This window comes from Symmachiella macrocystis (assembly GCF_007860075.1).
In the GTDB taxonomy this organism is placed as follows: Bacteria; Planctomycetota; Planctomycetia; order Planctomycetales; family Planctomycetaceae; genus Symmachiella; species Symmachiella macrocystis.
This window is the reverse complement of the sequence record NZ_SJPP01000002.1, coordinates 1-115,343: the sequence shown is the minus strand read 5'-3', so window position 1 is coordinate 115,343 and position 115,343 is coordinate 1. Positions and strand designations below refer to the sequence as shown.

Genomic DNA, 115,343 nt, shown 5'->3' with positions numbered 1-115,343 from the left:
TCTACGACGAACATCGCCGCCGCAAAGTGTTGGCACAAGCAGGGCCGAAATTGAAGGATGTCTTAAAAAAAGACGATTGGAACGAGTACGTCATCCGAGCACAGGGCAATCATATTCTGCTCAAGATCAACAGCGTAACGACCGTTGATTATCATGAAGAGGACCCGCAGATTGCTCGCTCGGGGATTATTGCGATACAGGTCCATAGCGGCCCGCCGTTGCGAGTTGACTTTCGGAAACTGAGAATTCGCGAGTTGAACAAAAAAAACTAGCACCGCGCGGGGTACGGTTGCCCATTCACAAAGCCAAGTATTGTTGAGAGATGCCTCGACGCCGGTCACGGTTGGCCCATTCACCGGGGATTTTGATGACAGAGGATAGACTGACGTATCGGCAGGCCATCGATTATCTGATGGGGCGGATCAACTACGAACGTTTGGCAGCTAACCAGTACTCGGCACGCGATTTGAAACTCGACCGTATGGGGTCGCTGTTACAAGCCTTGGGCAACCCACAAGATTCGCTGCCTGCCGTGCATATCGCAGGGACCAAAGGTAAAGGCTCGACGGCGATGATGACCGCGGCGATGCTCACCGCTGCCGGATATCGCGTGGGCTTATACACATCGCCGCACATCACACGGCTGGAAGAACGGATGACGGTCAATGGCCGGCCGCCGAGTGAAGCGGAAATGGTTTCGCTGACGGCTCAGTTACGGACCGCGGTAGAAGTCGTCGATGCGCAGGGTGAATTGGGGCCGCTGACATATTTTGAAATTCTCACGGCGATGGCCTGGTTGCTGTTTCGCCGTGAAAACGTAGATATCGTTGTCTTGGAGGTGGGACTGGGGGGCCGTTTGGATTCCACCAATCTTTGCCGACCGGAAGTGACGGTCATTACCAGCATCAGCTTGGATCACACGCAAATTTTAGGGGCGACCTTGGATAAAATCGCTCGGGAAAAAGCGGGCATACTGAAGCCGGGTATCCCGTTGATTTGCGGCGTGACTGCACCCCTGCCCCGAGAAGCCATTGAGCAAATTGCCAACACGCGCAACGTGCCAATTCTGCAACTGGGGCAGGAGCTGAGCTTTCAATACGAGCCAAAAAGTGAGTCCGAGTCGCCACCGCAGGGGGTGGGGGGAACGTTGGTTGTGACCGCCAGAGGGCAGGATTATTCGGACATCCATCTACCAATGTTGGGGGCACACCAAGCCCATAATGCGGCGTTGGCGACGGCAGCGGTTCTGCAAATGCGGGAGCGAGGCTGGAACATTCCCACGTCGGCGATTTACACCGGATTGCAATCAGTCACCTGTCCGGTGCGAATGGAGGTGATCCAAACCGATCCACTGACGATCTTGGACGCAGCCCACAACATGGCATCGATTCGCGCTTTTGGTGAAAGCATTCAGAGCACTTTTCCCAATCAGCGTAAGCTCTTAATCTTTGCGACGACAAAGGACAAACCGGTCGAGGAGATGCTTCGCTATCTATTACCGCGCTTCGATCAGGTCGTGGTGACGCAATACCTCAACAACCCGCGCCGATTAGGGGTTCGTGAATTGTCCGCTGTGGCGCGCGAGGTGACCGATAGAGAATTTGTAGTGGCGGAGAGTCCCCAAGAGGCTTGGAATATTGCAGCGAGGCAAGCGTCCAATATGGATTTGATTTGTGTGGCGGGATCGTTTTTTATTGCCGCTGAATTGCGAGAAATCTTGTTGGCACAGCGGCCAGGAATGGGAGATTCGACGGAGCAGGCCTCGACGGTGACTGGGCCGCCTTGCTGAGGTGGAGCTTGTATTGCCCAGCAGTGCATCAACGAAAAGGGCGGCTGCCCTAATAGTGACAGCCGCCCGATTACTTGTCAGACATCATACGTCGAAATAGCGACCTGTGGGTTAACGTCGTCCCCGTCGTCCTTTACGCAAGGCATTGGAACCGCGATCACTGCCTCGCCCACGGTCCTTGCCCCTCCCACCAGTGGCAAAGCCCCGATCGTCATCGCCCGTGTCTTTTAGGTCTTCGTATTGTTTACGAACATTCGTGAGGACACCCTCCAGCCGCTCGCGTTCGCTTTCTTGTGACAGAGAGTCCAAGCGGACTGCACTACCGTCTTCCCTGACTACGAGCGCCTCAGAAGGAATACCGATCGCCGTTTCTCGGTCGGTGCGAACGCCCCGACGGTTACCCAGAGCTGCCTTGAGGTCCGGATGGTCCGCCAAGTTGATCGTAGGTTCTTCACTGGCATCGACCAAGGCCATGCTGCTCGTAAAGGTGGCGAGTTCGCTCTCGAAACTCGGTTTAGCAAGGTTCAGCACTAGCGTGTTTTTCGTGCCGCCAAGGAATTGGCCGAATATAACCCGCATCTTGTCGTTAATGACGGTGCCCAGTTCCTGGTGCCATTGATAGATTTCAAAGTTGGCACCGTTGCGGCCCGGTGCATCACCGATGGTGGCGTTGGCAACAAAGGCGTGCGTATCGGGAGGAATGACGACCACTTCTGACGGTTCACTCCAATCGGATTCTCGCGTTTCTCCTTGGATCACCGCTTCATCGTCGACTTGTTCACGTTCGTACGCTTGAAAAGCGGGATTATTGAAGATCAACTTGACGCGGTAACGATACGCTTCTCCTGGTTTGACCGTGAAGTCCAAATACCGAAATAACAAGACGCGTCCAATAGCGGCTTGGATTCCTTGAGTTTGTAGGGGATCATCCAGTACGTCTAGCATATTTCGCTGACGGTTGGTGGCCATGCGTTGGCGAACATTTCTGCCACCTCTGCCGCGACCAAGACCGAAACGGCTTCTGCCATCCCCGTCGTCATCATCCTCATTGCGTCCACGCAGCATGTTCCTGCCGCGAAGTCCGCGGCCCCTTCCACTTCCTCCTCCGCGTGTGATATCAAGGCCAGTATAAGCACCGCCTGCCTGGGGGGCTTCGAGGCCGAAGATTTCCTTGACGCGGTCGCCCACGGTTTTGGGGGATTGATCGGCCGAATCGCGGAGCTTTTTCATCTGCTCTTCCGTGGCTCGATTACGGAGCTCGGAGATTTCCATTTGCAGCTCTGAGAAGCCTCCCTTTTTACTGTCATCATTTCGCTGCAGTTCATCAGCCTGTTCTCGCAGACTCGTGATCATGTTTTCGAGTTGTTCACGTTCCTCATCCGTGAGTTTGAATTGCTCCAGCCGAGGATGGGTCGCTTCTTCGGTCCAATAGCCTTCCAACCGAGGTGGCAGAGGCATTGTGATGTAGTGATTGGTGACCCGTGGATCCAGGATCGGCAACGCAAAACCTGAGGCATCGGCGAGCACACGGACCGCTTCTTCGATGTCCAACTCTTCCCAGTTCTCTTCTTTCCAGGGATTCTCGCCAGGGACAGCGCGTTGACGTTGGATTCGAAAACCACGAAATTCCAAATGTCGGTCCGCATCGCTGGGGAGTGGCAATCGCAGTGCGCGAGCTAAATTCAATCGTTGTTGCCGGACATTGAACAATCCGCGGACCGCAGCGAAGCGTTGGCCTCGTGCTTGGGTGTAAGCTACGTCCTCGTAATCGTCGCCCAACCGGTTACCGCGTGAACCGCGTCCGCGGTTACGACTTTCGTTAGAGTAGCCGCCTAATCGTTGTCCGTTGGGGCGCCGACCGCGAATGTTCAGGTTTACACCGTCATCATCATCATCGTTTCTTCCTTTTCCAGTGGAAGAGGCACCCCGTCGTCGGTAACGGTCTTTACGTCGCTTTATACTCAAGTCGAGGCTGTCGGTCGCATCCCCTTCCACATCGCGGCCGGTTCCGGCGGCCAATTGATCGGGAAACTGCGCGGCCTGTTCCGGCGACAATTCCATCAAGAAAACACCTTGTTTGGCGACCAACTCTTCGACAGCGCCCCATTTGGTATCGGTGATGAGTTCTAAAGGTTTGACAAGCGGTTCGATGAACGGAACGCGGTACTCATAGGGCGCGATATTCATATTCGCGACCAACGATTCGGCTTGTCCGAGAAAATCCTGTAGCGGGACTTCTTCTTGCTTCTCGGCTGGCCAATTACTTTGGGCGATTTTCGTCTTGGCATCGGAGATCTCTGCGTCTAACTCCGCAGGTGTGCGTTCATCACGCGACCAGTCGGTCGATACCAAGGCGATCAAAATGATTACGGCGACACACGCCGCGCCTATTTTCTCCCCATGATTGACGAAAAACGCCTTGATGTTCTTGCCCTTCAGCATGTCACCGAGATTTTTCACGGCTGACTCCTCGCTTTGTTCCAAGTCATATGGAAATTGTCCGGTGTGCAGCGCCACATTGCCGGAATATCGTCAATTAAAAAATCGTAAGTTTTGACCGTACCAATTGGTTTTGGCCGTTTTTCGATTGGCCCACCCAATGAACCGGTAGCAGTTACCGTTCCCCTTTTCCGTCGCCGATCCGTAGCAAGCCATTTCCGGTGCCACGACCGTTTGCGCCGGGACGATTTCGGCCGCGACGGCTGCCTCCGAAGCTGTACTGCCCTTCTGCTTGCTTCATTTGGTCCGTAACGTTGCGCAACAACTCGATGTCCTCAAACTCGGCCGAACGGAAGCTGGGATTAGCTGCTGCCACATCGTTTGGTTGTGAATCGGTGGTCGAGCCATCCGCAACAATTCCTGGCTGTTGTTCATCTGCAGATGTGTTTGGCGCTTGATTTATCGATTTGAAGATCCGCATGGTTCCGGTGATCTCTACCTGCGCCTCATAGGGTCGCGAATTCGCTTGGAATTGTCCTGTGGAACCCATGAAAATGTTGTCATTCTCATCTTCATCCAATTCACGACCTTTCTTGCTCCCGCCGCCTCTTTTCGAGTTAGTTCCGTTGGTGAGCTCCACACGCAGAATCTTGATCGGCCAGGGAGAATCAGAGAGGGAGGCAAGCAAGTCGGGCATTCGGCGGTGGTCCATTTCTACGACCATATTGAATGCACGGGTGTTGTATTGGTCCAGTTCCTGAACGTACCGACGTACTTCAGTCGGTTTGATTTCCGCATCGTCATCTGCCTCGTCGGCAAAAAGATCAACTTCAGCTCCGGACGCTCTGGCCAGTTCGACGGCGTCTAGGAAAAAATTCTCAGCCATTGCGGGAGAATCATCGATGAATCCGCTGATTCCTGAGCTTCTGGTGACGCCGCCTTTGTTTTTGGCGCGTCCTTTTTTGTCCCGCTTGACTTCGTCATCTGCCGCGTCTTTGGCCGGAGGTTCAGTGGTTTTAGAACCTTCAAACTTGTCCAATTCCTCCTTGTGGGCCAATCCACCGAGCAGCTCCAAATATTTGATCTTAGTAATGACCGCATCGGACCGGTTTTCAACACCATCGTTGACGTCAGCAATCGCTTCTAGCAGACTTCTGTACAGCCAAATGTCCTGCTGTGCTTCACGCATTTGCTTGGTCGTTGGGGCGATGTCGCCCCATTTTTCAACGGGGAGGCTTTCGACTGAAAAATCCACGATGCCCAAGATGGGTTGCTTGTCGGTTTCAAGGTCCAGCTTCCCAAATCGGATAGGATTTACGATCAACCAAACTTCCGCCCATTCCCGATGATAGGCTCCTGAAAAGTAGATGTCCCGCAGGTCCAACGGGATCTCCTCATCGGGGCCCAATTTTGCCATCGAGTTGGCGATTACGGGCGGCCAGGTCTTGAGGCTGATTTGTCCTTCCGCCAATTTCTCCCAGGCAGCGTCAATGAGATCTTGTTGTTCTGTATTGATCTTCTTAACGCCGTTAATCCAGGTGTCATTGATCAGTTCGCCCTTTGGAATTGCCTGATAGGCCGCATTGATTTCGTTTTTGCGAGCAGAAATGGCCGAAGCGGCATCGCCCGAGCCAATCCACCACCCCACAAGCGGTACGATCAACGCAATGGCCAACAGCATCCAAAACCTATAGACAAGGATTTCACGAAGTTTATCCATGACTGCAACTCCTGCTTTTGCTCGATGTTTGCAATGTGCGCCGAAATGTGTTGAACGGGACGCAACGCGTCCCAACTGTGACCCATCTGCTAATTGTTTTCGTTCCCAGCCGGCGATGCTGGTGTAGCATCCGCAGACGGTTCACCTTGAGTCGGCGAAGTGTCGTTTGTTTCATTCAATTCGCCAGTCCCGGGTGCTTGAACTGCACTTCCTTCTTCGCCCGCTTGAGCATCTCCGGCCGATTCAGCGAATGCCGGATCAACGTCTTGCCGCAGCTTGAAGGGGGTCGGCTGCCAGACAAATTGAATTTGAAATTGTGTCAGTGGCACTTCCCAATACTCGATCTCCGTCATCGTCGTATTTAACGTGGGTAGCGTATCCGCACTGATGGTTGGTCTGGCAATACTACCGCTGCCTCCGCCACCACGGCGACTTTTACCTCTGCCACTGAAAAGATCGTCATCCGCACCAAAGTTGGAACCACCTCGGGAACGTCCGCGATCATTTTTCGCCATCCGATCGTCGATGATTTGGCCAGGCTTAGGAATCAGGTCAGGTAGGCGTTGTTCCTTGGATGCGAAAGCCAAGACGGGATGCGTGATCCCAATTTTTCGCACAGGGATCTCAGCCAGTACTTTGTCCTGTTGCACGGTCCACTGTTTCAGATTCTCTAAAATGGTTTGGCGAATCCACATCCGACTTGTAAATCGGGGGTCGTCTTCTTTGTAGCTGTGCTGGCAGCTCAACATGACCAAATAACCCGGACCGGATGGTGCAAGCTTTTGGTCGTCCTCTCGCATCTCGGCCTTTTGTGCTTCGGTGAGTTCGACATACCAATCGGTTAACTCGTCAATAAAACGAACTCGTATCGAATTGATCTGAATCCGTTTCTTTTTGGATGGGTCGTCGGACTCTACGCCTTCATCGCCCACTTCGCGCGGCAAGCACTCGTTGATCGCCTTGTAAAGTTCAGGCCAGTAGATGCGGTCCTCTTCGACACCAACCAGCGTATCTCCGGTTTGCCGTAACGCCTGGTTGGCGGAGGTGGCAGCGGAATAATTTGACTTAAAGCCATTGGCCTGTAGTTGCACCTGCTTGGCATTCTCCTCGGCGCTGGACCAAATATCCTTCTCCACTGATGCCATCACGCTCGTGTAGCCGATGGCTGAAAGAGTAAAGCCGACCAACAACGATGCGGCTGCTGCAATCGCCCACGGTTTTTTCTTGCGGATCAAGCGTTCGGTCGTGATCTCAGGTGGTAAGAGTGACGTGTGAATCCGTGTCAAACCCAGCGATTGCAACGCCAAACCGTACGGGACGGCGAAGCTCATGATGTTGTCTTGGAACAACGGCGCTCGCAGCACGGCATCGCCCGAAACGGCATCGAATGAATGCACGCGGTCGACCTGGTACTGGAGATTCTGTTGCAGGAATTTTTGCAAACCGGCCAATTTAAAGCCGTTGCCCACGCCCACAACTTTTTCGATCTTGGCTTCTTTGTTGACGCTGGAGAAGTACCCAATCGAGCGACGGATTTCCGAGACATAATCGTTAAATACGGGACGCAGTGCTTGGAACACAGAACGGGGATCCGGAGATTTTGTGGCGTTACATTTCAGGTGCTCCGCCTTAGCGAAGGTCAGTTTCAGATCCTTCGTCAACGCCCGCGTAAAGTGGTTGCCGCCGATGGGAACGTTACGCAACCAAATCTTTTGACCGTTTGTGACCAGTAGGGTTGTATTATCAGCTCCCATGTCGAGCACAATCGTGTAATCCGCATCAGGATCAACCGGATCATCCTTGCCCAGATCCATTTGGTCGTAGCAGATGAAATTGTAAATTGCCAACGGCGAAATCTGAATCGATTCGACTTCAACCAGTTGATCCAGGAACGGCTGCAGGCACTGTTGGACTTGGTCGCGCTTCATGGCGAACAGGCCAACTTCCGCATCCAGCATGAACCCGCCTTCTTCTGTCCCACTGCCTAGCGGCTGGTAGTCCCAGATGACGTCTTCGAGGGCGAAGGGGATTTGTTGTCGCGCTTCGTATTTGACGATCTCCGCCACTTTACTCGACTCGACCGGCGGTAACTGAATGAAGCGGGCCAAGGCGGTTTGCCCCGGGACGCTAATGCTAATCAGATCGCCTTCAACATTATTGCGAGTCAAAAACGTGTCGAGCGCTTCGTGGATCAATGCTTCCGGGTTGGCGTCGGGCTGTGAAAGAATCTTGGGATGTGCGACAAAATCGAATGCCGTCGCAACGACTTGTTCGGCAGCCTCCGAATACTCCAGCCGGATTGCTTTCAGCCCGGCCTGCCCGATTTCGATTCCCCATGCCGCACTTGTAACAGCCATTGATTCTATTCTCCCTCGCCGCGGCGATATTCTCGTTCCCGCAGGTCACCCAAATGTCATTCGCAAAAGCCGATTGCCGGTCCGGACTTTATTTCGGCTCCCGAAACCCGACCCCGAAAAATGAATCTGATTATCGACCCTAAGCGCAAGCTATCACAGCATTTCTATCGAAGTCAACCAAAAAGAGACAGACTTCGGCGTTTTCGCTAACTTCGCACTGTTTCTTATTCTATGATGCCTCGGTCGACTGTGTTGATTCAAGCCGAGTCGGAGTAGATTTAATAACTTGCCACAAATCATTCTCGTCGGCCAACCACAGTCAGGGTTGTGATGAATACGATTCTTGTGACGGATAATCCACAAAACAGACGAGTGATGAGCCCGGTCTATGAATGCCGGCTAGATTTGCAATTTTTAAAGTGTCACTCATTTCGACGTTGTTCGTCGTATCAAAGTTCCCAGAAAAACACGAAGTCGCCAAAATTCCGCCTCTAATCCCGTTGTCCCCACCATTTTGATCGAACAGATTCTCGAACAGACGCCCTAATTTCACACCGGACTGCCGAAGGACAAAGTTTGCCCCCTGTGCGCTCAGATAAGACGGTATACCCTGGGTAATACGCAAAACGGTGTGAAAGATTTCCTGCGCGACAGCCTAGTTTTTGGCAGCGACCTGCGGGAAACGTTGCAGCGTACTTCGGAATCGACAACGATCCGGCTATGATGCAGTCTGTGGATTGCGCCGCAATTTTCCTGTTTCTCCGGACCACCAATAGAAGCGTTATCTTTGGAAATGGCACTCGAAGATCTGATCATCCTTATTCCCAGCCACAGTCTAGAAGACTTTCCGACTGACCTGACTGAAGAGTCCGCCGCTGGGCTGCTCAACGCATTTTGCATCACATGGCATCCGCGGCTTCTGGCCGAGGCGGAGGTGATTCCACGGTGGCAACGTGCGGATGACCCGCCGGAACTGGTGGAAAACCGGCTGGTGATCATCCCGGAGTGTAGCCATGACTGGGCGCCCCACGGTTGGGCGGCACAGGCGCGCGAATCGGGTTGTTTGGTGTTGGAGAACATGCATGACCGGCAGGAAATGCTCGCCGCTGCTTTGGATTGGGGGCAAACGGACGATGCCGAGCCGCCACCTGAGGTCGATCCAGAATTGGCGGCCGATTTTCTGGCCGTCGGTTTTTGCTATCTGCAGACCGAACTATTGGCCCGGCATATGCGGCACTACAGCAATTTGGACGAAGTCCATTTGCAACGTGAAGCGGTCGCGGCGGCACAGGCTGCGGTTGCCGGCGACGATGCGATCGCCCGCAATCATTTGCGGAGTTGTTTTGAAGTGCTCGCCGATGCGCGTGAGCGGTTTTATCCGGTCGATTGCTATTTAATTGACCTGTGCCTGCTGATTCCCCGCCTAGCCGATGAGCATTTGACCGACGTGCTCAATACGCTCAATCCCGTCAATATCTTGGTGACAGCCGAAGATATGCAGGAAATCGCCGAGAAAGACCCCATATTGGTCGAATTATTGCGCGAGACTTGGGAGCGGGGTACGGCTGATGTGATCGGCGGGGAGTATCAGGAGGCCAGCACGCAATTGTTGCCGCTGGAATCGGTGTTGTGGCAGTTTGAACAGGGGATCCATGTTTTTGAGTCGCTGTTTCATCGTCGCCCCACCGTTTGGGGACGCCGGCGATTTGGCGTGGCGGCGCAGCTGCCGCAGATTTTAGATAAGCACAACTTCGAAGCGGCAATGCATGTTGCCCTGGACGATGGGCTCTATCCTGACGAGGAGCAAAGCAAAATTCGTTGGGAAGGTTGCGACGGTTCGGTGATCGACGCCATCACCCGCATTCCGCTGGCGGGCGACAGCGCGACTAGTTTCCTGCGATTTCCCGAACGCATGGCAGAATCGATGGATCAGGACCACGTCGCCACGGTGGTCTTTGCGCGGTGGCCGCAAGTCGAATCGCCCTGGATGGACGATCTCCGCCGCATGCAGGCCTATGCACCGGCGCTGGGGAAATACGTGACGTTGCAGGACTACTTCCAACAAACCGACAGCCCAGGCCGGCTCTCTGCGTTTAAGGCGAATGAATACCTCACGCCGTTTTTTATTCAGGCAGTCGCCCGGCAAGAGAAAAATCCGAGCAGTCGCTATGCCGACCACCTGAAGCGACGGCAACGATTGCAATCCGCCAAATGGTTCACCGCACTTGATCACGTCCTCCGCGGACAATCGTTGCTTGAACCTGTCTTGGCGGACGTCGAGCGGCTGGTGGAATTGGCGGGACCCGATACAGAATCGGACACACAATCGGATGCCAATGACGCGCTCGCCGATGTCGAACGGTCCGCGCCCCGGCAGTTGGCCGGGTTAATCACTCAAGGGGGAGCAGAGCAAACGGGGTATTTGGTGCTCAATCCGTTGGGATTCGCGCGGTCGGTTCAAGTGGACTTGCCGGAACTGGAGCACCCGCCGGCGCAAGAAGGCATGGTCAAACGCGTGCAATGGGACGCGCGAACGCGGGCAGCCATTGTCGAAGTCCCCGGCATGGGGTTCGCTTGGGTAACCGCTGGAAACGGAAACGTTGAGCCATCGCAAGCCCCCAACGAATTGCCGTTGGCCGAACCGAATTTGCTGCGGAATGAGTTTTTCGAAATGCTGCTCAATGAGCAATCGGGAGGCATCCAACGCCTCAAGGGACACGGCCGCAAACCCAACCGGCTGAGCCAGCAAATCACCTATCGCTACCTCCACGAACGCAAGCTCCCCGATCCCGATGCGAGTGGCGAAGAGATTTCGACCGCTTATGCGGAGATGCGGCTCAAGTCGAGCAAGGTGCTCAGTACTGGTCCATCAATGGGCGAGATTTTGGCAACCGGGGAGATTGTCGATCAAGCATCGGGCAAGGTGTTAGCACGATTTGAGCAAACGTTCCGTGTCTGGCGATCCGTGCCGCGTGTGCAAATTGATTTGACACTGGACGTCGACCATCTGCCGGACAGCAACCCTTGGCTCGACTATTACACCATGCGGATCGCCTGGAACGATAGCTCCGCGTCGCTGACCCGCGGAGTGTTGCACGGGGCGCAGGATATTAAAGACGAACGCTTTGAGAATCTGCACTACTTAGAAATTGCCAACAGCGACGAACGGACGACGATCTTGAATCACGGCGTGCCGTTTCAGCGGACCACGGGAATGCGGATGGTCGATTACATTCTCATCACCACCGGTGAAACGCAGCGTACGTTTCGATTTGATATCTGTTTGGATGAGAACTATCCCATGCAAGCCGCCATGGATACGCTCACGCCGCCGGCAGTGATTCCCTCAACCATCGCTCCCCGCGGTGGAGCACAGACCGGTTGGTTCTTCAACGTCGATGCCAAGAGCGTACAACTGCTCGACATTTTACCGCTCCGCGAACCCCCCTCCCCTGACCTGGCGGAATGGGATCGTTCGGAGGTCGAAACAACACCACACGGAAACGGCTTCGCACTGCGACTCGTGGAAACCGAAGGCCGCGCCGTCCGCGTCAAACTCCGCTGTTTCCGCGACCCAGTCGAAGCCCGCCAACGCGACTTCCAAGGCCGCACGATCAGCGATGTCATGATCGAAGGCGATGCAGTGCTCATTGATATGACGGCTTATGAAATTGCGGATATTGAATTGCGGTTTTAGGTTTTTAGAAAGATTCACCACGGAGGCACGGAGGACACGGAGTAAATGAGACTGCAGGCTATAGTCCCTAGGCTTTAGGGATTTCTGTCCATGCTTTTCCTAAGGACTACAGACTAAAGCCTACAGCCTCTTTCTTCCTCCGTGCCTCTGTGGTGAAAAATGAAGAAACATGATCATCACCATCGACGGACCCGCTGGGGCGGGGAAAAGTACGGTTGCTCGGCAACTCGCGAACCGGTTGGGGTTTGCGTTTTTAGATACTGGTGCGATGTATCGCGCGGTTGCCTGGGCGTGTTTGCAGCGGGACGTCGATTTTTCTGATGTCGATGCTGTGGCTGACGTAGCGCGGACGATCGTGATTCAATTCGATGGCGATGAAGTCTTGGTCGACGGGCAAAACGTTTCCGGCGAGATCCGCACCAACGACGTGACCGCTGCTTCGCAATACACCGCCGGTAATATTGAAGTGCGTGAAATCCTGGTCGAGCAACAACGCCGCATCGCCGGTGATGCCGACGTCGTCACCGAAGGCCGGGATCAGGGGACGGTCGTCTTTCCGGCAGCGGAATTTAAGTTTTTCATCACAGCCAGTCCTGAATCCCGTGCCCGCCGCCGCCAAGAAGAATTCGCCGCCCGTGGGCAGAACATTCCACTGGAACAGGTCTTAGCGGACCAAACCGACCGCGACAACCGCGACGCCGCCCGCAAAGTGGGAGCAATGAAACCGGCCGCCGATGCCATCGAGGTCGACACATCAGACATCGATGCCGACGCTGTGGTGCAGCGGTTGCTGGACATTATCCGCGGCTCGGCCGGTTGATGGGACGCAGTCGCTGGAGTTCGTTGTTTGGCGGTGGATGGAACTCATAGCTCTCCTGCCGACTTCGTCGGCCCACAAAGAATCTTTGTGGGCCACCCAGTGATACGCCCGGTTTATATTTCGCTGTGAATAATCATCCCCGCGTCGCGTTACTCAAGTAGGGTAGGCTCCCGCCTGCCATGAACTTCGTGGGACGCGTGGTCTCAAGCTCGGCAGGCGGGAGCCTGCCCTACAGGGGGTTGTCACTGGGTGCAAGTGGGGGATTGGATGGATGACTGATCATCCCGATGAAACCGGCGTGGAATTTGCCGACGTGCCGCCGCCGAAACGGAAGATCACGCTCATTGAAGTCGTGGTCACGCTCAGCATCATCGTGATTTTGATCTCGCTCTTCGCGCCAGCCAAGCGTACTGCCCGCGGAGCCGCGCGGCGTACGCAATGCATCAATCACCTCAAGAACATCAGCTTGGCGCTGCACAACTATGCAAGCGAATATGGCGCGTTCCCCCCTGCCTATACGGTCGACGCCAACGGCAAGCCGCTGCACAGTTGGCGGACGTTGATTCTGCCGTATCTCGATCAACGGCCGCTTTACGAAAGGATCGACCTCACCAAGCCCTGGGACGACCCCGCGAATGCCGAAGCGTATGCGACGGAATTGAGTGTTTATCAATGCCTCTCGGCGGAACTGGATCCGCAGCAGACGGTCTATTTGGCGGTCACGGCTCCGGGCGGATTTTTCAGGGAGGATGTTCCCCGCAAATTGACCGATGTCACAGATGATCCGCACGAGACGCTGATGGTTATCGAAGCCCCGTCCAAGCACGCCGTACATTGGATGGCTCCCTACGATGCCAAAGCACGGGTCGTGTTGAGCCTCACTAACGACGCCGAATTGCATCACCCTGGTATTACTATTGCTGCGTTCGTAGATGGGACGGTAAGTGCAATCGTCGCCACGCTACCAGAATCGGAATTTCGACGTCTGATATCGATCGCCGGAGATGACAGGCAGGACACCGTCATCCCCGTTGAGGAAGAATGAACTCGTTCGCAATACAATCGTCTGGAGCCTGGATTACCTTACGCGATAACCACCAGACCCGGGTGATGGGTGTGGCGTTTGTGTTGAATCTAAAATCGGAGGCGCACCGATGAGTAGACGTTCCTCTTTTCCTATACATTTTGGCGCCTACACCGGTGTGACGCGGAATCGCCGGTGCGGGGGCGCGGAACTTGAACTGCTCTTTGAACTCTGCATCATAACGTTGGTCCTCGCACTCCTTCCGCCACTCCTGCAATTTGCCGATCATTCCGGCGATCGCGGTGACCATTCCCGTACGCATTGCATTAACAAGCTCAAGAATATTTCGCTGGCGCTGCACAATTACAATAACACCTACGGCGGCTTGCCACCGGCGTACACGGTCGATGCTGATGGTAAGCCGCTGCACAGTTGGCGGACGTTGATTCTGCCGTATCTGGATCAACGGTCACTTTACGAGAAAATTGATCTTTCAAAGCCGTGGGACGATCCGGTGAATGCGGAGGCGGCTGCGACTTATGTCAGCGAGTATGATTGCCCGTCTACTTATTCCGAGTTGGAGCCGAACCGGACGGTGTATCTGGCCGTCGTCACGCCCGACAGTTGCATTCGCCCAACCAAGATGCGGCCGATTTCAGAAGTCACCGACGGGCTGCCGAATACGCTGATGGTCATCGAAGTCCCGGTCAAATATGCCGTACCGTGGATGTCCCCGCAAGACGCCGATTTGCAGTTGGTGTCAAGCTCCATTTCCGGCGAAGATTTACAACACTCCAGTGGGTTTACAGCGGGGTTGGCTGATGGGCGTGTGAAATTCCTCTCATCCGAAATATCAGCAGCGACGCTACGAAGTCTGACGACGGCCGCGCAGGGAGACGTCGTGGGGGAATTTTGAATACAATGCTTGCTGAGTCAGTCGCCAGTGACGCGCGGTGAGAAACGATGAGCGACCGTCTCGGATGATTGCTGCGATACAGCGACCAAACCAAGGTGAAGTTTGTGGTGGATGTCTTGAATCCAAGACTTGGAGACGCAGCGATGAGCCGACAGTCCTCTTTTCCTTGTCGTGGGCTGTGCAGCACAAGGTTGCATTTTACCCGCCGGGGCTTCACGCTTGTCGAAATTCTTGTGGTTCTTGGCATCATTGCGATATTGCTCGCGCTGATCTTGCCTGTATTGAACTGTGGTGACGGTCGTTCTGTGCAATGCATCAATCGCATCAAGAATATCGGGTTGGCACTGCACAACTATGCAAACGAATATGGCGCGTTCCCACCTGCCTATACGGTCGATGCGGATGGTAAACCGCTACACAGTTGGCGGACGTTGATGTTGCCCTATTTGGATTATCGTGAACTTTACGAAACGATCGACCTCACCAAGCCCTGGAACGATCCCGCGAATGCCCAGGCTGCTTCGGCCAATTTGGCCATCTTTCAATGCCCCTTAGCCGAATTAGACCCGCACCAGACAACGTATCTGGCCGTGACGACGCCGACCAGTTTTTTGCGGTTGACGCAAACCAGGGGATTTGGGGACATCAAAGACGATCCGCACGAAACACTGTTGGTCATTGATGCGCCGGCCAAGAATGCCGTGCATTGGATGGCCCCGTATGACGCTGGCGAACAGGTCGTGTTCGAGCTGACGGATAAATCTGACTTGCAGCATTCCGGTGAGATCATAGCAGTGTTCGCCGATGGCACGGTTCGAGCAATCTCTCCTAACATGCCGGAAGCGGAACTGCGCCGCCTGATTTCGATTGCTGGAGATGAGGTGCAGAATACAGCGGGCCGCGTTCGCCAATGACGTGCAGGTTTGCGCCATAACCGTTGCGGTTCCATAAATTCGGCTTGTCCGCTAGCTGCCGAATAGGCATGATGCATGTGGCGGATGTCTTATACCCAAATTCGGAGGCGCATTGATGAGCAGACGTTCCTCAGCCTGTGGTGGTTGTGAATGCGCGCAAATCGAACATTTTCGCCGGCGGGGTTTCACGCTCACCGAACTTCTCGTCATCATTGGCATCATTGTCGTTCTAATCGCGCTACTGTTACCAAACGTTCGTCAAGCCCGTGAGGCGGCGCGGCGTACGCATTGCCGTAACAACCTCAAGAATATCGGGCTGGCGCTGCACAACTATCATGACGCCTACGGCGGCTTTCCACCAGCTCATACGGTCGATGCAGACGGCAAGCCGCTGCACAGTTGGCGGATGTTGATTGTGCCGTACTTGCAGAAAGGGACAGTTTACGAAAGGACAGACTTCTCAAAACCGTGGGACGACCCGGCCAATACCGAAGTGGCTGCGATGCTCGAGCCTATCTACGTCTGCCCGTCGACCGTCATCGAGCGGGATTATACGTCTTATTTAGCAGTGGTGACGCCTGAAAGTTGCATGCGGCCGACGGAGATGCGGCCGATTACGGACATCACCGACGGAATGTCGAATACCATCATGGTCGCTGAGGTACCGGTGAAATATGCCGTTCCTTGGATGGCTCCGCAGGACGCAGATGAACATTTGGTTTTAAGCCCGAAACCGGATGACGATTTCCATCATGCCGGCGGTAGTTTTTACCTCTTTGCTGATGGGGGTGTGCAATTCATCTCGTCCGAGACGGAGACTGCGACTCTTCGAGGCCTGATCACCCCGGCGGGAGGTGAAGGGACAGATTCATTCTAATTCGTTAGCCAGTGACGCGCGAGATCTCACGATGAGCGGCCGGTCCCGGATTGTTCTTGCGATACCGCGACCAAACATGGATGATGGATGAGGCGGATGTCTTGAACCCGTAACTCGGAGGCGCACCGATGAGCAGACGTTCCTCATTCCCTTGTAGCGGCCTGTGCAGCACAACGTCGCACTTTGCCCGACGAGGATTCACGCTCGTCGAATTTCTTGTGACGATCGGCATCATTGCGTTGCTCGTTGCTCTTCTATTGCCAGCGACGCGTGGCGGTCGTCAGGCTGCGCGGCGTACGCAGTGCCGGAACCACCTGAAACAAATCGGGTTGGCGATGCACAACTACCATGATGTCTATGGCAGCTTTCCTCCCGCTTATACGGTTGATGCGGACGGTAAGCCGCTGCACAGTTGGCGGACTTTGATCTTGCCGTTTATGGATCAAGCGGCACTCTACTATAAAATTGACCTGTCCAAACCGTGGGATGATCCCGCCAATGCGGAAGCGCGCGCAACGGTGGTACCGACCTTTGTCTGCCCAACAACTGAATTAGAGCCGACGCAGACTGTGTACTTGGCTGTGGTCACTCCGGACAGTTGTCTGCGCCCGAACGAACCCCGGCCGATTTCTGAGATCACCGACGGCACGTCGAATACGATCTTGGTCATGGAATCGCCCATGAACGCGTCGGTCCCCTGGATGGCCCCTTGGGATGCCGATGCGCGGTTGATGTTGAGTCCGAAATCCGAGGACGATTTGCATCATACCGGCGGGAGCCTTCACCTCTTTGCGGATGGGAGTGTGCAATTCATCTCCTCCGACACGGAGACTGCGACTCTTCGAGGTCTGATCACCCCGGCCGGTGGTGAGGAGGTTGGTGAATACTGAGGCTGTAAGCCACTGACGCGCGAGATCGTACGATGATCCTCCAGCCTCTGAATTGTTATTGCGGTTCAACCATCAAACAAAGATGATGTGGGGGGCGGATGTTTTAAACCCGTAATTTGGAGGCGCATCGATGAGCAGACGTTCCTCTTCTGGTGGTTGCGGCGTAATCAGCCGAACGGCGACAATTCGTCGACGGGGGTTCACTCTTGTCGACGCTCTTGTGTTTCTTGGCATCATCGCGATTTTAGCTGTACTAATCTTGCCCGAAATGTTTTGTGGCGGTGACGAAGCTTCGCGTCGCACTCTGTGCCGGAACAACCTCAAGCAAATCGGGTTGGCGATGCACAACTACCATGATGTCTATGGCAGCTTTCCGCCCGCTTATACGGTCGATGCCGACGGCAAGCCGCTGCATAGTTGGCGGACGTTGATTTTGCCGTTTATGGATCACCAGACGGTCTACGACAAAATTGACCTGTCTAAACCGTGGGATGATCCCGCCAATGCGGAGGCGCGGGGAACGGTTGTGCCGGTCTATAATTGCCCGTCGACCGAATTAGAGCCAACGCAGACTGTGTACTTGGCTGTGGTCACTCCGGACAGTTGTCTGCGCCCGAACGAACCACGAACGATTTCTGAGATCACCGACGGCACGTCGAATACGATCTTGGTCATGGAATCGCCCATGAACGCGGCGGTCCCCTGGATGGCCCCTTGGGATGCCGATGCGCGGTTGATGTTGAGTCCGAAACCGGAGGACGATTTGCATCATACCGGCGGGAGTACTCATCTCTTTGCGGATGGGAGTGTTCAATTCCTCTCGTCCGAAACGGAGACCGCGACTCTTCGAGGTCTGATCACCCCGGCCGGTGGTGAAGTGGCCGGTGAATTCTGAAGCTGGCATCATGGTTGGTGCGGGGTGGACGCAGCAACATTCTTTCTGGGCCACCCAGGGTGTTGCCATGCTTCATAAATCAGCAGCGGGACGGTCCAGCTCAGCCAGGAGGAGAGCGGATAAATCCACGGGGCGTCGGCGGCGGTCACGATCGTCAGGCCCCCCATCACGCGGATCACGACCGCCGAGCAGAGCAATACAAAGCAGCGCTGCATCCAGCGTTGGTGTACAGCAAATCGCCGCTGAACCGCAGCCCGCCAGCCCAGGGCAACACACAGTCCGGTCGCAATCGACAGCATTACAAAACTAACGCCCGCCACAGCCCCGGTCATCGCCCACCGCGCCATCCACAGCCCACTGGGGGCGAGAAAGAACAGGATGCACAACGCCTGTATCCGCCCCAGAATGCGATGCCAGCGGGGAAAGCGTAGGCGGAACCGATTGCTCAATAGAATCACGCCTAACACCAGAGTCACTGGCCCGGCGAAGATATGGACGTAAAACGCCCAGGCATAACTATGATAAAAATAAGATTCGCGGCCGAAGAGAAAGTCGGCATGGAAATCGGGCGGGATGTAGTCGCGGTAACTAATCAGCGTGAGGACGACGACCTTAGCGATCAACAGGCAAGTCAGCCCGGTGAGCAGACGTCGTAGGGTGACGGTTGAAAGGTTGGGCATGCCGAGCGGCTCGGTTGCTTAGGAAATGGTCAAGAGACCGCTGAGAAATTATTTGGGTGCGCATTGTACCACAATTTGTGCAGGGCAGGCTTCCGCCTGCCGTGCGGGCGTTCAACGGTGCGTAAGGGACGGCAGGCGTCGGCCTGCCCTACGGTCTTTGGGGTGGTTGGTGGCGTGGACTGCGGCTACTTGCGATCCTGTGCCTGCGTATATCCTGCCATTCAATCACCAAGCTCACCGTCAAAAACTTTTTGCATTTCAGCACGTAGCCGCTTTTCGTCGAACTCGTATTCGAATCGATCATCATTTGGGTTGTACAGGTCTGCAAAACAGAAAAACGTGGACAACTTTTCGCTAGTTATTGGGTCGTCCGCCAATAATTCTTTAGAATCCCTCTCTGCTTTCCACTTAGCATCGTAAGACTCTACAAATTCATCAACCGGAATTTCGCCCTGCAGAAAACGTTTAACGTATTCCAATAATTGCTTGCTCATTTCAGAATTCAATCCGTAATATTCTGAAAGCGTAAATTGCGGCTTCTTGTGGGCTGCGCCCACCCCGATTGCTATTCGCAATCGCGGCCACCCGTGTGCTATTTTCTGCCTACTGCCTACTGCCTACTGGCCGGGGTTCTCGTACCAGATCACGCCGAGGTTCTCCCGCTCTTCGCAAGTCATGACATCCAGGTCGCCGTCGCCATCGATGTCGCTGGTCTGAATCAGATCGAATTTCGTGCCGACCGGGCCGCTCAGGGTGTGTTGTTGCCAGGTGATTTCGCCGGCGTCGGTTTGCTGTTGTTCCATCCAGATGATGCCGGAGACGTTCTTGGCGTTTTCAAAGGAGAACACGATATCGGCGCGGCCGTCGTTGTTGATGTCGGCAATGGCTGTGGATTTTCCGGTGCCGACATTTTTGGGGAACGGAATTTGTGAGGTCTCCCAGGCGACCTGCTTTCCTGGTTGTCGGCGATGCCAGAGAATTTGTCCAGGCTTATTGGGAACGACAACATCGGTGAGGCCGTCGTCATCGACATCGGCATAATCCAGAAACATCACCTCGCGGTTGCCGGTGCCGATGGGGTGTTTCGTCCACGGTTCGCTCAGCGGACCGTCGTTGCCGGGGTTTTTTAACCAAAAACAACCCCGCCCTGCTCCGCGGCGGTCGCTGGCGAGGATGTCGTGATTGCCATCGCCGTCGATGTCGGTCCAGATGAGCGACATGATCCAACCGGCGGGGCAAATGGTGTGCAATTTCCATTGGTCCAATTGACGCGGATCTTTTGGGGCTTGTAGCCAACCGATCAAACCCTTCTTGCCTTTGGAGCCGACGATGAGATCCACGCCATGCTTGCCATCGATTTGGGCGGGGACGCAGAACATCCACTGCGTGCGGTTTTGCGTCGCGGGAATGGCGGCGGTGCTCCAGGCGGATGCATTGAGGTTATCGTTCGCATCGCTCGGTGCCCAATGCACAAAGATGGTCCGTGTCTTGCCTTCGCAGGAACTGATGACATCAACGGCGCCGTCGTTGTCGAGATCGGCGAAGACGGCGTCTTCCGGGGCAGCGACTTGGCCGACGGTGACAGCCGGCCATTTGCCCCGAGCCTTCGCATGCCCGGGATGTTGATAAACACGGACGATGCCCCCTTCTTCCCAACCGGTCGTGATATCGAGCAGGCCGTCGCCATTGATGTCAGTCAGTCGCACTCCGTCGGCGCCGCGCGACGAATCATCGATCGTATGCCGTCGCCAAACGTCGTCGGCCATGGCGCTGCCGGTGCTTAGAAATGTCATCCCGAGTAGGAGTACGAATCGCATGATTAAGGATACTGATTTTATAGGATTGCGTGCCACGGGTTCTGCCAGTGCAGGTCTATTTGATTGAATCAGTTGCGAGGCACTGGCAAAGCCAGTGGCACCCCGATTCTTAGGGTTGGGATCGTGCCACGCTGAAGGTTCGAGATAGTTCAAGTGGTTTCGGCGGCGTCGATCGGACGAGTTTCGGGGATGATCCAGGCGATCAACGTCGTCAAGATGGCGGAGACGAGAAATGTGCCGCAGACGAAGTAGTAATTCACGTCGTGATCCTGTTGGGATAATTGGTACATTTTCATCAATCCCACGGCGGTGCCAGTCCAGGTGATGAGTAACAACATGGCTTTGATGGACGGTTGCTTGGATCGATAGTTCGCGGTGACGGCGATCGCTGTGCCGAGACTCATGAGTGCAACGACAACCCACCAGGTGCCAATGTTGTCATTGAAATAAACCACTTTACCGTCCCGCAGCAGGCGGCCAATGGCGCGCATCAGGTCGAGGCCGAATGAATAGACCGTGAGTGTGACAGCGATGTGCCAGCCGAAGAAGTTGGAATTCAGTACCAATCCGGTCAGTACGGCCAGTTCGATGACCATGATGAACAGCACCGGGACGGTGAAATGCAGACGGTGGACGGTGAGTACCAGGATTGCCCCCAGAAACAGCGCGGGGAGAAAAGGCGTCTGTTTGGGGACCAGTTCGGGCGTAGGCGTTGCCGGTTCGGCCAGTTGGTCACGGTTAAAATAAGCGGCAAGCCCCAGTCCGCCACCGAGCAAAAACCCGAAGCTGAATTCCATCCCCTTCCACCAGGAGAAGGAACGATAGGGCGGGTCGAGACGTGATCCGAAAGCAATCAATTGTCCGCCCAGTCCGAAACCGAGTCCCCCAAACAACAAGCCCCACATGGCAAATGAAGCGGGGACTTTATTGTCGCTGGAGACAGCCAGGGAGGCGAGGAGGGCGAGGCCGCCCAACAAAAGCCCGGCCCATATCTCGGCCCGTGGTTTGTCCGGGTCGGAGAAATAAAAGTAAGGATGTCGCGGTGCATCCAAGTAAGCCCAACCGACGAATGTGGCAGCCACCATGGCCGTCATGGCAAAGAGAATTTGTTTGGTTGTGAAACGGTCGCGCACGAAGGCGAGCCCCAAAACGGCGCCGCCGAGAAATCCCCAGACAGCACCTTTGACCGCCATTGCAAACGAGCCCCACAAGTAAGTCTCACCGAAGCGCGACAAGCCGATCGTTTGTCCGTAGGTTTGGTGCCCGCCGATACCGATTCCCAGTGCGCCCAGGCAGATGATGAAACCGACCGAATTGCGGCGGTTTAAGAGTTGGCATAACACTAACGAGACCATCGCACCGGGAATGAGCGCGCCGATGGGCCCCCCGCCAATTGTTCCCCGCAGGCCCCAACCGAGCAACATGGCAATGGCGGGATAGATGAAAAACAGCAGCGGGGAGTATTGGGAACGCATGGAAGGACGCCTTGCACGTTCGAGATGAAATCGGGGGAGATAAGAGGATGCAAAAATGTCTAAGTTCGGCGCTGCATTTACCTTACGGAATAGCCATGCCTAACGTAAAGCGTTGGATGAAAATTGTGGATTATCGGGGTTGCGCACCGCCGCCCCTTGACCCTCCCCTGTTTTCGACACAGAATTCCTGCAGATGGGACCGCGGTTGATAAACCCAGACAGGAGGTGGCTGAGATGTCGACGAAACCCCGCAAAAATGCCGACAACGAATCCTTGCCGACGATTGGCGGGTATTTGATAAGGCGACTGCAGGATTACGGACTGAAGCACATTTTTGGCATTCCGGGCGACTTTGTGCTGCAGTTTTATAACCTGCTCGAGGAAAGCCCGATTGAGGTGATCGGCGCGACACGCGAAGACTGCGCCGGATTCGCTGCCGATGCCTATGCACGCGTCAACGGGCTTGGCGCTGTTTGTGTGACCTATTGCGTAGGAGGCCTAAGCACGTGCAATTCCGTGGCGGGCGCCTATGCCGAAAAATCTCCGTTGATTGTCATTAGCGGTGCGCCGGGCATGGAGGAACGTGTCTCCGATCCTCTGCTGCATCATCGCGTCAAGGATTTCAATACGCAGCACGAAGTCTTCGACAAGATCACAATCGCCTCGGCAACCTTGGAAGACCCGTTGACGGCATTTCGGGAGATCGACCGCTGCTTAGCAGCGGCGGTCCGTTATAAACGTCCGGTTTATCTCGAACTCCCCCGCGACCGCGTTCAAACACAGGCACTCTTTCCGCACGAACCGCAGGAAGACAAACTGAGTAGCCACAAACAGGCTCTTACAGAGGCATTGGCTGAAGCAGAAAGAATGATCAATGGTTGCAAGCGTCCGGTGATCATTGCGGGTGTTGAGATGCATCGCTTTGGCTTGCAGCAAGAAGTCGTGAAGTTGGCGGAGAAAAACAAGATTCCAATGTGCGCGACGCTGCTCGGGAAATCAGTCGTGAGTGAAACGCATCCGCTGTATCTCGGAATTTATGAAGGAGCAATGGGCCGGGACGGAGTACGAAAGTTTGTCGAAGACAGCGACTGCGTGATTCTCCTCGGCACGTTCATGACGGATATCAATCTCGGGATTTATACCGCGCATATCGACCCGGGACAGTGTATTTACATCACCAGCGAAGGGCTGCGGATTCGGCACCATCACTATCGTGACGTGCAGCTTAAGGATTTTGTCAAAGGCTTGGTCAAAACCGATTTGAAGCCGCCGAAACGCGAGATTCCGGACTCAGTCCGTCCGGTGGCAAAGAAATTTGAGTTGCAACCGGAAAACAAAGTCACGCAGCAACGGCTATTCGCGCGGATTAACGAGTTGCTGGATGACAATATGGTCGTGGTGGCCGATATTGGCGATTCGCTGTTCGGGGCGTCCGATTTGACGATCTATCGCCGCAGCGAGTTCCTCAGCCCGGCGTATTACACGTCGATGGGCTTCGCGGTTCCGGCCGCCTTGGGTGTGCAATGCGCCAACCGCAAGTTGCGGCCGTTGGTGATTGTCGGCGACGGGGCTTTTCAGATGACCTGTTTGGAACTCTCCACGACGTTGAAACATGGTTTCAACCCGATCGTGTTGGTGCTGAACAACAAGGGTTATGGCACCGAGCGGTTCTTGCACGAAGGCCCATTTAACGATATTCCAAACTGGGCCTACCACCGCATGCCGGATCTGTTGGGCGGGGGCTGGGGATTTGAGGTGCATACCGAAGGCGATCTGGACAAGGCGCTGCATGCGGCGCTGGCGAATAAAGATGCGTTCAGTCTGCTGAACATTCACCTGGAAAAAACCGACGTCAGCCCGGCTTTGACGCGGTTGGCCGAGCGGTTGTCGAAGCGGATTTAATCACGCCGCCAATACCGGTCAGCGCATAAAGAAACAGGGACGAAAGTCAAACTCCGGAGAGTTGGCTTTTGTCCCTGTTATCCTTTGCGTTGCAAGATCGTTCAACAATGGTCGGAAGCTGTTAGGAAAACCGACCGTGCCGCGAGTGATCCTGCTGCAAAGGGTTCGTCCCCCCCGAAGCCGCGACGTCTTTCACTAATAGGTCGATTAGTGCTGTCAGCCACGACTTACGAGTTACTGCGTTATGAACGGAGTGAATAGGTATTTAAGTGGGAGGACGGGATAATATTCGATCGTGTGAAACGCATCAGTTCCCAGGTTGGGGTGCTGGCGGTTCGATGTCGATGCCTTCGGCCAAGCCGGCTTGTTCCAGCTTGTATTGTTCGATGGCGTTGATTTGGTTGGTCAGCTGATCTTCAGGACCATGCGGGTAATATTGCATGTCGTCGCGAAGATAGTAGGCCGACGGCAAGGTTTGTCCGCCGACTGATGTCTGGCAGCCCACGAATGTGCAGGTCATCAGTGCGCAGCCCACCAAGGCGACTACCGGACGAGCAGCGTGACGAAGAGCTTTCATGGTTAACTTTCTGAATAGTCGTTCGAAGTATCGGTATCGCGTTCGGTCGACGAATCGCAATCCCCAATTGGATCACCCAGCGACTGGAACAAACGGTTCCGGAACGTGAAATGGCACAACGACAGGTTCAAAACTCGGCTCACCGTTTTTTGATTCCTGCTTGATAGGAATATGTATCGACCGATACAGCCGGGAACTTCGACATTTTCGGCAAAATCGTTACGGTTTGATGCAAAATGAGATAGGCGGCAACGAATTCGCCCCAAAGCGACAGGAGTTTCACCGGGAATTGTCAGGGAAAATGTGTACCTTATCCGGGTTAGAGGCAGGTTTTAGGATTTTGCGACGAGCGTCTCGACAATAGAATTTTGGCTGGTTAAACTCAGAAAACTTTTACGCTTCTGGAGCGCTGCGGAGCGATTGCGCGGTCGGACATCCGTTCATAGGAACTGGGCTTCATGGGTTTTGTGGAAATATTTGCGCAAGCCGTACCGACCGAAGCTTTGCAGGAACCCTCGAAACGGGGTTTCGACAATATTATCAACGACGACTTTAACGGCTTCGGAATAGCCGTCACCGGATTGTTGATTGTCTTCGTCGCATTGACGCTCATCTCGGTATTTATCTCGCTTTTGCCAAAAATTCTCGACGCATTGGCGTTCATGCTCCCGGAGGAACAGGAGCATCAAACGCATGCACCAGCCATGCGACAGACGACCGACAACGAGAAAATTGCCGCAGCCGTAGGATTCGTCTTGCACGAAATCCGCTCAAAGCAGCCATAGCATCCTCTAGCCAACAGCCCGAGGCGCTAGTCGCACACTTCTCCGCGGATCACACGACAACCAGAGACGTTAGTCAGGGACTGGCATGGAGATTTTACTGCAGTTTGTGCAGTCGACAGGGTTCGTGAATCTCACGCTTGGCAATGCGTTGATGATTCTGATTGGCATCGTATTTATCACGTTAGCGATCACTAAGGACTATGAACCGTTATTACTCGTTCCGATCGGCATGGGGATCGTGGTCGGAAATATTCCGCCTGTGGAAGGAATGTCATTGGGGGTTTACGACGAGGGGAGCGTCCTCAGTTACATCTATTTTGGGGTAAAACAGGGAGTTTTTCCGCCGCTCATTTTTCTGGGCATTGGGGCGATGACCGACTTTTCCACAATGCTCTCCAATCCCAAGCTTGTGCTCTTGGGGGCCGCTGCTCAATTTGGCGTGTTTTTAACTTTGTTGGGTGCGCTCTATTTAGGGTTTACACCGCAACAATCGGGAGCGATCGGTATTATCGGCGGGGCGGACGGCCCGACGGCGATTTTCTTGTCAGCCAAACTCGCCCCGGAGTTGCTGGGAGCGATCTCCATTGCTGCCTATTCCTATATGGCACTCGTGCCGGTGATTCAGCCGCCCATCATGCGGTTGCTGACGACATCCGACGAACGCAAGATTCGCATGCAATCGACACGAGATGTTACGAAGCGGGAGAAAATCATCTTTCCCATCGTCGCATTCTTAATCTGTGCATTGCTGGCGCCGGGAGCGATTGTGTTGATCGGCATGTTGTTCTTTGGAAATCTGCTCAAAGAGAGTTGTGTGACCGACCGTCTCGCACAAAGCGCCCGAACGTCGATGATTGACATCGTGACCATTTTTCTCGGTTTTTCCGTCGGTGCCAGTACGCAGGCTCAAACGTTTCTCAAAGGGGAATCGTTATTGATCTTCGCATTGGGGGCGACGGCCTTTGGCGTGGCGACAGCTTGCGGGGTGTTGTTCGCCAAATTCATGAACCTGTTCTTACATCATAAAATCAATCCCTTAATCGGTGCCGCAGGGGTCTCAGCTGTGCCGGACTCAGCCCGCGTGGCGCAAATGGTCGGGTTGGAAGAAGGGACGGACAATCACTTGTTGATGCACGCCATGGCGCCGAATGTGGCCGGCGTGCTCGGATCTGCCGTTGCCGCAGGCGTACTTTGGTCTGTCTTGTGAGCTGAACCGTACTCAGCATCGCTGCTCAATCGGATCGTTTTCGCTCCTCGAACCAAACGTCATTTTAGCTGAAGAGACGAATCACGTGACTAAAAAAGTCGACTTCATGTGCACCGCGTTCCGGGATGGATTCCAGTCGGTCTACGGGGCCCGCGTTTTGACCGAAGATTTTCTACCTGCTCTACAAGCCACGTGTGACGCGGGTATTAACTATTTCGAGGCGGGAGGCGGCGCGCGATTCCAGTCGTTGTATTTTTATTGCAACCAAGACGCCTTCGACATGATGGACCAGTTTCGGGCCGTGACTGGACCTGACGCGAATTTGCAAACGTTGGCGCGGGGCGTGAATGTCGTCGGCTTGGAGTCGCAGTCCAGCGACATCATCAAATTGCATGCGGAGTTGTTCAAAAAACACGGCATCACCACGATCCGCAATTTCGACGCGCTCAACGACGTGCAAAACCTCGTTTACAGCGGGCAGTGCATTGTCGATGCCGGTTTGAAGCACCAAATCTGTGTCACCCTCATGGAACTCCCTCCAGGTTGCAGCGGCGCGCATGACGCGGCGTTCTATGCGAATCGTCTGCATCAGATTCTGGATGCTGAAATTCCGTTTGATTCGATTTGTTTCAAAGATGCTTCTGGAACAGCAGTGCCGTCCAAAGTACATGAAACCATCAAAGCTGCACGGAAAATGCTCCCGCCGGAAACCTACATTCATTTTCACACGCACGAAACCGCCGGGATTTCGGTGCAGGCGAATATTGCCGCATTGGATGCCGGTGCCAATGCAATCGACCTGTCGATGGCCCCCTGCTCCGGGGGGACCTGTCAGCCCGATATTCTGGTGATGTGGCACGCACTGCGCGGTTCACAGTACACGCTCGATATCGACATCGACAAGGTGCGCGAAGCCGAAGAGGTCTTCAAGGATTGCATGAGCGATTACTTCCTGCCTCCCGAAGCCACCACGGTCGAACCGCTGATCCCCTGGAGCCCGATGCCGGGGGGAGCTTTGACCGCCAATACACAGATGATGCGCGACAATGGGATTATCGATAAGTATCCCGATTTGATCAAAGCCATGAGCGACGTCGTCCGCCGCGGCGGATTCGGGACATCCGTAACACCCGTGTCGCAATTCTACGTGCAACAGGCGCTCAACAACGTCATGAGTGAGCCCTGGACGCGGATTGCACCGTCGTATGGAAAAATGGTACTGGGTTACTTTGGTAAAACCCCCGTCGCACCCGATCCAGAGATTATCAAAATTGCGTCGGAACAACTTGGCTTGGAACCGACCACACGTGCGCCGCTCGATATGAATAACGAGGATCCCGAAAAAGGGATCGCAGTTGCTAAGAAGGTGCTCGAAGCGGAACACCTGCCGACCACAGACGAGAATATCTTCATCGCTGCGACCTGCGCCGAAAAGGGAATCGCTTATCTGAAAGGGGAGGCGACTATCGGAGTGCGGAAAGTCGACCCCGCGCAGGACACCGCAGCAGCGCCGGCCGCCACGCCGGGCAAACCCGCCAGTTACAATGTCACCGTCAACGGCGAAACGTTTGCATTAACAGTCGATGGAAACAATGCCACGGTCAATGGCCGCTCCTATCAGGTGGCCCTGTCAGCATCCGACGCCCCGGCTGCCGCTGCTGCGGGAGCGCTGGCCGGAGGTGCGCAAGTCGACGTCAACGCCTCAATGCCGGGCGTGGTACTCCGCGTTCCCGTTCAAGTTGGCGACGCGGTGAACGAAGGGGACATTCTTGTTGTCTTGGAAGCGATGAAGATGGAGATCAATGCGACCGCGCCCGCAGCAGGAACCGTCGCCAGCATCGCCGTTGCTCAAGGGGACCACATCGCCAATGGCCAAAAATTGGCGACGATTTCGTAACGTCGAACGATCATTCGGTGACGTAACGCGAGATTTCCGGTCAGAGCAGGCTCAACCGGCGTCGACGGTTCCAGATGATCATTAAGGAATTTCCCGGTCCGCGAAGCTTGGCCCTACGGGGCCATGTCGGTTACAGTGAGTGCACGGTCTTTTTTGGACCTTGGTCATTCTACTGGTCCGTATCTCGGCCCCACGCCCTGGAGTTTAGTAACATGCGTTTTCGTCTGTGCTTTTTCGTTGTTGCCTTGCTTGTAACTCACATAGTCGAAATCGGCGTCGCTGCTGAGCGTACAGTGACGATCCATCGCGATAAGTGGGGCGTCCCGCATATCTATGGAGCCACAGCGGCCGATGGCGCTTATGGTCTGGGCTATGCGCAGGCCCAAGATCGCTTAAAGGACATTCACATCAGCCTGCGTACCGGCTTGGGGACGATGTCCGAAGCGTTTGGCAAAAAGTATCTCGAGCAAGACTACATCATGCGGTTGTGCCGTAATGCGGAGTTGGCCAAGGAATCCTGGAAGACGTTGCCGCCGCATCTCAAAGAATTTGCGGAGAATTTCACGGCGGGTGTTCAGGCATATTCCGATGAGCATCCCGACGCGGTCCCCGACTTCGCGGTCGAATTAGAACCTTGGAAGATTCCGACGATCGGCCGGGCCATGATTCTGCGGTGGCCGTTGGGAACGATACAAGACGATTTGAAAAACGGAAAAAAACGTGAGCAGCCTGCCCAACGTTCCAACCAATGGGCGGTTTCTCCATCGCGTTCAGCGGATAACGTTGCGATTTTGCTGTCCGACCCGCATCTGACTTGGGAGGGGTTGGCGGTCATGTACGAAGCCCGCGTGCATGCGGGGGACTTGCACATGAACGGTTATTTCTTAATCGGCTCGCCGATCATGGGGATCGGGCACAACCAGAACGTCGGTTGGGCATTGACGACGGGGGGGCCCGATACGTCGGACGTCTATGAAATGAATGTCCGGATGAACCCACTGCTAGAGTACGAATACGATGGCCAGTGGCGCAAATGCGAAACGACCGTATTTCCGATCGCGGTCAAAGGCCAAACACCCGCCATCCGTCCCGCGGTCTATACACACCTCGGCCCGTTGGTTACCCCGCCGGACCTCAAAACCGGCAAAGCTTTTGTCGGTGCCTCACCCTATCTTGAACAGACCGGCCTGTTCGAACAATTTTATCGCATGGCGATGTCCAAGAACGTACACGAATTTTATGACGCCATCGGCATGTGCGAGTTCAACGAGCAAAACATCATGTTCGCCGACACCAATGGGGACATTGGCTATGTCCGAAGCGGAGCAACGCCGATTCGTCCCGACGGCTACGATTGGAATCGCCCTGTGCCGGGCAATACCTCGAAGACCGCTTGGAAAGGCAAGCATTCGATCGACGATCTGGTGCACATTTTTAATCCGCCGCAGGGCTACATGCAGAACTGCAATATCAGTCCGGAAAACATGATGGTCAATTCGCCACTCAAACCGGGCGATTATAAAGACTACATCTATAACGTGTCGTGGGACACCAACAATCCCCGTGGATTGCGGACCGTGCAAATGTTGGACGCCGACGATTCAGTGACCCGAGAAGAAGCCATCGCAATCACAATGGATGTGCAGGACTATTTTGCGCCGCAATGGAAAAAGGAACTGGAGTTGGCGGTCAGTGCCGCTGGGCAAGAGAAGATGCAGGACGAGGAATTTGCCAATGCGGTCAAAGCGATTTTGGCTTGGGATGGCGAATTCACGGCCGATAAAACAGCGACGTCGCTGTACAAATTCTGGCGGATCAAATGTGGTGAAAAAATGAACCTCAAGCCGATGATCGGCGGCGGCCATCTGGGCGCAGAACAACAGGCGCAATCCCTGGAATTGTTAGCTGAAACGATCGCGGAGTTAAAATCGAAGCATGGTCGCTGGGATGTCGCCTGGGGCGAGATTCACAAAGTCGGCCGCGAAGGACAATACTTCCCCGTGGGGGGCGCGGAATTTCGATCCGGGCCGAAAGAGGCCAATTTCTCGGAAACGCTGTTTGACGTGAACTCACACGAAGACCCCGCCCTGCCCGGAAAGTACGTCGCCCACAACGGGTCGATGGCGATGATCTTAATGTTCTTCCACAAAGACGGGATCGAATCGCTGACCTGCACACCGTGGGGCCAAAGCGGTGATCCAACGTCGCCGCACTTCATGGACCAGGGAGAACACCTATATTCCAAACGGCAAATGAAGCCGACTTGGTGGGACGAAGACGACCTGAAGAAGAATGTCGAATCAACCACGGTTTTGAAAATCGCCGCTGCACCTACATCAAATGAGTAGGTCATGCTGTGCATGACGAAACTCGCAACGGGCACATCGCCCCAAGCAACGTCAAACATCGCACACGATACGCTCCAACAACCCACTCAGCGGTTTTGCCCGCCGCTGCGGCGTTGGCCGAGGTCTTCGTAATACTTACGGACCTCGGGAGCGTATTTGGGTAAGTACTCTTCGCTGAAGTTGTTGAGCAACCGATTACGGATTGCTTCGGGAAGATGTCCCCAAATGTCTTTGAGCATGCGTTTGCGGGCAGCCGCGGCGCGTGCTTTTTCCGCTTGTGATTCGTCAAATCGTTCCTCGGAATCCTGGCCGTCTTTAGGTCGCCGTTCGGTTTGCTCTTGTTGTTCCCGCTTCTGTTGTTGGCCTTCCTGCTGCTGTTGGGTGTCTGATTTGGGGTGCGGTTTTGGTTTCTTGTCGTTCTGGGGCGGCGGCGGTTGGTTGTTGGGATTCGGCGGTGGCGGCGGGGGCTGATTTTGCAGCAGTTCGATGAGCTGCGTCAAATCGTCGAGCACTTTTTGCTGCAGTTGTTGGGTTTCTTGTCCAGGCAGCCCCGCTTCGATGCGCTGGCTGACGTCACGCATCTGATTCACAGCGCGATCCAGCACTTCGCCAGGCTTTTGCTGAGCGTCGGGGGGATGCAGCGACTCCTCTAATTCTTTGTCGATCGCCTCATCACGCGGCGACGCTTCGGGTTCTGCATCCTTGGCGGCGGGCTCGGTTACAGCAGGCTCGGCCACAGAAGGCTCGGCCACGGCGGGCGGCTGTGATTCGGTTTCGTCTCCGCAAACCGGCAGTCCACTTAATGCCCACGCGAGGCATAGGCCAGCGGTCAGGTGGAATCGGTTCATTGTTTGAGCTCCAGAACATCTTCTTCGCCGACAGGGTCTTCAGTGGCCGGCTCTTCCTCGACTGGTTCTTCTTCGGCCGCGGCTGTGATTTTTGTCAGGTTGCGGGTCAGGTCGGCCAATTCGGTTTGTTCCAAGGCGAGATCTTGCAGGGCTTGTCGATTGGCCGGCGTGATCTCGTCGGCAGCTTCCATTTCCGTCGCCAATTCCATCGTCCGCTCCCGTAGGTCGCTTTGCATCGATTTTAGAACTTTGAGTTGCGCCAGCTGCGGAATGCCATCGGTCGGTGGGCCGCCTTGTGCGCCGCCGGGACCGGGGCCTTGCTGTTGTGGATTCTGTTTGTTTTGCGGGTCCCTTTCATCCGGTTTGAGGGCTTCAACAAGATCGAGGAAACGCTGCTTGGCCCGCATCGCATGGCGCTGCGTTGTTTCGTCTGCTTGACGCTCAGACAATCGTACGGCCGCGCGGTCCATGTCGCGCGCCGCTCCTTTGAGCGCTAACGCAAAAACTTCGGCGGCGGTGAGCGTCTCTCGCAGTTTTTCTGTCTCCGATTGCAATCCACGTTGGACTTCGGTTAAGCCGATCAGCGAGCGTAACGTGCCCCGTGACCATTTGCCTTGTTCGGAATAACGGCCTTGCAGGCGCGCAGTTTCGTCGATCACCCCTTGCTGCCGTGGAATCATTGCCCGCAATTCATCGGCAATTTTTTCCAGTTGTTCTTGCGCCAGTTGTTCTTCGGCTTCCCGACGCTGCTGGGCCAATTCCCGCTGCGCTTGTTCCATATCATCTAGCGCCTCTTGAGCCTGTTCGGCGGCGGCGATTGGATCGTCTTTATTGAGTTGTTCAGCGGCCTGTTGTTGGCGGTCGGCGGCGCGGGCGGTGGCATCACGCCCCTTTTGGATTTGCAGTCGGCGTAATCGCCGCGTCATTTGTTGAGCTTCTTCTCGGAGTTGCTGTTGTTCCTTGGCCAGTTTTTTCAGTTCTTGCTGCCGCTCTTCGGGATCCTGCAGGTCCTGCGCCTTTTCGATTTTACGCATCAGTTCTGCTTGACGATCCTTGAGTTCGGCGAGTTTCTGTTCCTCTTGTTTGAGTTTTTTGACCATCTCGGCCGTTTCGGTTTGGCGGCGATTGTGTAGTGTGTCTTGCAAGTTCCGCAATTGTTTCAGTAATTCCCGCTGGTTTTGCATCGCGGCGCCGACGTCGTTTTTCTGGAGTTGTCGTGCTGCCTCGCGCATGTTGGCGGCGGTAGATTGTTCTTGAAACTGTTCGGTGACTTCTTCTAACAATTGTGACTCGGTGGAGTCTTTCTCCGCTGATGACTTGAGCGTTTCCTCCACTTTCGATTTCAGTTGATCGAGCCGTTTGGCGGCTTGTCGTTGACGCTCACCAAGTCGCTGCAGGTCCGTTTGTTCCTGCTTGGTTAGCTCCGAGGGGAGTTTGGTGAGTGTTTGCTTACTGAGTTTTTCCGCCTCCTGATTGAGCTTCTGTTGCGATTCGACCAATTGCTCAAGATCGCCGGCCAGATCGCGATGCGTGCGCCACTGGGCCATCTCTTTGAGTGCCGCATTGAGCGACTCCGAAACGATCTGTTGATTCTTCCCCGCTCGCTCCAGCGCCTGTTGCTGTTCTGCCGTGGTCTCGGCAGATTTTTGGGGGGAGCCGGTTTGAGTCGTGTCGTTGGCGACTTTGCTTTGTTCGCGTTTGCGGACGGCGGTCAGGTCTTCTTCAATCTGGGGCAGGTTGTCTTGGCCGAGGCGTTTGAGTTCCTCGTCCAGCTTGGTCATGCGGCCGGTGGTTTTCGGGTCGTCGATGGCATTGTCGCGGATGTCGTTGAGGAGTTGCTGCGCGCGTTGCCGCACGCCGGTTTCCGCGTCGCTGAGTTTTTGGGCTGCGCGTCGCTGGGTCATTTCCGTCTGCTGCAACGTATCAATGTCCTGCGGCCGCAACTCGCCCGCTTCGTTGAGTTGAATCTGCAGTTGCCGGACCTGCTGGTGAGCAGCGTCTTGTTGTTTCTGGGCCAACTCCAAATCGGCCATAATGTCCGCTTGTCGGTCGGCCAACTCCTGCTGTTTCTCTTCGGAGGTGACGATTGTAAAAATCCGCGGCAGGCTTTTGCCGACATGTTCTTCACCCAAGTCAAAGGCGTCGGTGGCTTCGGCATGCAGAGTGATTGTATCACCCGGTTTGAGATCCAGCGTCGACAGGTCGAATTCAAAAGTCGCCGACTGATGTTGGGGCCGAGTGGAGTCGTTGAATATCGAAACCAACTGCGGCTCGGTTGCATCGACTTCAGCCTCATTCTCGGTTACAGATTGGGGACCGGTGTGATAGACCAAGCGGATTCCCTTGAGACCAAAGTCATCCTTGGCCACCATCCGCAACGGAATCTTGGCGACGGCGGTGACTCTGAGATTGGTGGTCGGATCCGTGATTTCGATTTCGGGCACACGGTCTTCGATTCCCCGCAGCTCGTAATGCCGGCTTTGTCCGCTGTCATGCCCTTCGCGATCGCGGAATGCTAACCAATAGGTCGAATTGCCCGGCTGCGCGATCGTAAACTCAGCGCCGAACGTCAAGCCCTCAGGACCAAGCACGAGCGGTTGCGATTGTTCATAGACGTGCAAATGGGCATCCGCCAACGGTTTATCGGCGCGGGCTTTGGTGGTCACCGTCGTGCCAAGGAGTCCATCCACGTGTCCTGTTCCAGCAGGGAGGTCGACACTGGGTAGTCCCAAATACTCAGGCGGCGTCAGAGTAATTTGTAGATCTTTTAAATTCGGAGGGACAACGGCCTCGATCGTGAACCAAGGCATCTCCAGGTCATCTCCCGCTTCGACGCGGAATTGAATCGGGCCTTCCAATACCAACAGACTGGAAACGAATACGTCGCGGGGTTGCTCCTCCCGGTCGGTGATTGATTGCGCACTGAGTTGTTGCGACGTTTCCTGCTGATCGGGAAATCGAAAGTAAATCGTCCCGTTATCCGGCAGTCCGCCCCGGGCGTTGTCGATGTGGAGGGTCAGGGTTTCACCAATGGCGATGCGTAGCGGCGTCTCCGGGGAATGGACCGATTGAAAGTCGTCTCCTAGAATGCGCAGTTGCGTTTGTTTGGGCCAATTGGTATCCGACAGCGGCAAAACCATTCGCTTGAAGGCGATCGACGCATCTGCGCGATTCAACCCCACTAAAACTGCCGTCGCTAAGCAGACCGCAGTCGCTGCCAGCATGATTCGTTTGACGTTGCGCGTCTGCACGACCTCGTCGAAGTCGACGTTTTGCAGGTGTTTACTGGTTTCGTCGACCACCTGCTGTTGTAGTTCGGGCGAGCCGAGTGCGGGATCGATATCGTGTTTGAGGAATTGTACGGTACTGGCCAAACTGTCTTTCAGTTCTGGGTGCAGTCGTTCAATCCGCAGCGCTAAATCGAGATCATTCAATTGGACCAGCAATGGGGCTATTAACCGGCGGTAGGCGACATAAGCGGTCGTTGCAACCACCGTCAGGCTGAGAATCAAACGGACACCGGAGTCGCTGAATCGAAACAGCCAATCGGCCATGCCAATGACGGCGATCGAGCCGACGAACACCGTGATCAGCCAGGAGACGCCATTGACGAATAGCGCGCGACGCACGCGTTGTCGCAGTTCGGTAAGTCGCGTTTCCAGTGGAGTGAACATCGTACTGTCGTTTCCCTCGCGTAACGTCAAAATCCAACGTTCATCATACCAGTCGCAGCCGTTTCCGCAAAATCCATTCCCCGCACAGCAAGCCTACAAACAGAGCAAATGTGAGCCAGAAATTCCAAAGTTGCTTGGGGGCTTCGGTTTCCAACGGGACGGGATTACCGCGCGGAATAGCCGCTAAGACGTCGTCGGTTTCCAGCAACGTATGGTACGCGCCGCCGGTGATCTTGGCGGTCTGGGTTAATTCGGGGACGTCCATTTTTACGGTACGCATTTCGCCCATCGGTGAGGTGACGCGAAAATCGACACTGGGAGGCGCGTTTTCAAAGGTGGGTGAGGCAATGAACGCGTGGTAGGTCCCTTCGACCGGATTTGCGAAAGTCCCTTCAAAAATGGTCGGTGCTTGCGGCAGTCGCTTGAGGTCCACCTGTCGCCGCGGCCCTCCGTGCTGTTGCACGACCACTGTTACAGCGGTCTCCGAGGCGGAAATCAAACGGTCGTCGAGAAAATTCACACGAAACTGAATCGGGGTGCCCCGCATGTATTCCTTGCGATCGACCGTCAACTCCGCGCCACGATCCCGGCCGAGCAATTTGGAGCGGCTGAGGTAGCGAATGACTTGGACCCAATACCGGCCAAAATACAAATCCCCCACACGATACCGCCAACGCCACGTTTCATCGGTGGCATGAAAAATAACCTTGCCGCCGCCAAAACGGTGCATGGCGATGACGGGAACTTCCTCGTTACCGGAATTCGTTTGAGGGTGTACGGCAAATGCAACCGCGCCGCGCTTCAGCCGGATGGACTCGAAGGCCCACATGAACGGCGGCAAGTTTCTCCAGACCTGTTCGTCGTCGCGTTCGCTGTCGGTTAAGCGGAAAATCGACGTCCCTTTGCGACCATCGAGCGTAATCTCGGGCCGAAAGCCGTCGCCGATGAGGGATGGGTTGTCTTTGCGGACCGCATCGGAAATTTGTACCGGCAACAGGTCTTCCAGCGGCGTTCCCCGATAGCCGACCGGATTGTGCTGCGTTCCGGCGATCATCAACAGCCCACCGCTCTTCGTGTTGACGAATTCCTGGAGTTCCTGCTGCGTTCTCTCGGTGAGAAACGCCAGGTCCATGTCGCCGAACAGGATCACATCGTAGGAGAACAGGTCCTCTTCATTGACGGGGAAATTTTGCAAGGCGGTCCGATCCTCTTCCGCATACTCCGCATCGGCGTCTTGCAGGACGGTCTTCAATTCGACCGTCTTTTCCCGTTCTAACAAGGTTTTCAAAAAGCGAAATTCATAACGTGGTAGCGAATCGGCCAGGAGCACGCGGATTTTCTCTTTGCGAACGCTCACACCACGGACTTGGCGGTTGTTCTCTGTGTTGGCCTCTTTGGGAAGCAACTGCACGTCGACCACATATTGAAACTCACCGACTTCCGGCGGCGTGTAGGTCAATTCCAGTTTCTGAGTCCGTTCATCGGCATCGAGTGTGATCCGCTCGGTCGTCAGCGCGTCTCCGGTCGATTCGTCTCGCAGTGTGACCGACACGGTTTTCCCGGCGTAACCCCGCGCGCTCAATGTATATAAGAAGGTGATGGGATCGTTAACGAACGCGACGTCGTCGACCTGGACGTCGGTGATTTCCAAGTCGCGGACCGGTTGGGCATCCCCCAGACCCAGCGCGAAAATCGGCACCCCCTTGCGGCGGGCGAAAGTCGCTGCGGCGGAGAGTTTTTCGCCCTCGGTCGTGATCCCGTCGGAGAGAAAAATGATGGCCGTGGGCGGCGCGCCGCGCAGGTCGTTCAACACCGACCGTAGCCCCTGCCCCAATTGCGTCCGGTCCCCTTCAGCTTCCAACTCCCGCAATTGCGGCAGGACTTCGTCGACATCCTCAGGCGTGATGCATTCGGCGACCTTGGTGGCAGCCCCGGCCAATTTATAAATCCGTAATTTATGCCGCCGCAACAAACGCTTAAGAAAATCCCCTTCGTCACGCAGCAAAATCGCCTTACCGACATTCAGCGGCGTGACCTCTTCGTAGTTAGCGGCATCTAATAGCGTCCGTGCGGTGGAACGTAGGTCGTCATCCTGGTACGGATCCGCCGCCGTCATACTGCCGGAGTTGTCCAAAATCACCACGGCATACGGCAAGCCGGTGCGATCGACCGACAGAAACGCGCTGCTTAGCATGAACAGCAACAAAAAGATGGCACCCAGCCGCATGGCGACCAACAGCCCCCGCATCCACCGCGAGGCTCCGGTGGCATCGCGGCGATAAACCAGGATCACCACCGCAACAGCGGCCACAGCGAACAGCAACAACACCCAATCGGGCCAAGGAAAGTCACTGCGATATCTCCACGACGTCCCCTGCCCCGCCCCTGCGGGGGGGATGTCAAGCAGCCATTCCATGGTCTTTTGCAGCGGAGACATACGGCGATCGTTCCGTGCGAATGAGTGGGGACGTTCCTGTATTTGTATACGAGCAGCCGGTTCGCGGCAATCGCGAGGGGCGGGTTTCCCGTTTGCGGGGTGTGGCTCGCGTCGTTGCGGGGTGGTATGCTACAGATCAAATTTTAATGTGTAACCATGGGACAGCTGGGGACAGTCGTTGAACTTTCCTATACTCCTGTTGATCCTATTCAAGCTTATCATGTCATCCATTCGAAATTTATATAGCTCACCCGCCTCATGACGTTCGCCAATCCACTCGGCCTGCTCGGCCTATTGTCCTTGCCCGTGATTCTCGGGATTCACCTCTATCACCGCCGGTTTCCACCGTTGGAGATCGCGGGTTTGCATTTGTGGGCTGTGGAGAGTGAAGTGCGGTTGGCTGGGCGGCGGCGGGATCGGTTGCCGATTACGCTGACGTTGATTCTGGAATTGTTGGCGGCCCTGTTTTTGACGTTGATCATCAGCCAACCCCGCTTTGGTGAGGTGGACAGCGTCACGCATCTGGTGGCAGTGCTGGATGATTCCGCCTCGATGAGTGGCGGGCCGCCGGGGGAGGCGACGTTTCGCGAGCAAGCGATTGAGGAATTGCGGCAGCGGATGGACGAATATGGCAGTGATAGTGTGGTGACATTGATTCAATCCGGCGCGCGACCGGTAATGTTGGCCGGTCCCGCTGTCCCATGGAGTGAAGCCGAGACGCGACTGTCGGCGTGGCAACCGCAGGCGACACGGCACAACTTCGCCCCCGCCTGGGACCTCGCCCAACAAGTCGCCGATCAAACCGGCCAACTGTTGTTTTTGACCGACCATATTCCCACAACGGAGACCAATCCCGCTGCGATGGAAATCGTCTCCGTTGGTCGGAAATTGGAGAACGTCGCCGTCACGACCGCTGTTTGGGAATTTGATGCGGCGACCGGGGTGGGCACTATCCATCTGCGTTTGACCAACTTGGGCGAAAAGGCGGCCGATGCGCAAGTGACGGGCCGGTCGGGGAGCACGCCGATTTTTGAAAAGGCGATCACGATTTCAGCCGGCGGCAAATCGGCGCTCAATCTCACCGTCCCGGGCGGCGTGGGGAAACTCGATATCGATGTGACGTCGCCGCGCGACGGGTTGGTGTTGGACAATCGTGTGCAACTGATCGAACCCCAGGTCCGCACTGTGGGGGTTGCTGTCGAATTGCCCGAAGGCCCCGCCCGCGACCTGTTCCGCCGCTCGCTACTGGCATTGCCCAACGTGGCGGTCGTTTCGGCCGATGCGGCGGACTTGATCGTAACCACCTCCGATCGACTGCCCGCTGCCGAGAGCAATGCTTGGTGGTTGGGAATTGGTCCGCTCAATCCCAGTGAAGCGGCCCGCAAAGCGGCTAAGAATCTGATTGGTCCGTACGTGATTGAAAAGGAAAACCCGCTGCTCGACGGGGTCACGCTCGCGGGGGTCATTTGGGCCGGTGTGCAGCCGGTCACGCAAGAAGCGACGCCACTGATCAGCGTGGGCAAGACGCCGCTGCTGGCGCAACTCGTCGGCACCCGCGCCGCGGCCTATTTGCTCAATATCGACCTCGAGCAGTCCAGCCTCAGCGAAAGCCCCGACTGGCCGATTTTAATCAGCAATCTCATCGAACTGCGTCGTAGCGATCTACCCGGTCTGAACCGTTGGAACTACCGACTCGGCGAGGGAGTCCGTTTTCGGCTATACAACGGATTGGTCGACCCGGCCGACGAATCTGATCCGAAGCCATTGATGTTAGTGCACGACGGAGGACAACGGACCTTACCCCGCGGGAGTGTGATTGACATCCTCCCCCCCAATACTGCGGGCGTCTACGAAATTCGCGAAGGTGACTCGACAGTCGGCCGATTTGCCGTGAACTTTGAGGATGCCGAAGAATCAAACCTGCAACTCCTCTTCCCCGGTGGCCGCCAATCCGCACAGCCCAACCCCACGGCGCTCTACCAAATCGATCCCAAATATTCCTGGATCCTGGTCGCAGCGACGTTCTTAACGCTCGTTCTGTTGCTACTCAATTGGTGGGTCGTGAAATCGCCACGCACTGCTGCGTAGTTGACGATGAATTTAGCCACAGATTGAACACAGATTTCTAAGGTGCAATTCCCATATCTTTTTTTGATCTGTGTTTATCCGTGTTCAATCTGTGGCTAAGAAGTTTTGAGATGACCGTTTTGAAACGTTTTCGTCGGTTCGCAAAGGCCGTGGGGAAATGGCATTTGACTTGTAAGACGCCGGGAACCGATACGAGTGAAAGCGCGTGGTTTACTCGTTTTGGTTGCAAGGCACACCCCGATGGCCGGCACTGCGGAATTGATTGCTCAGGGATTGCAGCGGCATCAAGCCGGTCAGTGGGATGCCGCTGCGCGTTTGTACGCTCAAGCACTGGACGTCACGCCCCGCTTTCCAGAGGCCCTGCACCTGCTGGGCGTGTTAGCACATCAACGCGGCGCGCATGATCAAGCCGTGACGTATTTCCAACAGGCCATTGCTGCGAACCCGAGTGAAGCGGCGTATCATAGCAATCTGGGGAGCGCCCAACACGCACTGGGGCAATATGACGCTGCGGTCGATAGTTATGGCGCCGCTCTGCGGCTGGATCCAGGACGACCCGAGACGCACCACAATCTCGGGAATACCTTCTCCGCCCGCCGGGAGTTTCGAGAGGCAGCGGCCAGCTTTCAATCGGCCATTGCTCTCGATTCTCAGTACACCAAGGCTTACATGCAACTTGGTCGCGTCTCGCAGCGTCTCGGGCAATATGAGGAAGCCGTAATAGCGCTGCGACGAGCCATTGAACTGGCTCCGGAAATGGTGGCAGCCTATGAATTGTTAGCCGATTCGTTGCGTCGGTTGGGGCAACGGGCCGAAGCGATCGTGGTTTATGAACAGTACTTGCTGCGCGACCCCAGTTGCGCGCAAGCCATCTACAACAAGGGAGTCATCGAGCTGGACGACTATCGTTTGATGGCCGCTGGGTTATCATTTGCTCGGGCCATTGAGCTGGCCCCGGATTTCCCGGAAGCCTACTGCAACCTAGGGATCACATATTTGGCGCAGGGACGCGTGCGGGAGGCGGCCCATAACTTTTGCGCAGCAGTACGCATCCGCCCTGACTACGCGATGGCACGCAGCAACCTGTTGATGGCGCTGCATTACGATCCGGCGACCGATGAAGAGACCCTGTACGAAGAACATTTGCGGTGGTCAGCGGTCAATGAGCGTGTCGCGCCCACCGTGCTGACAAACACGCGCGAACCGCAGAAGCGATTGCGCATTGGTTACGCATCGCCCGATTTCCGGGAGCATGCGGTTTCGCACTTCTTTGAACCGATCCTCCGCCAGCATTGCCGCGAGGCTGTGCATGTCACTTGTTACGCCGATGTGGCTAAGCCGGACGCAACGACGAAGCATTTAAAATCGCTGGCCGACAATTGGCGCAACGTGCGCGGGTTGTCGGACAATGAGTTTGCCACGCACGTTCGCCGGGATGAAATCGATCTGCTCATCGATCTTGCCGGACACACCGCCGGGAACCGCATGACCGCCTTCGCTCGCCGCTTGGCGCCGGTGCAAGTCAGCTACATCGGCTACGGCAGCACCACGGGGCTGACGTGCATGGATTATCGTATTGTCGACCACGTGACAAACCCGGCGGACGAAACCTCCTGGCATACCGAAGAGTTAACGCGTCATTCACTCGGATTCGCCTGTTACGCCCCTCCGCTTGATGCGCCGCCGGTGACAGCTCCGCCGTCGATCGAAACGGGACGTGTTACCTTTGGTTGTTTTAACAACATCGACAAACTGTCGCCGCCGGTTGTGCAGTTGTGGGCGCAGTTGATCAATGCCGTACCCGATTCGCGGTTGTGCTTAAAGACGCGGGCCTTCAACGATGTCGGTGTTGCGGAAGTTTGGCGCCAAAAATTTGCCGTCGCTGGATTAGCACCGGAACGCTTGGAGTTATTAGGTCGCAGCCGGACCGTGTCGGAGCATCTTGCAGAGTATCGTCATGTCGACATCGCTCTCGACCCGTTTCCTTACACCGGTTCGACAACCACCTGTGAGGCGTTGTGGATGGGAGTGCCGGTCGTGTCGCTCCGTGGTAACAATTACGTCGGCCGCATGACAGCGAGCCTGCTGGAAACCCTCGGAGCGAAAGAGTTGATTGCCGAAACAGAGGCGGCTTACATGGCCATCGCAGAACGTTTGGCGACAGATTCCCAGTCTCTTTCGACCTATCGCCAGCGGTTACGAGGCGCAATGGCTGATTCGGCGATTTGCGATGCGACAACGTATACGCGCGGTTTGGAATCGCTGTACCGCGATATGTGGCAGCGGTGGTGTGGGGAGCAACGATGACAGCAACCGGCGTGGAACTCCAACGCGCAATCGAAGCGCACCAGTCGGGCAACTTGCCGGCAGCGATCCGCGGATATCACCGCGTCATTGATGCTGATTCCTTACAGGACGAGGCATGGCATCGCTTAGGTGTGGCTTTTCATCAACAGGGAGAGCATGCTGCTGCGGTGCAGCATATCCGTCGGGCCATTGAACTGTGCGGGACTAACGCGGCCTATTACTGCAACTATGGCACCGCACTGTTGGCGGCAGGACAAACGGCGGACGCGTGTCGGCAGTTGGAACGCAGTTTAGAAATGGAACCGGCGCGCGCGGAGTTCTACTTCAATTATGCAAACTGCTTGAAAAAAAACGGCGATTTGGACCGAGCCGTGGCCAGTTATCGACAGGCACTGCAACTTCGGCCCGCGTATCCGCAGGCGCAGAATAATCTCGGCAACGCCTTGATGGAGCAAGGATTGCTCGACGAGGCCGCCGGTTGTTTTCGCACTGCATTGGCCTCACAGCCGACATTCGCTGATGCGCACCACAACTTGGGAAATACGTTGTTGCGCCAAGAGCAGCACGACGAAGCGCAATCGCATTTTGCCGCAGCCGCCAAGTTGTCGCCGCGACGGCCGGAGTTTTTGCAGAGCTATTTTCTCTCGCTCAGTTACGAAGTCGACGTCAACACACAGCAACGCTTTGATTTGCATCGGTTGTGGGGTGCGCAGATAGACGGACTGCATCCTGCGGAATCCACATTTGCAAATATCGCCATCGCTGAGCGGCGTTTGCAGATTGGATATGTCTCGGCCGATTTTCGCGAACATGCCGTCGCTGATTTTCTGGAACCGATTTTGAAAAATCATGATCCTGTGCGGTCTCAGATCACTTGTTATGCCAACGTCGCAAATCCTGATCAGCGCACGGAGCAGTTGCGCGGTTATGGGGGGCAATGGCGATCGATTGCCGAATTGAACGATGTCCAAGCAGCTGAGTTAATTCGTGGTGATGGCATCGACATTCTGGTCGATTTGGGCGGGCATACGGCGGGGAACCGGTTAGGGATCTTTGCTCGCAAGCCCGCTCCCGTGCAAGTGACGGGGACCGGTTATGGCTGGACGACCGGTTTGCCGACCATGGATTATCGTTTGACCGACGCGATCGCCGATCCGCCGGGCGAGCCGCGGCGACACACCGAAGAGTTGATCAGAATCCCGCAAGGCATGCTTTGCTTCCAGCCGCCCGCGACGGCTCCAGACGTCACCCCTGGGCCTGGTGCAAATGACGGCACCATCACGTTTGGCGGATTTCACCGTCATGTCAAACTCAACGAGCGAACGATGAAATTGTGGGCGCGGATTCTGGAGCGTGTGCCCGGTTCGCAATTGATGCTCAAAGACCGCGCGTTTCGCCATGCGCATGTTCTGCAGCGGACTCAGAATCTGTGCGACGCTTCCGGAATTCCGCGCGAACAAGTCCTTTGGGAGACCGGTTCCGATTCGCGGCGCGATCATCTAGCGATTTACGGCAAGGTCGACATCGCTCTCGATACTTGGCCGTACAACGGTTCCACGACGACGTGTGAGGCACTGTGGATGGGCGTTCCCGTGGTAACGCTCGCCGGCGATTCGTATGTTGGCCGCATGTCGGCCAGCCTGTTAACGCAGGTCGGGCTCTCGGAACTTATTGCACAGACCGAGGACGACTATGTGGCTTCCGCCGTCCGTTTGGCCAGCGATATAGCGACATTGCAGCGGCTGCGTGGAGAACTACGCGATGTGATGCGCGTCTCGCCACTATGTGACGGCCCGGAGTACACGCGCGCCTTAGAGGCATCGTATCGCGAGATGTGGCGCCGCTGGTGTGATGCGCGTCATTCAGCTAGGAGGGCGTCATGACGGTCGGCGAATCGTTAGTCAATTCGGCGCTGCGTTTTCACCGCGCGGGCGAATATCAGCTGGCGGAACAGTTTTATACGCAAATCCTCGATGAGACCCCTGCCCCGGCGGTGCATACGAATCTGGGCATTGTAAAACGTGCCTTAGGGGATTTCGACGGAGCGCTTGCTTGTTATCAGCGGGCCATTGAACTCGATGCGACTTGTTTTGAAGCGCACAACAATTTGGGCAACCTGTTGTGGAAACAAGGGCGGTTGGTCGAGGCGCTTGGTTACCTAAAACAGGCAGCGTTGCTGAATCCCACAGCTGTCATGTCCCGTTGCACACTGGGATTGATTCAGACCGAGTTGGGTGAACTGGACGCAGCAATCGATGAGTTCCAAACCGCGTTGCGGATGGCACCGGAATTCGCCGTGGCGCACAATGGCTTAGGCCGAGCTTTGCAGCTCGGTGGTGAATTCGCCCAAGCCTGTGTCGCCTATCGGCGGGCGATTCAACTCAAACCCGATTTCGCAGCAGCACACGTCAGCCTGGGCAATGTGCTGACCGCTTTACACCGTTTTGACGAAGCGTGCGAGCACTACCGGCAAGCCTTACGGATCAATCCAGCAGAACGGACTGCTCGGGACAATCTGTTGATGGCGCTGCAGTACGACCCGGACTTTGATGTTGCTGAGCTGTTCGTTGCACATTGTGAATTAATGCAGCCGATGCAATGCGCGGCACCATCGGCGGTGCAGCATGACAACGACCCCGCGCCGCTGCGGCGACTACGCATTGGCTACGTCTCTCCTGATTTCCGTAAGCACTCGGTCGCGTTTTTCGTCAAGCCGATTTTGGCGAGACATGATCCGTCGGCGGTCGAAACATTTTGCTATGCCCAAGTGGCAATGCCGGACGAAACGACGCAGCAGTTGCAAAGCTTGGCGGGATATTGGCAATCGACAGTCGGCATGACCGACGCTGCGGTGGTGGAGTTGATGCGTCGCGACCGGATCGACATCTTGGTCGATCTGGCGGGCCATACGGCAGGCAACCGGCTCGGCGTTTTTTCTCATAAGCCAGCGCCGATTCAGGTGAGTTATTTGGGCTATGGAAACACAACCGGGTTAAGCAGCGTGGACTATTGGTTGACCGACACGGTTGCGGATCCCCCGGGAGAATCGCGGCGGCATACCGAAACACTCATCCGGCTACAGCGGGGCATCGCCTGTTATGCTCCTCCGACGGCAGCCCCAGACGTTGCCCCGCCACCAATGCTACGCAATGGCTTTTTGACCTTCGGTTCCTTCAACAAGAGGGTCAAAATCAATCCCGCTGTCATTCGATTGTGGTCGCGGGTGTTGGAATCGCTGCCGACGTCACGTTTGGTGCTCAAGGACCGTGCCTATGTGTCGCAAGAAATGCGCGAGATCACCCTAGCGGAGTTCTCCAGGTGCGGCGTTGCCGCGGACCGGATTGATTTGATTCCGCGCGCAGAATCATTGCGTGACCATCTGCAGCTGTATTCGCGGGTTGACGTGGCCCTCGATCCAATTCCCTACGGCGGCTCGACGACAACTTGTGAAGCGCTGTGGATGGGGGTCCCCGTGCTGACCTTACGCGGAAATTGCTACGTTAGCCGCATGACCTCCAGCCTGCTCACGCAAATTGGTTTAACCGGGTGCATCGCCGAGACCCCGGATGATTTTGTGCGGCGCGCGATTGCTTGGGATGGGCAAACGGACTGTCTGGCAGAGTTGCGGCGCGAGCTGCGAACCGTCTGTGCCGATTCTCCACTCTGCGATGCGACCGGTTACACACAGGAAATCGAAGCAGTCTATCGCACGATGTGGCAAACTTGGTGTGCTCAACACCCGTAATTGCCAATCTGCAAACGCGCTATCAGGGGCCGCTAGGCGGCCACTCCTGGTGCCGAGTCATCGCGATTCGATGAGCTCGTAGCCGCTGGGGAGGTCGCAGCTTGGCTGTGGACGGCCTGTTCGATGCGGAGGATCTGTTCATTCAATGCTGTGAACTGGATGTCGACGGTGGAGGTCGTTTGTTCGATGCCTCCGGAGACAATCGTAACGATTCCCAAGAACAGCAGCATTTGGCCGGCGGTCAGCACCAGCCAACCCATCGGAGTATAATGAGGCTTGTCCCCGAAAAATCCCCATAGAACAAACGTCGAGCCGATGGTCAAACTCAATACGCCGATGTAGGCCAGAATCTGCCCCAACACCATCAACGACCCACCACCCCGCTTGGCTGCCGGCTCGCGGGGAAGTTGGACTTGGTGAGCGACGGGCGGATTCGTCTCGGCGGTCTCTTGGTGGGAATCCACGGGCGCAGGTTCGTTGTCTTGGGGCGGAGTTGGTTTTGCTGCGGCGATTGTTGCTGGGGGGAGTTCCGTGGTCTGCGGTTTCTTTTCAGACTCCGGTTCCACAGGAGCAACCGGCCGTTTGGCGGGTGTCGAAGCTGTCAATTCGTCCGTGGTCAACGGCAGCGTCCGCGCCATGGCGAATGGCCCGTCGAGGTCCTCGCCGCCCGCTGCATCGGTAATATTCCCCAAATAGTCGACAGGTGATGCCGATGATTGAGAGTTGGAATCCTTGTCCAGCACCGGTCCGTAGGGATCCAGAATCTCATCGCTGGCCCAACGTGCCAATAATTCTTGCGGGTCCTTCGGCATAGATTTTACCTCGGCGGGCTGTGATCGAGTCGTCGTGATTTCGTTACCACAAGCAGCGCACAAAACGCGTTTGTGATCCGCCGACGCTTGGCCGGATACGTTGGCCTGGCAATGTCCGCACCACATCCTTGTGATTCCGATTCAACAAACGGTTGCGAATTGTGGACCCAGTTGACGAACTGCCGGACGCTGGCAGGTGGGTTTTAGAATGGTGATTTTTCCGGGATATCTCCAGTTTGTCATCCGCTCCTGGATTGACGGCGGATTATCTATAGACAGCCAATCAACGCAAGACCGGTTCGCAGCTTCCGGGCTCTGGAACGATTCGGCAGTCTAGATTCAGGGCATCGGTGGACCACAACTGATGTCTCACACAACACAGTTCCGAGTCGTGGATTGAGCATCTGCTGCGGCTTTTTCTTAGTTGAAGTTCCCTCCAAACACGACTCCGTCCCCTTGCGGGCGGTCTCTGAAACCGCTAATCTCCTATCCCAAATGAGCGTCGATCCGTTGAAAATGTTGACGGTCGCCGCTAATGTTTTGCCTCGACCCAATTTGCCTCGAATCGTCACCGCAACTTGATGATAGCTAATTAGTTACATCGGGGCTTGCATGGCAGTTCACACGTGCCATCCCTCATGGTGGTGGTTGTGACCACGCGCCCACGGCAGGGAGCGTAGCGACTGCCATGATGTTTGTCTCAAAAGTGACGTCTCCGAAGCGACGAATGATTCCGCCCCATGTCCTCAGCAAATCACAGAAACGACCGGATCGTGATCACCGGGATCGGCTTGACCGCTCCGAACGGAAACGATCTCGATGAATACCGAGCAAATTTGCTCAACGGGGTTTCTGGCGTCGTTCCTTATGAGACTCGTTACGTCGGTGATGTTCTAGCGGGCGTCTGCCAATTCGATGAAACACGTTACCAGCGCCGCAAAGAGGTTCGCCGGGGCACGCGAGCGGGATCCGTTTCGATCTACTGTGCTCAGGAAGCGATCGCCAAGAGCGGATTGGATTGGGAGACGGTGCCCAAGGACCGCGTGGGCGTGTATATCGGCATTACGGAGCACGGCAACGTCGAAACGGAAAACGAGATCCACGAGATCTCTCAGTTCGACTACGACACCAAATTTTGGTCCCACCACCACAATCCGCGGACCGTGGCCAACAACCCCGCCGGCGAAGTCGCGCTGAGCATGGGGATCACCGGCCCGCATTACACAATTGGCGCCGCTTGTGCAGCGGGGAACGCCGGATTCATTCAGGGACTGCAGATGCTGCGGTTGGGGGAAGTTGATCTGGCGATTGCCGGCGGTTCCTCAGAAAGCATTCACACATTCGGGATTTTCGCCAGTTTTGCCAGCCAAGGCGCCTTGGCCAAGCATGAGGACCCTTCGAAGGCTTCGCGGCCGTTTGACACGGATCGAAACGGGATCGTGGTCTCCGAAGGAGGGTGCCTCTGCACGCTGGAACGCCTGCCTGACGCACTGGCTCGCGGCGCGACGATTTACGGCGAAATCGTGGGCTATGCGATGAATACCGATGCCACTGACTTTGTGCTGCCCAATGCCACGCGACAGGCGGAGTGCATTCGGTTGGCACTCTCCCGTGCGGAGCTTGGCCCGGGGGATATCGACATTGTCAGCAGCCATGCGACGGCGACCGAACAGGGCGATATCGAGGAATGCAAAGCACTCTCAGCCGTATTTGGTGATTTTCCCAACGTGGCGATCAACAATACGAAGAGTTTTATCGGGCATGCCATGGGGGCGGCTGGGGCTTTGGAATTGGCGGGAAATCTGCCTGCCTTTCAGGACGGCATCGCCCACGCTACAATCAACGTCGACAATTTGGACCCGAAGTGCGGGTTGCCTCAAATTGTCGCCAATACACCGCGTCAACTCGACAAAGTGGACGTGATTTTGAATAACTCCTTCGGCATGCTAGGCATCAATTCGGTGTTGATCGTGAAACGGTATCAAGCGGGTTAGAGAGAAGGTCCCTTGCGAAGACCTCGGTCCCGTGACCACAGGCGCGTGCCAAAACGACACGACATAATAGGAATTTGGAGCTGTTGAATGAATCCGGAAGAAATCAGGCAAGCGATCCTGGAAATCTTAACCCGTATCGTGCCTGACGAGGACCTGTCGGAATTGGACGATTCTGTTTCGTTTCGCGAACAAATCGAACTCGACAGCATGGACTTTCTCGACATCGTGATGGAATTGCGCAAACAATACCGCGTGCAAATTCCCGAGGACGACTACATTCATCTCGACACGATGGACGGTACGGTCAATTACCTCACCCCGTTGATGCGCGATATTCAAAGCCCCGCGTAACGAAATCTATTCATATGACAGGGTGCCACGGGCGGAATGTCTGTCTGTCAGGTCTTTGGTAAATCAGTGCTGGACCAGCTAGCAGTGGCACCCGTCGATGTGATTTTCGTTGAATCTCTCAAGCCATTTCTCTTTGTGAAATCGTTGCTGAAATTGCCGTGCATTACGATACCGTCATCATCGGAGCCGGCATGTCCGGGCTGGCGGCGGGAATCCGGCTGGCTTATTACGGGCAGAGCGTGTGCGTGCTCGAACGGCACACCACGATCGGCGGGCTGAATTCGTTTTATCGGTTACGCAACCGCAACTACGACGTCGGCATGCATGCGGTGACGAATTTCGCGCCGCCGGGCAGCAAGGTCGGACCGTTGAGCCGCGTCTTGCGGCAACTTCGCTTTCGCTGGGATGACTTCGACCTCCGCCCGCAGGTCGAATCGCTCGTCGCTTTCGGGGAGACCCGGTTGCGATTTTCGAACGAACTGCAGTTGTTCGTCGATCAAGTCGCCGATGCCTTTCCCGCACAAATTGACGGTTTCCAAAAACTGCTCCAGCGGATCGAAGCGCACGACGACTTGCCGCTTGACCAACAGCATCTCTCCGCTCGGCAAGTGATGGGCGAATCCATTACCGACCCGCAATTGATCGACATGATCCTGTGCCCGATCATGTTTTACGGCAGCGCCAGTCCGCGGGACATGGACTTCCATCAATTCGTGATCATGTTCAAGAGCATTTTTCACGAAGGCTTTTGCCGCCCGCTACAAGGCATCCGCCCAATTCTAAAAGCGTTGGTGCGGAAGTACAAATCGCAGGGGGGCGAGTTAAAACTACGCGCGGGCGTAGCAGCGATCCAACTTGATGGCGAACGCGCTGTGGGGGTCGTCTTAGATGACGGCACGGAAATCACAGCCGACAAAGTCCTCTCCTCAGCTGGTTATGTGGAGACGATGAACCTCTGTGCCGGCCAGCAAGAGATTCTCACCGCCGAGGATCCGGGGAATGTGACATTCGTCGAAGGTCAAATGATCATCGAAGAACAACCGGCTGATTTGGGGCATACGGAAACGATCATCTTTTATTGCGATTCCGAGCGGTTCCATTATGAGAGCCCCGATACGCCCTGCGATTTGCGGAGCGGGATTATCTGCTGCCCGAACAATTTCCAATACGACGAACCGCTCCCCGAAGGGATTATCCGCCTAACGGCACTGGCGAATGGGGACTACTGGATGTCGTTGCCCGAAGACGAATACCGGCAGCAAAAAGAACAGTGGTTCGATCGCATGGTCGCCGCCGCCGCGAAGTACATCCCGGATTACCGCGGCAAGGCATTGGATACGGATGTCTTTACGCCCAAAACCATTAAGCACTTCACCGGCCACGTGAACGGTTGCGTCTACGGCGCTCCGCAAAAACGCCTCGACGGCACGACGCATCTCGAAAACCTGTATCTGTGCGGCACAGATCAAGGGTACTTAGGGATTGTGGGCTCGATGTTCTCGGGAATCACGATCGCGAATCTGCACTTGCTAAATCGTTGATGATTCGCAATCAGCGTTTTAATCATAAACGGCCTGTTGCTCGCTGGCCTATTACGATGGCTTCTGCCTGCAATTAGCCCGTGATTAGGCGAAACAGCATTGTGAAGCCGAGAAGTAGCGCGGTGATGCCGAGGACGCCACCGATGTTGAGCAGTGGAGCTTGAGCAAACGGGGTTCTCAGCCAGCGTTGCATGAAATTCGTCAGTTGGGGCATGAGGACCCATTGCAACAGACTGACGCTCAAAATGTTGCCCAGCAATATCGTAACCGCCAACCCCAAGCCGGAAAGCCACGGATTAACAAAAGCCGTTGTGAGCATCACGGTTGGATATAAAGCCAACAGCACGACCATGACCATCTTCCACCCTGGCAGTTGGTCGCTGGCGGCATCGTCGTCAAGTCGCGCGAACCACGCTCCGAAACCGGTTGGCATTTTTTTGACCGAGAACTCCCCGATCTCTTCACTGATCTTCGCTGCCCGGTCAATTCTTTCCGAGGATTCATACCAGCGATTTAGGCTGTCCTGATCCGCAAAGGTCATCACGGCGACCCACTGGTTGGAATCCGTAGCGGCAGGCGGATAAACCTGGGTTTTCACGTAACCAGGCGCCTGTTTGGCGGCAACTGTGATTTCCTCTTGCAGTTCCACAAACCGATCGGCCAACTGCGGCGGAACTTGATGCACAATCACCATCGAGGCTTCTGCAGGCCGTACGTCGATGTCGGAAGTACAGACGGTACTCATGGCTGGGTTCTTTCTACAGTTTTGCACTCGCGGGCGAGTGTTGCGGATTCACGAAAGTCTCCTGCGGCGCCACCAACGGGAGTGGAGGTGTTGCGTCTCGCGATGTGCTTGTTGTTTCCTTGCGATAGGCGCATTGGCCGGCGATCCAGGTCTCTGCCACGGAACGGTCGTCGCCCAGTGCCATGATACCAAACAGAAGTTCAGCAGCCTCATCAATCGTCGCGGGACTACCAGATTTCGTGGTGAGCGACTGGCGCCAGCTGATGGCTTGCTGACCGGCCGTCCAGTCTAAGGCGACGAAATCAGCTTCTTTGCCCAGCTGAAAATTCCCTAGTAGATCATCAAGGTAAAGCGCCCGTGCTCCCCCTAACGTGGCCAGATAAAAGGCTCGGAATGGATTCAGCTTGTTGCGTTCAGCCTCGGCAAGATCTTGCTGGAGAGGATTCACTGAACCATCAAGCATCGTGTTATTGCAGAGCCCGACCTTGTAGGCTTCGTCGAGCACCCGAATCAGACTGAATGCATTGCCTGCTCCCATGTCACTGCCGAGCGCCAACCGCACCGGGTGTTCCGGATCCAAGGCCCGGCCAAGTCGAAACAGCCCGCTCCCCAAAAACAGATTCGACATCGGGCAGAAGGCCAAGGCGGCTCCTGCTTGGGAGAATCGGCGGAATTCGTCATTCGATAACCAGATGCCATGTCCGGCCGTAAACTTGGCCCCCAGCAATCCATGTTTCTCGTGCACCGCAGTGTAGTCCGAGCATTCAGGGAACTCAGTCCGGGCGGCACGGACTTCGGTTGGATTCTCACTGATGTGCGTATTGATCCAGCAGTCTTCGTGCTCCCGCTTCAACTGTCCGGCGTAGGACAACATCGCATCGGTGCAGCCCACGGCAAATCGCGGCGTAATGGCGTATAGATTTCGACCGCAGCGGTGGTATTGCTCGATCAAACGTTTGCTCTCGCGATAAAAGTCATCGGCGGAGATCAACGTGTCCGGTGGAGCAAATTTATCAATACCTGTCAGCCCGGCAATCACACGCATCTGTCGCCGCGCAGCCGCTTCGAAAAAAACCTCAGTCGAGACGGGACTGCTCGTGGTGAAAGCTTGGCAGGTGGTCGTTCCGCCGGCCAGTAATGCGTGAAAGAAATGCTCTGCTGCTTCCTCGGCGTAATCGCGGTTTGCGTATTTTTCCTCTTCGGGAAAAATCGAAGTTTGTAGCCAGTCGAGCAACTGCGCTCCGTGGGCTCCCAGGACGCGCGTCTGGGGGAAGTGAATATGCCCGTCGATGAACCCGGGGAGAATCATTCGGTCGCGGATATGAGTCAGCGGCACACCGGAATACTTCTCGGCCAAATCAGCATAGGGGCCAAAATCGCGGATAATACCCTCTTCAATGACCAGCAGACCGTCCCGTTCAAACCGAGCGGCTGCTTGGTCATTTCCCAGTTGCTTCCAAGGATCGTCGATGAAGTCGAAGAAACAGCCGCGGATTGCTGTATAAGAATTCATGGGGAACTGCTCCTGGAAATCGGCAGGTATCTGAAAGCAATGGTGATATTTGCAGGCCGACCGGCGGTGACCGGAGTCCCGGCTGATTCCAATTCGATCGACTTCCGTCTACGAAAGTGTCAAACCTTTGCTTACCACTCCACTCACGTCCAGTCGATGCGCACTGAACGAGCCTGTGAGTCGTGGTGCAGTAGCACCTGTGCGGTTTTCTCTGGATTGCAATTGTCAAATGGAACGATATTTCCAGTTGTAACAGCAAACGCGGTTCTTTAGTGACTGCTTAGCCACGGATGGAACACCGATCAAACACGGATCAAAAAAGAGCTGCATGTTCCAATGTCTAGGTGGGAAAGAGAGTCGTTGATCAGAGGCTGAATAGGACGTTTGATTAGCGGATGGTTGCACGTTATCCCCAAGCAGATTTGTGGTCGTTTTCCGGCAAGGATCGTGATCCACGAGTGGCAGATCTTCGTTGTGTCATTATGGAACACGAAGCCTCTGTTGAGGAGATGGAGACATGCCGCACTTTTACTTCAGCCTATTTTTCTTTTTGTTCGTGGCTATTACGGCAATTGGCGGCATTCTTGAGATATCCGAGGGGCGTGAAGATGGGCGATCTCTTCTGGAGGTGATTAGCCTTTCGGGCTTTGCTTTGTGTATGGGACTTTTCGTCTGGATGAACTCACCGATCTGGTTCGTTCCTGGATTTTTATTCTGGAATATTGGATATGTCTGCCAAGAAAAACGTACAAAGCGGCGTCGCCGTCAACTGGCCGAATTACGAGCGGTCAATGGGGCGGACTATCCGGAATTGCTGCGCGAGCCGCCCTTGTCATGTCCCGCGGAGCAATTGCCCTACCGTCCTGGTTTTCGGGTATTTAATAACGAGACGGGTGAATTGCTCGGGACGTTAACGCGTCCTCAATTGCAGACGCTGATTCGTGACTTCCTTGATCTTATTGATTCGAGTAATGACTTCTATTTACACAAGTTTATGCTCGAATTGGGTCCGTATCCGGATCAACCTGAATTGACGGCGTTGTTACTTGAGTTTATGGGAGATGAAGAGGATCTGGAGCTGCGTTGGACGCTTTGATTGACTAGCGTGACACCGCATCGCTCACACAGCCTTGTAAATGCTTCGCTGGGCGTGTAAACCTGTGCACGGGCCTCTCGGTTTTGTGGGGCGGACATGTATTAAGGCGGTGAAATGGCCTCTCCTCGGCGTAAAACTCGGACCCAACGGACGACTCCCACGTTGAAAACGCCGCAAGGCGACGACTCACAGGTGCGACTGCAGAAGGTGTTGGCCTCGGCTGGATTTGGGTCGCGGCGGCATTGTGAGGAGTTTATTCAAAGCGGCCGGGTGACCGTGGACGGGAAAACCGTGGTCGAATTGGGCCAGCGGGTTGACCCAGCCAAGCAGAAGATTCAACTCGACGGCGAAACCGTGAGTGTCGAGAAAAAGGTCTACTATGTGCTGAACAAACCGACTGGGTTTTTGTGCACGCATAGCGACCCGGCGGGACGGCGGCGGGTCATCGATTTGTTCCCCAAAGCGAAGCAACGTCTGTTTACGGTTGGCCGTTTGGACGAAAACAGCGAAGGGCTGATCTTGGTGACCAACGACGGCGAATTCGCAAATCGCCTGGCGCATCCACGGTATCGTGTCTCTCGTGTTTATGAGGTTCAAGTCGCTGGAATCCCGACGCCCGATATTTTGCGGCAAATGCGGGAAGGCCTGCGGTTCTCCGAAGGATATTTTCGCGTAGACCGGGCACGACGCGTGCGGGTTAAGGGCAAGACGGCGGTGTTACAATTGACGCTCAACCAAGGCCGCAATCGGGAAATTCGCCGGTTGTTGGCGCGGTTGGGGCACAAGGTGATGAAATTACGGCGGATCCAGTTTGGCCCGATCAAACTCGGCAAAGTCAATTTGGGTGAACACCGAACGCTGACGCCGCACGAGGTCAAACAACTCGAAGCTTTGCTGGAAACAAAACGTGAGACCCGCAGCGGTCGGCCGCCTCGCAAACATGCCGCCCCAGCGAAGGGCAAACGGACTGCTCCAGCAAAGAGCAAAAGCGCAGCTCCGGCAAAAGGGAAGCGCTCCTCCCCCGTGAAAGGGAAAGCCGCCCCAGCTGCGAAAAAACGTCCTCAACAAAAGGCTACGAAAAGTCGACGCCGATGATCGAACAAGCGCCTGACAATCTGCTACCCGGTATGGTGCCGACCGCCGTCCAAGAAACGGCGACGGTCGTCGAGCAACGGGAATTGGCCCGCGACACGTATTTGGTGCGCATTGCCGCTCCGGAATTGGCGTCGCAGATTTTTCCGGGCCAATTTTTAATGATCCGCGCACTGCAAACCAGCGACCCGTTATTGGGGCGACCGTTTGCGGTGTATGACACGTATCTCGACGCTGCCGGTCGTCCGGCGGGGATCGATGTGGTGTATGCGGTCATCGGCAAAATGACGTCGCTGATGAGCGGATGGACCGCGGGCGAACAACTGCAAGTCTGGGGGCCGCTGGGCAATGGATTTCCGCTGCCCTCAGAGGGGCGGTTGATGATGGTTGCCGGCGGAATCGGCCAGACACCGTTTTTGGCCGTCGGGCAAGAAGCATTGGGTCAAAAAACCTACGGCCAACCGCTACGGCAACCAGAACAATTGCCGTCGGCCGTTACGCTGTGTTACGGCGCGCGTTCAGCTGAATACCTAGCCGGTCTTGAGGATTTCCAACGGGCCGGCATCGAGGTGCGGGTGGCGACCGACGATGGGTCGCAAGGACATCACGGTTTGGTGACCGAACTTTTGAGTCAAGCCTTGGCCGGGGAGGATCCGCCAACGGTAGTGTATTGCTGCGGCCCAGAGCCGATGATGCATGCGGTCAGTGAAATCCTCGCCGCTGCCGGTGTGCCGGGATACGTTTCACTCGAATCGCCCATGGCGTGCGGTTTCGGAGCCTGTTTTAGTTGCGTAACGCGCGTGCGAATGGATGACGGCGAATGGGACTACCGCCGCACCTGCGTCGAAGGCCCGGTCTTCCCGGCCGACCGCATCATGTTTTAAATGCGGATCCGCCGTTAAAAAAACGGACCGCCGCGCGATCCGCTTTGCTCGCAGATTTCAAATCTGAAAGACGCCTCAATCCAAATAGTCTTTGAGTTTGACGTGCACGAATGGCCGTTCGTAGGCGTTTTCGTCTTTTTCGGCGTAGGCCACCCAGAACTCCAAGGCGGTGGCATCGTAGACCACGTCGAGGACGTTGGCCCCTTTGATCGGAATCTTGCAGGCCAGATCAATCATCTCTTGTGAGCCGATTTTTCCGTACGCTTTTTTCAACGGCTGGAATGCGCCGCGGCCTTCGTCTTGATAGACGATGTCCTTGAGAACCTGCGGCGCCAATTCATCTGTGGCATCGTTGTCTTCCCAAATGACCAGATTCGGAGCGTGGGCCAACATTTTCACTGCGCGACCATTTTTTCCGTCGCCGACAACGTAGTGGTATTTCTTGGTGCGTTTGGCGTTCTTGAAAATATCGACCGCCTCATCCAGTCCGTTCGCGTCGTACAGCACATTGCGAAACAGCGTTGTGAAATGGACGCCATTGAAGTCGAAGGGATAGTCGCTGGAAGGTGAGTCGCCCATTTCTGAGAGTACGATTCCAGCGGCATTCATGCCCGTGTTGGAACCGATGCAACCGGCGAACGTGATGTTGACGTGCGGAATCCCCTCGTCGGGAATGTAGACGACGATCAGCGGGAATTCTTGGGCACGCAGCCCCATTTCCCAGTCCAGGTTGCGTGTCTGGTACAGGTGTCCGTCCTTGGTCGCTTTGCCCCAGGCGGAAATGCTGCTGCAGGAGTAATCGGCGATCATCGGAATCGCGTGCGCCCGTTGCAGGAGTTTCAACGAGAGTCCGCTTCCTGCGGCCAGCCCTTTGAGTTCTTCTTGAAACCGTGGGTCGGTGTGTTTGGCACTGGCGGCCCAGGCTTCGTCCAGTGCGCGGTCAGTAAAGCGCTCTGAGTCGGCAGCTTGAATGCTCTTGAGGATGTGAGAGATGAATTCTGTGGCTTGCGGCTTGATCAATTCGCCTTGCTGTCGCCCCATTTCATACGGCGTGCCTTTCACAACCAGCAGCGGGATTTTGTCCTTGCCGCGGCCGACGGAGGTCAGTTTCCCATCAGCTTGGGCGGCTGCCGTGAGGGCCAGACTAGAAATGGTGACGAGTGCGACTGCAATGTAACGACTATTCATAAGCCTCAAGTCCCTTGAATTTACGTATGAGGGAAAGTGCTCCGAGAAAGCGTGAGTGAAAATACCCTGGTATTGAACCTCCGCCGATTATAACACGCTGGGGCAATATGTGGGGTTTTCGTGGCAAAAAATGGGTCGGGCTCCCCTACCCTGCAGGAGAGCCTGCATTTTCGTTACGGCTTCGCTTTTTTCATGCCGCCGGAAGCTTTGCTAACCACTTGCCGTAATTTTACGTCTTTAGAAACGGGTTTCCCCGCGGCAACGTCTTCTTCGCGGAAGGTGGCCATCAGAATATTCCGGTCGCCGGTGCGGCTGTAGTCGTAAATGATGCGGATCAGGCCATCGGGAGTTTGTTGGCCATCCGGGTAGGAGACACCCGCCCGCTCGTCGAGGAGAAAGCCATTGCTCCAACTCTTACCGTCGTCGGTCGAGAGAAAGGCCGTCAAGTGGGAGCGGCCAGTGGGTTGGTCGATCGGTCCATGTTTGACCAACAACAAGTTCCCGGAATTCAGCCGCGAGATAAAAAACCGTGCACTGGGATGGGCGATGGCTGAGGGGGTTAATTCGGGCCAAGTTGCGCCGCCATCGGTTGAGACGCTTTCACCGATACCGTATCGGGTCCGGACCAGCAACCAAAGCGATCCATCAGTCCGCTCGACAAACATATGTTCGTCAAATGCACGAACTTTGGGCGGGACGTTACACCCACCGCGAATGGACCACGTTTTTCCTTGGTCATCGGAGACCACCATCTTTGCGCTGTTGTCGGTTTTTCGCCATGTCGAAGCGGGTAAGGCCCAATCGCCCGATGTCAACACGGTTGGTTTGCACATCATGACGCCATCGGTCACGCGGACGGGCTTTTCCCACGTGGGTTGGGCGGATTCCGGTTCATCGGTTTCCAGAAACCACACCCCAGCGACCGTGCCGTCGTGACCGATCGACTGTGCCCAGACAAGCCGCAGTTTGCCGTCGGGAGCCATCCACAATTCGGGATCAAATGTGCGCAGGGGACCTTCTTCATCGGGATCAACTACCAAGACTTCCTGCCAGGTCGCACCCTGATCGCCACTCGTGCTCAGCACAACGTAGTTATTCGCATCTTCACCCGGCGTCTTACTTGCATACCACGTTGCCCATAAGCGACCACCGGGGGTGACAGCCATGCTGGGAATGCCTTGAAATGCCCGGTTGGTAGCAGCATGTAGCGGTTTCGGGGGACCGACATATTCGGCCGGCGCTGTGAAGTCTGGGTCTTCAGCGAAAACTGAAGCTGTCAACAACGGGATAGCCGCAACAAGAAAGAAGTGCTTGATCCAATCGCTACGCATATTTTTGTATTCCTAACGCAAAGAGTTTCTTCTGATTTGTCGACCGGGCTGCATCCTGTCGCATGATTGTGATTATGACACGCAGCACAACTGGCGTCCATCGCTCGGCGTGTGCTCACGGCTTGATGTCGACAGGGCTGAGCACGCGGGCCGCTAGCTAGGAGTGCGGCGATCTGCCATCTGTGCACTCCCTCTTGCACAACACCCGGTAGACATGATTCAATTCCGCTGGACGACTTAGGATGTACTCTACTGGCATTCCTCATTTTCTCAGGAACGGATTCTTCGTGAGCCAATTCTCAGCCCCAACCATTTTGATGTGCCCGCCGGACTTCTACGGGATCGAGTACGAGATCAATCCTTGGATGAGCCGCAGTCGTGCCAGTGATTCCAAGCTAGCACAGCAACAATGGCATGCGTTGCGCGACCTGTTGGAAGAAGTGGGCGCCGAAATCCGACTAATGCCCCCCGCGCAGGGCTTGCCCGATTTGGTCTTCACGGCCAATGCGGGATTGGTCTGGAACAATACCGTTTACCTCTCGCAATTTCGCCATGAGGCGCGGCAAGGGGAAACACCGTTGGACGAGGCTTGGTTTCAATCCGTCGGCTTCGAGACGGTTCCGATGACCGGAGCGTGGTCTTTTGAAGGAGCCGGCGACGCACTGTTTTGTGGCCAAACGTTATTTGCCGGATATCTCATTCGGAGCGATGCAGGGGCGATGCAATGGTTAGCGGGCCAGATTGGGTGCCGTGTGATTCCGCTACAATTGCTGGACGAGCACTATTATCACCTCGATACCTGTTTTTGTCCGCTCAGCGCCAACGAGGCCATCTATTATCCACCGGCATTTGATGATTACGCCCAGGCGGCAATTTCGGCGCATGTCGAAAACTTGATTCCGGTCAGCGAGTCCGAAGCGGCACGATTTGCGTGCAATGCCGTGGTCATCGGTCGAAAGGTGGTTTTGAATACCGGTTGCCCGGAACTCGAACGCGATTTACAGGACCGGGGTTATGAGCCTCATCACACAGAATTGGGGGAGTTCATCAAGGCCGGAGGCAGCGCCAAGTGCCTCACCCTCCGCCTGGATGGCGAAGACGCAGCGATTTGGCCTGGTGTGAACGAGTAAAAAGCAGCTGGCCCTGGTAGCGGTGCATTTTAGTGGGGCATGAGGAAAAGCGAGAATTCTCCAGTCGTTACGACGCGCAGATTTCGACGAGGGAATTGAGGTGGAATGCGAAAAACGCTTGACAGGTGAATCGAGAACCGGGATGATCGAGTAGAACTGAACGACCGGTTCCTTTTGCAAGACGCCCCACGGGCTCGGTTTTCGTGAATCGGGGCGCTTATGTTTTGTAGTTGGGACTGAAGATTTGTGTTGCCTCGGAGGTATCGGGGGCGAAGTTGTGTGATACTTTCCGTTGCAGCCAAAATGGCGTTCTCCGGGCGTTTTTAATGAATTCATGAGGAATGATGCAGATGGCAACTGGACAACGTAGAATCGTCGTCGAAGAAATCGGTGAGGTCACCGTCGCGAGCTTCACTGACAAGAAGATTCTCGACGAGGCCAATATCCAGGTGATCGGCGATCAATTGTTCAATCTCGTCGACGATGACGGGCGATCACGCATCGTGCTCGACTTCACCAACGTCGAATACCTCTCCAGTGCTGCCTTGGGGAAGTTGATTACCTTGGACAAGAAGGTCAAAGCAGCTCGCGGCCATTTGCGACTTTGCTGCATTCGACCGGAAATCCTGGAAGTCTTCGAGATTACGCGTCTCAACAAACTGTTTGATATTCGCGATACGCAGGATGACGCGTTAGCGGGATTATAACGGCAGCTAGCATGCCTGTTTCCCATTCTCACCGGGGGCTGCTTCCTGGGAAAAACTGCGTTTGACCCCATCTTAAGCATCCTGTTACACTGTCGCGACTGTGCCGATGTCGGCAATTTCACCTGAGCATCTCCTAGACCATGTCCTCCACAAACGACATGTCGCGCGCCGAAGAATTTTTGTTCAATATTCCCAGCGAGACTGCCGCTGGATTGAAGGTTCAAGAAACCATCATCCAGAAGTTGCAGGAGCGCGGATTCTCTGAACGTGACATCTTTGGCGTCCGATTGGCGTTGGAAGAGGCATTGGTCAACGCCATCAAACATGGCAATCGCTCGGATCTCTCAAAACAGGTCCGCGTCGAAGGATGGGTCGACTCGACGATGCTCCGCGTGGAAATCGAAGACGAAGGGCCGGGTTTTCAGGTGAACGACGTCCCTGATCCAACAGCAGACGAAAACCTAGAACGCCCCAGCGGCCGTGGTATCATGCTGATGCAGGCGTTTATGAGTAAGATTGAATACAACGAGCAAGGCAATTGTGTCATCCTAGAAAAAGCGCGCGAAGCAGCGGCGGGAGACCCAGCCTAAGCTGCAACACAATCGTCCAACACGGCGGGACACAGCAAAGCAGGCTGATTCGTTTGAGCCACCAAGCGTCTAAAATCCCCCACTCGGACATCGAACGGGCAGATTCGAGTGAAATCCCACAAAATCACTCGCACCACACTTGATTCCCGCGATAAGATTCACTACCAGTATGATCTAAATCAAGTCTCGGCAACACACCACGTTGCCAGATACTCCCCGATAGCTCAATCGGTAGAGCGAGCGGCTGTTAACCGCTAGGTTCTAGGTTCAAGTCCTAGTCGGGGAGCTAATATTCGGGGAGCGAACTTTTGCTCCCCACTGGTTAACGACGAACGCCGTAGCGAGAGCTACGGCGTTTTTGCGTATATCCTTACGTGGTCAAAGGGTTTGGGGCGCGAGGCCTTACTGGGCAAAACTCTCTGGTTCGAAACGTCTGGATTGGGGTCCGTTCCGGAAAGTGGGTTTTTGGATTGGATCCCGTTGCAAACTCTCGAACTCTCTGGTTTTGGGTGGCTCTGCGGTTAACAGCGTGGGCGACAAAATTTATTTCTTCCTAAATTAAGCGTTAGGGATCCGGCACTACATTCCGGACTTTCTCGTCCGACTGTGTGGTGGCGTCAACGTCATGCTGGAAACCAAGGGACTCGGCGGCCGTGTGTACAACGAAGATCTCGTTCCCGCCAAGAATGCAGCGGCGCGGAAATGGTGTGCGGCGGTGAGCAATCTTGGCCGGTACGGGAAATGGGAGTTTGAAATCTGCGACGAGATCGCAGATCTGCGGGCCATCTTGGCGAATCACGCTGACCTCGATACCGGCCTGCCGTTTGAGATCGTTGATGCGACTTACGCCGAGCCATTGAAGACGTGCGTTCCGCTCACGAGCTTGCGTATTATGGCCACCAATTCCGACAAGCAGCAATTGCTTGCTGGCGGTTCTTGGACCACCGACTTAATTCAATGGGACGGGCAACCGGAATTTGAGACTGGTATGTTTGTTGCAAAGGTACATGGCGATGCGATGGAGCCGTCAATTCCTGCCGGAAGTTACTGCTTATTCCGACCATCTTCGTTTGGAAATCACGTCGGAAAAGTTCTCTTCATTAAGCATACGGGTATCATTGACCCACATACTGGCGGTAATTGGACGATTTGAACAGTGGAAAGTATTGAACACGCTGGAACAGGTGATAAGTGGGGACATGACCGCATTGTGTTAAGCCCAGAGAATGGGACTTACCGCGCGGTCTAAAAACAATGATGGACGGAAGTCGAACACCAAAAGGAGGTTCGCGAGAAAAACACGTGGAAGAACTGTTGTAGGAAATGATCGTAACCAGCGGCTAATTGGATTTCAATCCGTTTGGTTTTTCGGACAAGCGCGCACGGAGATCACAGAGGTGAACATTAGCAACAACGATAAAAGTTACGCGGCGCGTTCGTACCACTGAATCAATCCGCCGAGTCGTTCGCAGCGGACGATGTCATTGAGTACGATCGTATTGTTCTCCGTTGGCGGATCTGCGCATGACGGCGGCAGATGGCCACAGGCCGAATGGGCGCGATCGTCGTTGTAGTATCGGACGTATTCACGGATGAGGTAGTTCAAGTGCTGCTCGCCAAAGACGAGAAAATTGTCCAAACATTCGTGCTTGATGCTCTGAATGACCCGCTCGCAACGCGAATTCAGGTTGGGGCTTTGCACCGGCAGAACCTTGACCTTCACTCCCTCGGCTTTGAACACATCGTCGAAACTTGCCGTGAACTTTGTGTCGCGATCGCGGATCAGGCAGGCCGGCTTGTCGTCATAATCCGAGGTGTGCATCAAAAAATTGCGTGCCTGCTGCGTGACCCACGCCGAATCGGGATGCGCCGTGGAATTCGTTACGAAGATTTCACGGGTCTCGACGTTGATGAAGACCAGCAGGAAATAGTTTACAAGACCCCTCGGTGTGATGATGCGCTGCGTAAAGAAGTCACAAGCCCACAACGTTTTAGCGTGGATCTTGATGAACTGCTCCCAAGAACCTTGAGACCGCTTGGGCGAGGTGTCGATCCCCTCCTCTTTGAGGATGTTGCGGACCGTTTGCCGGCAGATCCGATTGATGCCGAGTCGCCGCAGTTCTCCAAGAATGCGGGTGTAGCCGACGCCGGTTTCGCGAGCGATCTTGCGGACCAGTTCGCGGAGTACTTGTCGTTTTCGGGGTCGCCCCGGTTTGGCCGGCTTGTGGCCACGTCGCTCCTCCCGGACCCATCGATGAAACGTGCTGGGGGTGACGATGCTGATCAAGCGGCCAATGTCTTTCCCGAGGGGTTTCCCGAATTTCAGCAACCGAGCGCGCTCCTCCGGCTTGGTGTGAATTTCGCCGGGGATACGAGCGCGGAGGATCGACAGTTCTTCCTTCAAGTATTGGACGTGTTTGGCCAATCTGTGCTCGGAAGCATTCGCGATGAGCAGCAACAGCGGGTGAAACAGCCGGGACATCCTGTACCTGCCTGTGATTTCGATAACGTGTTGTTGAGTTGGGAGATAGCATTGTTTTTGTACCCCGCTGAGATGCCGATCGCAACGAATCGGCGCCGAAAACGGGGGGTGTCGAACGTTGGAAAACCTCTCTTTGTCGCGCAAGCTGTTAACCAATGGGTCAAAGGTTTTGGCGCTTCCCTCCGGTTAACGCAAAGAGAGAGATTTCTGTTAACCAAAAATCGCGCGCGCGACATTCGATTTTGTCGCCCGAAGCTGATTTCGCGTCGCCTCCCCTGCCCCGCTCACGCCGTAACGTTCGCTCGTTTCATGCCTTAGGGCGGTTAACGGCTCCAACATCTCTTTGCACAAAGAGATATTGGTTCGAAGAGGGTTTTGAACGGGGAGCGAGGAAACATTCGCACCTGAGGATGCAGCAGCGGACCCAAAAGTCCCCGTCCAGGAACCAGATGCTCCGCGCGAATTACCCAAGAATAGCGAAACTTCAACGCGTAGTGAAATTCCGGTTTCGAATACAGATCATTCGAACGGACGGGCTGACATTTCGCTGGAGTTCGACAAGCCTGCGTATTTTCTTGGCGAGAAAGTGGTGCTGCACTGGTGTATCCGAAACACCTGCGAGGAGCCGCTCAAGTTCGACTTCGGCGGCGGCGACGGACGGACGCCGGACGCGAAACGTGCGATTCGCTTTGGGTAGGTTGCGACCGTACGTATAGTTGGGTCTTGCGTGCACAAGGTCGAACCGTCCTGAGTCGCGGAAGAAAGTCTCCGAACTGGCATCAAATACTGTGAACACGGTAACTAGTGCGCTGTGGTTCGCGCACTCGGTTGCCCCCACCGGTCGGGCAAACGAATTGCACCCGATCAGATCGACCTGCTTGTCCAACCGAAGTTATATTGCCTTCTCGCGATATTCTCATATTGGCGGCAACTGCGGTTGTGGAGTTTGTGTCACGCCCGCGCATTCTGTTTATGGACATTGTATTTTTACAACGCGTTCTTCGCTATGAGCTGGAGTTTTTGAGACTGTTTTGGGGAGTAACTTTGAGTGGAATGGTTGAGTACATCGGTGTTTTTTACTGCGAAGTCATCCGCTAATGCTGGCGGCCGTTCGAACGCAATTCGCAAGACGACCTTACCAAGTCGATGGTGTTGTAGGCGGATGCTCTCTATTCAACGCAGACCCTTTAGTCATTCGAATCTAGCCTCAGGCCATGCATGGGCGTTGTTAAATCAAAATGAATTTCCCAAAAAGCATTTTTTATCCAATTTTTTCCTTGATCGACTGCTGTAAAGTTGCTTCACTGCTTTTCAATCGACTGTGTTTTTGAACGCGATAATAATTCCATCTCACCATTCGTATCTTTCACTGTTTTTCTTGGCGCTTTCAGGAAGAGGAAACTCCATGGTGGCTCAACCATGTTCGAGATGTTTAACCCGGCAACGCTGTTTGACGGGTGTTCGCAGTTTAGGCCGGTGTCTGTCGGCTCAGTGGTTTGCGTTTGACCCTTCTGTGCGTGTTCGATCGTAGCGCGCCTCTTTTGCCTGTGAATTCTTAACACCCATCCGCCCTGCGCCTCGGTGTGCGCTCTGCTTGCGCTTTGCCGCTGGTGGCGAGGGACGATTCGCTTGTGCGCTGCTATCGCTCGCGCTCATTTTATGGAGGATTGCGCTATGTTGTTTGCGCCGTGGTTGGAAGCTGTACGGACGCGGTTGATGAAGCAGAGCTATCGACGGCGCGAGAAATCGCGGCGAATGCGGCGATTTCGCAACATGTCCAATCCCATCGAGGTGTTAGAAGACCGCACGTTGCTGACGGTCAATTTTGCGATCTCTGGGGACACGTCGGTCACGGAGGATACGACCGACGGCGATAGCAACGAAGTGGACTATTCGATCAGCTATACCGGCACGATCGATGTGGGTGAGACGGCTAGCGTGGATGTTAGCCACCTGCTCGATGAAACCGATGCGGCGGATTACTCGACAAATGTGGTCAGCGCCATAACGACCGCAGCGGGCAATCACACCGACGTCAGTTTTGACGGCACGACGCTCACGTTCCAGGGGACGGGGGCCGTTTCTGCTGATGTCGACGCCTTTGCCGGATCGGTGACGCAGGATTCTAGCGGGGACGAAGCTTGGGTCACTCCAGGTAATGCCGAGGACGATACTCCGACAACATTCACCACCGTGGAACCCCGCCGCAACGATTATTCACACACCCTGCGTTTGACAGACTTCGGATTCAGTATCCCGACCGGCGCGACGATCGACGGCATCACCGCTGTACTCAAGACGACCGGTTCGGATGGTCCGGACAACGAGAGTACGTCGGTCAAGATCACCAAGAACGGTACCTCGTCTGCCGGGACTGGTACGATCACTTCGGGCAGTTGGTCGGGTGGGACGCTCACCGTCGGCAGCGATACGAATCTATGGGGCACAACCTGGACAGCCGCGGAACTCAACGCCACGGGCTTTGGTCTGCTGATTCAGCTTGAAGGGGATAGCAACGGCGACGAGTACAACGTCTACACTGCCAACATTGAAATCTCATACACCACCGGCGGTTCCCCGACCTCTAGTTTGAACTTCACGGTCGTTGTGAACGATGATTCTGTTGTCGAAAGTGATGAAGACTTCAGTGTCACGCTCAGTAACGCCGCTGCCAGCGGTGCGGGAAGCGCCGCAATCACTACAGCGTCGGCCGAAACGACGATCGTCAATAGCGACGTTGAGTTTGCGATCAGTGCGACGGCGTCGACGGTCACTGAGGATGTCGCCGATAGCGACGGCAACGCGATCACTTATACGATTGGTTATACCGGCACGCTGGAGGACGGGGCTATCGCCAGCGTGGATGTCAGCCACGTGTTGAACGAATCCGACTTAGCCGACTATGAAACCGCCGTGATTGCGGCGATCAACAGTGCCAAGTTGTCGGCAACCGGGGTAACGTTTGACGGTACGACGCTGACGTTTAGTGGGGGCAGCGGGAACGACATTAGTCTAGACTTCACCGTCGTCGTCGCGGACGACATCGAGGCGGAGGATGACGAAGCGTTTGGCGTGTCTTTGAGCAACGCCGTGGTAAGCGGTTCGGGGACGGCGACGATCGCAACGGCTTCTGCGAATGCCACGATCGTCAACCACGAAGTGATCGTCGGAGATGTGGCGTTTTCGCTTACTGGGGGCGCATCTGTCACCGAGGAGACGACAGACGGCGACAGCAATCAAGTGACGTACACCATCAGTTACGACGGCGTGCTCGAAGAGAATGAATCGGCCAGCGTGGACGTCAGCCATGTGCTGAGCGAGACTTTGTCGGCCGACTATACGACGAACGTCGTGGAGGCGCTGACCACCGCGGCCGCCAACGTTGCCGATGTCAGCTTTGACGGTACGACGCTTACGTTTCTGGGGCCGCAGGTCAGTTCGACCACCGGCTCCGGCTATGCTGGAAACGCCGCAGTGGGGACCACCGCCGACGATGCGTGGAGCGCTATCGGCAATGCCGAGGGGAACACATCGGGGACGGCCGCCACGGTCGATACCGGCGGGGGCGACTATAGTGACGAGTTGCTGTTGACGGACTTTGATTTGAACATCCCCACCGGGGCGACGATCGACGGCATTAAAGTGACCTTGATCACCGGTGGCGACAATCCCAATAACGCCAGTTCCGCCCTCAAAATCACCAAGAACGGAACCACTGCGACCGGTACGGCACCTACACCGACGGGCAACTGGTCGAGCGGTACAGTGGTGCTGGGAGATGCCACCGCCTTGTGGGGGACGACCTGGACGGCCGCCGAACTCAACGCGTCGGACTTCGGGCTGATTGTTCAACTGCGGGACGGTGATTTTGAACTCTACTCGGCACAAATTGAGGTCGCTTACACCAGCAGCAATGCCGGTTCGGAGACCAAGAGTCTCGATTTTACGATCGAGGTCAACGACGATGCGGCTGCGGAAGAGGAAGAAGGGTATAGCGTCACATTGAGCAACGCCGCGACGAGCGGTTCAGGGACCGCTTCGATCGAGACGGCAACGGCTGCCACAACAATTGTCAACAACGACGTGGAGTTCGCGATCAGTGCCTCGGCGGTGAAGGTCACCGAGGATCCCACGGACGGCGACGGCAACTCGATCACCTACACGGTGGGCTATACCGGTGCCTTGGCGAGCGGCGAAACGGCCAGTATCGATGTGGCGCACCTTCTCGTGCATACCGATGCAGCCGATTACGACACGACGGTGGCCGCGGCGCTGGCGACGGCGGTCAGCGGCGCAACGGGTGTTTCTCTTTCCGGGTCAACTCTCACATTCAGCAGTGGGGCGGGGAACGACACAAGTTTGGATTTCACCGTCGTGATCGACAACGATGCAGATCCCGAACCGGACAAAGAATACAGTGTCGCAATCCATAACGCAGAGGTCAGCGGTTCTGGTAGTGCGACGATCAGCGAAATCCTGGTCACGTCGACGATTATTAACGACGACGTCGAATTGGATGACGGTGTACAAATCATCGGTGGTGGCGAACTGCCCGCTCCGAACCCGGCAACCGGCGATGTCGATCCGACATCAATCGAAGTCAACCTGCTGCCGCAGGAGCAGTCGGAGCACACGGTGACGCTTTCGTTTGACGACGAGTACGCACCCACAGCAGATGTCGTGTTCATTGTCGACGAGTCCGGTTCAATGGAGGATGAACATGCTTGGATCGCTGGTATGGTCACGTCACTGGATTCGTCGCTCAATGCGAACGGAGTGACCGGCAATCGTTATTCTCTCGTTGGTTATTTGGGAGAGGGAACCCTCTTTTCGATGACTCCTGAGCCGGTGATTGTGACGATCTACGGGCCGGACGGAACGCAACTCGAAAGCCAACAGTTGGCGGTCGAGACGACAACTGGGTTGATAGAAGGGAGCTTTACGCTGCCCGCGTCGGGGGATTACACGATTGTCGTCGATCATGCCGGCAGTACGAGCAGTTATGACTACAGTTTCGTGCTGGAAGACGCATCGTCCGTGGGAGGTTCAGCAGCACTGGTTCTGGATGAATTGACCACAGGCGAGATTCATAATGACAGTGAAACGCACGAGCACACGTTCAGCCTCAGCGGTAGTGACACGCTGTATTTCGAGTCGCTTACGACCGACACCGATTTGCGCTGGTCTTTGACAGGGCCGTCCGGTGCGGTCGTGACGGATCGCGACTTTGATGCAGGCGGCCTGAAGATTGTCGGCGAGAGCGGCAGTTACACGCTGACCGTTGATGGCCCATCGGAAGCGACCGGGACCTATGCGTTTCGGTTGCTGAATCTGTCCGGCTCGTCGATCACGGCCGGGACACAAATCAACGGGACACTCGATCCGGCGACCGATTCGCTGGTGTATGAACTGTCGGCATCGGCAGGGGACCAGTATTACTTCAACAGCCAGAGCTCCAGTCTGCCCGCCGGAGCGCAGTGGAGATTGATCGATCCCTCGGGCACGGAATTGTTTTCGCAATCGCTTTCCGAAGATCACGAACCGCTGACGACGTCCTCGACCGGCACGTATTACCTGGTTGTCGACGGTGACGTGGCCGATACAGCTTCGACACGGGCGTTCAGTTTCACGGTCGAAATTCTTGGCGCGACCTCCTCGACGGCATTGTCGTTCGGCACGGGTTACAGCAGCTCGATTTCCAAAGCAGGTGAGGCGGATGAATACACGTTCACGCTGACCGGCGACGAACTATTGGCGTTCGATTCGCAGACTGATGATGGCGATTTGGCCTGGACGCTGACTGAAGCGACCGCAGGGACGGTGATTGCGGACGTGCCTCTGGATGCGTCCGATCTCGTTTTGCGATTGGGAGCGGGGACGTATACGCTGTCGATCGATCCTCCCGGCGATGCGACCGGGTCTTACGATTTCCAAATTCTGGACCTCGCGTCAGCGACGTCGTTAACGGTTGATTCGACGGAGAGTGGCAACCTCAATCCGGCCAGCAGCACGGCCACCTATAAGTTCACAGCGGCAGCGGGGGATAAATATTCGTTTGATGCAATCTCCTGGGCCGGTTCAGCCGCGGCGCAGTGGCGGCTGATCGATCCGTTCGGTAATGAACTCTTTGGTGCTGCGATTGGTGACGACGTGCCGACCCTGCACGTTCATGCAGCGGGGGATTATACGCTGTTGCTGGAAGGAGCGATCGATGATGCCACGAGCAATCCTGCGTTTTCGTTTGAGGTGGTGGATGAAGGGAGCGACACGTCCGATCCGGCGCCGCTAGCACTCAATCAAGTCGTCAGTGGCGAAATCAGCGCGTCGTTGGAAGAAGACGAATATACGTTCACGCTAGGCTCGGCGGCACTGGTATCGTTCGATTCGCTGACCGGTCGTGGCGACATGTACTGGTCGTTGGCCGATGGCGGCGGAACGATCGTCAACAGCCGCGCGTTGGATGCTTCGGACGCGTCGGGAGTCAGTAATGCAAACTCAGTGCTGAGCCTGTCGGCGGGGACTTATACGCTGACGATCGATGCCGACAGTGGGATCACGGGGGATTATGCGTTCGCGGTCTTGGACCTGTCGTCGGCAACGACGATCACAGCCGGGAGCGATGTGACGGGAGTGCTCGCCGCGTCGCATCGAACGGCAGTTTACGAATTCACGGCCGGTGCGGGCGATCAATTTGGGTTTCAGTCGGTGAATTGGGCAGGTGATGCCGATGCGACTTGGCGGTTGGTGAATTCCTCCGGCACGGTGCTGACCAGTGGGGAATTGGGTGCGAGCACAGGGTTGTTCGAATTGACGGCCGGCGGGACTTATAGCCTGCTGATCGAAGGAACTCTGGATGATACACCCGTGACGAGGCCGTATGCGTTTCAGATTGAGTTGTTGGAATTGTCGTCGACGTCGAGCCTCTCAGCAACAAATAGCGGCAGCATCTCGACTGCAGGGGACCTGCATGCGTTCACGTTCAACGCCACCGCAGGCGAGAACTACTTCATCGATTTTGCCGATGCGTCGACGACCGATCACTATTTGAGCATCCGTAATGCGGCGGGAGTGGAGGTCGCGCGGGTTGCTTACGACAGTGCAGCGCAACCGAATTCGGTGTCGACCTTCACAGTCGCTGATTCCGGAACGTACACCGTCGTCGTAGGAGCCGACAACAGTTCGACCGGCAGTTTCGAATTTCGACTGATCGAGTTGGATGAGGCAAACCTGACGGCGATTGATGCAGATACGGCCGGGGATTTCACCGCCAGCGGTGAGCGGGATGTGTTTCATTTCGAAGGTGCCGCCGGACGAGAAGTCAATTTGCGGATCGATGCCTGGGGGACAGCGGCGCAAATGTCGGCTGCCAGTGGCCGTCTCGTTGACAATGGTGGCGTGGAAGACGGCTATGACGCGATCGACGAGGCACTGCAGCATTTACGATTCCGTGACAATGCCGCGACACACTTTATTTTGATCACCGATGAAGATCGGGATAACACTTCTCCAAACCTAACTTACAACGACATCTTCAACGATCTGGATACTGCCGGCTACACGTTGCACAGTATTGTCAACATGCAGGTCGATACCACAAACCAGACTGAGAACGCGCTGGGGATCGATGGTGCGGGAACCGGCAACAGCGCTTATTACGCGGATGGTTCGGGCGGTTATACGTCGGAGACCAGCGGGGGAGTGGCGTTCACTCGCTACTCCACTCCCGTGTTTGACTACAATAATAATATCACCACCGAAGCGGATTACATTGATCTAGCATTCGATTTAGAGGGGACTACCTGGGATCTGCATCAACTGCGTGCCGGAGGGTTGACAGGTGCAACGGCAGCCCAAGTGTTGGCCACGGAATCGTTCACCGCGGCGTTCGTGGACATCCTCACCAACAAGATCACAGCTGATCAAATGGATTTGGTCTCGACCGATCCCAATGTGACGTTTGAGGTCCTCAGCGAGACACTCACAGAAGACGACATTTCATACGACATTCGCTTCACAGGCGACGGGACGCAGTATGTGTTCGATCTGCAATTTGTGCGGGACCAGAACGGCACCGATACGGTCTTAGGGACGATTCCGGTCACGTTAAGGACGCATTACGTTCAACTCACTGAGAACAATAATTTCCAGACGCTCTATGAAGATGCGTTGACGATCCCCGCTGATGCTGAAGCACTGGAGCTGCGGTTCTTCGACCTGCAATTCGATACGGCCGACGGTGCTGCAATCAACGACGCCTTCGAAATAGCGCTCTTGGATAGCGACGGCAATCCGCTGGCGGGCACGATCGGCGGCGGGCGGGACGCATTCTTCAATATGACCGAAGGTGAAGATCCTTTACTCGGAGGCGGGGTTGTTTATGACGCTGAAGCCGGGACGGTGACGCTCGACATTTCGCATTTGCCGGAAGGTCTGGCAGCCACGCTGGCAGTGCGGTTGGTGAATAATGACGCCGATTCCACATCGACGGTTTCGGTCGACGTGCATCCCACAATTCTCACGACATCACCGGTTACCAATCCAAGTCTGACGTCCCCATCCGGCGACGGTCACGCCCCAAACACGATCGATTTCGACCATATGATCGACGTAACGGCGGCGGTGTCGTGGGAGTATCAGGCGACGTCGTTTGACGAATCGAGCGACACGCTGTTTACCGGTCTGACGCTGACAAATGACGGAATTTCGCCGATCCGCGGGCCGCTGCTGGTGGCCGTGCATCACGTCGATAATCCCCGCGTGCAGGCCACCGGTTATGACGGATTGACGCCCGATGGGTACGCGTACTTCGATGTCACGCACCTCATGGAAGACGGAATGCTAGATCCGGCCGCCGCGCTGTCGGGTTTGGCACTGCGTTTCCACAATCCGCAGCAGGTGCAATTCAACTACGAACTACAGATCCTGGCCGATTTCAATCGGTCGCCGGAATTTGTCAGTGACCCGGTAACGGAAGTCGTCGCCGGCGAGTCGTACGAATACGGCGCAGCGGCAGTCGACCCGGACGGCGATGCGGTGACGTATTCGATTCTTTCCGGACCAGGCACGATGGCGATTGATGCCGAGACCGGCATGATCACCTGGAGTCCCACGTCCGGCGACGTGGGCGGGCATGTGGTCATCGTGCAGGCGACCGATCCGTTGGGCAGCTACGACTTGCAGACGTATACGCTGTCGGTCAGTGAGAACATTCCCAACCGTCCGCCGCTTTTCACGACGATTCCGATCGTCGATGCGTATTTGCATACGACATATTTCTATGATTCGGATGCCAGCGACCCCGACGGCGACGACTTGACGTATTCACTCGTTGACGGGCCGCTGGGAATGGCAATTGATACGGACACCGGCGCGATCAGTTGGGACGTGACTGACGTCTCGTTGGTGGGGACATTGGTTTCGGTCACATTGAAAGTGACGGAAACGGGCGAAAGCGGCGCGGGGCATGAGGCGACGCAGGAATACCTGATCGCCGTGCACGAGGCGATTGGCAATCACGATCCAATTATCATCAGTGATCCGCAGTTGACCTTCGAATTGCCCGGCTTCAGCGGCAACACGGCGACCGGCGACGTGACCCCGACGGAATTGGAATTGCACCTGTCGGCTGGCGAGGTATCGGAGCAGATTGTTTCGCTGGATTACGAGTATGACGGGAACTTTTCAGCCGATATTGTGTTGATCGTGGATGAATCTGTGTCGATGACGGGTGGGCAAGCGTGGTTGGACGAGATCGCGGAGGCGCTGAATGCCGAGCTGGAAGCGGCCGGTTATTTTGAAAACCGCTTCGCCATCGTCGGCTTTACGGCTGATTCCGCTGTCTTCTCCACAGTCGACGATCCATTCCGCGTCTCGGTTTACGGCCCGGATGACGTGTTGGTGAAGTCGGTCTGGGTTCCTGAAAGGGAATTGTTCTCATCCGCGCTGGCGGGCTGGGAACTGCCAAGCAGCGGCGAATACACCGTCGTTGTGGAGAACACAGACGGTTCGACCGCGACGGAATACAGTTTCGTACTGGAGTCAGTCGAAGAGGTCGTCAGCACGCAAAGTCTGACGCTGGGCACCAGCTACTCCGGTACAATCGAGACCTATGCCGCGCAGGATGAATACACATTTTCGATTGCGGCGGACGACACGCTGGTGCTGTTTGACGCACTGGAGCACAACGACCAACTGCAGTGGTCGCTGACCGGTCCTGGTGGCGAGGTGGTGACCGATCGTCTGCTCGACCAAGAGGACTTGGTGCTATCCCTCGACAGCGGTTCCTATACGCTGGCGATAGCGGCCGTCGGTTTTCGCAGCGAGGATTATCAGTTCCGTTTAGTTGACCTGTCGGCCGCCTCGTCGGTGACGCTGGGGAGTTCAACTTCAGGTACATTGGATCCGGTCGGCGAGTCGGTCGGATACGAGGTGACAATTAGTACGGCCGCGCGCTATGACTTCACATCTGAGTCTTGGAACGGATCGGCCGCAGCAAGGTGGCGGCTGGTCGACGATAGCGGGGCCGAACTGTTTGATGCCTTGCTCAGCGAGTCACAGTCTTTGGTCAATTTGGCGGTCGGCGACTACTTATTGATCATTGACGGGGATGTCGACGATACCGCCACGCAACCGCAGTATCAGTTCAATGTGGATACGGGGACCTATTCGCTCTCCGGAACGGCAATTTCGCTGGATCAAACCGTCTCGGACAACCTTGCCAGCGGGCAATACAATTTCACGCTCTCGGCCGATGCGTTAGTTTATTTCGACGTCACGGAAGAGATTTCCGGCGGTACAGCCCAGACCATGTCGTGGACGTTGGAAGGGGCCGATGGCACGTTTATCTCTTCGCGCTGGTTGGAAGAGTCAAACGCCGGTGGCTACAGCAGTAGTGATCCCGACCCGCTGGTGTTTGACTTATCGGCAGGCGGTTACAACCTCACGATCGACAATTCCAGCCAAAATGATTACGAATTCCGTGTCGTCGACATTCATAGCACCTCACTCTCCGACGTTTCCAGTCTGACGCTCGACACGGTCGTCAACGGGACACTCAGCTCTTCGCGGGAGACACACTCCTACACCTTCTCCGCTACTGCGGGAGATGTACTGGCGTTTGATGCACTGACATCCGCGGCGCAAAGTAGTGCCCGCTGGCGGCTGATTGGCCCCGATGGCAGCGTGCTCTCGACCAACGGACTCTTGACCGATTTGCCAGTGCACGTGATCACCCAAACTGGCGATTATGCGTTGTTGATCGAAGGCGGGACCGATGACAGTTCCACCAGCCGTACCTACAGCTTTGAAGTGCAGTCGCTCAACTTAGCGACCGTGGGAAGTCTGACCGATGGGACGCTGGCTGCCGATGAAACGCACCGCTACGGGTTCACGCTCGACGAGGACGCACTCCTGTACTTCGACGCCTTGACCGACGAGGCGGACTTTGCCTGGCAATTGCTTGACAGCAGCGGCACCACGGTCGTCTCGCAGCGACTGTTCACGGCATCTGACGGGGATGATGTATCCGACGCCAATGCGGTTTTGGATCTGAGTGCAGGGACATACGTCCTCGACGTTCTCAGCCTGAATTCCGCGACGGGTGACTATGATCTGCGGCTGGTGAATTTGGCTGACGTCGCTGTCAGCGACTTTTTGGGCACAACGAGTGATGCTCTTTCCGCTGGGAATTCGACCGATGTCTATCATTTCCAGGCGATTCCAGGCGACACACTGACGATCGATGTCAGTTCCTACAGCGGTCCGTCCGGCTCGCAGTGGCGGGTGGTCGATTCGGATGGAACTGTGGTAGACAGCGACCTGATCTCCGCGTCACAAGATACAGTCTCGATCACTGCGCATGGCGAATACTACCTGTTGATCGAGGGAGACATTAGCGATATCGCCTCCTCGCAAAGCTACACGCTGGACGCTACGTTATCGCAAGGCGGGACGCCGACGGCGCTGACTTTGGGCTCAACGACCAGCGGCACAATCAGCTCGGCCGACACGTTCGACGTCTACTCGATCAGCGGGACGGCCGGACAAGAGTTGTTCCTCGATTGGCTCAGTGGCGCCACCACCGACATGACGCTTTGGCTGCGTGACGCTGACGGGAATTTGTTGCTGACCGAATCGCGCAGTGAAGAGTCGGACTACACGAAGTTCCCGCTGGTCACGTTGGCCACGACTGGGACATATACGCTCTTGGTCGGCGATGCAGCGGGGGGAACCGGGGCTTACAGCTTCCGCGTGTTGGATAAAGCGACGCAGTCGCAGTTGGTGTTGAGCGATGAAACGTCGGCAGTGTTTACTACCACGAATGAAGATCGCCTCTATCGTTTCAACGGGACGGCTGGCCAGAAGATGGTGTTGCGGCTGGACGCCTGGGCGGATGCGGACGATGTCGATGAGATGACCGCAAGACTGAAGACGGAAGGTGCGGTTGAAGACGGATACGAGGCAATTCATACAGCGCTCAACGGCCTGAATTTCCGTGATCATGTTTCACGACAATTGGTGTTGATCACCGATGAAGATCGCGATTCCCCTGATTCGAACCTGACTTACAACACGATTTTGGACGAACTCGATGAGCACGATGCTTCATTGCACTCGTTGCTCGACGTGACACTGAACCAAGTCCCTGGCAGCGGCACTTACGCGCTCGGTGTCGACGGTGACACCGCTGCCGACAATATGTACTGGATCGGAACCGGTGGCGACTACACGGTCACGAGCGGTACCGCTCCCAACTTCTCGACGTCTTGGGCGATCGAGACAGAATACATTGACCTCACCTTTGATGCAGACGGCACCGTCTGGGATGGGTTGACGTTGGAATGGGGCGTACCAGATGAAGTCAATTCCTTCATTGCGGCGCTGGCCGATGTGATTCGCGGCGATGTGAGTGAGGATTTGGATGTCACGTTAACTGCTTCCGATCCGAATGTTCAATTCGAAATCCTCACTAAAACCTACAACGGGACGTCGTTCGATTTTGACGTCCGAATTACCGGTGACGGCAATCCCCACGCGTTCGATCTGCAGTTCGTCCGGGAAAACAATCCCGGGGTGGTCGTGGGGACGATTCCCACCGAAATCTGGGTGGATTACTTCTACGACGTCGATGCCATCGATCCCGACAACGATGAGCTGACCTACACGCTCGTGGGCGAGACGCATGGCGCGACGTTCGATAACGAGACCGGGCTATTGCGCTGGGCGCCGACAGTGACGGGTGAATATGAATTCACGGCGCTCGTCGAGGATGGGCGAGGCGGCAGCGATCTACAGACCTGGACCGTCACCGTAGGCGATACGACCAGTGGTAACACTGCGCCGGTACTTGCATCAGCCGGACCATTCACGATTCAATCCGGACGTCCGTTTGAGTTCATGGCGGTGGCGAGCGACGTCGACGGCGATGCATTGCAGTATCAGATTCTGGATATTCCGGGATCGGCCAACGCCAAACCAGCCGGAATGACGATCGATCCGCTGACCGGAGTGGTGAGTTGGACGCCCGATGTCCTCCAGGCGGGCGAGTATGACATTGTAATCCGCGCTGCCGACGGTCGAGGTGGGATAGATTCAACCACCGTCTCGATCACGGTGGTCGTTCCCACGATTGTTGAAACTCTGGACAACGCTCACCCTGTCATCGTTTCCACGCCCGTCACATCGGCAATGCTCGGTATCCAATACACCTACGACGTCCAGGCAACCGACGCGGACCTTGATCCGCTCCTTTACGAGTTGGCCTTAGCCCCTGAGGGCATGGCGATTGATCCGGTAACCGGACTGATCTCGTGGGTCCCCAGTTTTAGCGATCTCGATGATACGATTGCCGGCCAGCATCATGTGGCCGTGCGTGTCACCGATGGTCGTGGGGGCATTGCTCTGCAAAAATTTATCGTCGATCTGCAATCAGGGCTACCTATTATTACGTCCTCTCCGAATCTCTCCGCGACGGTTGGTACCGAATGGACCTACCAACTCACAGCCAGTGACCCCGATTTGCCGAACGATGTGTTGGAGTATGAACTGACTTATGGGCCGGACGGCGCCACAATCGGTGCGTCCGATGGTCTGCTCAGTTGGACTCCCACTGCAACGGGTATCAAATTATTTGTAGTAACGGTGTATGACCTGGCCGGGCACGGCTATCAGCAGATGTTCTTATTGCCGGTGATCGATACCGGGTCAAACACCGCCCCCACGATCCTTTCTACACCCCGCACGCAAACTATCGCCGATCAGACTTTCCTGACACGGATCACAGCCAGCGACCCCGAAGGGGAAGTGATTACGTATTCGTTGATCGATGGCCCGAGCACGATGACAATCAACGCGGCAACCGGAATGGTGCAGTGGTTGCCGGGACTAGAGGACGTCAATGCCGTCTCCGCACCACATCAATACACGGTCCGTGCGACCGATGCCCGGGGCCTCTATGATGAGCAGACCTTCGACCTGCACGTCGTGGCACCACTGATCGGCGATGATGGAACATCGCTCAATCATTCGCCGGAGATCACGTCGACGCCGGATAAGGTGTGGATCGTGGACCGGTTATACCGTTACCAGGCGACCGCCACCGATGTCGACGGTGACCAATTGCTGTGGTCGCTGGACAGCGACGTGGCGAATATGGAGATCGATCCGGCGACCGGTGAATTGCTATGGCTGCCCGATGCGAGTCATATCGGTAACACGGAAGTGACGATCCGTGTGATCGATCCGTTCGGCGGCTTGGCGACGCAGTCGTTTGTGATATCAGTGTCCGATTCCAACCACCCGCCGGAAATCACATCCGATCCTCCCCAATCCGGCCGTTCGGGTGAGGCTTACACTTATAACGTTGAAGCGACCGATCCGGACGAGGACACGCTCGTTTTTGCATTGGATAATCCGCCAACCGGGATGTCGATCAATCCCAACACGGGTGTCATCTCCTGGACTCCTTCCTCAGAGGGCAGCTACAGCGTCACCGTCACCGCCACCGATCCGTCTGGTTGGTACGCCTATCAGACTTACGACCTGACGATCTATGCACCGGCCTCGAACCTACCGCCGCAAATCAATTCGAATCCCGAACAGACCGGAATGGTGGGCACCGCGTACAGCTATCAGGTCATCGCCACCGACCCGGATGAAGACGAGCTGGACTATTCGCTGGGGGGCACGCCGCCGATCGGTATGTCGATTGACCCCGACACAGGGCTGCTCACCTGGACTCCCGGTACAGGACAGACCGGCGTGCACTCGGTGCAAGTCATCGTTTCCGACGGCACCGACTCTGACGATCAAACCTTTGAGATTTCCGTCCGCGACAACGCTGCACCGGTGCTCACGGCCATCCCCGATGGAACGCTGACCGCCGGGCAGTTGTACGAGTTTGACGTCTCAGCGACCGATACTGATGGCGACACATTGACCTATTCACTGCTCGGCGCGCCGAGCAACATGACAATCGACGCTGGCACAGGCCGCATTCGTTGGCAGACAACTCTGGATGATATCAACTTGCATCCGAATATCACCGTTGCCGTCACCGATCCGTTTGGTCTGTACGATACGCACATGTTCGACCTGGACGTTGTCCCGCCGACAGCGGACGATGGTGGGGACGGTAACAGCGGTGATGGCGGCGGGCCGGCCATCAACTCGCAGCCTTTCATTACGTCCACTCCTGGCGAGACCGTGATCGTCGGCAACTTGTACTCCTACCAAGCGACCGCCACAGATCCCGACAACGATCCACTGGAATGGTTGCTGGATACCTCAGTCCGCAACATGCATCTCGACCGAGACACCGGCCAGTTGTTCTGGACTCCCGATGAAGATCAAATCGGCGACACGGAAGTTATGGTCCGCGCGAGAGATCCGTTTGGTGCCTGGTCGCGGCAAACGTTTGTGATTTCTGTCGTCGGAACGAATCAGATGCCGCTGTTTACGACGGATCCGATCACCTCCGGCCGTGTGGGGGACAACTATAGTTATGCCGCCAACGCGATAGATCCCGACGGCGATCCCCTGACGTACGCGCTGCTCGAGGCGCCGACCGGGATGACCATCGATCCGGGCACCGGTGTGATCTCCTGGACACCGGGAGCAACGGGGACCTCAGACGTGACTGTCACCGCCACCGATCCCTCCGGCTTGGCGGCCGAACAGACGTATCAATTGGTGATCACCGCTGCTGCCACCAATGGGCGACCGGAAATCACTTCCACGCCGGATTGGATCGCGCTGGTCGGCAGCGAATATACCTATCAAGTTACTGCCACCGACCCAGACGACGATACGCTGGAGTATTCTCTGGGAGGCACGCCGCCGAGCGGAATGTCCATCGACACCGACACGGGACTCCTCACTTGGACGCCTAGTGGGGGACAGGCCGGGATTCATTCCGTGGAAGTGATTGCCTCCGACGGGAGCCTCGGCATCGGCCAGAACTTTGACCTATTCGTCCGCGACAATGCTGCACCCACGATTGCGCCAATCCCCGACCTGACCCGCGCAGCTGGTGAAAAGTATCAATTCACGGCCTATGGTAGCGATACAGACGGCGATGCATTGACGTACGAATTATCTGGCGAACCTGCCGGGATGATGATTAACCCCGTCTCCGGCTACATCGAATGGCTCACAACCATCGATGACATCGGCACGTACGCCGACATCACCGTCACCGTCACCGATCCCTACGGCCTCTCGGCGAGCGAAACCTTCGACCTCGAAATCATTGCTCCTCCGACGAGCGGTGGCGGTTCGAACCATAATGGCGATTCGAACCAAAATGGCGGACCACTCATCACTTCCACGGCCGGCGGTCTGGCGATCGTCGACGAACAGTACACCTATCAGGCGACCGCCACCGATCCCGACGGCGACACGCTACTGTGGTCGCTGGAAACCGATGTCGCCAACATGGAGATCAACCCCACGACCGGCGAATTGCTATGGACGCCTGATGCGAGTCAAATCGGCACTGTGTCGGTCTGGATTCTCGTCAGCGATCCGCATGGTGCCTGGTCTATGCAGGAAATCCATGTCGCTGTAGTGGATAACAATCTCCCACCGCAGTTCACGTCAACACCCCCCGCCTCCGGGCATTCAGACGAGGACTACACGTACAACGTCACAGCCACCGATCCTGAAGACGAGACGCTGACCTTTTCACTGAGCGACGGACCGACGGGCATGACGATTGACCCGGACACGGGAGTCCTTTCCTGGACCCCCACCGGCGTGGGGATGTTCGACGTGATCGTGACCGTCGCCGATACCTCGGGCTACGCGGTCCATCAAGATTACGACCTGACAATCTTCGCACCCGCCGCCAATCTGCCGCCGCAGATCACCTCCACAGCTGTATTAACCGGCATGGTCGGCACGGCTTACAGCTATCAGGTCACCGCCACCGATCCGGAAGACGACACCCTGACTTACTCGCTGGGCGGCACCCCACCGACTGGGATGTCGATCAACTCCAGCAGCGGCCTGCTCTCCTGGACACCGGGTTCGGGGCAGACCGGCTTGAATACCTTCGAGGTGATTGTCTCCGACGGCAACGACACTGACACCCAATACTTGGGAATCTCAATCCGAGACAACACGGCCCCAACGATCACCACGATCCCCGACGCGACCGTCACCGCCGGAAATGGGTATCAGTACGACGTCTTGGCCTCCGATGCGGACGGGGATGCGCTGACGTATTCGATCTCCGGTGAGCCAACCGGAATGACGATCGATGCGGACACGGGCCGTATTGAATGGCAGACGGCCATCGGCGATATTGGCGCGCATACGAACATCACGGTCACTGTCACCGATGAGTTCGGACTGTACAGTACCGACACGTTTGATGTGACGGTTGCTGCTGACGATACACCGCCAGTGGTGGACGTCACCTACTCACACGATCCCGCCCGGTTGGGTACTCCGCTGTCGATTTACATCCAAGCCGTCGACGACGTCGGAGTCGACGAAATCACGCTCGACATCAACGGCGTGGACGTGGCGGTCGATGCCAATGGGAACGCGGTGTACGACGTCGTGTCTCTTGATCCGTTGGTCGTGACGGTCACCGCCACCGACACTGTCGATAACGAAACGGTCGTTGTCGACAACCTCACGGTCATCGATCCCGGTGATGTCACCGCTCCGATGGTCACTATTACTTCGATCACCGGTGGTGAGGAACTGACCGAGCCAACCGATATCCTGGGCACCGTCGACGATCTGGATGACAACCTTGTCTACTGGACGCTGATTGCCACGGCAATTGATTCCGGTCGTGAATTTACGCTCGCCACAGGTGGGAACGAAATCACCACGCCTGCCCTGCTTGGCAATTTCGACACCACCGCCGTTGCCAATGGCTTGTACCGGTTGACGCTGACCGCTGTTGATGCCGGTGGCAATACCGCGACCGACAACAAACTGGTCACCGTGGAAGGCAATTTGAAACTGGGCGCCTTCTCGATTTCGTTCCTCGACATGCAAGTCCCCGCCCCGGGCTTCCCGATCACCATCACCCGCAGCTACAGCACGCTGGACGCTGGTGAACAGGGCGACTTCGGCTACGGCTGGAGCCTCGACATCGCCAACACGTCCGTCAACGTCGAACACGCCGACTCAGGGCTTTCCAATCACGGACCGTACACCCCCTTCAAAAACGGCGACCGCGTCGTCATTACGCTTCCCGACGGCAGTACTGAGGGCTTCACTTTTTACACCGAACCCGCCTTTTCCTACGGCATCATTGCCTATGACTACAAACCCAAATTTGTCGCCGATGCTGGTGTCGATAGCGAACTGTTCGTCAATGAAGCCGACGTCCACCTCCAGCAGGCTGGCGATGAGTGGGTCGACCACAGCAAGCAGGGACTTGCCTACAATCCCGCGCTGGAGGAATTCGGCAACGCCTATGTCCTCCGCTTGCGGACCGGCGTGGAATTGACGATCAATGCCACGACCGGCGAACTGGCCAGCATTCACGACCGCTACGGCAACGCGCTCTACTTCACCGGCGATGGTATCGAAAGCTCCAATGGTCGCGGTGTCGATTTCACGCGCGACTACGCGGGCCGCATTACCAAGATCACCGACCACGTCGGGAATTTCTTGAGGTACGACTATGACCAAGAGACCGGCAACTTAATCGCCGTCACCGACCGCACCGATGCCACCACGCAGTTCACCTATCTCGATGGCCCCAACGATCCCGAGCATTACCTCGACGAAATCATTGACCCGCTCGGACGCAGTGCTGCCACGACCACTTACGATGAACAGGGCCGCGTCGACACCGTCACCGATGCCGATGGCCAAACCATCAGCTACACCTACGACAGCGGCAATAAAACCCAGACGATCACCGATCAACTGGATAACACCAGCACCGTCACCTTCGATTCCCGTGGCAATATCACCCGCGAGGAAGATCCGCTCGGCGGCATCACCAAACGGACCTTCGACGACGATGACAACCTGCTCACCGAGATCATGGTCATCGGTCTGGAGGACACCGTCAGCAGCGAAACCAACGACCTGCTGACCACCTACACCTATGACACCAACGGCTTCGTCGCTTCCGTCATCACCCCCGACAACCTGGAGACAACCTACAACAACCACGAAACCGGCACGCCGCTGACCGTCACCGATCCGCTCGGCAACACCACCCAAACCGTCGTCGACGAATATGGCCGCCCGCTCTACCTCATCGACGCCCTCGAAAACCGAACCCAACTGCTCTACTACGGCGTCGGCACCAATGCAGCCGACAACGGACAAGTTCGCTACATCGTCTCCCCCTGGAAAACCGACGACTACCACGGTCCCTCACACAACACAGCCGTCTCCTTCGAATACGACGAAGAAGGCAACCTAATCTCCACCACCAACTGGGACCAATGGTCCACCCCCGCCAACGCCGGCGATGGCAACTATCAGACCAACCGCTTCACCTACGACGACTACGGCAACCAAATCGGCACCAGCCGACTCTGGCAAGACCCCAATGATGCCGAAAATACCGTCACCCTCACCACCAGCAGCAGCTACGACGATAACAACCGCCTCATCAGCCACACCGACGCCTACGGCCACACGTCCACCACCACCTACGACGCTGCCGGCCAAGTGATCGCCACCACCCGCATCATCGGTCAAGACGACAACATCTCGGCCGAAACCGACGACCAAACCACCACGATGCTCTACGACCCCCGCGGTCAGAATATCCAGACGACCTACAGCGACGGCACGATTACCCGGACGGTCTACGACGCAAAAGGGCGGGCAGTCTACACAACCGACCGCCACTTGCCGGCTGATGACACCAACGGCACGTACTACATCTACGATGCCCTCGACCGGGTAATCGAAACACGGCGCCATAAAGACCTTGTGATTACGATCACCGACAATAACGGCGACTTCACCTCGGCCTATACCAGCAAAGGGGACGAACTTTCCAGCAGCAGTAGCACCTACGATGCTGTCAGCGGTTGGCTGCTCAGCAGCACCAGCAGCAGCGGGTCGACGACGACTTACGAATACGATGATTTCGGTCGCACCAAGAAAATCACCCAGACCATCGGCAGTTCCTCCCGCGAAACCAACTACGCCTACGACGAATTTGGCCGTCAGGAATGGGTCGAAGACTCCTATGGACGCGAAACCGCTACCTTCTACGACGAATACGGCCGCGTGAAACGCACCGTTTATCACGACAGCACCTTTTCCGAAACGACCTACGACAGCTTCGGCCGCGTCGCCACCACCACTGACCGCTTCGGCAATACGCGGACCAACACCTACGACGGCACCGTTGGCCGCCTAGTCAAAACCGAAACCAGTGCCGGAGTCGTCTCCGAGTACGAATACGACTACTACGGCCAACAGACCGCCATGGAAGTCACCGCCGACAACGTCACCGCCCGCACCGAATACGAATACGACCAGTTCGGCCGCCAAGTCCTGGTTCGCGATGCCCTGGGACGCGAGACCAGCTACGACTACGACGAATACGGCAACGTGATCAAAACCACGTTCGACGACGACAGCTACATCACCTCGACCTACGACGATTTCGGCCGGGTCTTGAGCGAAACCGATGCATTGGGCAACACCAAAAACTACGAATATGACGACCAGGGCCGGTTGACCGCCGTGATCCTGCCGGCCGTTACACATCCCGACACGCAGGTGACTGTGCGGCCCGGTTATGAATACTTCTACGATGAACAGGGCAACCGCACCGCCATCCGCGACAACGTGGTTTGGATTAACGGCACGAAGACCTACGACCACGACGGTAACAGCGGGAACGGCGACGATTACCGCGAGACGCTGTTCACCTACGACGATTTCGGTCACCAGCTCACCCGCGAATTGCCGATGGGCCAAACCGAGTCCTTCGAGTACGACGAAGAGACGCTGCGGCTGATTCAGCATACCGATTTTGAGGGGAACATCACCGAGTCGGTCTACAGCGACCTGGGATTCCTCGACGAATTGCAGTACTTCGCGCCGGGCAGCGATCCGGAGACCGATCCCGCTGATGAGACAGTCGAGTATACCTACAACAGCCTCGACCAGCGCGAGCAAATCACCGATGAACGCGGCGACACGGATTACACCTACGATGAATTCGACCGCCTGTCACAAATCGACACGCCTGAGGGTGTGCTGAATTATGAATACGACAACTACGGCCGGCAGGTCCGCAAATCGATTGGTAACCCGGCCGACCCGACGCACGATTGGACCTACAGCTACGATGCGCTGGGCCGCTTAAAAACCGTCAGCACCGTCCGCCGCAACGGCGTCGACCTGACCACGGCGGAGGTGACGACCTACAGCTACGACCTGGTCGGCAACCTGTCCCGCGTCGATTATGCCAACGGCATGATCACCACGTACGAGTACGACGCGCTCAATCGGCTGGACGTGATGACGCATTACTCGCCCGATGAAACGCCGCAGAACCTGGCCGACAACGACAAACTGGCCGAGTACGATTACACCGTCCGCGCCGACGGCCGCCGCACCGCTGTCACCGAGACCTACTGGGAGAGCAGCACGGCTTACACCACCGACATCGCCTGGACCTACGACAACCTCGGCCGCTTGGTCGAAGAAGACTACGACAGCCACAACAACAGTCTGGATTACACGACGACGTTTACCTACGACCTCGTCGGCAACCGCCTTTCCAAAGTCATCGACGGGGTCGTTGATAAGACGTTGACCTATGAATACGACGACAACGACCGTCTGCTGACCAGCTGGAAAGTCATCGGCGACGTCGACGACGGCGTGAATCTCGAAACCGATGACACGACCACGACCTACGGCTACACCGGTACGTTGCAAACCTCAAAAACCGTCGAGGAGACTTATAGCACGCAGACACTGAGCGTGGTCGATTACAGCTACGACTTGCAGGGCCGCATGTCCGAAGTGGTCATCGACACCTACGACAGTAATAGCGACATCGTCAAGAAGGAGACGACGACTTACGTCTACGACGGCAGAGGCATCCGTGTCGGTTCGACGTACAAGGTGGAAGAGGACGACGATCAAAACCCGGCGACCGATCTAGTCGTAACGAAGCACGAGGAGACGTCCTACCTCGTCGACGACATGAACCCGACCGGGTATGCCCAGGTCATCGAGAAAATCGTCCGCGAAGCCGGCACGGCGACTGTGACCGATGCCAAAGTCTTCACGCTGGGCCACGACGTGATCGACCAAACGACCTTCACGCCGGGCGGCACCGAGGCCGGTAGCCCGCTCACGCTACTCTACGACGGCCACGGCAGCACCCGCGCCGTGTTGGATAGTTCTGCCGCATTCGTGCAGCACTACGCCTACACCGCCTACGGACTCGCCATCGGCTTTGACGAAGCGCAGGCATTGACAACCCTACTCTACAGCGGCGAAGCCTTCGACAGCCGCGTGGGGCTGCAATACCTGCGGGCGAGGTGGTATGATCCGAATTCCGGGCGGTTTAATCGCCTCGACCCGTTCTCTGGCAATTTAAGGGATCCCCAGTCGCTGCATAAGTATTTGTACGTGCACGGGAATCCGATCAATGGAATCGATCCCAGCGGACGTGAATTTACCCTTGGCGGAATGCTTACCACAACAACAGTTTTAGGAGCAGTGGCTGGAACAGTACTTGGCGGGATTGATGCTGCTTTAGACCCAAATCCAGATGTATCAATTATTGATGGGATGATAGACGGCGCAATAGCTGGTGCCGCTTTGGGACTTGCCGCTGGTGCATTTATAGCAACGGCACCACTTCTACCAGGCTGGATAGCGGCAGGGGGAATCGCTGGTACTACAAAAGCTATTGTGTGGGCCTACGCATTTTCAGGAATGAGTGCATTAATCGGTTATTTGTCCGCAAGCTCAATAGATGATTCTTTTAAGCGTGGAGCTAATTATCAAGCTACATTTCGCATTGTGACAGGCGTGACTGGAAAAATGTTCTTTACTCTGAGCGTTGGCAAAGCTGTGATTACGCAAACGCAGCAACTAGGAAATGCGCACAACGCACGAATATCGGCGGAGTTGCTAGAGACGCAAGGGGGAATTGCCTCGAAAATCCACTTGCGCGCGCGTCAACTTGAACTCGCACCCGATTATGCAGAGCACGGTGGGGCACCAAATTATATGGAAGGCCTTGCGGCCGCTAGATACGAAAACGTAGTTGGATACCGCGTCACTCGCTCACTTGTTGAAGGGGCTGACATCTTAGATCCACGCAAGGGTTTCGTTCAACTAAAAGGACCGTTAGGGATAAAAGGAAAAACGGGTGAACGGATTCCAGTAACCGATATAATGGTGGAAAAGTTAGCTCGATCTGTCCTGAGAGACGTCAACTCTAACACATTTACAAAAAGGGTGGTTGTAGATTCACTTAACCTTTCACCAACTCAATACAGCACATTGGTGAAACTTATTACTGCGGGACTTACGCCAGGATCAAAACCTGTAATGATAATTCCATAAGAGCGAGTTTTCACAATCCAATCCTACCCTTTACCAACCGCCGTGCTGATCATCAGTAGCTTGCACAACGACCGCCAGCACCATCCCTTCTGTGTCGACCACAATATGTCGTTTACCGCCGGGAATCTTTTTCCCCGCAGAAAAACCGCGGACATCGCTCGTCTTGACCGTTCGACTATCGATGACCGCAGCCGTCGGTAAGTGCTTTTCACCGGCAGTTATGCAGAATGAATTGTTTACGCAACGTATCGTGAATACGTTCCCATGTTGCATTGTTTCGCCGTCACAAAAACAGTATGTGCAAGGTCCGCCATTTGGAAAAATCATGTGGCAACAAACGCCACGCTCAACCAGTGCGATTGTTTTACAGAATCGCGTTGATGATTTTCGCCGAAAGACGGTTCGGGGCAGCCAGCATTTGCAAGCTGTCGGCAGATGTTTTTGAATCAATTACCATTGTTCGTCGGTCAGATCCGTGTCATACTTTGTGCGAGTCGTTGTAATTGGCACTATTCCCCCCTTGGTTGTTTCCGAAAAAGGAAACGCTACCTTTTTTCAATGATTCAGTCAATCGAAATATACGCTATGAGAGGAGGCATGAATGGCACATTCATACGTAGAGTTATCGGGCAATGATATTCTGGCCAAAGACAGTGACATTGAGTGGCTATGTGCGTTCTTATTCGAGGCCCATAAGGAGCACTCGGCTGGGAAGATGGAGAGCGATAAACTCGATAATCTCTTTGAGTACTGGACAACAGATGAGGCTTTTCCGGGACCTGGATGCACTGATCTACAGCTGGATGACTTTCTGGATGATTCGAAAACAAAAATGCAGCTCATATTGCTGCTTGATGAAGTCCATGCGAAGATCACAGCTTACGGGGAGTACATTCCTCCGGAAGAGATGAATAGACATGTTGGTCTTACTGAATACTCAGGTTACACGGCCAATAAACCTGTAGTACAAATGCTCGGTTTTTTAAAAAAATTTCGCGACTTAGTCGAACATTCTCTCGTAGACGATATGTTGTGAATGTTCAATAAAGTCAAATGAAATGCGTTTGCCGCGCAGTTCAATAAAAATGCCGGACGTTACTTGCACCTGCAAAGGAAGGACATTCGCGGGTGGTCCCAAAAGATTCTGCTTTCGGGACCACCCGCGGGAGAGGTTTACGGATAGCTTGCAACATCACAGCAAGACCACCCACCGCCTTCGTCGCCCCAGCGAGAATCGACCTAGCCCACCCGCGATGACAAGTTCGCCCGCCCTGCAGACAACGAGCCTCTGGACCCTGTTGTGACGTCCGGTGAGATGGAATGTGACTGAAGTCGATCCAGAGGTTCGTTTTCCCCACAGCATCACACGTATGACGTCCCCCCAACAACCAGCCCGCGCACGCTCCGCCCCAACACCCACGACAACCCCCACACCGTCCTCGACACAACAGCGGCGTTCGTGCAGCACTACGTCGACACCGCCTACGGCAGGGCGATCGGTTTCGTCGAAGCAGCCGCCCTGACAACCCGACTCTACAGCGGCGAAGCCTTCGACAGCCGCGTCGGCCTGCAATACCTGCGAGCCAGATGGTATGATCCGAATTCCGGCCGCTTCAACCGCCTCGACCCGTTCTCTGGCAATTTGCGCGATCCGCAGTCGCTTCACAAGTATCTGTACACGCACGGCGATCCGGTGAATGGGATTGATCCGACCGGGATGTTTTGGGGTGGCCTCGTAGGGTTGCTTACTACATTTGCTGTAGACGTGGGGATGAGAGCACATAATGCTGTTGTAACTGGCGGAGTCGGTTTCGAGGCATATGTTGCGATCTCACTGTTCGACGTATGGGCAGATTCACGAGCGGCTGTATTTGGTATTGACGAAAATGGTGAACCGGTTGGGCCCTATGCAAGGGCTCTCGCCGGCGCCTTCTTGTTTTTTGATGTCTTGCCTGGAGGGAAGATCTTAAAGAGACTTCGGCCGAAATATATTGACTTCCATCACCTTTGGGACCTTGTCAGCAATCAAGTCCGTCAGCACGATAACGTGACGGGAAAAGGAGCGGCTCGGGCCTTTGAATTTGCCGAAGATATTGTGGAAGGAAGTGTAGAATCATTTGGGGACGGTGTGCGAGGAGCCGACATTGTGGCCAAAGTGTGGAAACCCGGCCGTCGCGAATCAGTCGAACTAGCGCGCGAAGTGGCCTCCTATAATGGCACAGGAAATCCAAGGAAGCTTTACCAGGTTATTACTGAAGAAGCGGCCCAAGTGTTAGAGCACAATCCGAACGCCGAATATCAATCCGTGCTCATTCAACTTGGCAAACAGGCAGAGAGCGTTGCTAGTGTTGACTACTATCGAGAAAGGGCGGCGTCAGCAACTCATGACCTCATCCACCTATTTGACAAACCCATGAAACCCAATTTCCAGGTAATTATACTCGATTCCGCTGGTAACCAAATCTTTCCGTTTCATTAAGGACAATCGCGTGGGACTTCCTTATTCCAGTGTTACGTTTTCGTTGGCAGGTGAAATGACCGGTAGTACGTTCGCACACATAGTTGACCGAATAAGCTCCGGGTTTGTTCAGCCGCTTGTAATTCGCGCTGCGGTCCCGAACAGCCAATGTTTTGAGATCATTGACCCTTGGGGTGTCGACAAAGAGACCGATCATAATTACCAGACTCTCCGTGACTTCGAAGTTCCATATTCAAATCCCATTTATTCACGTTTTGTAGGTAGTGTTACAGAAAGCGTGTGGGAAAACCACAAAGACCACATTGTGACAGTATTGGATTCGTATATCGACATGGCGCGTGACTGTAAATCGTGGACGTGGCTTAAGTTGTGGGGGCCAACACACATTATTACAAGCATGGATGGCAAGGTTAGCGAATGTTGGGCGTTTCGAGAAAGGCATGAAGCGTCAGATTCATGGGGACATTTGATAGACGTCTCGATTGATTATGAGCCAGAAAGTGATTTGCCCATAATGGTGAACCTATTCATTCGTACTTTCGCCTTATCTTATTTTTCATCGACAATTGACCCCAATGTCGAGGACTGGACGAAAAAAGATGGCTTTGCGCGTTCGGTTGCCAAATCCTGTTGTAAATCACTAGCCGAGCGTATTGCACGCTCCATCGAAGGATTTCGACTAATTGATTGGGAATTCGAGAATAGCTCCAGAGTGGACTTAGTCGGGGAGTTGCCAAAATATTTATCCGAAAGGCTTGATGTGGGCCGCGCGGTCTAATAACAATGACGACCGCAGGGTGGCCCCCGAAAGATTCTGCTTTCGGGGCGGCGCACCCGCAAGAGAGATTTGCAAATAGCCAGCAACGTTACGGCAAGACCACCCACCGACTTCGTCGGCCCAGCGAGAATCGACCTGGGCCACCCGCGAGGACAGGTTCGCCCGCAATGCAGACAACGAGCCACTGGCCCCTGTGTTTCCCGTGAGCTGGAATGTAACGAAAGCCGCCCCAGAGCCTCGTGTCCCCCACCGCACCGCACACACCACGCTCACCCCAACCCCCAGCCCACTCACGCAACCCCACTGGAATGCCCCCGCACCGTCCTCGACACGACAGCGGCGTTTGTGCAGCACTACGCCTACACGGCGTACGGAATCGCCATCGGTTTCGACGAAGCCCAGGCATTGACGGCCCTGCTCTACAGCGGCGAAGCCTTCGACAGCCGCGTGGGCCTGCAATACCTACGGGCAAGATGGTATGATCCGAATTTCGGGCGATTTAATCGCCTCGACCCGTTCTCTGGCAATTTACGTGACCCGCAGTCGTTGCATAAGTATTTGTATACACATGGCGACCCGGTGAATGGGATTGACCCGACGGGGTTGATGACATACGGAGACGTGATGGGCGTCTTGACCGTGATGGGGACAGGATTTGCGATCGGCGTCAGCACAAATGGTTTAAGAAACGGCGCATTGGGGCTACCGGTCGAAGATGATTGGTGGAAGGCCGGAGTCAAAGGTGCGGTGTTTTTGCCCGCGCGGTTCAAAAACTATGACGGACGAAAGTCAAACGACGAAAAGAAGTTCGTGTGAAAATCGCATAGTAAAACTGTCGGCGAAAATGATGGTAACAGCCGACAAAGGCGATTTCAAATCGGATGCTTTCCGGGAACGTGCGCACGGAGAACGCAAACGTCGAGAACGGAAGCGACTAAAAACCTCACGCGGCGCGTTCGTACCACTGAATCAGTCCGCCGAGACGTTCGCGGCGAACGATCTGATCGAGTACGATCCTATTGTTCTCCGCGGGCGGATCTGCGCATGACGGCGGTAGGTGCCCGCAAGCCGAATGGGCTCGCTGATTGTTGTAATAGCCAACGTATTCACGGACGAGGTAGTTGAGGTGCTGTTCGCCAAACACCAGAAAGTTGTCCAGGCATTCTTGCTTGATGCTCTGAATGACCCGTTCGCAGCGCGAATTCAAGTTTGGGCTTTGTATCGGCAGAACCTTGACCTTTACCCCTTCGGCTTTGAGCACATCGTCGAACTGTACCGTGAATTTCGTGTCGCGGTCACGGATGAGGCAGGCCGGTTTGTCGTCGCCATCCGAGGTGTGCATCAAAAAGTTGCGTGCCTGCTGCGTCACCCACGCGGAATCGGGATGCGCCATGGAGTTGCTGACGAAGATCTCGCGGGTCTCAACGTTGATGAAGACCAACAGGAAATAGTTCATGATTCCCCGCGGCGTGATGACGCGCTGTGTGAAAAAGTCACAGGCCCAGAGCGTCTTGGCGTGGATCTTGATGAACTGTTCCCACGAACCTTGGGACCGTTTCGGCGACGTATCGATCCCCTCCTCTTTGAGGATGTTGCGAACCGTTTGCCGGCAGATACGGTTGATGCCGAGCCGCCGCAATTCGCCGAGGATGCGTGTGTAACCGACACCGGTCTCACGAGCGATCTTACGGACCAACTCACGCAATACTTGCCGTTTGCGGGGGCGTCCCGGCTTGGCCGGCTTGTAGCCACGTCGCTCTTCCCGGACCCAGCGATGGAATGTGCTGGGCGTGACGATGCTGATCAACCGGTCAATGTCCTTGCCGAGCGGTTTGCCGAATTTCAGCAACCGGGCGCGCTCCTCTGGCTTGGTGTGGATTTCGCCGGGGATGCGTGCGCGAAGGATCGACAGTTCTTCCTTCAAGTATTGGACGTGTTTGGCCAATCTGTGTTCAGAGGCATTGGCGATCAGCAGCAACAGCGGGTGAAACAGCCGGGACATCCTGTGCCTGTCTGTGATTGCGATAACGTGTTGTCGAAGCGAGAGATAGCATTGTTTTTGTACCCCGCTGGGATACGTGTCGCAACATGTCGGCGCCGAAAACTGGGGGTGTCGAACGCTGAAAAACCTCTCTTTGTCGCGCAAGCTGTTAACCAATGGGGCAAAGGTTTTGGCACTTCCCTCCGGTTAACACAAAGAGAGACATTTCTGTTAACCAAAAATCGCGCGCGCGACATTCGATTTTGTCGCGCAAAGCCGATTTCGCGTCGCCTCCCCTGCCCCGCTCACGCCATAACGTGCGATCGTTTCATGCCTTAGGGCGGTTAACAGCCCCAATATCTCTTTGTGCAAAGAGACATTTGGTTCGAAGAGGGTTTTGAACGGGGAGGAGTTCGCCCCGTTGCCTTTCCGGGGTAGACGAGAATGGGTCGTGTCGACTTCATTGCTCGTACGCCTGCAAAGGTCATCATGGCGGCCTTCTCCTTCATGATTTTCAAACCTAACTCCAAGCGTTGGTGGGTGAAACCATACGAGCCTCCGCCAGAACTGGCATTCATCTTAAACGTAACCGGTGCGCCTTTGTGGAGTGCATGGTTGGAGTGAACCGCGTAATTCCCTTCGTATACATCGACAGTCTTTGCGTTGTCTTCCCAGGTCTCGACGGAAACCGCCATTTCCCGATCGCACAACATATAGTTCATGGCGGTGCCTGCGTGAATGCCTCTCAGGTATTCGATCGCTTCGTTGCGATCGCGGCATTCCAGAATTCTGCGAACGTTGAACGAGACCGGTAATCGGCAGGCGCTCATTCCGGTGTTGCCACCGAACTGCCAACTCAGCGGGCGGCGCGTAGGGGATTGAAGCGGCGAAGTGAAGCAATCGTGATCGAGTCGTTCGCGGTGTTGCGTGATTAGGGTTCGGCCCTAATTTGAAACACTTTTCTCACCAGCCGGGTTCGTAGACCTCTTTGCCGCCAGGCCCTTCAATCTGGTAAAACTAGGTTCAAATCAAGGAGCCGCAGGGCGTTGTCGCGGAAGATCATTTGTTTGGCGTCGTCCGGTAGGTCTGCGTGGTCGATGCGGGCGCGTTGCATCGGGGCAAAGTAGAGTGGCGTATCCGTGCCGTAAAGGATCTGGTCGGGACCGACTTCACCGACCGCCCATTCAATCAGATTGGGCAGAATGCTGTTGGAGCTGGATGTGTCAGCATAGATGTTACCGTGGCGGGATTGGCTGATCGCCCGGATTTGATGTGTCCGGTCCCCGTCGTAGCCGCAGCCAATATGGGCCAGGATCAAAGTCACTTCTGGGAATTCGTTGGCCAGCGGCAAAAAATCCGCGGGCAGGCTGTTCTCTTCTCCGCTATGGGTGAGTACCACCGCTTTGTGGGCTGCGGCGAATTCGAAAATGCGTCTTCCATGCTCGCGAATGGGATAGAGGTGCTCTTCGGGATGAATCTTAATGCCGACGCAATGCGGCAGCGGCAACATCTGCTCCGCCTGTTCAAATGTAGCAGGGTTGGAGGGGTCGATGATGACCCATTGTCTGAGGCCGGGCGTTGCCGGGACGATTCGGGCAGCTTCGCTGTTTCCTGCAACCGCATCACTCTCGCCGCGCGGCATCAATCCCAATAGCGGCGAGACGATTGTGATTTCGGTGCCGCACTGCTTCGCCCGCCGCACCACTGTGGCAGCATCGCCCGAGGCAAAGGCATTGCTCAGCGCGCTGTTGTTAGCGCGAAAAAATTTGCCGTAGTGGGCGTGGACGTCGATGGCTGAGATGTCACTGTCTGTCATCGGACCTGCTCGGGGAAAAGTTTGCGTTTTTTACCGTCGAGAATCAGACATAGTACGAGGAAAAGTGTGAAGGCTGAGTTTCCCAATGCGACTTGTCGCGATCGGAACTTGGAACAATTTTATGTTCGCGGGTTAGTCAAAGCCAAGTCGGTGAGTTTGTTGCAAGCGTTGGCTCACAATTTTCAACGGACGTTGGCATTGCGAAGGAAAGCTGGACTGGCATTGTTTGTAATGCGGAAGGAATGAGTGCCAGCGGGCCGCAAGCCCGCGCTCGTTACCTAAAGCGGCGGGCGGAAGCCCGAGAAAAGGAGCAATGTAGCGGGAAAGAATTCCACCGACGCCGCGAAGGAACCTAATCCAGTTCGAAACGGTAGTTAAGCGGGACAAAATCACAACCTGACAGTGGAGCCTACGTTGCTCTTATTCAATCTAATTCGATACTGGCTTCGCAATGTCAAACGTAAAGAGCTGAGCGCTGGTGAGTTCGAAGCGAATGCGGACTTCCGAGAGGGGGGCTTTGCCGAGAATTCTTCCTTTCCAAGTGATTCGTTTTGCGTATCCGGAAGTGGTGACGGCGTCGCAGTCTTCGAGTGCGAATCCCTCAAGCACGTGGTTGCCGTCATCCCGGAGTTCGGCTCGGAGGACGCCATTATTTTTCGAGATGATCGCGTTGACGGTAAGATCATCGTCCTGCTGACGTGGGAATGGTCGTGTTAGCACATAACCGGATTTGTCGCCCGACGGACGAAGACCAACGAGCCGGTCGCGTTGTGCGGTCGCCAGCCCGATCGCGTGCTGATTGCGCGTCTCATGGTGGGATGCCTTAGCCCCGCTGTAGTAGAAGCGCATTTCGTTCTCGACAACTACTGGTTCGTCGGCGGTGATTACCATGCCGTGATCCCACGAACCACTCGGTCCGCGTTCGAGGAACACGGGATGTGTGGGGATCTGGTTCCAGTGTTCTCCGTCACTGCTCCAGGCAATCTCTCCGTGCATGAACCCCGGGCCTCGATCATAGACCTTGATGATTCCCCAAAAGAGATCTCCGCGCCGGAACACAGTCATCCCGTAGAACTCTGGTGGCTCCGTCTCAGTTGGGACGAGGATGGTTCGCTCATGCGTCCAGTTTTTAAGGTCCGAACTCGTCTGCATCGAGACGCGCCGTTTGTGGTCACCGGCGTATGCACGCGGTCGACAGAACAATAGCCATCGATCTCGAACTTCGTCATACGCGAAGTTGTTGTGCGTGTCGCTGTGATACGCAATCTCGGGTGTTTCATCGAGAAATGTGAATGTCTTGCCATTCTCGGAGGTCGACGCGAACACGCCTCCCTTCTGATTATGAATGGCAAGAAATTGTCCCGGGTACTTGTCGGGACGCGGGTTTATGCAGACGTCGATCGCTTGGGTTTTGTCAGTGCCGAGTCGGATGCAATTGTTCTTGGGGTTGGGCTCGCCTTTGAACACACCCAGTGCGGGTTTCCGCCAATGAATGCCATCGTCCGACTCTGCATAACAGACGTTGTACGAGAACGGCAGTTTGTTGAAGTAATTGTGGCTGTTCCAGACGCTGTACCACATCCGGTACAGCGAGGCTTCTGGATCGTGGAGGACTGAGCCATTCAGATACGGCCCCGATCCTTCCCATTCGTGCTCCTTAACGATGAGCGGTTCGTCGCTGTGTTTTTGGAGTGGCACGATGAATCGCTCTGAGAGCCAGCGATCTTCCGTGACTCGTTCGTCGCAGAGGAAATAGGGGCCCTTCACTGCCTGAACGCGATAGCTGTCGTCAGAACGAGTTGTGTTGAGCCCGAACAGGCAGATAACCGCTGCGATCGCGAATCGATGTTTCATTTTGTGTTGGCCGGTTCGGTGTTCGATGGGTTGTTGAAGTCGCTTGGCCGTGTTCTTGGCTTTCGATCACAGATCCTAGCAGGAACGCTGCACGGTCTCAACAAGCGTGGTCCTGACCTGCCCCCACGGACGGCATCACTCTTTATGTTAGTGTCAGCCTATCATTCTTCTTGAGGGGATTCTCCCTCGGCAAGCTCTGTTTGGCCGTTTCTGACCAGGGCTGGATCGCCTCGCGTGCTGGCAGCCCGCGTCACACCAGCCGCAAATCAATTCTCTGCCGTATCAATCTTTTTGAATTGAAAAGCGTACAGGCTGGCGTTTGTCATGTGAAATCGCATACGCACCGTGCGCCCGGCTAGAGCACTCAAGTCGGGATTACGCTTCCAGACTACCGGCATGCGCACGGAATTGCGCGCAATTGGAATGGCCTCATCCTTTCCAAATCCTTTGATTGGCTCTCTGTTCTCATCGAGCAACTCGACTCGGACCGATCCACCACCGGCAGCATCGACATTGAGTTCCAAGTGATTTCCCTGAAAACGCAGTGGTGGCGTCGTAAAACGGCCGGGACGATAACCGGCGTCAACCGAGACGAAACCATCCAGCCGCAAGACGGCACGACCGATTCCAGACAGTTCTCTTCCTGCCAGCGGGTCGATCTTGCTGATACGAGAGTGGTCTCGGTTCGAAGCGACATAGTAGATCCAAAGCTCGTCCCCCATGCGAATCGGATTCGGCATCGCCCAGATGAACCGCGAGTCATATCGTCCTTCCGGTCCAAGGCTTAAAAACGGTCGCCGCCCGCCAACACGCTCAAATTGCTCCGCGTCTCTGCTGACCGCCAGTTGCACGTCAATCGTCGCCGGGCCCAATCCCGCTTCTCCCCAGTCCATCCAGTGCCAGTACGATTGCGTGAACATTAGATAGGCCTGGTCCGCCTCCTCGTACTTGAAGACAGCGCCCCCATAGAAATCTGCGGGAGGCCTTCCGGATACACCGGAACGCGGGTGAATGCTCCAGTCCCGATCGTCCGGCACCATGATCGGCTTCTCGTTCTCCCACGTGACTAAATCGTCGGACTCCAGTCGCCGTACCGTACGGTAGCGTTTGTTTAAATCCAGATTCTTCTCCCAGAAGCGCGTGAAAAACAGGTAGCGTCCGACACTCGGTTCCCAGAAAATGATGTTTTGCGTGTCGATATGGCCAACTTTCGGCTCGGCGAAAAGATTCCAGTGAATGCCGTCCGGCGAACTGTGCATCTCCAATTTCTCCCGCTGGCCCGGGGGATACACCTTGGTCTGCGTCTTGTAGCGGTGCTCCGGCGGGGCTTTGGGATCCACCCAAACCGCGGCACCTGCAATGCGCGGCCCGGGCAGCACAATGTTGTTTGCCTTCGACCCATCGACTTCGTGCAGGCCGAGTTCCGGCTTCGTAAAATGGATCCCGTCCTTGGATTCCGCATAGAGGACGCGGATTTCCGGGCTGCCAACTCCCCGCCCCATGCCGTACCAAACACGGACACGACCGTCCTGCTTGAGAACGCAACTGTAGAGGCTGATTCGCTGTTCGCTGCCTTTGGGATCCATTTCCCAGGGACGGTCTGGTTTGATGAGGATCTGACCATCGCGATAAGGTTTATGCATGGTGAGACGGACGTGGTTTTGTGAATCGAGAAACAATCCGTCTAGAAATATCTGCTTCTTGGCACCGACATCGACAACATTCGGCTGCTTCAATTCCGCATTAACTACACACGGAAAAAACGCAACCGCAGCCAGAAAAACCACTAAATATTTTTGTCCCATCGCGTCACGGCAGGCTGATAAGCATGTTCGTCGCATTCGGTGCCTCAATTGAGTTGAGTTTGGTCGATATGAGTTAATTCAGTCAGTATTCGTAGTTTCAAGCCGGTTCGACGAGAAATAATCTTTCCGACCGTTTTCTTTGTCCTGCACACATCACAGTTCAGATGTTTCCCATCGGAACTCGACTTCGTTTCACCAAGAAGAAATCAATCGACCAAATCGCCGATGGAGGTCAACAGGTACACGGCTGCGACATTTCCGGTAATGGATGGTGTTGCAACACATCACCCATCCATATCCGCACAGACATGTGGCTGAACACTATCCTCAGTTTCATCGATTCTACAGCCCCTTCGTCAATAAGAAGCGCTGTTAGCGCAGAAACACCGGTGACGTCCATGCCCATTGATCGTTGCGCTGGCGTATACGCAGGTAGTAGCTCGAATCGCCATCACGTTCGTCGACCCATTCTCCGGCCCAACGCCATTCGTGCTCGAGCGGAGCTCGGTGAAATCGCCATGCAGCGGAATCGATGCTGCCCAGGTGTCCCGTGCGAGCACCTGCGGTAAGCGCTTCAATCGGCCATTCCACGTAGTTTCCGTTCAAGACAGCCTTAACAACAGCCGTGCGCGGGACTGCGACCAGCAGACACAAACCCTGCATGGCCGGAGTTGAGTTATTCGGATTGCCGGATGTTCGTGTTTGAAACACAACGGAGCGCTCAGACGCCTCCACGACACGGCTGTGGAAACAGGTATCCACTTCGGTGGCTTCCGTCGGCGACACGACCTCGAAGCCCCGGAAACGCGGCTCGACGGAAGTGATGGTTCCGTCGCTGATTCCGAATTCAATCAGCCAGTCGGTGGATTTGTGTCGCACTCCCCAGCCAACTTCGAGAAACAGCTTTGTTCGAATCGTGTCGGCGGCTAACGAGCTGTCGATCTCATACTGTGAAAATCGCCGCACCAGTTGTCCATCGCGAAGGATGTCCACACAGTCGATAGCGGCTCCGGCTTCGACGTCGAAAGCGACTTTCCGTTTTTGACTTGCGGACGTAACCGCACCCATGGGGGCGTCGTTGACAGTAAAGCGAACGTCCATCTTGTCGCCCGTGAGCGCATACATGCGACGATTCGTCAACGCGTCCCAGATGCCGTCACGCGTCAGTTGCTCTGCCCAGACGCCGGTGAGCCCGTGGCCATAGCTGCCGGGATGGGCACTGTGATGGTCGGTACCGCCTGAGAATCCGAAAACCAGGCCACGCTCGAGCCCTCTTTGGATGGTACTCTCAAAGTCGCTGGGGCCCATGGAATGCAGAAACGGACGGGTGTTTTCATTCGATTCGGAGCAACCGTGCATCGACAGCATTTCAACAAACGGGGCGAACCCGTCGCTGAACGAACCCCAGTCGATACCGCGCGTACCGGTCCGATATCCAACGTGGTGCGGCTGTGCAATTGAATCGATGCCCTGTTCACGCAATCGACGCAGCTGTGCATGAAGGTCATCGAGATCAGTCGGATACAGTATCTCGCCGGACAGATCGCGGTAGACGATGTTTCGGTCGCCGGTCGCCGTGAAGTGCACTTCAAATCCCGGAAACACGACAAACGAACCTTGCTGATCGAAGGAACGCAGGGTTTCCATCATCTCATTCCAGCCGGCCTTGAGTTTCGCAAAACCTTTCTCATGGAAGTCGATGATGTATTGAATCTCCTCATCAGGCTCAGGCATGTCCGGCCAGTGCGCGTGTCCCGTCACACTCACAAAGTCCAGCCGCTGCCGAGCATTGTTGAGTGCGTCTTCGAGCGAACCGTGCGCGTATGAAATGCCACAATGATTGTGGATATCGCCGAAGAATGTCTGATAACGGGCGTAACTGTTCATTGCAGAGTTTGAATTGGGGTGGCGAGTGGTGCTGTGTGTCACAACATTCTGGACATTTCTGCGCGAGTTCTCGCCACTCTGGGCGTTCCATGATCAGGCTGAAAAGGTTTTCCTCACCTTGCCGATCAGCATGAACCCGGAGAGCATATCGTAGCCGCGCGGTGCGGCACCCGCAATTTGCTCACGGTCCCACGGCCTATCTGTCCGAAGAAACGTTGCTTTGACGCGTCGTCAATTCGGTCTGATTCGTCCGCGATCTCAATTTCTGTGTCAGTTTGCTCGGCACGACGTTGGGATGTTGATGCATCGCGGTTCGTCACATCCAACCACCACCGGGTAGTTCTCCAAGTAGAGCCCGTCGATCGGGCTGTTGCGGTTGGACTGTCGTCTTGCCGCTCTTCTACACAATCCCCTGGAGACACTATGCCCCGGCACAACGGTACTTGTCCAGATCCCGATGACTTTCGCCCCGAACTCGCACGCATCTTCGCCGCCGCCATTCTCAGACTCAGCACCCGTGCGGCACTATCTGGCGAAATTTCACAAACCAATTCCCCGACATGCCTTGAGGTTCCTCCAGAAACCGTGCTCAGTGACCACCACGGTTAACGGTTTTTGAGAACTCCAGACAAGGAGAAACGCATGTCGTTGAGCATTGGTCAAGAAGTTGCCACACTGAGAAAGATGACCGTCAAGGAGCTCCGTGTGAAATACGCGGAACTCTTCGATGACGAAACCCGCACAGGTAACAAGGCTTGGCTGATCAAGCGGATCGCTTGGCGAATGCAGGCTCAGGCGGAAGGCGGCTTGTCGAAGCGCGCCCGCCAGCGGGCGGACGAATTGGCGAATGAAGCCGATCTGCGAATGTCACCGCCGAAGTTGACGCCGGAATCCCCGTCGCCGTCAGAGTTGACCACCACATCCACAGTGACGTTCTCCCGCGATCAGCGTCTGCCGTTGCCAGGGACGGTGCTGACCCGCGAGTACAAAGGACAAACCGTACAAGTCCGTGTCTTGGAACATGGTTTTGAGCACGATGGCCAAGTCTACCGATCTTTGATTGCTGTGGCCAAAGCAATCACCGGCACGCATACCAACGGTTACCTCTTCTTTCGGTTGCGAAAGGAGGCGCGCCGATGACCAACATAGCTACACGCTCCAACGGTGCCCGCAGCCAACCCGCCACAGTGGTTCGTTGTGCGATCTACACGCGCAAGTCCACCGAGGAAGGACTAACCTCGCAAATTGGGCACGTAACCTCGCTTTTGGAGCCCATAACCTCGCACTTTCAGACCGTAACCTCGCATGCCTTTTGAAGGGGCATAAGGACTTACGGCGATTTTGCGAGGTTACGCCCCGATTTCTCTCCCTTCGCATGTGCGCAGGCGCGCACGCGCAGGAACAAAAACCGCGCACATAAAAGTAGCGGGAAAATAACCCGCATAACCTCGTAACCTCGCAACGACAGAAATCAACATGAATGTGACGTCCACAAACCTCCACCCATCGCGGCAACCATTCAGAAGTGACGAGCCACCCGAAAAGTGGCGGACGCAACCCTCCCGTGGCCAAGCGTTCGCCCACGGCGAAGGATCTAACTCTGGATGTAGCGACGGTCCTGCTTCACCACCCTCCATAACACGCGGGCAAGAGTTGCGTCACGTGGCAAATGCGGACATCCCGCACGGAGGAATGACGAAGTGAACCATGAAATCAATGTGCAACAAGTAACCGTCAACGCGATCGACCTGGGAGATGTCGTCATTCTTGTCGACCGGCACGGACGCCCGCTGTCCAGCAAGAAGCGACTGTCGGATCTCGAAGGCGTTCTTGACTCCCCCGTACTCCGAGCGTGGGAATGGCGATTGGCTGTCCAACGCATGAAGAGCCAATTGTCCAGGCGATCCGGTAGGCGCCGAATGACTCCCTGGAAGAGAAAAGTGCAAAGCCTAGCCGCATCACTCCGATTGCGGCGTCGATTCTCTCCCACCAAAGCCCGTGGGAGACAGCGATTCCAGTGCTACTCAACCCGTACCTGGAGTGATGCCAAAACACGTCTCTGGGAGCAAGGCAACAACCGCTTTCGCCGCCACAGCCGCAGTGGATGGATTCGCTGGGCGCACACTGTATCCAACAACCACAACAAGAGGAAAGGAGGCCGATATGCCAACACCCGCGACTGTCACCGCCAAGATGATCATGGAACTGATTGAACGCCAACGTTTCCGCTGTGCTCTCAGCGGACGCGAACTCACTCCAGAGAATGCTTCGCTCGACCACATTGTCCCGCTCTCCCGCGGTGGAACGCACGAGATCAGCAATCTATGGGTCGTCGATCAACAGGTTAACGCGGCAAAAAGCACGTTGACCGTCGAGGAGTTTGTGGCAATGTGCCGTGAGATAACAGTCCGCCACGCCAAGTCACCGTAAGATGTTGCCTCGTAGGTACTTCTGGAAAATTCAACTTTACGAAATGGCCAGCGGGAACAGCCGCCGTATACGCCAGAGTTTGTATTACGAGTCCGATCGCCAGTCGTGCTGGCATTCATTGCAGTGCCACTCTGGATCATCGCCAGTTACTACGCAGCCCCCAAGAACAATTCGTCCCGCGTTCAATTCCCGTTGCAGGTCCTCAGTGTCGTTGGGAAGTCCATAGAGAATCTCGGCCACGTGGTCGGCACCACATTTGGGGCATAACCGGTCGGTGAAAATGTTTTGGTACCCACGTTTGGTTAACACAAAGAGAGAGAATCTCTGAATGACCGGCACGGGCGTCGCAACTTGAACACAGCGCGCAAAAACACCTCCTTCTGCGAAAAGACACAAATGCGGCGGGGGCGTTCGCAGTCCGGCCGATACGTTGAGGCATCGGCCGCAGGAGCGCTAGGCCGAAACAGCCTATCACACATTAAAAGCCGTAACGAATGAGCAACTTGCGAATAAAATCAATCAGACACATAGTCTTCGTCCTCGTCGGGCAAGATTGAGATTGCGATTAAGAGTAAGATTAACGTCCTGTCCTTGAACCAGCGTAGAGGCAATCAGCGGTTGAGAAACTCAGCATGACAACACAACAAAAACTTCTCACGACTCCGCAGCGATTGATGTCCCTCGACGCATTGCGCGGGTTTGACATGTTCTTGATCGCTGGCGCAGAGAATATGACTCGCCTTTCGGCGGAATATACTGACTGGGAGTTTTTGAAGAGAATCGAGACCGAATTCCATCATCCCCAATGGAACGGATTCACATTCTTCGATTTGATATTCCCGCTCTTCATGTTTCTTGCAGGCGTGTCGTTTACGTTCTCGCTCAACAAGCGGATCGAACGGGGCGAGGGGTTATGGACCTTGCATGTTCACGTTTTCACGCGAGGATGCTCGTTGATTTTGCTGGGGGCCATCTGCAACGGCCTGTTGTCTCTCGAATTCGATAACGTCATCTATTGCAGCGTGCTCGGTCGTATCGGCTTAGGTTACATGGTTGGTGCGCTTCTGGCGATGCATATCAAGAACTGGGCAGGGCGCCTGGTTTGCTGTGCTTCCATCTTGCTCGGGTATTGGGCAGTGATGACGCTGATTCCCGTGCCAGGGTATGGAGCAGGCGATTTGACACCGGGACATACTCTGGCCAGTTACATCGACCGCATGTTTATGCCAGGGCGATTATACGCGACGGATCGCGACCCCAACGGTCTCTTGGCAACAATTCCATCCGTGGTGAATGTATTGGCCGGAATCATGACAGGCGATCTGATTCGGAAAACTGACAGGTCGGGCTATGAAAAAGTGGGGATCATGTTCCTGATCGGAATCGTGTCCTGGCTGATCGGTCAGTCTTGGGACAGCCAATTCCCGATCAACAAAAATCTGTGGTCCAGTTCTTTCGTAATGGTGACGATCGGCTGGAGTCTGATGTCCCTTGCTTTGTTCTACTTGATCATCGATGTCTGGAAAATCCGAGCCTGGGCATTCGTGTTTGTTGTCATTGGAATGAATCCCTTGCTCATCTACGTCGCTCAACAATTCATAGCCTTCCGAGACATCGCCCATTTGTTACTACATGACGAGCAAAGTAAGCTACATCCGCTGTTCATTGAAGTCATCATGTTTTCGATGAAGTGGGGGATTCTTTACTATCTCTACCGCAAGCGAATATTCTGGCGTGTCTAGAAAAATACCGGTCGTCGATTATTGAAGAGCTTGTCAATTGTGGAGTGTTTGAAAGACGAGGCGTATTCGAACCAATCTGTGCTGACAATGGACCGAATCATGCAAATGGCAAACTGGATCTCAAAGGTTCTGTGGGGCGGTGCCGCGGTCGTTATGATCGTGTCACAGATGTCCGTATTGGCTGCGGCGGATGATGAGAAGGCCTTCCAAGTGCCGTCGGGCGAGCGGCAGCTGTTCCTTGACGATGTCGGCATCGCAAAGATCGATAACCTCAAACGCACGATGCACCGGCCGGCCAAGCGTGGAGCGGTCATCATTCCGGACCAAAAGTGGGAGACCACGCTGCAAACCCGCTGCGCGCCGGTTTGGGATGAAGAACGGGGCGTGTACAAAATCTGGATGATCACCTCCACGAACATTCCCGGCTTAGCAGGGACGACTTACGCGGAAAGCAAGGACGGCCTGCGTTGGACCAAGCCTGTGCTGGGGCAGATGAACATCAAAGGTTCGCTGGAGAACAATTTCATCTCCGTCGTTCCCGGCCATGCGTGGCCCGAAAACGGCATTGAAAATGTTGTCTATGATCCCGATGACCCCGATCACAACCGACGCTTCAAAGGTTTTTACGGAGTTATCAACCGCAAGCCGATGGTCAGCGCCGATGGTATCCGCTGGAAGCTTTTGGACGCAGCCGTGCTTCCTTCATCAGATGAATCCAACCTTAGCTACGACCGTGAGCACAAGACGTTCATCGCTACGCTAAAGCGGGGCGGGCCGTTTGGCCGTTCGCATGGTATCTGGACCAGCCAAGATTTCACGAATTGGAAAGACACCGGCGTGCTGTTCCATGCCGACGAATTCGATCAGCAACGCGGCCGAGAAAACATCAAGGCTCGCCGGGCTGACCCCAAGCTTCAAATCCAGGGGCCCCTGTGGGACATTCACGACTCATACAAAGGCCATATCGCGGAACACAAAGTGGATGTGTACAACATAGGGTTGTTTCGCTATGAAGGCCTCTACATCGGAACCCCGGCCATGTTCCACTCCAATGACAATCGCTGGAACAAAGACGGCTTCCACCTAATCCAACTCGTGTGCAGTCGAGATCTCAAGACGTTCAAACGACTTGGCAACCGCAAGACGTTTATCGGGCCATCACCGATTGGCAAAAGCGCCTACGATCTGACGCAACTCATTGGACCGAGTTCCCCGGTGATTCGCGGCGACGAGTTGTGGTTCTATTACACGGGAATCCAATACCGTGCCCAGCCGAAAGACGTCGAACGCAACGCTGGTGCGATTTGCTTGGCCGTGCTACGCCGGGATGGGTTCATCTCGCTGGATTCAGGTGATACCGAAGGCATGATCCAGACGGAACCCTTCGAGCCGACCGGCTCCAAGCTTTTCGTCAACCTTGACGCACGGCAGGGCGAGCTTCGTGTGGATGTGTTGGATGGAGCCGGCAATGTCGTCGCCCAATCAGAGCCGCTCAGCGGCGATCTGATGCGTGAGCGGGTGACGTGGGCCGACGGAAACATCGCCAAGCTGAAGGCCCAAAGTGTGAGCCTGCGATTCAGGCTCCGCAACACGCAGTTCTATTCGTATTGGCTGGAATGAGGGGCCCATCTCCAAACACCATGGGAGCGTCTAAGGTTGGTCTCGGCGAAGCAGCATCGGCCAATCAATGTTCAGAGCGGCGATTGACTCGTGGAAGGTATCAACTACTTATACATGCAAAATGCGGGATTCTGAGCAAATGAGCCATTTTTGATTTACGTCGAGCAACTGCTGCGGGTCGTTGTCCCGAACCGCCATGCGTTGTCCGTACACGTGACTAAACGAATGGAAATGAAATGACCTGCCGAAAGTCTTTGTTGACACGAGCTGTGACGCTTTGGATCTGCTCAACGCTTTTTTGTATAGCGGCTGTCTTTTGCGTCACTTCTGGATATGCGGGTGATCCAAAATCCACATCCGCGCGGCCTGCCGCCAGAAACGGTAGGACTCTGTACAACGGAATTCGCCTGACATCCCCCTGGCCCCCGGAGTTTCGTGAACTCACTCGCAATGAACCGATGAGCGTGCCCTATCTGGAGACTCCTCCGGACGTGATTCCCATTCATCTGGGACGGCAGTTATTCATCGATGATTTTCTGATTGAGACAACGACGTTGAAGAGAACGTATCACAAAGCAAAGTATCACCCCGCTAGTCCAGTGCTCGTACCGGATCAACCTTAGGAACAGGGATCGGCTCCGGGTACCAGTGAAGGGGGGCCAACGGCAATGCCTTTCAGTGATGGAGTCTGGTACGACCCGCAGGACAAGCTTTTCAAAATGTGGTACATGGGCGGGTACCTTCTCAACCGGTGTTACGCCACCTCCCACGATGGAATTCGCTGGGAAAAGCCGAACTTGGACGTGGTGCCGGGGACGAATATCGTTTCCCCGGGAGTCGGTGATACCACGACTGTCTGGCTGGACCTCGACGAGAAAAACTCGAAAAAGCGATTCAAAATTTGGCGAGAAGAACAAGGCAAATCGGGATGGGGCATCTTCGATTCAGCAGACGGAATTCACTGGGGTGTTGAAATCGCACGGACGGGACCTGCTGCCAGCCCGACCACCTTCTTCTACAATCCCTTCCGCAACGTCTGGGTACATAGTGTGAGGTCCAGCCACCCTTCGATTGGACGTTATCGCCGCTACTGGGAGACCCAGGATCCCACTGTCGATATCGATTGGAAGCACTTCACTCGGCCAATGGTCGGGCCAAAAGTGGAAAAAGACCCGATGAGGTTGCCTCTCTGGATCTGTGCCGACAAGTGTGACACGAGCTATCCCGGGCTAAATTTTCGGCCGGAACTCTACAATCTCGACGCAGTAGCCTACGAAAGCGTGATGCTTGGCATGTTTAGCATGTTGCGAGGGCCGAGAAACGGGCGAGGACACGATGGTCGTCCAAAGATCAAAGAGCTTGTGGTTGGTTTTAGCCGGGACGGATTTCACTGGCATCGCCCCTACCGCGAGCCGATTATTGGAATCTCCAAGGAGATAAGTGCCTGGAATGCCGGCAACATTCAATCCGCGGGTGGCTGTTGCCTTGTCGTCGGGGACGAACTCTACATCTACGTGAGCGGTCGCAGGCTTTTCGCCGGGAACCATCAATTCTGCAGCACCGGGCTGGCAACTATCCGTCGAGACGGTTTTGCCTCGATGGATGCCGGTGAGGCGGAAGGCGTGCTGACCACGCGCCCCATTCGATTCAAAGGTAAATATTTGTTTGTCAACGTGGCCGCCGCCGACGAGTTACGAGTCGAAGTTCTCGATCGAGCGGGAAAGGTCATTCCATCATTTTCCAAAGATCGTTGTCGACCGGTCGTTGCGGATAAAACGCTGCAGGCAGTTCGTTGGCAAGGAGTAGACGACCTGTCGGCGCTGACTAAAACAAATGAGCCGGTGAGGTTTCGTTTCCACTTGAAGAACGGGCAGTTGTACTCGTTCTGGGTTTCACCTGATCGATCCGGCGCAAGTCATGGCTACGTTGCCGCCGGCGGCCCAGGGTTCACAAGTTCCATTGATACGGTCGGGCGGTCGGAGAAGTGACTATTGCCCGGATTTAGATCCGGGTCTCATGAAACCTGTTCCCAGCAGTGCTTAAGACCCGAGAAGCTAAGCTCTGCTCGGAAACTGCATGACGACGTGATCTGTTCCCACGGAGGTATACGTCCCGTAAATAGGACATCCCGGCTAAACCCTATCGCCATTTCCCCAATCAGGATACGATCATTGTTTCAACCTCAATCAATCATTCGGTAGCGTCGGAATCACTTCGCATATTTTGGGAGGAGATCCTTATGAAGCGGGTATTTATTGTCTTTGGTTTGACGGTAGCAGCGAGCATCATCCTCGGTCCCGTGGCTCTCAAGATCGTGCATGCAGAACCGGCCAAGCAATTGCGGGTGGCGACTGCTCAATTGCCCGTCACGCGTGATGTCTCCGCCAATGCAGCTGCGATACACCGTGCCTTGGACATCGCCATCGACGAAGGTGCGGAAATTTTGCTCACGCCCGAAGGTTCCTTGAGCGGTTATACGCCGAAATTTGACCAAGTGGCGGTCGACGAGCAACTTGAGAAGATCCTCAAACGGACGCGCGAAGCCAAAATCGCCCTGGCGTTGGGAACCTGTTTTGTTGAACCGGACGACCACAAGGTCTACAACGAAATCCGCTTCTATGACGAACATGGAAAACTTCTGGGATTTCATACCAAGACCTTGCTCTGCAGTTCACTCACGAAACCTTATAAGGGTGAGATCAACGATTACGGCACCCGCCCACTGCGGACGTTCGAGATCAAGGGGGTTCGAGTGGGCGGATTGATCTGCAACGACATGTGGGGAAATCCTCAATGCACCTCCATGCCTGATCCACATCTCAGTCAAAAACTTTCAGAGAAGGGTGCAGAAATTATCTTTGTGGCCATCAATGGCGGGCGGGATGGGAAATCCTGGTCCAAGGAAGTCTATTGGCCTTACCACGAAAACAACATGCGGATGCGGGCCTCTGCTGGTAAGGTCTGGGTTGTCAGTGCAGACAATTGTGCCCCGACGACCATCCCTTGCTCTGCTCCCTCGGGAGTGATTCAACCCGATGGGAACTGGGCTGCGCAGGCAAAAAACATTGGCGAACAGGTGGTCGTGTACACCATCAATTTGAACTGAAATCACATCTGGAATTCTCCAAGACGGGTGAAATGATTCGTTCCCGACAGTTGACCTCACCGCATTCGAACACAAGATGCCGTAAAGGAAACTGTTCCATGAAATGGCTGGTTCTGATCCCTCTTTTTATTACTGTTTTTGAGACGAATGTTGTTCTTTCCGCCGAGCCGACTTTCCACACTGCGCCGATTTTTCCCGCGCAAGGGAAACACACTCATGGAAGCAGCCTGGTCGAGTGTCCCAACGGCGACTTGTTGGCGTGTTGGTATCACGGTTCTGGGGAGCGCAATGCGAACGACGTCGTAATTCAAGGGGCGCGACTCAAGCGTGATACAAGGGCTTGGAGTGAGCCTTTTCTGATGGCTGACACACCCAACTTGCCGGATTGCAATCCCGTATTGTTCGTTGATCGCCAAAAGCGTTTGTGGTTGTTCTGGGTTGTCGTCCGCGCCAATCGCTGGGAGCGGTCAATCCTCAAGTATCGAGTGGCTCACGATTACGCAGGAAATGGCGCACCAAACTGGTCGTGGCAAGACATAATCATCCTCAAGCCAGGCAAGAATTTCGCGGAGAATCTGAGAAAAGGCTTTCGGGAGCTGCAGGTGGATGATGGAGTCTGGGGGGAATACGCACTACCGTTTCAGAAGTTGATCGTGGCGGCCGCTGAGGATCCCGTGAAACGACAGGTCGGTTGGATGACGCGTATTCATCCAGTTCAACTACCAAGTGGGCGTATCTTGGTCCCGCTTTATTCTGATGGCTTCGTCCAGTGTCTGATGGCTGTTTCCGATGACGATGGAAAGACGTGGAATGCGAGTCGCCCCATCGTGGGACTGGGGGCGAGCCAGCCGACGATCGTCCAGTTGAAATCCGGACAGTTGAAGACGTTTCACCGCGACGACGGAGCGCTGCCCAAGCGTGCGCAGTCGAGCACCTCTGATGATGGCGGTTTGACCTGGTCTGTTGCGCGCGACACCGACATCCCCAACCCTGGGTCAAGTTTGGAAGTGATTGTGTTGACCGACGGACGGTGGGCCATGGCCTTCAACGATACCGAACGTGGTCGGCATCGCTTCGCCGTTGCAGTTTCGGACGATGAAGGGCAGACCTGGAAATGGAAAAGGCACATTGAGCGCGCGAGACGGGGAGAGGGTGGCTTTTCCTACCCGTCTCTCATTCAGGCTAGCGATGGACATTTGCACGTGACCTATTCGCACAAGCGCACCGGCGAAGGAGCTACAATTCAACATGCGGCCTTCAATGTTGAGTGGGTCACGAAAGCGAAATGACCTCCCCCGTCTTGCGACGAGGCATTGGCAAAGCATAAAGGTGATCTCTACCTTTCCAGCGGCGACTAATCGGCAGAGGAGAATCGCAGGAGTGAAAAGCTCTATGCGAATGGACGTTAGTTTTTCGATAGACGATCGTTGCGACTCGATCGATCATTCCACAGCGCATCGGGCGAGTTCCGAGAAAACAACCGGAAGCTCAGGAATTCACAACATCGTCGACAACATCCAGGAATTGGGAGACGCCAGGAATCATGCACGACAACAGAACACGACCGATCTTCAAGCGACGTGATGATCAACGGCAGACTCGCTTCCCTCTGCTGAGTGTGGCCACCTGCTTGATCGTCACGACAACTATCGCCGTCACCAGCCATGCGGGGCACAACGGCAACAAGGGTTTGGGGGGCGTCAAGTCCGGTCGGTTTCTTAATGACGAACGTCAGTTCTTCACGACGGATGACGGTCTTCCCTCCGATGTGGTCAGCAGCATTGCCGTCACGACAGACGGCACGGTTTGGGCAGGAACCGAAGCAGGATTGGCCCAGTTCTCTGGTGATCGCTTCGAGCCAATCGCAGCCGCCTTCCAGGCAGTGACCCATCTCACCGCCTGGGGTGGTGGAGTCGTTTTCCTCATGGGTGATTCCATCATGAGTTACAAAGACGGTGATCTCGCGACAGTCATCAGCCTGCCTCCCGGTTGGAAAGACGACGTTGAGGTGACTTGCCTCGGGGGGGGGAAGAGTCTGTTGCTGGGCACAACGCGGGGGCTCTACTTCCGAGACGGGACAGAAATCAAGCGATTTGGACGTTTCCGTGATATTGCAACAGATGAGTCACAGGTATTCGCAATTGCTGTCAACAATCACGGAGATCTGGTGCTGGGCACATCGACCGGATTGTTTGAACGGAAACGGCAAGAGAGCTGGGAGAGACTGCATCCTGGAGCCGGAAGCTACAGTTGGGCTCCCATCAATGTGCGTGGCGTCGCTTATGACGATCAGGGACGACTCTGGTTTGCCTGCCCGCAAGGAATGGGCGTGCGGACGGGTGGCGAATGGCAACTGTTCACGGGAGTCGAAGGGCTGCCGTATGACGACTTCACTTCGCTGGCGACCGGCAAGACGGAAACGTGGTTGGGAACGACGATTGGAGCAATTCGCTATCACGAAGGGGAATGGTCTTATCGTCGGGGACTTCGCTGGGTTCCCGATGACGTCATCCGTGACATTGCGGTTTCCGCCAATGGGGATACGTGGTTTGCAACCGCGAAGGGGGTGGGGCGCATTCAACAGCAAGTGACTTCCCTGGCCGAGAAGGCTCGCTTCTTCGAGGACGAGATCGACAAATATCACCGTCGGACTCCGTTTGGATTCGTGATGTCGGTAGGCCTGGACGAACCGGGGGACAAGTCGCACATCAAGCCGCACGATAGTGACAACGATGGCCTATGGACTTCCATGTACGGGGCGGGTGAGTGTTTTGCGTATGCCGCGACGAAGGACCCTCTCGCCAAACAGCGTGCCACCAAGGCCATGTTGGCGATGAAGTTCCTCAGCGACGTCACACAAGGAGGAGAACATCCCGCACCTCATGGCTTCCCCGCAAGAACGGTGCTGCCGATTGAGGGACGGAACCCCAACGATCACGACAACCGAGAACGGGACGTCGCCAAGCAGCGCGACGAAGATCCCTTGTGGAAAGTCATCGAGCCACGATGGCCGGTGAGCGCGGACGGAAAGTGGTACTGGAAGACCGACACCAGTTCCGACGAATTGGACGGGCACTATTTCCTCTACGGGCTGTACTACGATCTGGTCGCCGAGAACGAGGAGGAGAAAGCGATGGTCCGCGAGGTCGTGGCCCGCGTCACCGATCATTTGATCGACCACGACTTTCAGCTGGTCGATCACGACGGAAAGCCGACACGATGGGGGCGATTTAGCCCCAAGGAGTTGAATCGTGACCTGAATTTCTCGACCGGACTGCGTGGGATAAACTCTTTGAGCATGCTGTCATTCCTCAAAGTTGCCGTACATGTGACAGGCGATAACAAATATCAGCAGGCGTACCAGACGCTGGTGAAAGAGCATCTCTACGCCACCAACACGCTGCTCGCCAAACGCCAAATGGGAATTGGGACCGGCAATCAATCCGACGACGAAATGGCCTTCATGTCGTATTACGGACTGATCAACTATGAAGATGATCCTGAGCTGCGGATGCACTACCTAATTTCGCTCATGCCGTACTGGAAGCTCGTTGAAGCGGAACGCAACCCGTTGTTCAACTACATTTTCGCCTCCTGTTTCGACACGATTGAGTCAGGGACGTATCGACGAAAGGCACCGAAGTCGGCTCTGGAGGAGGCTCTGTTCACCTTACGGAGATACCCCCGCGACCGCGTGGGTTGGGGCTTTCGGAACAGCCATCGCAAAGACATTGTCCCCTTGGAGGGAGGCTGGTACGAGATGTGGTGGAAGAAGTGGGGGCAGAAGAAGGGCCTGCTTCGTTCGGGCTACACGGTACCGATCGACGAGCATTTCTTGGAATTCTGGAACAAGGACGTGTGGTCACTCGACGAAGCCGGAGACGGAAAAACGCTATGCGACGGCGCTTCGTTCCTGCTGCCCTACTACATGGGGCTGTATCACGGCTTTATTGTCGAATAGCGCCAGGCAACCGTGGATGCGGACCAACGCGAACCTGATTGTTCGTGATCGTAAAGGCAAAGTATTCAGACGACCTTCAAGCTCTTTGACAACTGAGACTTTGGCAAGCTGGATTGTCTGAATCTTGGCCTGGCTTTGATCCGGGAACAGATTGATCGACGAGCGTTGTGGACTAAAATGCGAGGCAACTCCAGCTGATTGCGAACCGTCAGCGTGGCCTCATCACAGAGCTTGAACTGTTGGGCACTCGCTTCAAGCAGCGCGGCGGTAGTAATATCTCAAGATCGAGCGGTCCAAAAACAATGATGAACGGAGGGCGAGACCGGAATCCAACGCCACGCTACTTCGAAGTCTGTCCAGGAATGACCCTCGATTGGGGAACGATCGGGGCGACATCTGCCCATGTAGCGCCTATGCGGATCTCATCAATACCCAATCCAAGGCCCTTGAGAGAGATCTGATCTCCCATGGTGTTCACCTCAACGACGGTCGGGACGCCAATGTCCTTACCGCTTACCGACCATGTTCCCGCAGCGGCCCAATTGGGGTCGCTCAGATCGGGGTTCACGGCGACCGTAACCGTCTCCGTGCCTCCCGCGACGTTGTCGATCTTGATGCCGAGAAACACGGGCGTGCCGTAGGGTACGGCCGGGCCGTACACAGTCTCACTGCTGCTGCCGTCGATATCTGCCAGGCTGGCCCTCATCGCAGCGCTGGCTGCATTCGCACCCGCACTTAAGTTCAACCCACCCGCACCACTGCCTTTGAGGATCAGGTTGCCTAAGTTCTGCCAGAGAACCGACGCGTAGATGGTCTGCGTCACTCCGAACAGCTCCGTGGTTGCCGCGTTGAGTGGCCTTTGGTTCCCGCAACGGGCCGGCCCACCGTCCGTCCTGTTGCCGCGAGTGACAAGAGTCTTGGCATTCTTATCCGTGTATGCATAACTGCCAGAAGGCACGTTCAAACTAGCATGATCATCCGGATGGGCCACCCAACGGCCCTGTCCATTCAGGTTGGACCTGCCCGCAGTGTAATCAAAACCTTCGTAGAACGTAGGTGCTGCGACCAGCAGCGATACCGGCTTCCAGATGCCGCCTGCCGAGAGCGTGTTCCTGACGCGGACGACAACGTGATTGGGCTGCCCCTCGTTGTACCTGTCAGTGATTTCCACGCTCACCGGCCGGTCCCACATGGACGTGCCCGCGGCGAGGTTATCTCCGATGTAACTGCCGTTGATCCAGAACGTGTAGTTCTCATCCACCGCGCCGAAGTGCAGCCAGACCTTCTTTCCTTGTGCGGGCGGAATGATCAAATCAACTGCGTACCAGCCGTCACCGATGTAGTGCGGGTCTTCTTTCGTTCCTAAGGCTTTGTCCCAGAAGTCGTGAGTCGAGATAGCGGTCCAAGGAGACTTCTTCATTGACTGTTCGAACCACTTCTCCGTCTCTCCAATCTTGTCCGGATCGGTGCGGAACATCCAGAATTCCGGGGCCCGGGCAAGGAGATCCGTTCCCGTCGGCAGTTTCTGCGCCGGGACGGCCTCTTGGGTCTCCTGCGGTCCGCCGTCCGGGTTCAGCGGGATTGGCTCGTTCTTGATGCCCATCGGGCTGAGGGTATGGTCCAGTCGTGTCGCTTCGCCGCCCGCCACAGGAACGGTGTAGAAGAAGTCGTACCCGCTGGGGTCCATGTTCGAGCGGAAGGCAACTGTCTGGCCGTCCGGAGACCACGAGAGATCTTTGAAGGTTCGCAGGATGAAGGGGTCCGAGGCATCGCCGCCCAGATACCAGCCGCCGATCAGTTGGTGGCCGCGCAACTCGCCGCCGGGATGCGGCTTGAGCGGCGGCGCCGTTACGAGCTCATCGAGGCCGGCACCGTCCGTGCGCACGACGAAGCATCCCGAGCCGACGTCGCGGAGGTGCTTCTCAAACGTCCCGGCGATCCATTGGCCGTCTGGTGACCAGCGAATGCCGCTCACGTTCATGAATCGGCCGGCGCCGGTCAACGCCTTCCCGCGCTCTGGAACCACGGCCCGTGCATTCACCGCAAGTACGTCACGGCGCCCGGAGCCTTGCACGGTGCAGGCGATCGTGTCGCCGTCAGGAGACCAGCAGGGCTCCAGGTCGTTTCCAGCGCGATCTGACCTGCCCCCATGGATGACACCAGTCACATGACTTAGTGTTCAATTGTATCACGGGTTGTTCTGTTCGCCTGCTGGAGCGTAGCGGAAGCCGGCGAACAGAACAGTTTCGTCTCCGGCACCGGGG

68 protein-coding genes and 1 tRNA gene (1 of these 69 running past the window's edge) are annotated in these 115,343 nt (G+C 55.6%); 44 read left to right on the top strand and 25 right to left on the bottom strand.

The genetic code is table 11. The features are described 5' to 3' along the window. Positions 1–272: the 3' portion of a 3-keto-disaccharide hydrolase gene (locus CA54_RS18510; RefSeq protein WP_146372495.1), read on the top strand. Its footprint begins 394 nt before the window's first position; the window shows 272 of its 666 coding nt (coding positions 395–666); its start codon lies off the left edge, out of view; the stop codon is at positions 270–272. A gap of 95 nt (positions 273–367) precedes the next feature. Then, entirely contained in the window at positions 368–1,789 is a 1,422-nt protein-coding gene (locus CA54_RS18505) for a bifunctional folylpolyglutamate synthase/dihydrofolate synthase (RefSeq protein WP_197532595.1), read from the top strand. Positions 1,790–1,900: 111 nt separating this feature from the next. Here the strand turns inward: CA54_RS18505 and CA54_RS18500 are convergent, their stop codons facing one another. The 3 genes from CA54_RS18500 to pilM form a co-directional block, all read right to left on the bottom strand. Then, complete coding sequence (locus tag CA54_RS18500) at positions 1,901–4,249, bottom strand: hypothetical protein (RefSeq protein WP_146372493.1); 2,349 nt, start codon at positions 4,247–4,249, stop codon at positions 1,901–1,903. Positions 4,250–4,403: 154 nt separating this feature from the next. Then, positions 4,404–5,948: a hypothetical protein gene (locus tag CA54_RS18495; protein WP_146372492.1), complete on the bottom strand. Its 1,545-nt coding sequence runs from the start codon at positions 5,946–5,948 to the stop codon at positions 4,404–4,406. Positions 5,949–6,037: 89 nt separating this feature from the next. After that, positions 6,038–8,305 (bottom strand): type IV pilus assembly protein PilM, encoded by a 2,268-nt coding sequence (gene pilM / locus CA54_RS18490; protein ID WP_146372491.1) that lies wholly within the window; start codon positions 8,303–8,305, stop codon positions 6,038–6,040. Between the two features lie 793 nt (positions 8,306–9,098). Here pilM and CA54_RS18485 point away from each other — a divergent pair. The 8 genes from CA54_RS18485 (at position 9,099) to CA54_RS18450 (ending at position 18,338) form a co-directional block, all read left to right on the top strand. Then, a complete protein-coding gene (locus CA54_RS18485; RefSeq protein WP_146372490.1) occupies positions 9,099–12,002 on the top strand; it encodes a glycoside hydrolase family 38 N-terminal domain-containing protein in 2,904 nt (967 codons plus the stop codon). Positions 12,003–12,171: 169 nt separating this feature from the next. Then, positions 12,172–12,822 carry a (d)CMP kinase gene (gene cmk / locus CA54_RS18480; RefSeq protein ID WP_146372489.1) on the top strand — a complete coding sequence of 217 codons (651 nt, stop codon included), beginning with the start codon at positions 12,172–12,174 and terminating at the stop codon, positions 12,820–12,822. Positions 12,823–13,093: 271 nt separating this feature from the next. Continuing rightward, entirely contained in the window at positions 13,094–13,867 is a 774-nt protein-coding gene (locus CA54_RS18475; RefSeq protein ID WP_146372488.1) for a DUF1559 family PulG-like putative transporter, read from the top strand. 109 nt (positions 13,868–13,976) lie between these two features. Further along, positions 13,977–14,762 (top strand): DUF1559 family PulG-like putative transporter, encoded by a 786-nt coding sequence (locus CA54_RS18470; protein ID WP_146372487.1) that lies wholly within the window; start codon positions 13,977–13,979, stop codon positions 14,760–14,762. 143 nt (positions 14,763–14,905) lie between these two features. Then, positions 14,906–15,676 carry a DUF1559 family PulG-like putative transporter gene (locus tag CA54_RS18465; RefSeq protein WP_146372486.1) on the top strand — a complete coding sequence of 257 codons (771 nt, stop codon included), beginning with the start codon at positions 14,906–14,908 and terminating at the stop codon, positions 15,674–15,676. A 115-nt stretch (positions 15,677–15,791) separates the two neighbouring features. Beyond that, positions 15,792–16,553, top strand: a complete 762-nt coding sequence (locus CA54_RS18460) for a DUF1559 domain-containing protein (RefSeq protein WP_146372485.1) — start codon at positions 15,792–15,794, stop codon at positions 16,551–16,553. Positions 16,554–16,681: 128 nt separating this feature from the next. After that, positions 16,682–17,443: a DUF1559 domain-containing protein gene (locus tag CA54_RS18455; protein WP_146372484.1), complete on the top strand. Its 762-nt coding sequence runs from the start codon at positions 16,682–16,684 to the stop codon at positions 17,441–17,443. Between the two features lie 130 nt (positions 17,444–17,573). Further along, positions 17,574–18,338 carry a DUF1559 domain-containing protein gene (locus CA54_RS18450; protein WP_146372483.1) on the top strand — a complete coding sequence of 255 codons (765 nt, stop codon included), beginning with the start codon at positions 17,574–17,576 and terminating at the stop codon, positions 18,336–18,338. An 8-nt stretch (positions 18,339–18,346) separates the two neighbouring features. On the opposite strand, the gene CA54_RS18445 is transcribed toward CA54_RS18450, so the two are convergent. From CA54_RS18445 to CA54_RS18430, 4 genes are all read right to left on the bottom strand, one after another. Beyond that, entirely contained in the window at positions 18,347–19,018 is a 672-nt protein-coding gene (locus CA54_RS18445; protein WP_146372482.1) for a DUF2306 domain-containing protein, read from the bottom strand. Between the two features lie 221 nt (positions 19,019–19,239). Further along, positions 19,240–19,512, bottom strand: a complete 273-nt coding sequence (locus tag CA54_RS18440; protein WP_146372481.1) for a colicin immunity domain-containing protein — start codon at positions 19,510–19,512, stop codon at positions 19,240–19,242. Positions 19,513–19,635: 123 nt separating this feature from the next. Further along, complete coding sequence (locus CA54_RS18435; protein ID WP_146372480.1) at positions 19,636–20,835, bottom strand: FG-GAP repeat domain-containing protein; 1,200 nt, start codon at positions 20,833–20,835, stop codon at positions 19,636–19,638. Between the two features lie 149 nt (positions 20,836–20,984). Then, on the bottom strand, positions 20,985–22,310 hold the full coding sequence (locus tag CA54_RS18430) for a hypothetical protein (RefSeq protein WP_146372479.1): 1,326 nt from the start codon (positions 22,308–22,310) through the stop codon (positions 20,985–20,987). Positions 22,311–22,544: 234 nt separating this feature from the next. Here CA54_RS18430 and CA54_RS18425 point away from each other — a divergent pair, with 234 nt between their 5' ends. Next, positions 22,545–24,212, top strand: a complete 1,668-nt coding sequence (locus CA54_RS18425) for an alpha-keto acid decarboxylase family protein (protein WP_146372478.1) — start codon at positions 22,545–22,547, stop codon at positions 24,210–24,212. A 307-nt stretch (positions 24,213–24,519) separates the two neighbouring features. On the opposite strand, the gene CA54_RS18420 is transcribed toward CA54_RS18425, so the two are convergent. Next, positions 24,520–24,789 carry a hypothetical protein gene (locus CA54_RS18420; protein ID WP_145376832.1) on the bottom strand — a complete coding sequence of 90 codons (270 nt, stop codon included), beginning with the start codon at positions 24,787–24,789 and terminating at the stop codon, positions 24,520–24,522. A gap of 458 nt (positions 24,790–25,247) precedes the next feature. On the opposite strand from CA54_RS18420, the gene CA54_RS18415 reads away from it, so the two are divergent. From CA54_RS18415 to CA54_RS18400, 4 genes are all read left to right on the top strand, one after another. Next, complete coding sequence (locus CA54_RS18415; RefSeq protein WP_146372477.1) at positions 25,248–25,574, top strand: OadG family protein; 327 nt, start codon at positions 25,248–25,250, stop codon at positions 25,572–25,574. 85 nt (positions 25,575–25,659) lie between these two features. After that, positions 25,660–26,781 carry a sodium ion-translocating decarboxylase subunit beta gene (locus CA54_RS18410; RefSeq protein WP_146372476.1) on the top strand — a complete coding sequence of 374 codons (1,122 nt, stop codon included), beginning with the start codon at positions 25,660–25,662 and terminating at the stop codon, positions 26,779–26,781. A gap of 106 nt (positions 26,782–26,887) precedes the next feature. Beyond that, positions 26,888–28,678 carry a biotin/lipoyl-containing protein gene (locus CA54_RS18405; protein WP_146373387.1) on the top strand — a complete coding sequence of 597 codons (1,791 nt, stop codon included), beginning with the start codon at positions 26,888–26,890 and terminating at the stop codon, positions 28,676–28,678. A gap of 212 nt (positions 28,679–28,890) precedes the next feature. Next, on the top strand, positions 28,891–31,026 hold the full coding sequence (locus tag CA54_RS18400; RefSeq protein ID WP_197532593.1) for a penicillin acylase family protein: 2,136 nt from the start codon (positions 28,891–28,893) through the stop codon (positions 31,024–31,026). An 86-nt stretch (positions 31,027–31,112) separates the two neighbouring features. Here the strand turns inward: CA54_RS18400 and CA54_RS18395 are convergent, their stop codons facing one another. From CA54_RS18395 to CA54_RS18385, 3 genes are read right to left on the bottom strand one after another with little or no spacing between them, the layout of a single operon-like run. Beyond that, entirely contained in the window at positions 31,113–31,874 is a 762-nt protein-coding gene (locus CA54_RS18395; RefSeq protein WP_146372474.1) for a hypothetical protein, read from the bottom strand. Further along, on the bottom strand, positions 31,871–35,548 hold the full coding sequence (locus CA54_RS18390; protein ID WP_146372473.1) for a DUF4175 family protein: 3,678 nt from the start codon (positions 35,546–35,548) through the stop codon (positions 31,871–31,873). The genes CA54_RS18395 and CA54_RS18390 overlap by 4 nt, the downstream gene beginning before the upstream one ends. Positions 35,549–35,591: 43 nt before the next feature. Continuing rightward, positions 35,592–37,985, bottom strand: coding sequence for a VWA domain-containing protein (locus CA54_RS18385; RefSeq protein ID WP_146372472.1), 2,394 nt, complete (start codon positions 37,983–37,985; stop codon positions 35,592–35,594). 258 nt (positions 37,986–38,243) lie between these two features. On the opposite strand from CA54_RS18385, the gene CA54_RS18380 reads away from it, so the two are divergent. From CA54_RS18380 to CA54_RS18365, 4 genes are all read left to right on the top strand, one after another. After that, positions 38,244–40,073 (top strand): BatA domain-containing protein, encoded by a 1,830-nt coding sequence (locus tag CA54_RS18380; RefSeq protein WP_146372471.1) that lies wholly within the window; start codon positions 38,244–38,246, stop codon positions 40,071–40,073. A gap of 240 nt (positions 40,074–40,313) precedes the next feature. Continuing rightward, the gene (locus CA54_RS18375) at positions 40,314–42,380 is read left to right on the top strand and encodes an O-linked N-acetylglucosamine transferase, SPINDLY family protein (RefSeq protein ID WP_146372470.1); all 2,067 of its coding nucleotides are present in this window, start codon (positions 40,314–40,316) and stop codon (positions 42,378–42,380) included. Continuing rightward, the gene (locus tag CA54_RS18370; protein ID WP_146372469.1) at positions 42,377–44,263 is read left to right on the top strand and encodes an O-linked N-acetylglucosamine transferase, SPINDLY family protein; all 1,887 of its coding nucleotides are present in this window, start codon (positions 42,377–42,379) and stop codon (positions 44,261–44,263) included. Before CA54_RS18375 ends, CA54_RS18370 begins: the two co-directional genes overlap by 4 nt. After that, positions 44,260–46,125: an O-linked N-acetylglucosamine transferase family protein gene (locus CA54_RS18365; RefSeq protein WP_146372468.1), complete on the top strand. Its 1,866-nt coding sequence runs from the start codon at positions 44,260–44,262 to the stop codon at positions 46,123–46,125. The genes CA54_RS18370 and CA54_RS18365 overlap by 4 nt, the downstream gene beginning before the upstream one ends. A 32-nt stretch (positions 46,126–46,157) precedes the next feature. Here CA54_RS18365 and CA54_RS18360 read toward each other — a convergent pair whose 3' ends face one another. Then, positions 46,158–46,937, bottom strand: coding sequence for a hypothetical protein (locus CA54_RS18360; protein WP_146372467.1), 780 nt, complete (start codon positions 46,935–46,937; stop codon positions 46,158–46,160). A 740-nt stretch (positions 46,938–47,677) separates the two neighbouring features. On the opposite strand from CA54_RS18360, the gene CA54_RS18355 reads away from it, so the two are divergent. From CA54_RS18355 to CA54_RS18345, 3 genes are all read left to right on the top strand, one after another. Next, the gene (locus tag CA54_RS18355; protein WP_146372466.1) at positions 47,678–48,931 is read left to right on the top strand and encodes a beta-ketoacyl-[acyl-carrier-protein] synthase family protein; all 1,254 of its coding nucleotides are present in this window, start codon (positions 47,678–47,680) and stop codon (positions 48,929–48,931) included. Positions 48,932–49,018: 87 nt separating this feature from the next. Further along, positions 49,019–49,282, top strand: coding sequence for an acyl carrier protein (locus tag CA54_RS18350; protein WP_145376846.1), 264 nt, complete (start codon positions 49,019–49,021; stop codon positions 49,280–49,282). A 158-nt stretch (positions 49,283–49,440) separates the two neighbouring features. Beyond that, a complete protein-coding gene (locus CA54_RS18345) occupies positions 49,441–50,823 on the top strand; it encodes a phytoene desaturase family protein (protein WP_146372465.1) in 1,383 nt (460 codons plus the stop codon). A gap of 73 nt (positions 50,824–50,896) precedes the next feature. On the opposite strand, the gene CA54_RS18340 is transcribed toward CA54_RS18345, so the two are convergent. After that, on the bottom strand, positions 50,897–51,568 hold the full coding sequence (locus tag CA54_RS18340) for a hypothetical protein (RefSeq protein ID WP_146372464.1): 672 nt from the start codon (positions 51,566–51,568) through the stop codon (positions 50,897–50,899). A 13-nt stretch (positions 51,569–51,581) separates the two neighbouring features. Continuing rightward, positions 51,582–53,081 (bottom strand): guanine deaminase, encoded by a 1,500-nt coding sequence (gene guaD, locus CA54_RS18335; RefSeq protein ID WP_146372463.1) that lies wholly within the window; start codon positions 53,079–53,081, stop codon positions 51,582–51,584. Positions 53,082–53,598: 517 nt separating this feature from the next. On the opposite strand from guaD, the gene CA54_RS18330 reads away from it, so the two are divergent. From CA54_RS18330 to CA54_RS18320, 3 genes are all read left to right on the top strand, one after another. Then, positions 53,599–54,177: a hypothetical protein gene (locus tag CA54_RS18330; RefSeq protein ID WP_146372462.1), complete on the top strand. Its 579-nt coding sequence runs from the start codon at positions 53,599–53,601 to the stop codon at positions 54,175–54,177. Between the two features lie 114 nt (positions 54,178–54,291). Next, entirely contained in the window at positions 54,292–55,272 is a 981-nt protein-coding gene (locus CA54_RS18325; RefSeq protein WP_146372461.1) for a pseudouridine synthase, read from the top strand. Further along, a complete protein-coding gene (locus CA54_RS18320) occupies positions 55,269–56,153 on the top strand; it encodes a dihydroorotate dehydrogenase electron transfer subunit (protein ID WP_197532592.1) in 885 nt (294 codons plus the stop codon). Before CA54_RS18325 ends, CA54_RS18320 begins: the two co-directional genes overlap by 4 nt. A 75-nt stretch (positions 56,154–56,228) precedes the next feature. Here the strand turns inward: CA54_RS18320 and CA54_RS18315 are convergent, their stop codons facing one another. Further along, positions 56,229–57,341 carry a C45 family autoproteolytic acyltransferase/hydolase gene (locus tag CA54_RS18315; protein ID WP_146372460.1) on the bottom strand — a complete coding sequence of 371 codons (1,113 nt, stop codon included), beginning with the start codon at positions 57,339–57,341 and terminating at the stop codon, positions 56,229–56,231. A gap of 173 nt (positions 57,342–57,514) precedes the next feature. Next, complete coding sequence (locus CA54_RS18310) at positions 57,515–58,672, bottom strand: sialidase family protein (RefSeq protein ID WP_146372459.1); 1,158 nt, start codon at positions 58,670–58,672, stop codon at positions 57,515–57,517. A 287-nt stretch (positions 58,673–58,959) separates the two neighbouring features. Here CA54_RS18310 and CA54_RS18305 point away from each other — a divergent pair, with 287 nt between their 5' ends. The 5 genes from CA54_RS18305 to CA54_RS18285 all read left to right on the top strand — a co-directional run bounded on the left by CA54_RS18305 (position 58,960) and on the right by CA54_RS18285 (position 62,252). Continuing rightward, positions 58,960–59,802, top strand: a complete 843-nt coding sequence (locus tag CA54_RS18305; protein ID WP_231963124.1) for a dimethylarginine dimethylaminohydrolase family protein — start codon at positions 58,960–58,962, stop codon at positions 59,800–59,802. Between the two features lie 350 nt (positions 59,803–60,152). After that, positions 60,153–60,509 (top strand): STAS domain-containing protein, encoded by a 357-nt coding sequence (locus CA54_RS18300; protein WP_197532591.1) that lies wholly within the window; start codon positions 60,153–60,155, stop codon positions 60,507–60,509. A 140-nt stretch (positions 60,510–60,649) separates the two neighbouring features. Then, entirely contained in the window at positions 60,650–61,099 is a 450-nt protein-coding gene (locus CA54_RS18295; RefSeq protein WP_231963123.1) for an ATP-binding protein, read from the top strand. 213 nt (positions 61,100–61,312) lie between these two features. Next, positions 61,313–61,385, top strand: a tRNA-Asn gene (locus CA54_RS18290). A 339-nt stretch (positions 61,386–61,724) separates the two neighbouring features. Then, complete coding sequence (locus CA54_RS18285) at positions 61,725–62,252, top strand: S24/S26 family peptidase (protein WP_146372457.1); 528 nt, start codon at positions 61,725–61,727, stop codon at positions 62,250–62,252. A gap of 270 nt (positions 62,253–62,522) precedes the next feature. Here CA54_RS18285 and CA54_RS18280 read toward each other — a convergent pair whose 3' ends face one another. Beyond that, positions 62,523–63,581 carry an integrase core domain-containing protein gene (locus tag CA54_RS18280; protein ID WP_146372456.1) on the bottom strand — a complete coding sequence of 353 codons (1,059 nt, stop codon included), beginning with the start codon at positions 63,579–63,581 and terminating at the stop codon, positions 62,523–62,525. 1,674 nt (positions 63,582–65,255) lie between these two features. Here CA54_RS18280 and CA54_RS18275 point away from each other — a divergent pair. Next, a complete protein-coding gene (locus CA54_RS18275) occupies positions 65,256–87,620 on the top strand; it encodes a putative Ig domain-containing protein (RefSeq protein WP_146372455.1) in 22,365 nt (7,454 codons plus the stop codon). A gap of 30 nt (positions 87,621–87,650) precedes the next feature. On the opposite strand, the gene CA54_RS18270 is transcribed toward CA54_RS18275, so the two are convergent. Next, the gene (locus tag CA54_RS18270) at positions 87,651–87,893 is read right to left on the bottom strand and encodes a transposase (protein WP_146372454.1); all 243 of its coding nucleotides are present in this window, start codon (positions 87,891–87,893) and stop codon (positions 87,651–87,653) included. 328 nt (positions 87,894–88,221) lie between these two features. Between CA54_RS18270 and CA54_RS18265 the strand changes: the two genes are divergently transcribed. From CA54_RS18265 to CA54_RS29455, 4 genes are all read left to right on the top strand, one after another. Then, positions 88,222–88,656 carry a hypothetical protein gene (locus tag CA54_RS18265; protein ID WP_146372453.1) on the top strand — a complete coding sequence of 145 codons (435 nt, stop codon included), beginning with the start codon at positions 88,222–88,224 and terminating at the stop codon, positions 88,654–88,656. A gap of 423 nt (positions 88,657–89,079) precedes the next feature. Beyond that, entirely contained in the window at positions 89,080–90,099 is a 1,020-nt protein-coding gene (locus tag CA54_RS18260) for an RHS repeat-associated core domain-containing protein (RefSeq protein ID WP_146372452.1), read from the top strand. Between the two features lie 10 nt (positions 90,100–90,109). Further along, a complete protein-coding gene (locus CA54_RS18255) occupies positions 90,110–90,877 on the top strand; it encodes a hypothetical protein (RefSeq protein ID WP_146372451.1) in 768 nt (255 codons plus the stop codon). A gap of 345 nt (positions 90,878–91,222) precedes the next feature. After that, entirely contained in the window at positions 91,223–91,693 is a 471-nt protein-coding gene (locus CA54_RS29455) for an RHS repeat-associated core domain-containing protein (RefSeq protein WP_197532590.1), read from the top strand. Between the two features lie 127 nt (positions 91,694–91,820). On the opposite strand, the gene CA54_RS18245 is transcribed toward CA54_RS29455, so the two are convergent. From CA54_RS18245 to CA54_RS18220, 6 genes are all read right to left on the bottom strand, one after another. After that, positions 91,821–92,879 carry an integrase core domain-containing protein gene (locus CA54_RS18245; RefSeq protein ID WP_146372449.1) on the bottom strand — a complete coding sequence of 353 codons (1,059 nt, stop codon included), beginning with the start codon at positions 92,877–92,879 and terminating at the stop codon, positions 91,821–91,823. Between the two features lie 323 nt (positions 92,880–93,202). Continuing rightward, positions 93,203–93,688 carry a carcinine hydrolase/isopenicillin-N N-acyltransferase family protein gene (locus tag CA54_RS30200; protein ID WP_146372448.1) on the bottom strand — a complete coding sequence of 162 codons (486 nt, stop codon included), beginning with the start codon at positions 93,686–93,688 and terminating at the stop codon, positions 93,203–93,205. A gap of 173 nt (positions 93,689–93,861) precedes the next feature. Continuing rightward, positions 93,862–94,674: an amidohydrolase family protein gene (locus CA54_RS18235; protein ID WP_146372447.1), complete on the bottom strand. Its 813-nt coding sequence runs from the start codon at positions 94,672–94,674 to the stop codon at positions 93,862–93,864. A 429-nt stretch (positions 94,675–95,103) separates the two neighbouring features. Then, positions 95,104–96,528, bottom strand: a complete 1,425-nt coding sequence (locus CA54_RS18230; protein WP_146372446.1) for a hypothetical protein — start codon at positions 96,526–96,528, stop codon at positions 95,104–95,106. A gap of 266 nt (positions 96,529–96,794) precedes the next feature. Further along, positions 96,795–98,369, bottom strand: coding sequence for a hypothetical protein (locus CA54_RS18225; protein ID WP_146372445.1), 1,575 nt, complete (start codon positions 98,367–98,369; stop codon positions 96,795–96,797). A gap of 336 nt (positions 98,370–98,705) precedes the next feature. After that, positions 98,706–100,220: a DUF3604 domain-containing protein gene (locus tag CA54_RS18220; RefSeq protein ID WP_146372444.1), complete on the bottom strand. Its 1,515-nt coding sequence runs from the start codon at positions 100,218–100,220 to the stop codon at positions 98,706–98,708. A 642-nt stretch (positions 100,221–100,862) separates the two neighbouring features. On the opposite strand from CA54_RS18220, the gene CA54_RS18215 reads away from it, so the two are divergent. The 9 genes from CA54_RS18215 (at position 100,863) to CA54_RS18175 (ending at position 113,079) form a co-directional block, all read left to right on the top strand. Next, entirely contained in the window at positions 100,863–101,360 is a 498-nt protein-coding gene (locus CA54_RS18215; RefSeq protein WP_146372443.1) for a DUF2924 domain-containing protein, read from the top strand. A 1,023-nt stretch (positions 101,361–102,383) separates the two neighbouring features. Beyond that, the gene (locus CA54_RS18210; protein ID WP_197532589.1) at positions 102,384–102,650 is read left to right on the top strand and encodes an HNH endonuclease; all 267 of its coding nucleotides are present in this window, start codon (positions 102,384–102,386) and stop codon (positions 102,648–102,650) included. A 710-nt stretch (positions 102,651–103,360) separates the two neighbouring features. Continuing rightward, complete coding sequence (locus tag CA54_RS18200) at positions 103,361–104,392, top strand: acyltransferase family protein (RefSeq protein ID WP_197532588.1); 1,032 nt, start codon at positions 103,361–103,363, stop codon at positions 104,390–104,392. A gap of 99 nt (positions 104,393–104,491) precedes the next feature. Beyond that, positions 104,492–106,012, top strand: coding sequence for a hypothetical protein (locus tag CA54_RS18195; RefSeq protein WP_146372439.1), 1,521 nt, complete (start codon positions 104,492–104,494; stop codon positions 106,010–106,012). Positions 106,013–106,470: 458 nt separating this feature from the next. Then, positions 106,471–106,635 carry a hypothetical protein gene (locus CA54_RS29450; RefSeq protein ID WP_197532587.1) on the top strand — a complete coding sequence of 55 codons (165 nt, stop codon included), beginning with the start codon at positions 106,471–106,473 and terminating at the stop codon, positions 106,633–106,635. Positions 106,636–106,680: 45 nt separating this feature from the next. After that, positions 106,681–108,000, top strand: coding sequence for a glycosyl hydrolase family 32 (locus CA54_RS18190; RefSeq protein ID WP_146372438.1), 1,320 nt, complete (start codon positions 106,681–106,683; stop codon positions 107,998–108,000). A gap of 251 nt (positions 108,001–108,251) precedes the next feature. Further along, on the top strand, positions 108,252–109,118 hold the full coding sequence (locus tag CA54_RS18185; protein WP_146372437.1) for a carbon-nitrogen hydrolase family protein: 867 nt from the start codon (positions 108,252–108,254) through the stop codon (positions 109,116–109,118). A 98-nt stretch (positions 109,119–109,216) separates the two neighbouring features. Further along, on the top strand, positions 109,217–110,407 hold the full coding sequence (locus CA54_RS18180) for a sialidase family protein (RefSeq protein WP_146372436.1): 1,191 nt from the start codon (positions 109,217–109,219) through the stop codon (positions 110,405–110,407). Positions 110,408–110,661: 254 nt separating this feature from the next. After that, entirely contained in the window at positions 110,662–113,079 is a 2,418-nt protein-coding gene (locus CA54_RS18175) for a two-component regulator propeller domain-containing protein (protein WP_146372435.1), read from the top strand. A gap of 340 nt (positions 113,080–113,419) precedes the next feature. Here the strand turns inward: CA54_RS18175 and CA54_RS18170 are convergent, their stop codons facing one another. After that, on the bottom strand, positions 113,420–115,246 hold the full coding sequence (locus tag CA54_RS18170; protein WP_146372434.1) for a PD40 domain-containing protein: 1,827 nt from the start codon (positions 115,244–115,246) through the stop codon (positions 113,420–113,422). Between the last annotated feature and the right edge of the window lie 97 nt (positions 115,247–115,343).

Bases quoted from the DNA above. Each gene is read 5' to 3' on its own strand.
- guaD (WP_146372463.1), bottom strand. From the start codon at position 53,081: ATGAATTCTTATACAGCAATCCGCGGCTGTTTCTTCGACTTCATCGAC.
- CA54_RS18495 (WP_146372492.1), bottom strand. From the start codon at position 5,948: ATGGATAAACTTCGTGAAATCCTTGTCTATAGGTTTTGGATGCTGTTG.
- CA54_RS18185 (WP_146372437.1), top strand. From the start codon at position 108,252: ATGAAGCGGGTATTTATTGTCTTTGGTTTGACGGTAGCAGCGAGCATC.
- CA54_RS18455 (WP_146372484.1), top strand. From the start codon at position 16,682: ATGAGCAGACGTTCCTCATTCCCTTGTAGCGGCCTGTGCAGCACAACG.
- CA54_RS18180 (WP_146372436.1), top strand. From the start codon at position 109,217: ATGAAATGGCTGGTTCTGATCCCTCTTTTTATTACTGTTTTTGAGACG.
- CA54_RS18420 (WP_145376832.1), bottom strand. From the start codon at position 24,789: ATGAAAGCTCTTCGTCACGCTGCTCGTCCGGTAGTCGCCTTGGTGGGC.
- CA54_RS18365 (WP_146372468.1), top strand. From the start codon at position 44,260: ATGACGGTCGGCGAATCGTTAGTCAATTCGGCGCTGCGTTTTCACCGC.
- CA54_RS18220 (WP_146372444.1), bottom strand. From the start codon at position 100,220: ATGAACAGTTACGCCCGTTATCAGACATTCTTCGGCGATATCCACAAT.
- CA54_RS18230 (WP_146372446.1), bottom strand. From the start codon at position 96,528: ATGAAACATCGATTCGCGATCGCAGCGGTTATCTGCCTGTTCGGGCTC.
- CA54_RS18415 (WP_146372477.1), top strand. From the start codon at position 25,248: ATGGGTTTTGTGGAAATATTTGCGCAAGCCGTACCGACCGAAGCTTTG.
- CA54_RS18190 (WP_146372438.1), top strand. From the start codon at position 106,681: ATGCCTTTCAGTGATGGAGTCTGGTACGACCCGCAGGACAAGCTTTTC.
- CA54_RS18400 (WP_197532593.1), top strand. From the start codon at position 28,891: ATGCGTTTTCGTCTGTGCTTTTTCGTTGTTGCCTTGCTTGTAACTCAC.
- CA54_RS18395 (WP_146372474.1), bottom strand. From the start codon at position 31,874: ATGAACCGATTCCACCTGACCGCTGGCCTATGCCTCGCGTGGGCATTA.
- CA54_RS18390 (WP_146372473.1), bottom strand. From the start codon at position 35,548: ATGTTCACTCCACTGGAAACGCGACTTACCGAACTGCGACAACGCGTG.
- CA54_RS18440 (WP_146372481.1), bottom strand. From the start codon at position 19,512: ATGAGCAAGCAATTATTGGAATACGTTAAACGTTTTCTGCAGGGCGAA.
- CA54_RS18405 (WP_146373387.1), top strand. From the start codon at position 26,888: ATGTGCACCGCGTTCCGGGATGGATTCCAGTCGGTCTACGGGGCCCGC.
- CA54_RS18435 (WP_146372480.1), bottom strand. From the start codon at position 20,835: ATGCGATTCGTACTCCTACTCGGGATGACATTTCTAAGCACCGGCAGC.
- CA54_RS18215 (WP_146372443.1), top strand. From the start codon at position 100,863: ATGTCGTTGAGCATTGGTCAAGAAGTTGCCACACTGAGAAAGATGACC.
- CA54_RS18270 (WP_146372454.1), bottom strand. From the start codon at position 87,893: ATGCAACATGGGAACGTATTCACGATACGTTGCGTAAACAATTCATTC.
- CA54_RS18505 (WP_197532595.1), top strand. From the start codon at position 368: ATGACAGAGGATAGACTGACGTATCGGCAGGCCATCGATTATCTGATG.
- CA54_RS18340 (WP_146372464.1), bottom strand. From the start codon at position 51,568: ATGAGTACCGTCTGTACTTCCGACATCGACGTACGGCCTGCAGAAGCC.
- CA54_RS18315 (WP_146372460.1), bottom strand. From the start codon at position 57,341: ATGAATAGTCGTTACATTGCAGTCGCACTCGTCACCATTTCTAGTCTG.
- CA54_RS18330 (WP_146372462.1), top strand. From the start codon at position 53,599: ATGCCGCACTTTTACTTCAGCCTATTTTTCTTTTTGTTCGTGGCTATT.
- CA54_RS18430 (WP_146372479.1), bottom strand. From the start codon at position 22,310: ATGCGTTCCCAATACTCCCCGCTGCTGTTTTTCATCTATCCCGCCATT.
- CA54_RS18210 (WP_197532589.1), top strand. From the start codon at position 102,384: ATGCCAACACCCGCGACTGTCACCGCCAAGATGATCATGGAACTGATT.
- CA54_RS18285 (WP_146372457.1), top strand. From the start codon at position 61,725: ATGCTGGAAACCAAGGGACTCGGCGGCCGTGTGTACAACGAAGATCTC.
- CA54_RS18300 (WP_197532591.1), top strand. From the start codon at position 60,153: ATGGCAACTGGACAACGTAGAATCGTCGTCGAAGAAATCGGTGAGGTC.
- CA54_RS18320 (WP_197532592.1), top strand. From the start codon at position 55,269: ATGATCGAACAAGCGCCTGACAATCTGCTACCCGGTATGGTGCCGACC.
- CA54_RS18325 (WP_146372461.1), top strand. From the start codon at position 54,292: ATGGCCTCTCCTCGGCGTAAAACTCGGACCCAACGGACGACTCCCACG.
- CA54_RS18485 (WP_146372490.1), top strand. From the start codon at position 9,099: ATGGCACTCGAAGATCTGATCATCCTTATTCCCAGCCACAGTCTAGAA.
- CA54_RS18275 (WP_146372455.1), top strand. From the start codon at position 65,256: ATGTTGTTTGCGCCGTGGTTGGAAGCTGTACGGACGCGGTTGATGAAG.
- CA54_RS18280 (WP_146372456.1), bottom strand. From the start codon at position 63,581: ATGTCCCGGCTGTTTCACCCGCTGTTGCTGCTCATCGCGAATGCTTCC.
- CA54_RS18450 (WP_146372483.1), top strand. From the start codon at position 17,574: ATGAGCAGACGTTCCTCTTCTGGTGGTTGCGGCGTAATCAGCCGAACG.
- CA54_RS18375 (WP_146372470.1), top strand. From the start codon at position 40,314: ATGGCCGGCACTGCGGAATTGATTGCTCAGGGATTGCAGCGGCATCAA.
- cmk (WP_146372489.1), top strand. From the start codon at position 12,172: ATGATCATCACCATCGACGGACCCGCTGGGGCGGGGAAAAGTACGGTT.
- CA54_RS18225 (WP_146372445.1), bottom strand. From the start codon at position 98,369: ATGCGACGAACATGCTTATCAGCCTGCCGTGACGCGATGGGACAAAAA.
- CA54_RS18370 (WP_146372469.1), top strand. From the start codon at position 42,377: ATGACAGCAACCGGCGTGGAACTCCAACGCGCAATCGAAGCGCACCAG.
- CA54_RS18460 (WP_146372485.1), top strand. From the start codon at position 15,792: ATGAGCAGACGTTCCTCAGCCTGTGGTGGTTGTGAATGCGCGCAAATC.
- CA54_RS18470 (WP_146372487.1), top strand. From the start codon at position 13,977: ATGAGTAGACGTTCCTCTTTTCCTATACATTTTGGCGCCTACACCGGT.
- CA54_RS18195 (WP_146372439.1), top strand. From the start codon at position 104,492: ATGCAAATGGCAAACTGGATCTCAAAGGTTCTGTGGGGCGGTGCCGCG.
- CA54_RS18445 (WP_146372482.1), bottom strand. From the start codon at position 19,018: ATGCCCAACCTTTCAACCGTCACCCTACGACGTCTGCTCACCGGGCTG.
- CA54_RS18380 (WP_146372471.1), top strand. From the start codon at position 38,244: ATGACGTTCGCCAATCCACTCGGCCTGCTCGGCCTATTGTCCTTGCCC.
- CA54_RS18360 (WP_146372467.1), bottom strand. From the start codon at position 46,937: ATGCCGAAGGACCCGCAAGAATTATTGGCACGTTGGGCCAGCGATGAG.
- pilM (WP_146372491.1), bottom strand. From the start codon at position 8,305: ATGGCTGTTACAAGTGCGGCATGGGGAATCGAAATCGGGCAGGCCGGG.
- CA54_RS18350 (WP_145376846.1), top strand. From the start codon at position 49,019: ATGAATCCGGAAGAAATCAGGCAAGCGATCCTGGAAATCTTAACCCGT.
- CA54_RS18175 (WP_146372435.1), top strand. From the start codon at position 110,662: ATGCACGACAACAGAACACGACCGATCTTCAAGCGACGTGATGATCAA.
- CA54_RS18475 (WP_146372488.1), top strand. From the start codon at position 13,094: ATGACTGATCATCCCGATGAAACCGGCGTGGAATTTGCCGACGTGCCG.
- CA54_RS18465 (WP_146372486.1), top strand. From the start codon at position 14,906: ATGAGCCGACAGTCCTCTTTTCCTTGTCGTGGGCTGTGCAGCACAAGG.
- CA54_RS18235 (WP_146372447.1), bottom strand. From the start codon at position 94,674: ATGACAGACAGTGACATCTCAGCCATCGACGTCCACGCCCACTACGGC.
- CA54_RS18410 (WP_146372476.1), top strand. From the start codon at position 25,660: ATGGAGATTTTACTGCAGTTTGTGCAGTCGACAGGGTTCGTGAATCTC.
- CA54_RS18385 (WP_146372472.1), bottom strand. From the start codon at position 37,985: ATGTCTCCGCTGCAAAAGACCATGGAATGGCTGCTTGACATCCCCCCC.
- CA54_RS30200 (WP_146372448.1), bottom strand. From the start codon at position 93,688: ATGAGCGCCTGCCGATTACCGGTCTCGTTCAACGTTCGCAGAATTCTG.
- CA54_RS18245 (WP_146372449.1), bottom strand. From the start codon at position 92,879: ATGTCCCGGCTGTTTCACCCGCTGTTGCTGCTGATCGCCAATGCCTCT.
- CA54_RS18265 (WP_146372453.1), top strand. From the start codon at position 88,222: ATGGCACATTCATACGTAGAGTTATCGGGCAATGATATTCTGGCCAAA.
- CA54_RS18295 (WP_231963123.1), top strand. From the start codon at position 60,650: ATGTCCTCCACAAACGACATGTCGCGCGCCGAAGAATTTTTGTTCAAT.
- CA54_RS29450 (WP_197532587.1), top strand. From the start codon at position 106,471: ATGAGCGTGCCCTATCTGGAGACTCCTCCGGACGTGATTCCCATTCAT.
- CA54_RS18425 (WP_146372478.1), top strand. From the start codon at position 22,545: ATGTCGACGAAACCCCGCAAAAATGCCGACAACGAATCCTTGCCGACG.
- CA54_RS18310 (WP_146372459.1), bottom strand. From the start codon at position 58,672: ATGCGTAGCGATTGGATCAAGCACTTCTTTCTTGTTGCGGCTATCCCG.
- CA54_RS18355 (WP_146372466.1), top strand. From the start codon at position 47,678: ATGTCCTCAGCAAATCACAGAAACGACCGGATCGTGATCACCGGGATC.